Annotated in this window: 87 protein-coding genes and 2 tRNA genes (2 of these 89 running past the window's edge); 33 read left to right on the top strand and 56 right to left on the bottom strand. The window is 62.1% G+C overall.

All coding sequences use genetic code 11. From position 1 onward, the window contains the following. The 4 genes from H3V08_RS01080 to H3V08_RS01065 form a co-directional block, all read right to left on the bottom strand. Positions 1–234 carry the start of a PD-(D/E)XK nuclease family protein gene (locus H3V08_RS01080; RefSeq protein WP_198181321.1) on the bottom strand. 4242 nt of this gene lie to the left of the window's left edge, so 234 of the gene's 4476 nt are visible here — the first part of the coding sequence; it begins with the start codon at positions 232–234; its stop codon lies beyond the left edge, outside the window. A gap of 88 nt (positions 235–322) precedes the next feature. Continuing rightward, a complete protein-coding gene (locus H3V08_RS01075; RefSeq protein ID WP_198181320.1) occupies positions 323–1090 on the bottom strand; it encodes a tyrosine-protein phosphatase in 768 nt (255 codons plus the stop codon). Between the two features lie 301 nt (positions 1091–1391). Then, positions 1392–2201: an ABC transporter permease subunit gene (locus H3V08_RS01070; RefSeq protein WP_198181319.1), complete on the bottom strand. Its 810-nt coding sequence runs from the start codon at positions 2199–2201 to the stop codon at positions 1392–1394. Next, positions 2191–3123: an ABC transporter ATP-binding protein gene (locus H3V08_RS01065; protein ID WP_198181318.1), complete on the bottom strand. Its 933-nt coding sequence runs from the start codon at positions 3121–3123 to the stop codon at positions 2191–2193. Before H3V08_RS01065 ends, H3V08_RS01070 begins: the two co-directional genes overlap by 11 nt. 485 nt (positions 3124–3608) lie before the next feature. On the opposite strand from H3V08_RS01065, the gene H3V08_RS01060 reads away from it, so the two are divergent. The 5 genes from H3V08_RS01060 (at position 3609) to H3V08_RS01040 (ending at position 15893) form a co-directional block, all read left to right on the top strand. Beyond that, complete coding sequence (locus H3V08_RS01060; protein WP_198181317.1) at positions 3609–5102, top strand: serine/threonine protein kinase; 1494 nt, start codon at positions 3609–3611, stop codon at positions 5100–5102. Positions 5103–5311: 209 nt separating this feature from the next. Beyond that, positions 5312–10861, top strand: coding sequence for an Ig-like domain-containing protein (locus H3V08_RS01055; protein WP_198181316.1), 5550 nt, complete (start codon positions 5312–5314; stop codon positions 10859–10861). Further along, positions 10854–12134, top strand: coding sequence for an AAA family ATPase (locus tag H3V08_RS01050; protein ID WP_198181315.1), 1281 nt, complete (start codon positions 10854–10856; stop codon positions 12132–12134). The genes H3V08_RS01055 and H3V08_RS01050 overlap by 8 nt, the downstream gene beginning before the upstream one ends. A 4-nt stretch (positions 12135–12138) precedes the next feature. After that, entirely contained in the window at positions 12139–13479 is a 1341-nt protein-coding gene (locus tag H3V08_RS01045) for a DUF58 domain-containing protein (protein ID WP_198181314.1), read from the top strand. After that, positions 13476–15893, top strand: a complete 2418-nt coding sequence (locus H3V08_RS01040; RefSeq protein WP_198181313.1) for a DUF3488 and transglutaminase-like domain-containing protein — start codon at positions 13476–13478, stop codon at positions 15891–15893. The genes H3V08_RS01045 and H3V08_RS01040 overlap by 4 nt, the downstream gene beginning before the upstream one ends. 134 nt (positions 15894–16027) lie before the next feature. On the opposite strand, the gene H3V08_RS01035 is transcribed toward H3V08_RS01040, so the two are convergent. The 4 genes from H3V08_RS01035 to H3V08_RS01020 form a co-directional block, all read right to left on the bottom strand. After that, positions 16028–20155, bottom strand: a complete 4128-nt coding sequence (locus H3V08_RS01035; protein ID WP_033491584.1) for a DNA-directed RNA polymerase subunit beta' — start codon at positions 20153–20155, stop codon at positions 16028–16030. A 114-nt stretch (positions 20156–20269) separates the two neighbouring features. Further along, the gene (gene rpoB, locus H3V08_RS01030) at positions 20270–23836 is read right to left on the bottom strand and encodes a DNA-directed RNA polymerase subunit beta (protein ID WP_033491582.1); all 3567 of its coding nucleotides are present in this window, start codon (positions 23834–23836) and stop codon (positions 20270–20272) included. Between the two features lie 243 nt (positions 23837–24079). After that, positions 24080–24754: a hypothetical protein gene (locus tag H3V08_RS01025; RefSeq protein ID WP_198181312.1), complete on the bottom strand. Its 675-nt coding sequence runs from the start codon at positions 24752–24754 to the stop codon at positions 24080–24082. Between the two features lie 27 nt (positions 24755–24781). Then, a complete protein-coding gene (locus H3V08_RS01020) occupies positions 24782–25819 on the bottom strand; it encodes an A/G-specific adenine glycosylase (RefSeq protein ID WP_198181311.1) in 1038 nt (345 codons plus the stop codon). Between the two features lie 263 nt (positions 25820–26082). On the opposite strand from H3V08_RS01020, the gene H3V08_RS01015 reads away from it, so the two are divergent. Beyond that, positions 26083–26751 (top strand): tRNA (cytidine(34)-2'-O)-methyltransferase, encoded by a 669-nt coding sequence (locus H3V08_RS01015; protein ID WP_081870307.1) that lies wholly within the window; start codon positions 26083–26085, stop codon positions 26749–26751. An 85-nt stretch (positions 26752–26836) separates the two neighbouring features. Here the strand turns inward: H3V08_RS01015 and H3V08_RS01010 are convergent, their stop codons facing one another. The 19 genes from H3V08_RS01010 to H3V08_RS00920 all read right to left on the bottom strand — a co-directional run bounded on the left by H3V08_RS01010 (position 26837) and on the right by H3V08_RS00920 (position 49955). Further along, positions 26837–28201, bottom strand: a complete 1365-nt coding sequence (locus H3V08_RS01010) for a PFL family protein (protein WP_033491578.1) — start codon at positions 28199–28201, stop codon at positions 26837–26839. 12 nt (positions 28202–28213) lie between these two features. After that, positions 28214–28486: an ACT domain-containing protein gene (locus H3V08_RS01005; RefSeq protein ID WP_033491577.1), complete on the bottom strand. Its 273-nt coding sequence runs from the start codon at positions 28484–28486 to the stop codon at positions 28214–28216. Between the two features lie 163 nt (positions 28487–28649). Then, complete coding sequence (gene galK, locus H3V08_RS01000; RefSeq protein ID WP_198181310.1) at positions 28650–29909, bottom strand: galactokinase; 1260 nt, start codon at positions 29907–29909, stop codon at positions 28650–28652. Between the two features lie 111 nt (positions 29910–30020). After that, positions 30021–31295: a galactose-1-phosphate uridylyltransferase gene (gene galT / locus H3V08_RS00995; protein ID WP_198181309.1), complete on the bottom strand. Its 1275-nt coding sequence runs from the start codon at positions 31293–31295 to the stop codon at positions 30021–30023. An 85-nt stretch (positions 31296–31380) separates the two neighbouring features. After that, on the bottom strand, positions 31381–32235 hold the full coding sequence (locus H3V08_RS00990) for a DeoR/GlpR family DNA-binding transcription regulator (protein ID WP_273400417.1): 855 nt from the start codon (positions 32233–32235) through the stop codon (positions 31381–31383). A 273-nt stretch (positions 32236–32508) separates the two neighbouring features. Further along, positions 32509–33267: a polyprenol monophosphomannose synthase gene (locus H3V08_RS00985; protein ID WP_232340034.1), complete on the bottom strand. Its 759-nt coding sequence runs from the start codon at positions 33265–33267 to the stop codon at positions 32509–32511. Between the two features lie 30 nt (positions 33268–33297). Then, positions 33298–34464: an NADH:flavin oxidoreductase/NADH oxidase gene (locus tag H3V08_RS00980; RefSeq protein ID WP_198181308.1), complete on the bottom strand. Its 1167-nt coding sequence runs from the start codon at positions 34462–34464 to the stop codon at positions 33298–33300. A gap of 146 nt (positions 34465–34610) precedes the next feature. Further along, entirely contained in the window at positions 34611–36947 is a 2337-nt protein-coding gene (locus tag H3V08_RS00975; RefSeq protein WP_198181307.1) for a transglycosylase domain-containing protein, read from the bottom strand. 65 nt (positions 36948–37012) lie between these two features. Next, on the bottom strand, positions 37013–37732 hold the full coding sequence (locus tag H3V08_RS00970) for a Crp/Fnr family transcriptional regulator (RefSeq protein WP_033491569.1): 720 nt from the start codon (positions 37730–37732) through the stop codon (positions 37013–37015). A gap of 105 nt (positions 37733–37837) precedes the next feature. Next, positions 37838–39079 (bottom strand): lipoate--protein ligase family protein, encoded by a 1242-nt coding sequence (locus tag H3V08_RS00965; RefSeq protein ID WP_198181306.1) that lies wholly within the window; start codon positions 39077–39079, stop codon positions 37838–37840. Continuing rightward, a complete protein-coding gene (locus tag H3V08_RS00960; RefSeq protein ID WP_198181305.1) occupies positions 39079–40134 on the bottom strand; it encodes a TM2 domain-containing protein in 1056 nt (351 codons plus the stop codon). The genes H3V08_RS00965 and H3V08_RS00960 overlap by 1 nt, the downstream gene beginning before the upstream one ends. 52 nt (positions 40135–40186) lie before the next feature. Beyond that, entirely contained in the window at positions 40187–41230 is a 1044-nt protein-coding gene (locus H3V08_RS00955) for a 3-isopropylmalate dehydrogenase (RefSeq protein ID WP_033491568.1), read from the bottom strand. A gap of 33 nt (positions 41231–41263) precedes the next feature. Beyond that, complete coding sequence (locus tag H3V08_RS00950) at positions 41264–43771, bottom strand: S9 family peptidase (RefSeq protein ID WP_198181304.1); 2508 nt, start codon at positions 43769–43771, stop codon at positions 41264–41266. 96 nt (positions 43772–43867) lie between these two features. Continuing rightward, positions 43868–45073 (bottom strand): App1 family protein, encoded by a 1206-nt coding sequence (locus H3V08_RS00945; RefSeq protein ID WP_198181303.1) that lies wholly within the window; start codon positions 45071–45073, stop codon positions 43868–43870. Positions 45074–45100: 27 nt separating this feature from the next. Further along, entirely contained in the window at positions 45101–45514 is a 414-nt protein-coding gene (gcvH, locus tag H3V08_RS00940; RefSeq protein ID WP_033498647.1) for a glycine cleavage system protein GcvH, read from the bottom strand. Between the two features lie 103 nt (positions 45515–45617). Then, positions 45618–47267, bottom strand: coding sequence for a L,D-transpeptidase family protein (locus H3V08_RS00935; protein WP_198181302.1), 1650 nt, complete (start codon positions 47265–47267; stop codon positions 45618–45620). Between the two features lie 70 nt (positions 47268–47337). Then, entirely contained in the window at positions 47338–48381 is a 1044-nt protein-coding gene (nudC, locus tag H3V08_RS00930; protein WP_198181301.1) for an NAD(+) diphosphatase, read from the bottom strand. A gap of 1 nt (position 48382) precedes the next feature. Further along, positions 48383–49270 carry an alpha/beta fold hydrolase gene (locus tag H3V08_RS00925; protein WP_198181300.1) on the bottom strand — a complete coding sequence of 296 codons (888 nt, stop codon included), beginning with the start codon at positions 49268–49270 and terminating at the stop codon, positions 48383–48385. Positions 49271–49325: 55 nt separating this feature from the next. After that, positions 49326–49955 (bottom strand): NUDIX hydrolase family protein, encoded by a 630-nt coding sequence (locus H3V08_RS00920; RefSeq protein WP_198181299.1) that lies wholly within the window; start codon positions 49953–49955, stop codon positions 49326–49328. A gap of 170 nt (positions 49956–50125) precedes the next feature. Here H3V08_RS00920 and trxA point away from each other — a divergent pair, with 170 nt between their 5' ends. The 4 genes from trxA (at position 50126) to H3V08_RS00905 (ending at position 57606) form a co-directional block, all read left to right on the top strand. Further along, a complete protein-coding gene (gene trxA, locus H3V08_RS00915) occupies positions 50126–50470 on the top strand; it encodes a thioredoxin (protein WP_033498643.1) in 345 nt (114 codons plus the stop codon). A 159-nt stretch (positions 50471–50629) separates the two neighbouring features. Further along, entirely contained in the window at positions 50630–51658 is a 1029-nt protein-coding gene (locus H3V08_RS00910) for a G5 domain-containing protein (protein ID WP_198181298.1), read from the top strand. A 260-nt stretch (positions 51659–51918) separates the two neighbouring features. Further along, positions 51919–52041 (top strand): hypothetical protein, encoded by a 123-nt coding sequence (locus tag H3V08_RS07575; RefSeq protein ID WP_269748701.1) that lies wholly within the window; start codon positions 51919–51921, stop codon positions 52039–52041. Positions 52042–52389: 348 nt separating this feature from the next. Beyond that, the gene (locus H3V08_RS00905; protein WP_198181297.1) at positions 52390–57606 is read left to right on the top strand and encodes an RCC1 domain-containing protein; all 5217 of its coding nucleotides are present in this window, start codon (positions 52390–52392) and stop codon (positions 57604–57606) included. A 188-nt stretch (positions 57607–57794) separates the two neighbouring features. Here the strand turns inward: H3V08_RS00905 and H3V08_RS00900 are convergent, their stop codons facing one another. Then, positions 57795–59195, bottom strand: a complete 1401-nt coding sequence (locus tag H3V08_RS00900) for an NCS2 family permease (RefSeq protein ID WP_198181296.1) — start codon at positions 59193–59195, stop codon at positions 57795–57797. Positions 59196–59411: 216 nt separating this feature from the next. Here H3V08_RS00900 and H3V08_RS00895 point away from each other — a divergent pair, with 216 nt between their 5' ends. Then, the gene (locus H3V08_RS00895; protein ID WP_198181295.1) at positions 59412–59591 is read left to right on the top strand and encodes a hypothetical protein; all 180 of its coding nucleotides are present in this window, start codon (positions 59412–59414) and stop codon (positions 59589–59591) included. A 43-nt stretch (positions 59592–59634) separates the two neighbouring features. Here H3V08_RS00895 and H3V08_RS00890 read toward each other — a convergent pair whose 3' ends face one another. The 5 genes from H3V08_RS00890 to H3V08_RS00870 all read right to left on the bottom strand — a co-directional run bounded on the left by H3V08_RS00890 (position 59635) and on the right by H3V08_RS00870 (position 64873). After that, positions 59635–60642 (bottom strand): AEC family transporter, encoded by a 1008-nt coding sequence (locus H3V08_RS00890; RefSeq protein WP_198181294.1) that lies wholly within the window; start codon positions 60640–60642, stop codon positions 59635–59637. Positions 60643–60809: 167 nt separating this feature from the next. Continuing rightward, complete coding sequence (pstB, locus tag H3V08_RS00885; RefSeq protein ID WP_033491679.1) at positions 60810–61589, bottom strand: phosphate ABC transporter ATP-binding protein PstB; 780 nt, start codon at positions 61587–61589, stop codon at positions 60810–60812. A gap of 67 nt (positions 61590–61656) precedes the next feature. Beyond that, a complete protein-coding gene (gene pstA / locus H3V08_RS00880; RefSeq protein WP_198182058.1) occupies positions 61657–62673 on the bottom strand; it encodes a phosphate ABC transporter permease PstA in 1017 nt (338 codons plus the stop codon). A 53-nt stretch (positions 62674–62726) separates the two neighbouring features. Further along, positions 62727–63722: a phosphate ABC transporter permease subunit PstC gene (gene pstC, locus H3V08_RS00875; protein WP_052109103.1), complete on the bottom strand. Its 996-nt coding sequence runs from the start codon at positions 63720–63722 to the stop codon at positions 62727–62729. A gap of 20 nt (positions 63723–63742) precedes the next feature. Beyond that, complete coding sequence (locus H3V08_RS00870) at positions 63743–64873, bottom strand: phosphate ABC transporter substrate-binding protein PstS (RefSeq protein ID WP_198181293.1); 1131 nt, start codon at positions 64871–64873, stop codon at positions 63743–63745. Positions 64874–65259: 386 nt separating this feature from the next. On the opposite strand from H3V08_RS00870, the gene H3V08_RS00865 reads away from it, so the two are divergent. Beyond that, positions 65260–66879 carry an MDR family MFS transporter gene (locus H3V08_RS00865; RefSeq protein ID WP_232340030.1) on the top strand — a complete coding sequence of 540 codons (1620 nt, stop codon included), beginning with the start codon at positions 65260–65262 and terminating at the stop codon, positions 66877–66879. Positions 66880–66904: 25 nt separating this feature from the next. Here the strand turns inward: H3V08_RS00865 and H3V08_RS00860 are convergent, their stop codons facing one another. From H3V08_RS00860 to H3V08_RS00795, 14 genes are all read right to left on the bottom strand, one after another. Continuing rightward, a complete protein-coding gene (locus H3V08_RS00860) occupies positions 66905–67678 on the bottom strand; it encodes an HNH endonuclease family protein (protein WP_198181292.1) in 774 nt (257 codons plus the stop codon). Positions 67679–67720: 42 nt separating this feature from the next. Beyond that, positions 67721–68569, bottom strand: a complete 849-nt coding sequence (locus H3V08_RS00855; RefSeq protein WP_232340028.1) for an aldo/keto reductase — start codon at positions 68567–68569, stop codon at positions 67721–67723. A gap of 158 nt (positions 68570–68727) precedes the next feature. Continuing rightward, positions 68728–69027 carry a hypothetical protein gene (locus H3V08_RS00850; protein ID WP_198181290.1) on the bottom strand — a complete coding sequence of 100 codons (300 nt, stop codon included), beginning with the start codon at positions 69025–69027 and terminating at the stop codon, positions 68728–68730. Further along, entirely contained in the window at positions 69017–70153 is a 1137-nt protein-coding gene (locus H3V08_RS00845) for a class C sortase (RefSeq protein WP_198181289.1), read from the bottom strand. The genes H3V08_RS00850 and H3V08_RS00845 overlap by 11 nt, the downstream gene beginning before the upstream one ends. 470 nt (positions 70154–70623) lie before the next feature. Continuing rightward, positions 70624–71436 (bottom strand): hypothetical protein, encoded by an 813-nt coding sequence (locus H3V08_RS00840; RefSeq protein ID WP_198181288.1) that lies wholly within the window; start codon positions 71434–71436, stop codon positions 70624–70626. Positions 71437–71657: 221 nt separating this feature from the next. Next, entirely contained in the window at positions 71658–73565 is a 1908-nt protein-coding gene (locus H3V08_RS00835) for a SpaH/EbpB family LPXTG-anchored major pilin (RefSeq protein ID WP_198181287.1), read from the bottom strand. 299 nt (positions 73566–73864) lie between these two features. Further along, positions 73865–75379 carry an L-arabinose isomerase gene (gene araA / locus H3V08_RS00830; RefSeq protein ID WP_045921071.1) on the bottom strand — a complete coding sequence of 505 codons (1515 nt, stop codon included), beginning with the start codon at positions 75377–75379 and terminating at the stop codon, positions 73865–73867. A gap of 56 nt (positions 75380–75435) precedes the next feature. Then, the gene (locus tag H3V08_RS00825) at positions 75436–77049 is read right to left on the bottom strand and encodes a xylulokinase (protein WP_198181286.1); all 1614 of its coding nucleotides are present in this window, start codon (positions 77047–77049) and stop codon (positions 75436–75438) included. A gap of 139 nt (positions 77050–77188) precedes the next feature. Then, positions 77189–78265: a LacI family DNA-binding transcriptional regulator gene (locus H3V08_RS00820; protein ID WP_198182057.1), complete on the bottom strand. Its 1077-nt coding sequence runs from the start codon at positions 78263–78265 to the stop codon at positions 77189–77191. 123 nt (positions 78266–78388) lie between these two features. Next, positions 78389–79075 carry a ribonuclease HII gene (locus tag H3V08_RS00815; RefSeq protein ID WP_198181285.1) on the bottom strand — a complete coding sequence of 229 codons (687 nt, stop codon included), beginning with the start codon at positions 79073–79075 and terminating at the stop codon, positions 78389–78391. Between the two features lie 9 nt (positions 79076–79084). Next, a complete protein-coding gene (gene lepB / locus H3V08_RS00810) occupies positions 79085–79855 on the bottom strand; it encodes a signal peptidase I (protein ID WP_198181284.1) in 771 nt (256 codons plus the stop codon). Positions 79856–80042: 187 nt separating this feature from the next. Next, on the bottom strand, positions 80043–80411 hold the full coding sequence (gene rplS, locus H3V08_RS00805; RefSeq protein ID WP_033491666.1) for a 50S ribosomal protein L19: 369 nt from the start codon (positions 80409–80411) through the stop codon (positions 80043–80045). 230 nt (positions 80412–80641) lie between these two features. After that, positions 80642–82336, bottom strand: coding sequence for a glucose-6-phosphate isomerase (pgi, locus tag H3V08_RS00800; RefSeq protein WP_198181283.1), 1695 nt, complete (start codon positions 82334–82336; stop codon positions 80642–80644). Between the two features lie 191 nt (positions 82337–82527). Further along, complete coding sequence (locus H3V08_RS00795) at positions 82528–83652, bottom strand: mannose-1-phosphate guanylyltransferase (protein ID WP_198181282.1); 1125 nt, start codon at positions 83650–83652, stop codon at positions 82528–82530. A gap of 119 nt (positions 83653–83771) precedes the next feature. Here H3V08_RS00795 and H3V08_RS00790 point away from each other — a divergent pair. Then, positions 83772–83844 (top strand) — tRNA-Thr (locus H3V08_RS00790). A gap of 212 nt (positions 83845–84056) precedes the next feature. Here H3V08_RS00790 and H3V08_RS00785 read toward each other — a convergent pair. Continuing rightward, on the bottom strand, positions 84057–85922 hold the full coding sequence (locus H3V08_RS00785; RefSeq protein ID WP_198181281.1) for a SpaA isopeptide-forming pilin-related protein: 1866 nt from the start codon (positions 85920–85922) through the stop codon (positions 84057–84059). A gap of 53 nt (positions 85923–85975) precedes the next feature. Next, positions 85976–89077, bottom strand: coding sequence for a hypothetical protein (locus H3V08_RS00780; protein ID WP_198181280.1), 3102 nt, complete (start codon positions 89075–89077; stop codon positions 85976–85978). Between the two features lie 398 nt (positions 89078–89475). On the opposite strand from H3V08_RS00780, the gene H3V08_RS00775 reads away from it, so the two are divergent. Further along, positions 89476–89556, top strand: a tRNA-Leu gene (locus H3V08_RS00775). Positions 89557–89582: 26 nt separating this feature from the next. Here the strand turns inward: H3V08_RS00775 and H3V08_RS00770 are convergent. From H3V08_RS00770 to H3V08_RS00755, 4 genes are all read right to left on the bottom strand, one after another. After that, a complete protein-coding gene (locus H3V08_RS00770; protein ID WP_198181279.1) occupies positions 89583–90554 on the bottom strand; it encodes a class C sortase in 972 nt (323 codons plus the stop codon). Continuing rightward, positions 90541–91221 carry an RdgB/HAM1 family non-canonical purine NTP pyrophosphatase gene (gene rdgB / locus H3V08_RS00765; RefSeq protein WP_198181278.1) on the bottom strand — a complete coding sequence of 227 codons (681 nt, stop codon included), beginning with the start codon at positions 91219–91221 and terminating at the stop codon, positions 90541–90543. Before rdgB ends, H3V08_RS00770 begins: the two co-directional genes overlap by 14 nt. 134 nt (positions 91222–91355) lie before the next feature. After that, positions 91356–92120 (bottom strand): ribonuclease PH, encoded by a 765-nt coding sequence (gene rph / locus H3V08_RS00760; RefSeq protein ID WP_198181277.1) that lies wholly within the window; start codon positions 92118–92120, stop codon positions 91356–91358. A 58-nt stretch (positions 92121–92178) separates the two neighbouring features. Continuing rightward, the gene (locus H3V08_RS00755) at positions 92179–92814 is read right to left on the bottom strand and encodes a Pr6Pr family membrane protein (protein WP_045921693.1); all 636 of its coding nucleotides are present in this window, start codon (positions 92812–92814) and stop codon (positions 92179–92181) included. 129 nt (positions 92815–92943) lie between these two features. Here H3V08_RS00755 and H3V08_RS00750 point away from each other — a divergent pair, with 129 nt between their 5' ends. Together H3V08_RS00750 and H3V08_RS00745 are read left to right on the top strand one after the other, a co-directional pair. Beyond that, complete coding sequence (locus tag H3V08_RS00750; RefSeq protein WP_198181276.1) at positions 92944–94275, top strand: nicotinate phosphoribosyltransferase; 1332 nt, start codon at positions 92944–92946, stop codon at positions 94273–94275. Between the two features lie 21 nt (positions 94276–94296). Further along, on the top strand, positions 94297–95307 hold the full coding sequence (locus tag H3V08_RS00745) for an aldo/keto reductase (protein ID WP_198181275.1): 1011 nt from the start codon (positions 94297–94299) through the stop codon (positions 95305–95307). 57 nt (positions 95308–95364) lie between these two features. Here H3V08_RS00745 and H3V08_RS00740 read toward each other — a convergent pair whose 3' ends face one another. Continuing rightward, complete coding sequence (locus tag H3V08_RS00740; RefSeq protein ID WP_033491655.1) at positions 95365–95718, bottom strand: DUF3039 domain-containing protein; 354 nt, start codon at positions 95716–95718, stop codon at positions 95365–95367. 127 nt (positions 95719–95845) lie between these two features. On the opposite strand from H3V08_RS00740, the gene coaD reads away from it, so the two are divergent. The 8 genes from coaD to H3V08_RS00700 all read left to right on the top strand — a co-directional run bounded on the left by coaD (position 95846) and on the right by H3V08_RS00700 (position 103828). Beyond that, the gene (coaD, locus tag H3V08_RS00735) at positions 95846–96346 is read left to right on the top strand and encodes a pantetheine-phosphate adenylyltransferase (protein ID WP_198181274.1); all 501 of its coding nucleotides are present in this window, start codon (positions 95846–95848) and stop codon (positions 96344–96346) included. After that, on the top strand, positions 96339–97091 hold the full coding sequence (locus H3V08_RS00730; protein ID WP_442859339.1) for a cell division protein: 753 nt from the start codon (positions 96339–96341) through the stop codon (positions 97089–97091). Before coaD ends, H3V08_RS00730 begins: the two co-directional genes overlap by 8 nt. An 86-nt stretch (positions 97092–97177) precedes the next feature. Beyond that, positions 97178–97774: a YceD family protein gene (locus H3V08_RS00725; protein ID WP_198181273.1), complete on the top strand. Its 597-nt coding sequence runs from the start codon at positions 97178–97180 to the stop codon at positions 97772–97774. Positions 97775–97879: 105 nt separating this feature from the next. After that, on the top strand, positions 97880–98074 hold the full coding sequence (gene rpmF / locus H3V08_RS00720; RefSeq protein WP_033491651.1) for a 50S ribosomal protein L32: 195 nt from the start codon (positions 97880–97882) through the stop codon (positions 98072–98074). Between the two features lie 120 nt (positions 98075–98194). Beyond that, positions 98195–99019: a ribonuclease III gene (gene rnc, locus H3V08_RS00715; RefSeq protein WP_198181272.1), complete on the top strand. Its 825-nt coding sequence runs from the start codon at positions 98195–98197 to the stop codon at positions 99017–99019. Positions 99020–99227: 208 nt separating this feature from the next. Then, complete coding sequence (locus H3V08_RS00710; protein WP_198181271.1) at positions 99228–101168, top strand: acetolactate synthase large subunit; 1941 nt, start codon at positions 99228–99230, stop codon at positions 101166–101168. A gap of 16 nt (positions 101169–101184) precedes the next feature. Beyond that, positions 101185–101739, top strand: a complete 555-nt coding sequence (gene ilvN / locus H3V08_RS00705; protein WP_033491649.1) for an acetolactate synthase small subunit — start codon at positions 101185–101187, stop codon at positions 101737–101739. Positions 101740–101815: 76 nt separating this feature from the next. Beyond that, positions 101816–103828, top strand: a complete 2013-nt coding sequence (locus H3V08_RS00700) for an ABC-F family ATP-binding cassette domain-containing protein (RefSeq protein ID WP_198181270.1) — start codon at positions 101816–101818, stop codon at positions 103826–103828. A 91-nt stretch (positions 103829–103919) separates the two neighbouring features. On the opposite strand, the gene H3V08_RS00695 is transcribed toward H3V08_RS00700, so the two are convergent. Next, positions 103920–104645 (bottom strand): type 1 glutamine amidotransferase, encoded by a 726-nt coding sequence (locus H3V08_RS00695; RefSeq protein WP_198181269.1) that lies wholly within the window; start codon positions 104643–104645, stop codon positions 103920–103922. Positions 104646–104804: 159 nt separating this feature from the next. Here H3V08_RS00695 and cysS point away from each other — a divergent pair, with 159 nt between their 5' ends. Both cysS and H3V08_RS00685 read left to right on the top strand, forming a co-directional pair. After that, positions 104805–106427: a cysteine--tRNA ligase gene (gene cysS, locus H3V08_RS00690; protein ID WP_198181268.1), complete on the top strand. Its 1623-nt coding sequence runs from the start codon at positions 104805–104807 to the stop codon at positions 106425–106427. 22 nt (positions 106428–106449) lie between these two features. Next, positions 106450–107451 (top strand): LacI family DNA-binding transcriptional regulator, encoded by a 1002-nt coding sequence (locus H3V08_RS00685; RefSeq protein WP_198181267.1) that lies wholly within the window; start codon positions 106450–106452, stop codon positions 107449–107451. Positions 107452–107529: 78 nt separating this feature from the next. On the opposite strand, the gene H3V08_RS00680 is transcribed toward H3V08_RS00685, so the two are convergent. Further along, positions 107530–108666 carry a glycoside hydrolase family 172 protein gene (locus H3V08_RS00680; RefSeq protein WP_198181266.1) on the bottom strand — a complete coding sequence of 379 codons (1137 nt, stop codon included), beginning with the start codon at positions 108664–108666 and terminating at the stop codon, positions 107530–107532. A 218-nt stretch (positions 108667–108884) separates the two neighbouring features. Between H3V08_RS00680 and ffh the strand changes: the two genes are divergently transcribed. The 7 genes from ffh to H3V08_RS00645 form a co-directional block, all read left to right on the top strand. Then, entirely contained in the window at positions 108885–110501 is a 1617-nt protein-coding gene (gene ffh, locus H3V08_RS00675) for a signal recognition particle protein (RefSeq protein WP_198181265.1), read from the top strand. A 21-nt stretch (positions 110502–110522) separates the two neighbouring features. Next, positions 110523–111560: an endonuclease/exonuclease/phosphatase family protein gene (locus tag H3V08_RS00670; RefSeq protein WP_198181264.1), complete on the top strand. Its 1038-nt coding sequence runs from the start codon at positions 110523–110525 to the stop codon at positions 111558–111560. 198 nt (positions 111561–111758) lie between these two features. Further along, positions 111759–112250: a 30S ribosomal protein S16 gene (rpsP, locus tag H3V08_RS00665; protein ID WP_033491638.1), complete on the top strand. Its 492-nt coding sequence runs from the start codon at positions 111759–111761 to the stop codon at positions 112248–112250. Positions 112251–112278: 28 nt separating this feature from the next. Continuing rightward, the gene (locus H3V08_RS00660; RefSeq protein ID WP_033491689.1) at positions 112279–112512 is read left to right on the top strand and encodes an RNA-binding protein; all 234 of its coding nucleotides are present in this window, start codon (positions 112279–112281) and stop codon (positions 112510–112512) included. After that, positions 112509–113183, top strand: coding sequence for a ribosome maturation factor RimM (gene rimM / locus H3V08_RS00655; protein WP_198181263.1), 675 nt, complete (start codon positions 112509–112511; stop codon positions 113181–113183). Before H3V08_RS00660 ends, rimM begins: the two co-directional genes overlap by 4 nt. A gap of 168 nt (positions 113184–113351) precedes the next feature. Beyond that, positions 113352–114368, top strand: a complete 1017-nt coding sequence (locus tag H3V08_RS00650; RefSeq protein ID WP_198181262.1) for a YdcF family protein — start codon at positions 113352–113354, stop codon at positions 114366–114368. A gap of 546 nt (positions 114369–114914) precedes the next feature. After that, positions 114915–115343, top strand: the 5' portion of a protein-coding gene (locus H3V08_RS00645; protein WP_198181261.1) for a hypothetical protein. Its footprint extends 144 nt past the window's final position; only the first 429 of its 573 coding nucleotides appear in the window; its start codon is at positions 114915–114917; its stop codon lies beyond the right edge, outside the window.

The raw sequence follows: 115343 nt of genomic DNA, 5'->3' as shown, positions 1-115343 counted from the left end.
GATCAGGTCCGCAGCGGTGCGGCCCGAAACCACCATGAAGGCATCGCGGTCTCCGTACGCATCCATACCGGCCAGGAGGGCCTGGGTGGCGACGGTGGTCTTGCCACTCCGGGGCGGGCCAGAAATGAGAAGAGTGGAGGTGTCCTCCCCGTTCGCCCCCTTGAGCCCACCGTCAATCAACTCCTGAACCTCCGAAGGGACCCGAGTCGCGTCAACCGGTCTGCTTGAATTCATACCTTCAGGGTAAGCCCCGGACTGGTCCATCAGGCCAACAGGAACGACCCGGCATGGTGCGCACATCCTGGAGCGACGGCCGGATTCCTTACTCGGAGACCAGGGCCTTCTTGAGGTCGGCGATATCGTCCGGATCGGCACCATTCCCGAGCAGGTATTCACGGACCGACCCGTATTGAGAGTCAATCATGTCCAGAATTTCGCGAATCAGGGAAGCCGGGGTCATGGTGATCATCGGCTCAAGACGTTTGGGGAAGTCGACACCGGATTGGGCGATCATCGCCAACATGGCATCCTTCCAGGCCCCCGACAGATTGGCCTGGGATGAGGCGTAATCGGCGACTACCTGGTCACGGTCGGCCCCCACCAGGTCCAGCAGGAAGGCGATGGACGTACCCGTTCGGTCCTTGCCCGCCGAACAGTGAATCAAGGTTCCGCGTCCCTGCCTAGCCATGTTTGCGGTGCGGTGAAGCACCTGCACATAATCCGGGCCGTTATGTGCCACCAGGGAGAGATAGGACTGATGGAGTGCAGCCTCGGCATCCATCTCCCTGCCTGCCTCCAGCGACCGCTCCCTATCGGCATCGATGGGCATGGCACCATCAAGCATGGGAATATGCACATCCTCGACGCCGTCCAACACCGGATCGGGCATGGCCTTGGCCTCGTCACCGGTGCGCAGGTCAAGCACGAGACCTATCGGGGAATCCTCCATCTGACGCCTCCCCTCGGCCGTCAGCCCGTACAGGGCCTCGGACCGATACAGAAGACCGGACCTGACCTGTCCACCATCGGCCCTGATGCCGCCAAGATCGCGGAAATTGCACAGTCCGTCAATATGCTCCACTCGTTCCATCCGTCCTGCACCTTCCTTGCGTTCCCGACTTATGCCCCGGCACCGTTCGGCCGAGCAGGACCGGCAGGCCCCACCCAGGCATCATTCCCTCCTTTTATAGCACCACAGGTCCGGATACCTGTCGGTCCCACACAATGGATCAGAGATATCAAAACGCAGCGCATTAATAACAACCGAACCGCACAGAACCGTCTTGGTTTGCAATTGTGGAACAACCGATTTTGTGAGAAATCCCATTAAGCTGTAGCTTCGGGTTTACGGATAGCCACTGATTTGATCAGGTGCCTTACCTGAGTGTGCATTACTTACTGATAAGAAGTGTTTCACTCTTGAAGTGCTTTGATATAAAGCAAAAAAGCATAATATCAATAAGGAGAATTACCGCCCCCATAATTGCTGTCATTCCTATACCAAGAGAGATTGAACTACTTGCCTGAGAGATGATAATCCCAACGAATGGGACCAGGATTACAAGAGATACAGATTGTGCCGCTTTTGTTGTTTTCATATGCTGCGACATTGCAACAACAAGCAGTGTTGACAAGAATGACACCAATGGCATCACAATTACACTCAACAACACCCACGCAGAGTTTGGGAAAATAGCTCTACCAAAAATATGGTATCCCGAAGTGTCCAGAATAACGCCATACACTATTACCGATAACCATGTAATAATGGTGGCCGGAGCAAATGAGGCAACAATCTTCCCGAGCAGAAGCTCTTGCTGATTTAATGGAGTATAGAGCAAGCCTTCAATAGTTTTCTGTTCACGTTCTCCAACGAAACTCGCAGCAGCGGTCACATTCGAAATCAATGTAGGCAAAAGCATGAATACCGGAATGGAAAAGTACATAAGTACCATGTACAAGACCTCACTACCTGGATTCACGTCAGAAACAGCAGTTTTAGAGCAAGCGGCATTGAGGATAAATTGCATACCCCCCAAGCTTTGGACTAACGGATTATCTGTCCCCAAGCAGATAAGGAGTAGAGGAACCATGATTCCGAAAAGCAACGGTATGACTATCATGGTTGACAGGGTTGCTGAATCTTTAGATTGAACCAGTAACTCTTTGGCTATCAGCGCTTTGACTTTCTTAACGTTCATCAGATTTTCCTGCCAAGGTGTCAAAATAATAGTCGCGGATTGTTCGTTGGACTTTTTCAGCTGTACTGATCTTTATGCCTTCCGTCACAAGGATGTTTATTAAATCAGGCATATCAATAGTCTCTGGTTCGACAACTACCCTAGACTCATTTCGAGTAGAGTCGTACTTGCATACTCCATAATGACCGCAGATTTCATAGACCCTTTGGTTATTGTCGCTTGATATGCTGTACTGGTCTGTAGGCCAACGCTGTTCCAATAGGCTCGGAACTTCACCGCTTGCCAACATCTTACCCTTGTTGAGGATTCCTACATGAGTTGCTAGTTGTTCCAAGCCTTCCAATATGTGGGTCGAGAAGAGAACCGTCATTTTCTCTTCTTCAGTCAGCACCTTGAGGTAACTCATCAAAGTCTCTGAGCTTTGTGGATCCAGACCAGTGGTGGGTTCATCAAGAATAAGTAATCGTGGGTGATGAATAATCGCTCTGGCAACCATGACCTTTTGCCTCATACCTTTGCTGAGCTGGGAAACTTTTGATTTCCGTCTATCCACCAAGTCAAACAAGCCCAGTAGTTCATCGATTCGCTTCTCCATGACCGAAGACTTCAAACCGTAGAGCTTGCCCCATAGGTTCAAATTCTCCTCAATGGTGAGTTCTTCATATAAATTGCCATCATTCTGCACACCTATGCCTGATCGTTGCGTAGATGCATTATCACGGCTGAGCCTGCTACCGAACAAACTGATCTCTCCCTCATCGGGACTCAACAAACCAGTCAAAAGCCTGATAGTAGTAGTTTTCCCCGCACCGTTAGGGCCAAGAAGAGCGAATGTGCTTCCTTCCGGAATCTCGAAAGAAACCGAGTCAATCACTAATCTCTCATCAATTGTTTTGCTTACATTAGAGTATTTTGCTAACACTCTCATTATCTCTGTTCAGACCCCCGGTGAGTAATTGACTTCTGCTTTCAAAAAGTAGATGCTCAATGTAAATGCACGTATCAAAAAGAGCGCAATGGACGATAATATCGGCCTCAACGACGTTGCCCATTCAGACCCAATCTAAATAATATACCTTTTAAAGGATAGCGATATTTATTTTCTCTAGTTTTGGTATAGATTGTTTGTTTTTTACTCGGCTGCTCCAGAGTTCATGTCCGGCCCTGCCTTGACCTGGAAATCTGGAGCGCTTCTGACACAAGGGGTTTCAGGCTTACGGCTCTACTAAAAGTACACTGTCGGGCATGAAGAGGTCCGGTGGGATGCATGTCCGAAACCGGCAGGGTGCCAGCTGATTGCGGCCCGCCTATAGGCCGTGGATTCTGACTGGTGGATTCTTCCATATGGAGGTATACTCTGTTACTTAGTTTTGTTCCCCTTTCTAATCCCGGCAGACTGTGGTTTTTATGACGAGCCAACCTTGCGAAACCCCTCCCGCAGACCCCCCGGACCTGCCGGGATACCATTACGTCCGCCCCCTGGGTATGGGAGGCACCTCATCCGTCTATCTGTATGAACAGGAGTCCCCCTCACGACCGGTGGCCGTCAAGGCGAGCGCATACAGCCAGGCCACGCACGGGCTCTTCCTGAGAGAGGCCGATTATCTGGCCAGGCTCTCCACCCACCCCTACATCCTGACCATCCACCAGGCCGTCGTCAGCAGGGACGGGCGGGACTGCCTGATCCTGGAGTTCGCATCGGGGGGTAATTGCAAGACCATCATGCGCTCGACCAGACTGAATGAGGAACAGACACTCGACCTGGGGGTCCGGATGGCGAGCGCCCTTTACAGCGCACACACCAAGGGAATCATTCATCGCGACGTAAAGCCGGGGAATTTCCTGATAACCGAGCAGGGCCTTCCCGTCCTGTCCGATTTCGGCATCTCGGCCTCCACCTACGGAACGGCTGAGGCCAGGGGACTCTCGATACCCTGGGCGGCACCCGAGATCCTCGCCAACAGTGCAGGCGGTTCCGAGGCCAGTGACATCTACTCCCTGGGCGCCTCACTCTTCGGTATGTTGACCGGGCAATCCCCATTTGAATACGGGTATCAGGTAGCCAATGAGGATCAGCTGGCCCAGGCCATAATGCACCAGAGGCTTCCGTCTCTGCACGGGGGCGAGGCTTCGGTCATGTTCGAACAGGTTCTGGACCGGGCCATGGCCCACGATAGGGACGACCGATACTACACCGCTCTCGACTTCGGGCGGGCCATGCAGAAGATACAGCAGGAACTTTACGGCCATATGACCTCCTTCATAGGAGATGGGGTCGCCCCCTTCCCCGACAAGGGTGATGGCGGCCGCACGACAGGTTTGGGCATTGATGCCGGACGGGATGGTCTCAACGATGCCACCGACGCCGGCAGCCATGGACGGTTGCACGGTGATGCCAGCCAGGCAAGGAGCATCGGTCGCCTATCCGGCAAATGGGTGCGACCGGTCCTGGCGGCAGGGGTGACACTACTGGCGGTGACCCTTGTGGTCGGTCTGTTCATCCTGCCGGACATCGACAGCATCAGGCCCGGGGCGGCCACGACCGCACCCGGGAATGGGACCTCGACGACCATTCCCGAAACACCCAACACCGAGGATGTCATTCCGCGAAGCAGTCCCGAAGACCACGCCCCTGTGCCCTCGGTCGTCGGCGGAAGGGGGACCTACCAGGGCGCACAGGTCATCTTCACCTGGGACAATCCGGACCCCCAATCCGGCGACACCTATGTCTGGTACCCACTTGCCGATCAGGGGAACAGGCATGGGGCCACTGCCCAGACCAAGGAACCCACGGCTGTACTGCCTCAGGCGGAGGGACCACAGACCTGTATCGCAGTCAGTCTGGTCCGGGCGGATCAGCGGGTCTCCCAGGAACCGACCACGATCTGCGCCACCCAGTGAACAGGGTTGGTGCCCGTCATCCGTCTCTACTGGCTCGTTTATCCACATTGTTCTACAGGCCGATTCTCTCGACGACAGGAAGATACACTCAAATCATAGGTATCCCGAATGGGCGGGCGATGAAAAAGAAATCCCTTCCGGCATCGTGGAAGGACCTGGGATGACACTATGGAATTCTCGTAGGAATCATCATCACAAGGCAAGGAATAATGATGGGTAGTGGGAGCGGCCCCTCGCGGCGGCACCGAATCAGGCAGCGGATCCGTTCCCTCATGTCCTCGACGCGCAGCCCCTGGTCCATCCCTGTCGTGGTTTTTATTGCCCTGGTCCTGATTGCGGCAGGCGCCATCTTGCTGAATACAATCAACCGGCAACAGGTGCAGGTTGATGATGGAAGCGTCTGGATCACCTCCCAGGACGAGCGCAAGGTGGCCCGTTTCAAACCGGGAATCGGCGAGGCCGACGTGGCCCTGTCGACCAATACCAGCCGCTTCGACCTGGCGCAGAGCGGCTACACCACCATCCTGGGGCAGGATGGTGCCATGTCGCCCATCAACGCCTCGACCGCCAGCATCGGTGACCGAACCAGGCTGGGGACCCAGGTTGAGCAGATTGTCAACGGCCCGACCGTCGCCCTCCATCAGCGGACCACAGGCAAGGTGTGGGTGGGGCGGGGCGATGACCTGAAGGCCCTGGACCCGAATCAGCAACAACCAATCCTGACCCTTGGCCGTGGAGGGGCCGTATCCGTCACCCCCCAGGGTTCCGTCTACGCCTTCCGTCCCTCCGATGGAGCCGTACTGGTGGTGGACGGCCCCGGCGGGAAAACCCACCGTACCCTGGAATCCATAACCGACGGAAAGCCGATCAAGGCCGATGGGATGGCCGTGGTCGGAGACCAGGCAGTGGTCCTTTCAGGCAGGACACTGTACTGGTCCAAGGGATCCACCCGAATCCACAGTTCAGGCGACCTGACGATACAGGAGACCCCGGTCGACCGCATCCAACGTAACGACTGGGTGGGGGTCAGCGATCAGGGGGGTGTCCACCTGGTCAATCTGGATTCCCCGGGCACGGATCCCACCCTGATCACCACCGGCGGGAACGGACAACCCGCCCGTCCGGTCTCTTCAGGAGGCTGCCTCTGGGCGGCGTGGTCCTCGACCAGCCGCAACTTCATCCGCCTATGCGGCACAGGGGGCGCAATGCCATCAGCCCAGGCTGAGGGAAGGAAGTCCGATCTGGACCCCCGCCTGACCACGCTCCAGTCCATCTCCCCGACCGACAACCTGGTCTTCCGTGCCAATCACCGGCAGGTCATCCTCAATGACGTCCTGGCAGGCAACGTATGGAATCCCCGCGAGTCCACGAAGATGATCAAGGTCCAGTGGCGAACCATGGAGGTCAAGGAGACCCAGACCAGGGACCAGAAAGAGGACTCGGCAAACAACCAACAACGGTTCGCCCCCTCCTGCGACAGCCGGTCCGGGTCCATCAAGGCCGAAGACGACCAGTTCGGCATACGAGCGGGAACACGAGCCCTCCTGGACCCCCTACGCAACGACCACCAGACGGATTGCTCGGTCCTGCAGATCAGCGATGCGCAGACCTCCAGCGGCGAGGTGACACTAGCCCCGGTCTACGATGGTCGATTCCTCCAGGTCGATGCAGGACGAGCCAACCCAGGCACCATAAGAATCAACTACTCCATCACCGACGGCCACGGACAGGTGTCCTCGGCCGGCATCGTCCTGACAATCGCCCCGGAAAATATGATCGAGGAAAACAGGGCCCCCGAGCAGGTCGATACCCCACCCGAATACGAGGTGGAGCAAGGAGCCACCATCAGCATCAATGCCTTGGCCGGATTCATGGACCCCGACGGGGACACGATGACCCTGGTTGCGGCAGCCCCCACCAATTCCGACCAGGTATCGGTCACGACAAGGACCGATGGAAGGCTGACCCTATCCACCGGATCCGCCACATCCGGACGAGTCGGCATACGAGTGACCGTCTCCGATGGGAAACAGAGCGGAGACGGACTGGTCTATTTCTCCATCAGGCCCGCCAATACCCTGAGTCCCCTGGTCGACCCGGTCATCAGGCAGGTCCAACCCGGGAGGACCGTCAGGATAAATCTGAAGGAAACCACACACGGCAATTCCGCCCAGCCTCTGCGACTGGCAAAAATCAGCCAACCCGACGAGACCCGGGTGGAGTCCAACACCGAGGACCTCTCCTTCACCTTCAGCGCCCAGAATCCCGGCACATACTACGTGCCCTACACCGTCGCCCAAGGGGATCACACCACACAGGGGCTGGCACGGTTGGAGGTGGCCCAGATCAAGGGGGAGGCAGCCAAACCGGTCGCGGTCAATGACGTGGCCCTCCTGGGAGCCGACCAAACCGCAATCGTCGATCCTCTTGACAATGACCTCGATCCCATGGGCGGGGTCCTTGCCCTGACTTCCGCATCAGCCGATCCGTCTTCGGGCATCAAGGCCGGAATCGTCAATCATAAGAGGATCTATCTGACAGCACGTCAGATTCCCTCCCACCCGGTCAACATCACCTACACCGTCGCCAACTCGGCCGGTGACGCACAGGGAACCATCACCCTGCAGCCACCGCCCCTGGATCGGGGATCCTCCACCCCCAAGGCCGACAACATCAGCACCCAGGTCCGGCAGGGAGGCCTGGTCACGGTCAGTGTCATGGACCATGTGACCTACCCCGATGGAACCACAGTCAGCCTGGAACCCGATCTGGGCAGGGACCAGGGAACCTTCAAGGGACTTGTCTTCGTTTCCGGCGATGTGGTGCGTTATCAGGCAGGCCAGGAACCGGGAACCTATCCCGTGACCTACACGGTCAAGGACAACCTCGGCAACACCGCCTCGGGAGTCATCACCTTCGAGGTCCATACCGGCAACCAGAAGGACAAACCGGCTCCAACCCCCGACGATGTACAGGCCCAGGTGGCCGCAGGGTCCAAGGTCCGGATTCCCGTCGCCCTGACCGGCATCGACCCCGATGGGGACTGTGACACACTGTCCGGACTGGGAAACCAGGCACCCAAACTGGGGCGCATCACCCAGGTCGGGGCCGATTACCTGATATATGAGGCCTATGCCGACTCCAGTGGGACCGACGATTTCACCTATGCGGTCGAGGACTGGGTGGGACAACGCGCCCAGGGCCATATACGAGTCGGAGTCTTCCGGAATTCCACAGGCGGGGGCGTATTCAGCCGGGACGACCAGGTGACCATGAGACCGGGCATGGCAGTGGATGTGCCCGTCCTGTCCAATGACATTTCGGGAGACGACACCCCACTGACCCTTGACCCCCATCTGGAGGCCACCGGTGTGAGCGAAGCCAAGGTAGTGGACAACATGATCCGCCTGACCACACCACCCCAGGCCGGCACCGCATATGTGGTCTACCGTGCCAGGAACCAGGCGGGCATCAGCGACCAGGCGACCCTGACCATCACCACGGACCCCAAGGCTCCGATACAGCCGCCGACCCTGCAGGATTATGACGTGGCCCCTGCCGATACCATCGACAAGCGCACGGTCGAGGTCGATTTGGCCGACTCCATGTCCAATCCCTCGGGAACCGTGGAGGACCTGAAACTTGAGGTGCATCCCAGTGCCGGAGACAATGCGCGGGTCAAGGGCGGTCCGGGGTCCACAGTCCTCAGCATTGACCTCACCGATCAGGCCAGGGCGGTCCCCTACACGGTCACCAACACCAGGTACGGCATTACCTCCACGGCCTTCGTCAAGGTGCCCGCGTTCGGGGTATTTCCACCCACCATCCGCCCCAAGGCCCCTGATCTGCGTGTCCGGGCCGGGCAGAGCATCACCATCGATATCGCCGACCATGTACGGGTAGGAGCAGGCAAGACCGCCCGAATCGCGTCACCCGATTCCGTTTCGGCCACCAAGTCCGACGGGTCCGACCCCTATGTGGATCCAACCACCCTCAGGTTCACCGCAGACAGGGACTATTCCGGGCCTGCCTCCCTGACCTTCACCGCCCAGGATGGGGTACCCGACGGGAAGACCATTGTCAACTCGGCCGTCCTGACCCTTCCCATCACCGTTGAGGGAGGGCGTGAAGAACCGCCCACCCTCTCGGCTCCACCCATAGACCTGGTGGCCGGAGACCCGGCTCAAACCATCTCCCTGAAGGCCCTGACCCGGATTCCCCGGGGAAGCGCCTCCGACTCCTACACCTATTCGACAAGCGGGGCCAGCGGCCCTATCCAGGTATCGCTCACACCCCAGGGTCAGCTCTCCGTCAGCGCGGACAAAACGGCTGCGCCCGGTGCCCGGGCAACCCTCCCCGTCACCATTGCCTATAAGGACGGCACCGTCAAAGGGGGCCTGACCTTCAGGGTCGTAAAGACCACCCGGCCTCTGGCATCGATACCGTCGCGGACCGTCAGGGCCAAGGCCGGGCAGAGCCTCAATGTCGACGTGCTGGACGGGGCCATGAACCCCTTCCCCGACACTCCTCTGCGGGTGGTCGGCGTGGTGACGGACGATACATCCAAGCTGACCGCCTCACACTCCGGGGACGGACGGGTGACCATCAAGACCGATAGGGATATCGGCGCCTCGACCAACACCGTCCTGGTGACCGTGGAAGACGGCACCAGAGACAAGGACCGACGCGTAAGTGCATCCATAACAGTCAGTATCGTCGACAGGCCCCAGGCCCCCAAGATGCTGGCAGGGTCCCCCCGTGCAGGCGATGGAACAGTCTCGCTGGCCTGGCTGCCGGGGAGCGCCAACGGGAGTCCCATCGACGAGTACCGGGTCTCCTACCGGTCGAGCACCGGCTCCGGTCAGCAATCCTGCTCGCAAGCCACCACCTGCACCATCAGCGGTCTGTCCAACGGGCAAGACTACAGCTTTACGGTTCAGGCCCACAACGAGGTCGGATGGTCCCCGGCCTCCTCCCCGCTGGCGGCCAGACCTGACGTGATACCCGACGGTGTTCGGAACCTATCCATGGACGGCAACACCAAGGAGACCCTGACGGTGAGGTGGGACCAGCCCGAGAACCGCGGTTCCGCCATTGACCGATACCTGATACAGACCACCGGATCAGGCTGCGGATCGATGAGGGGGCGCTCCCCCACGTCCACCAGCGCAGTCTTCTCCGTGGACCATCAGGATGCCGGACAGGCCTGTTCCATCACCGTTACACCATCCAATCTCGCCGGTGCCGGTGAAGCCCGGTCAGTCTCCGGTTCCACCTGGTCGCACCCCGACCCGCCCGCCTTCGGCAAGATAGAGCAGCCCGACCCCACCAACAACCCCGGTCTGATCGACCTGGCACTCATCCCGGGCGCCGACCACGGCAGGCCCTGCGGGGACATCCTGGTCACCATCGAGGGAGCCGACCCCTCGGCTGACTCCTGGACCCTGGGCTGCACTTCCGGAATGGCCACGGGGCAAATCACTCTGCCAGCCTCGATGGCAAAGCCCGGGAATACCATCCGGTTCAAGGCCATCAGCCGCATCGGCGGCATGGGAGAGGAAGGGCAGTCGCCAGCCACGACCAGGGAGCTGACGCTTGCAGGAACACGTCCACCCAAGAAGAGAGCCATGGAGAGCCGTCGAGCACAGGCCACCCGGGAAGCGGAATACGCGCCATCAGAACCACGGAACCGGGGGAAACCGCAAGCAAACGCAACCAGCCGGTCTTACGAGAGAACAAGGATTGACAGACATGAATGACCGATTCCAGGACGACCACACCCAGAATGCCCACACCCCAATGGACGATGCCACCAGAGTGGGTTCCCCCCATGTTGGCGGCAGCCTTGCACACCCCGGCCAGGCAAACCCCAGGCAGCCCGCCGGTCGGGCAGGGACATCCAGCCGCAAGGAGATGCGCACCGACCTTGAAGACAGCACCAGGCTGGGTGCATACCAATCCAGGTCGCTGGCGGCGAGCAAACCACTGATTCAGGACAAGACCAACCTCAGTCCGCTGGTCACGGGCGGCAACGAGATTCGGCACAGTGCACCCCAGGGGCCAACAGAGGCCGGCCCGGTAAGGAGCTGCAGTGATTTCGCCAGGCTCTTCCGGTCCATCTCCGAGAACGTCAGCAAGGCAGTGGTGGGCAAGGAGGCGACCGTGGAGCTGTGCATCACGGCCCTGGTTGCCGGCGGCCACGTCCTCCTTGAGGACAATCCCGGTACCGGCAAGACCCAGCTGGCACGGGCACTGGCCAGGTCCATCGACGTGGAATTCAAACGGATTCAGTTCACCCCAGATCTCCTCCCCTCGGACGTCGTTGGCGTCACCTTCTATGACCAGACCGAGAGCAGGTTCTCCTTCAGGCCTGGGCCCGTCTTCGCCTCGATGATTCTGGCCGACGAAATCAACCGGGCCTCCCCCAAGACCCAGTCCGCCCTCCTGGAGGTCATGGAGGAAGAAAAGGTCACCGTCGACGGCAGCACCTACCAGGTGCCCCATCCCTTCATGGTCCTGGCCACCCAGAACCCGATTGAACAGTTGGGCACCTACAGCCTGCCTGAGGCTCAGATGGACCGCTTCCTGATTCGAACCTCCGTGGGAGCTCCCGGGCACGATGCAAGCATACGAATCCTTCAGGAGGCCGATATCAAGGACCGTGCCGGGATGATCACCGCCGTGGTCGGTGCCGACGACATCGCAGCCATGACCCAGTACGCTTCCAACGTTTACTGTCATCCCTCCATCGTGGAGTACGCCGTTCGCATCATCGAGGCCACGCGTCACAGCAGGGCCATCAAGGTGGGCTCATCCATCCGTGGAGGCCTGGCTTTGATACGGTGTGCCCGCATCAAGGCATGCTCCCAGGAACGGGATTATGTCATCCCCGATGATGTCAAGGAGCTGGTCGACCCTGTTCTGGCCCACCGTCTGGTCTTGGAGACCGAAACCAGGCTCTCGGGAGTCGATGAGCACCAGGCCCTGGCCGAAGCCCTTGAAGGGGTTCCCGTGCCCACAACAGAGCACTGAAGGCATGACTGCAATGAGCTCCGACAAGACCTCACGACCAACCTCAGGGACCGTCCGTGAACCGACCGCCCATGCCTTATGGTGCCGGGTCCTCTCCATGGTGACACCACTCGGGTGGGGACTGGCCCTGGTCGCGGTCATTGCCGGTCTCGGTCTGGCCCTGACCGGCTGGGCCGAACTCCTGGCCCTTGCCCTGTCCGGCCTGGCCCTGATTGCCGCAGGGATGGTCATGAGCATGGGGAATCTGGGATACAAGGCGGAAGTCGACCTGAACAGGACCCATCTGAGTGTGGGCCAGGAGTCGGAACTCTCCATCATCCTGACCAACCCCGGCAAGCAATCCACCCGCAGCGGCAGAGTCGGCATCCTGGTCGGGGCCGAACCCTCCCACCTGCCGGTACCGGCACTATCGCCCGGACAGTCCGCCCACCTGCACCTGAATCTCCAGGCCCTGCACCGCGGCGCCATATCCTTGGGCCCGGTCACCGTGGAGGCAGGCGACCCCTTCGGGGTGATTCGCCGACAGAGGGTTCTGGCCGCCGGAAACCAGGTTTATGTCCACCCGAGAACGATTGACCTTGATCCCATCACTGCCGGACTGCAACGGGACCTGGAAGGGCAGACGACTTCGGGAACCGTCGACGACGATATGGAGTTCCATGCTCTACGCCCCTATGAGCCCGGAGACGACATCAAACGTGTCCACTGGTTGTCCACGGCCAAGACCGGTTCCATGATGGTCCGCCAGTATGAGCCCACACTCCGCACGGATACCGTCCTCTGGATGGATACGGACCCGACCTCATATTCCACCGCCGAGGAATTCGAACTGGCCGTCAGCGTCTTCGCATCCCTGGGAGCTCGCTGCCTCCTTGACGGACGCACGCTGGCCGCCATGATCCCCGCCGGCCAGGCCGGCAACCATGCCGGATCGAACAGGGACGGGCAGATGAGCAACCGGAGAGTCGGCTTATCGCAAAACCGACCGACACTTGACGCAGACCTTCTTCGCACGGATACGCCCCGTGCCTTCCTTGATGCCTGCAGCCTCATCCTCCCTGTCCAGAAGCCCACCGAGGGAAGTGTCCGTCAAACCTCGGCCTCCTGGCTCAACATGATGGAATCCCATATCCCGGACGCTTCTTTGGTCCTGCTGGTGAGCGGCTCCCGTCCGGACCAGACGGATATCGAGACCATGGCAGCTGGTCTCCCCAAGTCCATCCGATCCATGGTCCTGACCGCAGCACAGGGAGAACGACCAACCATCCAGCAGCTGGGCACACTGACCCGGGCGCGGTTGGGCACCCTGGGAGACCTACCTCAGCTGTTGAGGACCCTCTCATGAAGACCACTTCGACCTGGCAACCCCAGACACCCCCCTCCCCCATCCGCGTACTGGGAGGCGAGCAGACCGCGCCTGTAGGCGCCGTGAATCGGGCGCGGGGTCTACTTGGTGCCCTGACCCTGGTACCACTCAACCTTCTGGCGGCCATCCAACTCCTCCCCGTGTACGCGGACCTCAAAGGATGGTTGCTGGTGGGACTCGTCTCCGGCATGACCGGAGCCCTGATCGCCCTGATCCGCTCCAGCCGTGCCTTCAGGCCATACCTCCAGGTTGGTCTGCTGCTTGTGGCCCAGTTCATCCTGGGCCCCATCATCACGCTTAATGGCACCACCCTCATCCATGTGCTTCCGACCAGCCAAACCCTGGCGGACGGATTCGCTTCCACGTTCGGCTCCTTCAAAGCCTTGATTTCGATTGACCCGCCACTGGGCTGGGAGGCGGGCGGATTCATGGCCTTGTGGACCCTGCTCCTGTGGACCTCCTTCCTGGCCGTCTTCCTGGAGGAACTACACCCCCTTGGACAGGAGGTACGCTCTGACGGCGGTACCGATCCCAGCCCTCTCCTGTGCATCCTGCCGATACTCGTCACCATGGGTGTATCGGCCCTCCTGGGAACCAGCCACGGTTGGCACCCTGGGCCTGCGGGATACTGCCAGTGGATCCTGGTTCTTCTCTGGGCATCCTGGCGCCTGGGTCTGCTCCAGCCCGGCAGGGTCCTCGCCAAGTCACTGGTCCTGGCCCTGACCTTGGCCATTACCCTGGCCGGTACCCTTTTGGCCCCCCTTGACCGGCTGGCGCTACGCGACCGGTACCGGCCTCCGATCGACCCCTACCAGTTCACCAGCCCACTGAGTGATTACAGGTCCTACATCAAGGACCACAAGGACGACACCCTGGTAACCGTTCACAACCTCCCGGGCGGCACCCCGGTCCGAATGGCCGTCATGGACAGGTACGACGGTAAGGTCTGGAACCTCTCCGACAGCACCATACCCGGGCAGTCCTCCGATTACCGACGCATCGGCAGTACCATCGCCCCCGACCCTGATGACGGAAACGATACCGGCGGAACGGAGGGGACAAGATTCGAGGCCACCTTCACCATCCATCGGGATTTCGGGCACGCCTGGGTGCCCATGGCCGGGCAGCCAAGCTCAATCAACCCCGAAGGCAGATTGAGCAGGAACGACCTCTATTACAACAAGGCCACCGAGTCCGCCATCACCACCGCCCCACTCGGCGCCGATACCACCTATACGGTTCAGGGCACCACGAAGGCCAGACCCAGCCGGGATGCCATCAAGAACAGCCAGGCAGGGATGGCCTCAGTTCCCCCCGTCTCGGACCCTCCGGATTCCCTATCGAAGGTGGCGGCGCTGGTGACCTCCGTCCAGAGCCAACCCGGTGCCAAGGCCCTGTCAATCGAAGCCAGACTCCGCCAGGAGGGCTGGTTCTCCCACGGGCTGGAAGGTGATTACCCCTCCCCCTCCGGCCACGGGGACTACCGGATTGACCAGCTCCTCCAGGCCCAGGCCATGGTCGGAGACAGCGAACAATACGCCTCCGCCATGGCCCTTCTCGCCAGGCAGGTGGGACTCCCCTCCCGGGTCGTACTGGGGTTCATACCCAAGGACAAGCAGGGAGACATCAGCAAGGACCGCACCCATCAGGACGCCAGCGGCGGCACCACGGTGGACTTCAAGGGAGGGGATGCCGAAGCCTGGGTGGAAATCAACCTGGCGGGGTTGGGATGGGTGCCCTTCTATCCCACACCTCAGGAGACCAGGACACCGGACAGGAACCTGAACCTCACCCCTCCCAACCCCAAGACCTTGGTCAGGCAGCCGCCGCCCCCACTGGTCGATCCTCCCAGGGATGACCAGGGCGCCAAGAGCAGGGCCCACATCGGCGGTCAGGATGCCGACAAGGAAGCCAGCCCCTCCTTCTGGGCCAGATACGGAGCACTGATCGGGAAGATTCTTGCCTATTCCTCACCCCTCTGGATACTGACCCTGCTGGTCCTGTCCATCCTGGCGCTCAAGGCATGGCTTCTAAATCGGGCCAGGACCGGAGGATCGCCCAAGGAGCGAATCGAGCGGGGATGGAAGCAAATCAACAGCCTGGCCCGGCAATCGGGCCTCAGACTCAAGGGAACCAGAAGGGAACAGGCCAGAGCCATCAACCAGGACCTCCTTGGGCTCCACGAGCCCTTAATCGGTGAACCCGCTGATGGAGACGACCTGTATCGGCTCTGCGCCATAGCCGACGGGGCAAGCTTCGACAATCACCTGGTATCGGACGAGGAGGCCATCGAATACTGGAACCTGGTGGACCAGGTCCGGCGGTCCATTCTGGAGGGCCTCCCCCGCTTCAGACATTGGAAAGCGCGATTATCCCTGCGCCACATTCTCTGAGCCTGGTTGACTCGCGGTCTGTGCGCGCATGAGGCCACCCGGATATACGAAGAAGGGCCCCCGTCCGGTGCGAAACCGGACGGGGGTCCTTCTTCGTATCGAGTCCTGTACGGAACTCGAATCAACTCATCGAATCACTGATCGGAATCCTGGTCCGAGGAGGAGAAGGTGGCTTCGGTTCCCTGGTCTCCTGCCGCATCCTGGCCATCGGTCTGACCGATGCCGGACTCGTCCAAGGACTGGCCGGTGATGTCACCATGCCCAGAGCCCAGGTGGCTCTGGCCACCATGGTCGTTCAGGAAGTCATCCGGGTTGAAGTCGTCACCCAGCTTCAGGTCCCCGAAGTCGATGTTGGAGAAGTCCACATCGTTCAGGTCGGCGTCGCTCAGATCCACATCGTCGCCACCCAACCCGAAGTTCGGGTAGATGGTGTCGCGGATGGCCTTGTCGGGCTCCACGGTAGCGTTGTGGTACCGGGCCAGGCCGGTGCCTGCCGGAATCAGCTTGCCGATGATCACGTTCTCCTTCAGCCCCTTCAGGTCGTCGACCTTCTGGCTCAGAGCGGCCTCGGTGAGGACGCGCGTCGTCTCCTGGAAGGAGGCGGCGGAGAGCCAGGAATCGGTGGCCAGGGAGGCCTTGGTGATGCCCATCAGCTCGGGACGGCCGGCAGCAGGCTTGCCACCTGCCTTGACGGCCTTCATGTTGGCGGACTTGAACCTGGACTGGTCGACCAGCTCGCCGGGCAGCAGGTCGGTATCACCGGAGTCGATGACCGTCACGCGGCGGAGCATCTGATGAACGATGACCTCGATGTGCTTGTCGTGGATATCCACGCCCTGGGAGCGGTAGACCGTGTGGACCTCGTTGACGATGTTCACCTGGGCCGCACGCGGTCCGAGGATGCGCAGAATCTTCTTGGGATCCACGGAGCCCTCGATCAGCTGGGTGCCCGCCTCGACGTGCTGTCCGTCCTTGACCAACATGGGTGCACGCCTGGTGACCGGGTAGGTCAGGGCCTCGACGGAGGAATCGTCGGGGGTCAGCGTCACCTGGCGGCCACGGTCGGTGTCCTCCACCTTGACGGTGCCGGGGAACTCCGCAATCGGGGCCTCACCCTTGGGGGTACGGGCCTCGAAGAGCTCGGTGACACGGGGCAGACCCTGGGTGATATCGGAGGCCGATGCCACACCACCGGAGTGGAAGGAACGCAGGGTCAGCTGGGTACCGGGCTCGCCGATGGACTGGGCGGCCACGATACCGACGGCCTCGCCGACGTCCACCAGCTTGTTGGTGGCCAGGGACCAGCCGTAGCACTTGGCGCACACTCCGCGCGTGGACTCGCAGGTCAGGACCGAACGGGCCTTGACCTCCTCAACACCGTGGGCGACCATGTCGCGCAGGGCATCCATGGAGAGGGCGTCGCCGCGCTTGTAGAGCACGGTCTTGCCATCCGCGGGGTCGATCACATCGTCGGCCAGGAGGCGGGAGTAAGGACCACCGTCGGCGGCCTTGACCAGCACCAGGTTGCCCTGGTCGTCGCGCTCGGCCACCTTCATGGCCAGACCACGCTTGGTGCCGCAGTCCTCCTCGCGCACAATCACGTCCTGGGAGACGTCGACCAGACGACGGGTCAGGTAGCCCGACTCAGCCGTACGAAGTGCCGTATCCGCCAGACCCTTGCGTGCACCGTGCTGGGAGATGAAGTACTCCAGCACCGAGAGGCCGTCGCGGTAGTTGGACTTGACCGGTCGGGGGATGATCTCGCCCTTGGGGTTGGCCACCAGGCCTCGCATACCGGCGATCTGACGAATCTGCATCCAGTTTCCACGTGCCCCGGACTGCACCATGATGTTCACGTTGTTGCCCGGTGTGAAGTGCTCCTGCATGGCATCCGCCACCTTGTCGGTGCACTCGGTCCAGAGGTTGATCAGCTCCTGGCGGCGCTCCTCGTCGGTCAGCAGACCCATGTCGTACTGGGAGTTGACCTTGGCGGTCTGACGCTGGTAGTCATCGACGATGTCGGTACGCTCCGGGGGCACCACGATGTCCGAGAAGGCCATGGTCACGCCGGACCACTGGGCCCTGGTGAAGCCCAGATCCTTCAGGGCATCCAGGGTTGCTGCCACCTGGGCGGTGGAGTACCTGGTTGCGATGTCATCGACAATGCCTGCCAGCTTGCCCTTGGCCACCTGCTCGTTGATGTAGGGGTAGTCCACGGGCAGGGTCTCATTGAACAGGACACGTCCATAGTTGGTGGCGAAGAGCTTGGAACCATCCTTGAAGACCTCTTCCTTGACCACATCGGGGCTGCCGGGCTCGGGGTCGACGACCTTGAGCTCGCCGGGCTCCCAATCCTTAGGCATGACGAAGTCCTCGGGCACGCGGAGCAGGATCTTGGCCTGCATGTCGATCTCACCCAGGTCGAGGGCCATACGGGCCTCGGCCAGGCTGGAGAAGATTCGACCCTGACCCTTGGCCCCCTCAATGGCGGACGTCAGGTAGTACAGACCCAGAATCATGTCCTGGGAGGGCATGGTGACCGTGTGTCCGTCAGCGGGCTTGAGGATGTTGTCTGAGGCCAGCATGAGCGAACGCGCCTCGGCCTGGGCCTCTGCCGACAGGGGCAGGTGGACCGCCATCTGGTCGCCGTCGAAGTCGGCGTTGAAGGCCGCGCAGGCCAGCGGGGGCAGGTGGATGGCCTTGCCCTCGACCAGGATGGGCTCGAATGCCTGGATGCCCAGACGGTGCAGCGTAGGTGCACGGTTGAGCAGAACGGGATGTTCGGCGATGACCTCTTCCAGGACGCCCCAGACCTCGGCATCGCCGCGGTCGACCAGACGCTTGGCGCTCTTCATGTTCTGCGCATAGTTCAGATCCACCAGGCGCTTGATCACGAAGGGCTTGAAGAGCTCCAGGGCCATGGGCTTGGGCAGACCGCACTGGTGCATACGCAGGGAGGGGCCGACCACAATCACGGAACGACCGGAGTAATCCACACGCTTACCCAGCAGGTTCTGACGGAAGCGTCCCTGCTTGCCCTTGAGCATATCTGCCAGGGACTTGAGAGGACGGTTGGATGCACCGGTGACCGGACGTCCTCGACGACCGTTGTCGAAGAGGGAGTCAACGGCCTCCTGGAGCATGCGCTTCTCGTTGTTGAGCATGATCTCCGGGGCGCCCAGTTCGATCAGCCTCTTCAACCTGTTGTTACGGTTGATCACACGACGATAGAGGTCGTTCAGATCGGAGGTGGCGAAACGGCCACCGTCCAACTGCACCATGGGGCGCAGGTCGGGAGGAATGACCGGGATGACATCCAGAACCATGGCTTCGGGCTTGTTGCCGGTGTTCAGGAAGGCGGAGACCACCTTGAGCCGCTTGAGGGCCCTGGCCTTGCGCTGGCCTGAACCGGTGTCGATCTCGTTGCGCAGCTCCTTGGCCGCGGCCTCCAGGTCGAAGTCCTGCAGGCGCTTCTTGATGGCCTCGGCTCCCATGCAACCGTCGAAGTAGTCACCGTAGCGGTCCTGCATCTCACGCCACAGGTCCACATCGCCTTCCATATCGCCAGGCTTGAGGGCCTTGAAGCGGTCGAAGACGGCGGAGATCCGCTGAATCTGGTCGTCATACCGCTTGCGGATGGAGGTCATGTCGCGCTCTGCACCATTACGCAGGCGGGACTTCAGGGAACCCTTGGCCTCGTCGGACTTCTCCAGTTCGGCCAGATCCTCTTCCAGCTTCTTGGCGCGTTTGTCGATCTCGAGGTCGCGCTTCTGCTCCAGACGGCTCACCTCGGTATCGAACTCGTCCTGAAGGTCGGGCATGTCGTTGTGACGCTGCTCCTCATCCACACTGGTGACCATGTAGGCCGCGAAGTAGATGACCTTCTCCAGGTCCTTGGGCGCGATGTCCAGGAGGTATCCCAGTCGGGAGGGCACACCCTTGAAGAACCAGATGTGGGTGACGGGGGCGGCCAATTCGATGTGGCCCATACGTTCACGGCGAACGCGCGAACGGGTCACCTCGACACCGCATCGCTCACAGACGATTCCCTTGAACCGCACGCGCTTGTACTTGCCGCAGGCGCACTCCCAGTCGCGTGTGGGTCCGAAGATCTGCTCGCCGAACAGGCCGTCCTTCTCGGGCTTCAAGGTACGGTAATTGATGGTCTCGGGCTTCTTGACCTCGCCATAGCTCCAACCGCGGATGTCGTCGGCGGTGGCCAGTCCGATTCTCAGTTTGTCAAATGCATTGACGTCCAGCACTCTATGTCCTGTCTCTGATCTTGTAACTGCTCTGAAGTTTCCGTCTTGGTCAGGTCCCCTGGTGGCCGGTGTCGTCCAGGCACCGGCCTGAGGGGATCATGTGGACACGCAGACTCAGCGATACTCCGGTTCGGGAGTGGACTGGTCGGCCTTGGCCGCTGCGTCGGGCCGGGCTCCGATGTTGAAGCCCAGGTCGTTGGATGCGGCGTTGGGGTCGTCGTCCTCGTCCTTCATCTCGATGACGTTGCCTTCGGCGTTGAGCACCTCCACGTTCAGGGAGAGCGACTGCATCTCCTTGAGGAGCACCTTGAAGGACTCCGGGATGCCTGCCGCCGGGAGGTTCTCGCCACGCACGATGGCACCATAGGCCCGCACACGACCATCCACGTCGTCGGACTTGGTGGTCATCATCTCGTGCAGGGTGTAGGCGGCACCGTAGGCCTCCAGGGCCCAGACCTCCATCTCACCGAAGCGCTGGCCGCCGAACTGGGCCTTACCGCCCAGGGGCTGCTGGGTGATCATGGAGTAGGGACCGGTGGACCGGGCGTGGATCTTGTCGTCCACCAGGTGGTGGAGCTTGAGCATGTACATGTAGCCCACGGAAATCGGCTTGGTGAAGGGCTCACCGGTGCGGCCGTCGTAGAGCACGGCCTTGCCGTCGTCGCCCACCAGGCGCTCACCGTCACGGTTGGGCAGGGTGGTCTTGAGCAGGCCGTTCAGAGCATCCTGCCGCACACCGTCGAAGACCGGGGTGGCCACGGCGGTACCGGCCTCGCCCTTTTCGGCTCCGGCCGGGATGTGCTTCTTCCACTCGGCCTCCAGGTCCGGATCCAGGCTGATGTCCCAGCCGGAATGGGCGATCCATCCCAGGTGGAGCTCCAGGACCTGTCCCAGGTTCATTCGGGAGGGCACGCCCAGGGGGTTGAGCATGATGTCAACGGGGGTGCCGTCGGCCATGAAGGGCATATCCTCTTCCGGCATGATCCGGGAGATGACGCCCTTGTTGCCGTGACGACCCGACAGCTTGTCGCCCTGGGTGATCTTACGGTGCTGGGCGATGTAGACCCTGATCATCCGGTTGACGCCGTTGGGCAGCTCGTCGCCGTCCTCCTCGGCATCCTCGCGGGTGATCTCCTTGACCTCGATGACCGTGCCGGTCTCGCCGTGGGGAACCCTGAGGCTGGTATCACGCACCTCGCGGCTCTTCTCGCCGAAGATGGCGCGCAGGAGTCGCTCCTCGGGGGTCAGCTCGGTCTCGCCCTTGGGGGTGACCTTGCCGACCAGGATATCGCCGGCCTCAACCTCGGCACCGATACGGATGATGCCTCGCTCGTCAAGGTTGGCCACTGCATCCTCGCCGACGTTGGGCAGGTCGCGGGTGATCTCCTCGGCACCAAGCTTGGTCTCGCGGGCGTCGGTCTCATACTCCTCGATATGGATGGAGCTCAGGGTGTCATCCTGGACCAGACGCTGGGAGATGATGACGGCGTCCTCGTAGTTGTAGCCGTTCCAAGGCATGAAGGCCACCAGGAGGTTCTTGCCCAGGGCCATCTCGCCCTTTTCGGTGGCGGGACCATCGGCCAGGACGGTACCGGCTTCAACCCTCTCCCCGTCCTTGATCAGCGGGACCTGGTTGTAGCAGGTGGTCTGGTTGGACCTCTGGAACTTGGCCAGCTTGTAGGAGGACTGGGTGCCGTCGTCATTCATGACGCGGATCATGTCGGCGGAGACGTAGGTGACCACGCCCGGTTTCTCGGCCAGGATGACGTCACCGGAATCAATGGCGGACCGCCACTCGGAACCGGTACCGACCAGAGGCCGCTCGGACTTGACCAGGGGGACGGCCTGACGCTGCATGTTGGTGCCCATCAGCGCTCGGTGGCCCTCGTCGTGCTCCAGGAAGGGAATCAGGGAGGCGCCCACGGAAACCATCTGCCTGGGCGAGACATCCATCAGGTCGACCTCGGAAATCGGCACATCCTTGGCCTCGGCCTCGGCGTCACGCACCAGGGCCTCGTCCTCGACGAAGTGACCGGTGTCGTCAATCTCCTGGTTGGCCTGGGCGATGGTGTGCTCGGCCTCCTGGTCTGCGGTCATGTAAACCACCTCGTCGGTCACCTGACCGTCCACAACCTTGCGGTAGGGGGTCTCGATGAAGCCGAAGGGGTTGACCCGGGCGAAGGTCGCCAGGGATCCGATCAGACCGATGTTCGGGCCTTCGGGAGACTCGATGGGGCACATACGTCCGTAGTGGGACGGGTGCACATCGCGCACCTCCATGGAGGCACGGTCACGGGAGAGGCCGCCGGGGCCCAGGGCCGAGAGACGACGCTTGTTGGTCACGCCTGCCAGGGGGTTGTTCTGATCCATGAACTGGCTCAGCTGGGAGGTCCCGAAGAACTCCTTGATGGTGGCGTTGACCGGACGGATGTTGATCAGGGACTGGGGGGTGATGGCCTCGGCGTCCTGGGTCGTCATCCTTTCCCTGACAACGCGCTCCATACGGCTCAGGCCGGTGCGGAGCTGATTCTGAATCAGCTCGCCCACCTGACGAATGCGGCGGTTGCCGAAGTGGTCGATGTCGTCCACATCGACTCGAAGCTCGATCTCCTTGCCGTCCCTGGTTCCGGGGAAGGTCTGATCGCCCGAGTGGAGGGTCACCAGGTACTTCAGGGTGGCGATGATGTCCTCGGGGTGGAGGCTGCGGTCGTTGAAGTCGGCTTCCAGACCCAGCTTCCGGTTGATCTTGTAGCGACCGACGCGGGCCAGGTCGTAGCGCTTGGTATTGAAGTAGAAGGAATCCAGCAGGTTCCGGCCGGCCTCGGCAGAGGCGGTGTCGGCGGGGCGGATCTTCCTGTACAGATCGGTCAGGGCCTCGTCCTGGGTCTCGATGGTCTCCTTCTCCAGGGCATCAAGGACCAGCGGGTAGCCCTTGAAGGCCTTCCGGATCTGCGGCTTGGTCATGCCGATGGCCATGAGGAAGACGATGGCGGACTGCTTACGCTTGCGGTCCACCCGCACGCCCAGCACATCACGCTTGTCGATTTCGAACTCCAGCCAGGCTCCGCGGCTGGGGATGATCTTGGCTCCGAAGATCTCCTTGTCGGAGGTGCGGTCCGGGGTCCGGTCGAAGTAGACGCCCGGGGAACGGACCAGCTGGGAGACGATGACGCGCTCGGACCCACCGATGATGAAGGTACCGTGGGGGGTCTGGAGGGGGAAGTCGCCCATGAATACGGTCTGGGACTTGATCTCGCCGGTGTCGCCATTCTCGAATTCGGCGTTCACATAGAGGGGTGCCGAATAGGTGTAGTCCTTTTCCTTGCACTCCTGGACGGTGTGGCGGGGCTCCTCGAAGTAGGGATCCGAGAAGGTCAGGCTCATGGTCTGAGCGAAGTTCTCGATGGGGGAGATCTCCTGGAAGACCTCATCCAGTCCGGAAACCGTGGGGACGGTATGGGTCCCGTTGGCCGCGTCCTCTTCGACCTGCTTCTTCCAGCGCTCATTGCCGACCAGCCAGTCGAAGCTGTCGGTCTGGACACCCAGCAGGTAGGGCACCTCGATGGGTTCGCGGATGGAACCGAAATTCACACGGTCCGAAGCCTTGTGCAGCCCGATCTGATCCTCATCAGCGCGTGCGTATGTTGTGGTGGTACTTCTTGCAGCTTTATTGGCAGCCAAAATGGACTTTCCTTATCGCTCGCTGTACTCGATAATTCCTCATATCCGGGGAGACACCGAACGGCCGCCATATGCCTATTCGCGGGCATCTCCTTGATGATGTATGCCCGCTATATGACACACCTCATGCAAAGAGTCAACTATACAGGGGATAAGGCCTTGACACAAGCGGCGTGTCGGCCATTTTGACCGTTCACCTGCGACCCGGGCCAGGGCACTCATGACCGGCTACCGGGAGGCGGCTCACTGGACCAAAACAGGAACCACCTGGGACTTTACTTTGTCGTTGGATTTGAGGACCAGCTGGGCCGAGTAGGAACCGGCATCGACCCTGGGCAGGTTATCGTCGGGTTGGCACTGTTCCTGGCTGGCATCGGCGTTCCAGGTGATGGTCTGCACATCCTTGTCGCCTGTGGCCATCAGGAGGGAGCGTGTCTTGGACGGGCAGAAATCCGACCTCCAGATGTTCTGCTCCCCGCTCGTGATGACGAGGACCCTCCCACTGTCGGACGCGTCAATCAGACAGGATCCGGTCCCCTTGTACTGAACGGCTGCGGTGAAGTCGATGGATCCGCCAACCCCGGTGGTCGGGTCGGGCGCGCTCAGGTCCAAGGTGATATCGTCCGGGCCGCACTTTTTGACACCCGAAGTCTGGTTTGCCGCACGCTGCTTTTCCGCAGCCTTCTTGCCGTCTGATTCCTTCCTTGAGGCCTTCCCGTCCTTGGCCTTACTCCCCTCCTGGGAGGTGGTGGTCTTGTCGCCCTGGGTCGACCCCTCCCGGAGTGCGTGGATACCTGCGCCGATGCCCCAGATGATTCCCGCACAGGCAAGCAGGAAGAGCAGGGCCAGGACGAGGGCGATAATCCTGCGTCGCCTGTATATGCGCTGCTGCTTCTTGCTGATTTTCCGTTTGGCCATGCTGATAATCCTAATGCAGGAGTCAACCTACTCGGGGAGTTCCAGCGAGCCATCCTCCCTGATGACCAGCAGGCCATCCTCATCCAGGGAGGCGATACAGAGGTCCAGCTGGATACCGTCCTCGCAGACCTGCTCGATCCGGGCGCGATCAACCCGCCCCTTCTCCGACTCTCGGAGAGCCTGGAGTATCTTCCCCCTGACCTGCCTGTTGGTTCCCGCAAAACGCTGGCGGGGACGGGTCCGCTTCATGCCCAATTCAGGCAGCCCGGCCTTGAGGAAGCGGCAATGCTCAGCAAGGGGGCAGATCTGGCAGTCCGGCTTTTTGGCCTTGCAGACCGTGGCTCCCAGCTCCATGATGCCCTGGTTCCACTTGGCCGAGTCGGGCTCGCACCAGGCGTTTGAGCGGACCTGATCATCCGCACCCCCCAGTCGGCCGACCAGCCCTGTGTCCTTGGTGTCGACCGGCGGTTCCTGTCCTGACAGGCCCTGCATGGACCCATCCACCGAATCACGCCGACCCTTCCCCGAGAGGCTGCCGACATCCTCCGGCAGGACGGTCTGGGCCAGCTCACGTTCGGTCCTTGTCGTGGAGCCGCCGACGGATTCGACCCCCAGAAAGACCCGGGAAAGGACCCTGCGAATATTGGTATCGATGACGACAATCCGCTCCCCGTAAGCGAAACTCATGACGGCACTGGCCGTGTAATCCCCGATACCCGGCAGTCCTGTCAGCTCTTGGTAGGAGCGCGGCAGGAGGTCGCCATACTCCGTACTTACCACCCTGGCGCACTCCTGGAGCCGGAGGGCACGCCGGGGGTACCCCAGTCTCCCCCAGGCCGTGATGACCTCGGCCTTCCCCGCCGCCGCCAGGGCCGCCGCATCCGGCCAGGCCTCCATCCAAGCCGTCCAGTAGGGCACGACCCTGCTCAACTGGGTCTGCTGGCTCATCACCTCGGAAACCAGAATCCCCCAGGGCGTAGTTCGCCCATACCTCCAAGGCAGGTCCCTGGAGTTCCGCTCCCACCAGGAAAAGAGCCGAAGCCGTATCGGCTCGACAGACTCCATCAGGATGCCCTCCACGAACCCCCGCCTTTCCTTTGCTTCGTTCAGTCTCCGCTTCCAACACCATACAACCGTCGACCCGAACCGGACCCGGCCCTGGTGCCGACTTCGCTGCGAGCGCCAGAACCTGATCGTCCCTTCTTCGGCACCCACTGCGGCAGACCTCGTTTTGATACCCGGTTCTTCTACGACATCCAACCTCCCCCGGAGGGGAAACCGGTCGGACCCTGACCGCCCTGTCTTTTCCCGGCGTTACCTTGAATGGCATGACCTTCCAGGAGCAGACGAACGCGATGGGCAGCCAGGGTGGGGACCCCGCCAAGGCGGTCGATGAAATGTATGAGTACGGGTACCGGAAGTCTAACTATGGGCCCGATGAGCTGGTCACCGATGCCCATGGAAACCCGATTTCGGTCACCGAGGCCATGATGGATGCCAAGGAGGCCGGTCGAGCCGAGACGGTGACCCCCCACCTCTGCTACTACTCCCCAAGAATCCCCGGCAACACCGGGTCGGCCATCCGGCTCTGCGCAGTGACCGGGACCATACTCCATCTGGTGGAACCCCTGGGGTTCAACCTCAAGGACACCAAGTTGCGCCGGGCGGGGCTGGATTACCACGACATGGCACACGTTGTCCTCCACCCGGATTTCGACGACCTGGTCGATTCCATGCCGGACTCGCGCATCATCGCCTTCACGGCCCATGCGACCAAGCTGTATACCGAGGTGGACTACAGACCGACCGACATCCTCCTCTTCGGCCCCGAACCGGGGAACATCCCCGATCCCATGGATGTCATGGCCGGCCCCCACGTCTCCGAGCAGGTCCGCCTGCCCATGCGTCCCAGCCTGCGGAGCCTGAACCTGACCAACTGCGCCTCCATCGCCATCTATGAAGCCTGGCGCCAGCTGAACTTCAAGGGCGGGCGCTGACCAGGGGTCCCGATACGTCAAGGCCCCGCCTTCCTCACCCTGGGATTGGAAGGCGGGGCCTTGACGTATGACAGCCTCGTACCGATCAGTTCTTGAAACTGTGTATGGGGGCCGGGATGCGTCCTCCACGATTGATGAAGTCGGCGCAGGAGCGGTCGTTGACAGGCAGGATGGGGCCGCCTCCCATGAGTCCGCCGAATTCCGCCGTGTCACCCACACCCTTGCCCGCAACCGGAATCAATCTGACTGCCGTGGTCTTCTGATTGATCATGCCGATGGCCGCCTCGTCGGCGATGATGCCGGAGATGGACTCGGCGCTGGTATCGCCGGGGATGGGAATCATATCCAGACCAACCGAACAGACGCAGGTCATGGCCTCCAGCTTTTCGAGAGTCAGACTCCCCTCGGCGGCCGCCTGGATCATCGTTGCGTCTTCGGAAACAGGAATGAAGGCTCCAGAGAGGCCACCCACATAGCTTGAAGCCATGATGCCGCCCTTCTTGACCTGGTCGTTGAGGATGGCCAGGGCTGCGGTGGTGCCGGGAGCGCCAACCTGCTCCAGACCCATCTCACGCAGGACCTCACCCACCGAGTCGCCCACGGCCGGTGTCGGAGCCAGGGAGAGATCGATGATGCCGAAGGGAAGGTCCAAACGCCGCGAGGCCTCCTGCGCCACCAGCTGCCCCATCCTGGTGATCTTGAAGGCGGTACGCTTGATGGTCTCGCAGAGCTGGTCGAAACTCGCACCACGAGCGGTTTCCAAGGCGGTCTTGACCACGCCCGGACCCGAAACGCCCACGTTGATGACGGCATCGCCTTCGGTCACGCCGTGGAAGCCACCGGCCATGAAGGGGTTGTCGTCCGGAGCATTGCAGAAGACAACCAGCTTGGTGCACCCCGAACTGTCGGTGTCCCCGGTTGCCTGCGCCACAGCCTTGATGACCCGCCCCATCAGGGCCACGGCATCCATGTCGATGCCGGTCTTGGTCGAGCCCACGTTGACACTGGCGCAGACCCTCTCGGTCTGGCTCAGGGCGCGGGGCAGGGACTTGATCAGGAGGCGCTCCGCCGGGGTCATGGACTTGGAGACCAGGGCCGAATAGCCTCCGATGAAATTGACACCGACCTCCTTGGCCGACATATCCAAGGCCTTGGCCACGGCCACATAGTCATCGACCGAGTGGCAGGCCCCAGCGGCCACCAGGGAGATGGGGGTGACGGTGATCCGCTTGTTGACGATGGGAATCCCGTATTGGTGGGCTATGGACTCCCCTGTCGAAACCAGGTCCTTGGCCAGGGAGACAACCTTGCGGTGGATGTTCCTGCAGAGCATGTCAACATCATGGCTGGCGCAGTCCAGGAGACTGATGCCCATGGTGATGGTACGGACATCCAACCGTTCCCGGTCGATCATGGCATTGGTCTCTTGGACCTCATCGGGTGTAATCATGGCGCAGCCCCCTCAGACCCTGTGCATCCGGGTGAATATCTCCTCACGCTGGCACCTGATGGAGACGCCGATATCCTCACCCAGGGCATCCAGGTCGCGGACCAGGTCATCGAACTCCCCTGCGTAGGAGGAGCAATCGACAATCATCATCATGTTGAAAAACCCGTCGATGATGGTCTGGGAGATGTCCAGGACATTGATTGAATTCCCGGAGAGGCTGGTGCAGACCCGTCCGATGATGCCGATGGCGTCCTGACCCACCACCGTGATGATCGCCTTTTTCATGTGGTCCTCCTCCACCCTGGGATATCCCTTCAAGCCCAATAGGACAGACTCCGTCCGCCTGAGGGGTCATGGCTTCCCAGCTTAGAGGAGGAGGCAGAGAAAAGCCCCCGAAAACGGGGGCTGGAAAGCCGGTAAGTCCGGCATATGGACGGCTGCTCGGAACTCAGCACTCCCTCCGGGCGGAGGAAGAAGGCAAGGCCGCCAGAGCCCTGGGCTCATGGAAGCCGGCGGCATGGAACCGGTCCGCTATCGTCTGGGCCATGCCACGCCCCTTGCCGGCATCGACCAGGGCGATGATGGAACCACCGAATCCACCCCCGGTCATCCTGGCACCATAGGCACCCTCGGCCCGGGCCACATCCACAGCCAGGTCAAGTTCCGGTGAGGTGACCTGGTAATCGTCACGCAGGGAGTCATGCGAGGCGTTGAAGAGGCGCCCCGCCTCCTGCACATCACCCCTGCCGAAGGCCTCTATGAACCGATCGACCCGTTCTATCTCGGTGATGACGTGCCGGACCCGGTGCCTGGTGACCTCATCCGGGAGCCTCTCCAGGACTTCGTGAAGGGCGGTGTCCGAATCCTCGGAGGCCTTGACCTCATCGGCCACCTGACGCAGGTTGTCTACACCCAGGATTCGGGCCGCCTCTTCACAAGTGGTGCGACGCTGTTCGTATTGCCCGTCGTTCAGCTGGTGCTGGGCCTGTGTATCGACCACCAGCAATTCCAGGCCCCTGGCCTCCAAATCGAAGGGGACCTGGGTCACGTTTTCCAGGGCGGACAGTTCCGGTCGGCAGTCCAGCCGCAGGGCCTTTCCTGCCTGGCAACGCATGGAGGCGCTCTGGTCCATACCGCCGGTCGAGGCACCGGCCATGTCGTTCTCGGCCCTGACGGCGGCCTCTATCAGCGCCACCCTGCCCTGGTCGCTCCCGCCCAGCCCCAGACCGAAGAGATCGTCCAGGGCCAGGGCGGTCGAGCAGGTCATGGCGGCCGATGAACTCAGCCCCGAACCGACCGGTACGCAGGAGGCCAGGGCCATGTCAAACCCGCCCACCTGGTCGTATCCGGCCTGGCGCAAGGCCCAGGCAACACCCACCGGATAGGATGCCCAACCGGTGACGCCCCGGGCCTGGAGACCGTCCAGATCGACCTGCACTTGGTCATCAGGGGCCATGGAGGAAACCAGGCGGACCCGATGGTCCTGTCGCGGTTTCAGGGCCACGAAGGTCCGATGGGGCAGGGCTATGGGCAGGCAGAGTCCGGCATTGTAATCGGTATGCTCACCAATCAGATTGACCCGGCCGGGAGCGCTCCAGACCCCGGCGGGCTCCTGGCCGTAGACCCGGCTGAAGAGCGATACCACCCCTTCCGTTCCTTGACCGGTCTCTCCCCCGCTCCATGCCTCCATAAACCGTACTTGACTCATGATGCTCCTTTGAACCTTCGTTGTACTGGGTCGCCCGGTGGTTTGGACACCGTTGGCGGACCGGCCCCGACCCAATCACGGTCGGCACCGTCCACCCTGACTCGCGTACGCCTACTCCCCTATGTCCACCGGGCCGAGCTGGCGGAAACGCTGGGCGATCAGCTCGGGGGTGGTATCGGAGACCCAGGCGGCCATACCGGACTCTGAACCGGCAAGATACTTGATTTTATCCACAGCTCTCCTGAAAGAGAAGAACTGCAGGTTCAGACGATAGGCCTCACGCCGCCTGTCATGCAGGGGCGCCTGGTGCCACGCCGCAATGTAAGGGAGGTCCATCCCCCGCCCGTCACCCTTGTCGAAGAAGGCATTGCCGCGCTTCAGGAGGGTGGAGTACATCTGCGCCAGCCCCCAGCGCTCCTCGTCATTGAGCTGGTCCAGGGTCAGGATTCCGTCGCGGACCGGGGCCATATGGACTTCCAGGGGCCAACGGGCCGCGGCAGGCACATAGGCCACCCAGGTGGCATTGCGGAAGACCACCCGCTCACCGGCCCGGATCTCTCCTTGCAGAATGTCACCCAGGAGATTCCCACCGGTCCGCTCGTGGTAGTCATGGCACTGCCGCAACTCCTGCTCCATCTTCGGTGCAATGAAGGGGTAGCAGTAGATCTGCCCATGGGGATGGGCCAAAGAAACGCCGATTTCCTGACCGTGGTTTTCGAAGGGGAATATCTGCTCAATGCCATCCATGGCCGAAATCTCGGCGGTGCGGAAGGCCCAGGCCTCCACGACCGTCCGCAGGCGGCTCACCGGCAGGCTGGCCGGGAGGGCGTGCTCATCCGGGTCGAAACAGACCACTTCACAGCGGCCGGAGGCCTCACGTACGGGCCAGAGCGGGTTCCCATCGACAAACCGATTCAGGCCGCCGGCAGGAGTATCGCCCGGCACCTGCATCATCGAGGGGAAGCGGTTCTCGAAAACCACCACATCGTAATCAACGTCGGGAATCTCCCCATCCTGATAGGGGTCTCCCGGCCTCCTGGCCGCCAGGGGATTACCCTGCGCCGTGGCCTTGGGGCCCGCAGTGATGGGCCGGTTCATCCGAGCCGTGGCCATGGGTATCCAATCGCCGGTCAGGGGGTCACGGCGCATCTGCGGAGGTTGGAAGAGAACCTCATCACCGTGGGCATCCAGGTGCGGCGCGAACCTGTCGGGCAGGTCACGGGGATCATCCAGCCGCCTGGTCCTCTTTCCGGAGACATACTCCGGATCATCATCCATATAGAAGAACCGCCGGCCGTCGGCCAGTGTTGTCGGGGTGATGCGGATGTGCTCGGATGCGTAGGCTCCGGGCACATAGCGCCGGGGAACAAACTGCTCAGACTTCATTGTCTCGAATCCACCTTCCTTGGTTATCGATAGAACGGAAATTCCTGAATTGACCGCGCGTGGAGGTCACACCCCTCCATCCGCGTCACTCCAGATCAGGGGCATCCGGCAGCCCCTCGGGTTGAGGGCCACGATCGCCCTGGCTCGTAGGAACCAGTACGAGTTCCTTGACCAATCCCCTGGTGGCCTCGGCGGAGTGCCGGTCCAGCTCGTCGTCCGTGATGACCGTGTCGACCTGATCGAACCCGGCGAAAAGGGAGAGGGATGTGCAACTCCACTTGGTATGGTCGGTCAAAATGATGGTCCTGTCGGCGATGTCCATCAGGGCCATGTCCGTGGCCGCTTCCAGGGAATTGGGCATCAGGAAGCCACGGGGTATGGATACCGAGTGGGTACCCAGAAAGACCGTATTGACCCTCAGGGAGGAGACGACCTTATCGGCGATGGGACCGACCAGGGAATTGGAACGGGTGATGACCCCGCCCGTGACGATGACCTCGACGTCCTTGCTCTCCATGGCCTGGACCAGTTCAGCCACCGGGATGGAGTTCGTCAGAATGGTGACCCCGGCACAACGCCTGCTCTCCAGGAGGTGCTGGGCGAAGACGTAGGCGGTGGTCCCTCCCCCGATGGCAATCACATCGCCCGGCGAGACATAGTCGATGGCCTTGCGGGCTATGGTGTCCTTAAGCCCCATGTCCATCTGGGACTTGACCGAAAAGAGGGGCTCCGCCAAAAGTGAGCTGGTTGTCACCGCACCACCGTGGACCCTCTTGAGCAGGCCCTTATCGGCCAGATCCGCAATGTCCCGCCGTATGGTCATGGCCGAGACACCCAGCTCCTTGGACAGGGCCGTGATGCGAACGGCACCACGGGTACGTAGCCGGTTCAGAATCAAATGTTGGCGCTGTGACGATATCATTCGCACATTATCGCACACATTCGCCCAAAAATTCAAATCGGTTTTTTATCTATTGTCGCCACTTACCCGCCGAATACAACAACAGCCAAACTATATAAGCTTGGTCCCGCAACCGTTCAATCCCGCCACTGTGAACCCGGTCTGCATTTCAGTAGTTCCTCGCCCTGTCGCCACAAAGAGGTTGAAATGCGACCAATACGGTCGCGGGTAGAAGTGAACACCGCTTACGAAAAACATCCCAAAATGTAACTTTCTTCCGCGGAGTCCGCGACCATGATGCATCCCCGGCAGCTATCGGACGGGCCGACCCAGAAACCTGCCCCAGCCCCATCTGGTCACCTGGACCACGGCCTCAAGGACAATCCCGGTGTCCATCTTGGACCGCCCCCGTATCCGTTCCACGAAGACGATGGGAACCTCGTGGACCCGGCCACCGCCGGCCACGATCCGGCGCAGCATATCGATCTGGAAGACGTACCCGCTGGAGTGCAGCCGGTCCAGGTCGATTTTCCCAAGGGCCTCGGCCCGATAAGCCCTCAGACCGGCGGTCATGTCACGGACCGGTAGCCCCAGGGCCATCCTGGCATACCAGGAACCCAAGCGGGAAATCAGATCGCGGTACCAAGGCCAATTGCGGGTACTTCCACCAGGGACCCTACGCGAACCGATGACCAGATCGACTTCGGGATGACCCTCTGCATACTGCAGAACCCTGGCCATGTCCTGGGGCCGATGCGATCCGTCCATATCCATCTCGCAGATACGCCTGTACCCTCGTTCCAGGGCCCATCGGAACCCGGCCACATAGGCCGGCCCCAGCCCTTGCCGCACATCTCGATGCAGCACCGACACGCGTGCATCCTCCAGGGCCATGGCATCGGCAATCCTACCGGTCCCATCCGGCGATCCATCATCCACCACCAGCACATGGACCTCCGGGCAGACTCTCAGAAGGGCCTCAAGGGTGGTCCTGATATTCTGCGCCTCCTGATAGGTCGGCATGACCACCAGAGTCCCCAGGCCCTGGTCATTCAGCACTGCTCTGCTCATCTGCCTTCAGCCCCTGCCAAGGCGGTACTCTCAGCGATTGGTCCCGTAGGCCCCGCGCCGATACGGGTCAGGGTAAGGAATGTCCGCCTTGTCCATGCCCAGTTTGTGGGCGGCCCTGAGCGGCCAGTAAGGGTCGCGCAGACCGGCCCGCCCAATCTCCACCGCGTCGGCCTGACCCTTGCGGATAATCTTGTCGGCCTGCTTGGCCTTGGTGATCAACCCCACGGCCGTGGTCGGAATCAGGGCCTTGCTGCGCACCTGGAAAGAGAATGGCACCTGGTAATTTGGGCCGGCGGGAATGGTGACCCCCGGAACGATGCCACCTGTCGACACGTCAATCAGGTCCACCCCATGTTCCTTCAGCACCTTGGCCGTTTTGACCGTCTCCTCCAGACCCCAGCCGCCGTCGGCCCAGTCAGTGGCCGAAATTCGTACCAGAAGGGGCATTCCGGCCGGAATCACCTCACGTACGGCATCGGTGACCTCAATCAGGGCCCGCATCCTGCCGGACAGCCTGCCACCGTATTCGTCCTTCCGGTGGTTGGTCAGCGGGTCCAGGAACTCGGAGAGCAGGTACCCATGGGCGGCGTGAATCTCGATCCCCTCGAACCCCGCCTTGACGGCCCGCATGGCGGCCGAGCGGAAATCGGCCACGATTGTGGATACCTCCATCCTCGACAGTTCGGCAGGGGTGTCCATGTCCCCATAAGCGATGGGGCTTGGCGCCAGGGGCTGCCAGCCCCCTTCGGAGGCCGGGACGGTGGCGTTGATGTGACCGGTGGGCGTACACCCTGACGACCCCTTGCGCCCGGAGTGGTTGAGCTGAATGAAGGGCTGGGCACCGGCGGCCTTGATGTCGGTGACGATTCCCTGCCAGGCACTGGCCTGCCTATCGTTCCAGATGCCCAAATCACAGGGCGAGATACGTCCCTGGGGGTTGACCGCGGTGGCCTCGGCTATGACCACACCAAAACCACCCAGGGCCCTGGAGACGTAATGCTGGTAGTGGAAGTTGGTGGGAATGCCATCCTGGTTCACGCAGGAGTAGGTGTCCATCGGGGGCAGCCAGGCCCGGTTGCGAATCTGCAGGTCACGCAACTGCATGGGCTCGAAAAGGTCGGGCAACTGACTATTCACCTTCACCCTCCCCTTCTCGCCTTTCAGTGGGTTTCCCCCATTCGCGTTGCCATGACCCATACGGCCCCTGCCTCTCTGTGACCTTGCGGGGACCAGCCGCGAGAAACCGCAATTTCACTTGCTCAACCCGTTGCCGCCCCGCCACGATGACCACTCGTGTGAGCTTCCCTATATCGCCATTTTAGGCACGAGGTCCAGATGGAAGCCTACTGGTCCTGCGACTGGGCAGGAGCAACAGGTTGTTGCTCCGCTTGTTGTTGCTGTTGAGCCTGCTGCTCGGCCTGCTGGCGGGCACGCTGCTGTTCTTCCTCCTGTGCCCGTCGCTGCGCCTCTTCCTGCGCCCGCCGCCGGGCCTCCTCCTGCTCCTGTTGCTGCTGGCTCTCGGTCTTGCCCTGCATGGCCACTGCGCGGGTGAACTTGGGATCGGGATTGCCATAATCGTTGTCAGGCGCGATGTTGGCGGCGGCCAGATAGGTGTTCATGAACTCCTTCCAGGCCGGGGTGGCGATATACATGCCGAACCAGGTCCCCATGGACCTGCCGTTGATGGTCTTGCCACTGAAGGAAACCTGCCCCTCGGCGTTGCCCACGGTCACGAAGGCGGCCACCTGGGGCACGAATCCGCCGGTGGTCATGTACTTGTCCTCATGCGTGCCCGTCTTGGCGAAGGTCTTGCGCCCGCCGTCCAGCTGGGTTGTGGCCGCCTCGCCGCCCGGCTGGACCACACCCTGGTTCATGGCGTAGGCCACGGTCTCGGCGATGCCCGGCTCGATGGCCTGATGGCAGTTGGCCTTGGGCACCTTCAGGTTCTTGTTGTTCTTATCGACCACCTTTGTCATGGCTATCGGAGTGCAGGCAGTGCCCTTGGCCGCCAGGGTGGCATAGACATTGGCCATGGTCAGGGGTGATGCCTGAACGGAACCGATGGTCATGGGCAGCTGGAACGAGTTGGGCGAGTGGATGTCCATCTGGTCCCTGGGAGAATTGTGGTATCCCAGGTCCTTGGCCGTGTCGGCGATGGAGCAGAGCCCGATCTGCTGAGCCATGGACGCCTGGGTGGTGTTGTGGGACCGGACCAGACCCTGGAGCGGGGTCTCCGGCGAGGTGGTGCCGCCGCCAGAGTTCTCTACGTGCCAGTTGCCGCTGCCGAACCCATAGGAGGTCCCGTCGGGCTCCTGGCAGCTGAAGGTGGACTGGTTGTAGTTGGTCATGGTCCGCAGGGGCTCGTTGATCGACCTGCCCTCTTTCATCCAGGCAGCCATGTTGATGGGCTTCCATGTGGATCCGACGGGGAAGCCCCAACCGCCGCCATCCACCTGGTCTACGGCGTAGTTGATGGCCGTACGGGTACCACCACCTGAATTCTGAGTGGCGTCGTAGATCCTGTTGATTCCGAAGCCCAGAACCTCACCGGTGCCTGGCCTGATGGCCGCCATGGTGACCTCGAAGCCACTGGGATCGTCAACGGGAATCGTGTCACGCGCCGCCTGCATGGCCGCCGCATTGGCGTCCACATCCATGGTGGTGTAGATATCGAGACCGCCCTCCTTCAGGAGTTTATTGCGGTCCTCCTGGGTCTTTCCGAACTCCTTGGAGTTGAGTATCTGCTTGGTTACGTAATCGCAGAAGAAGGCGGCATCCCCGGCAGCCTGGCAACCCGCGTCGACGCTCTGCACATGGAGCATCTCCTCAAGGGGTTTGGACCTGGCCTGGTCATGCTGCTCCCGATCGATGTAGTGTTCCTGGAGCATCAGGTCAAGGACGATGTTGCGTTGCTCCTGGGAGGCATTGATGTCCACCGTGGGGTCGAATCTGGCCGGGTTCTTGGTCACGGCCGCGATGGTGGCCGCCTCACCTGGGTCCAGGTTCTTGGCGGACTTATTGAAGTAGCGTCGAGCGGCAGTTTCCACCCCGTACACGTTGGTGCCGAACTGGGCGATGTTCAGGTACCCCTGGAGAATCTCGGGCTTGGAGTACTTCTTCTCCATCTGCACGGCGATCAGCATCTCCCGCATCTTGCGGGCGATTGTCTCCTCCTGGGCGTGGTACTCGGCGATGGGGTCGTTGTTCTCCTCAGCCTGGTTCATGAGCATGTTCTTGACATACTGCTGGGTCAGCGTGGACCCTCCCTGGGTATCGCCCTGCTTGATATACGTCTGGATGAAGGCCCTGAGAACGCCCTGGGTATCCACGCCTGAGTGCTCGAAGAAGCGGCGGTCCTCCCGGGCCACGACGGCCTTCTGCATATAGCCCGAAACGTTCTTGATCGGCACCACTATCCTGTTCTGGGCATAGAAGGTGGCGATGACCGTGTGCCCGTCAGAGGCGTAGAGCCTGGACTGCTGGGGCAGGTCATTCACGTTGAAGTCGATGTTCTCGGTCTTCAGAGCCGGCATCATGTTCGTGGCGGCCGCATTCACGCCGAGAACGGCCGGAAAAAGAAACCCTGAGACCACCACACCACCTGCCACGCAGAACAGGAGGTAGGCCAAAAGCAGGGTGAAGAAGCGGCGTACAGTCATGGACTTCTTTTTTTCGGGCATGAAATCCATAGTAGAGCCTCGGCTCTACCGACATGAAAAATCATGTCGACTTGTTCATGGGGTCCCTACATGCGCGAGCGCCGAATCAGGGCGCCGGGCTGGAAGATGATGATGGTACGGCCGCGTCGAGAGATCCAACCCCTGTTCGAGAAGTCCATCAAGGCCTTGTTGACGGTCTCCCTGGAGGCCCCCACCAACTGGGCCAGCTCTTCCTGGGTGAGGTCGTGAGGCACCATCAGCCCCTGCTCGAAGGGCTCACCGAAGCGGGTGGCCAGGTTGAGGAGTGTCTTGGCCAGGCGGGCCGGGACGTCCATGAAGACCAGGTCAGATATCCGCTCGTTGTTGGTCCGTAGGCGGTTGGCCAAAACCTGGAGCATGTCCACGGCCACCTTGGGATGCTGATTGAGCCAATCGAAGAGCGCATCGTGGTCCAGGGCGGCCACCTTGGTCCGGTTGACCATGACCACCGCCGAGGCCGTCCGGGGGCCACCTGTCGGGTCGAAGACCGGAATCTCACCAAGAATCTCGCCACGTCCGTGGATGCTGAGGAGCTGGATACGCCTGTCGACCGACTGCCTCACCAGCTTGACCCTGCCCTCCTCGACCAGGTACATGCGATGGTCCGTATCACCCTGGCGGAAGATGGTGGAACCCTTGGAGAAGGTGTACTCACTCAGGCTGTCGAGAAGCTGGTCGACCTCGTCCTGCGGCACCTGCTTGAACAGAGCGGTCTGCCTCAGGGCATTCCCTTCCTCGGGAATCTCATTGGGCTTGTGGACCGCCATACTTCACTCCTTCTTGCACCACCGGGCAAGTCGTCATCGACCTCGCACCTGGACGGACGCTGGCAATGGGTACACCTGACTGGCTGTCAATGATTATAGACACACTCATTCGATGACTCCTGTCCAACCAGGTCGGAGGTATCGTTCCTCGGCAAGTCGGTCGGCTCTCTCCTCCGGGCCACGGCCAGGCTCCCCCGTCCTCACGCTTCCCGCCAGGGTTGGGAGGGTCCGCAGGATTCCATTGACCAGGGCCGTGCGGCCCAGACCGGTCTGCCTCCCAATCGGATCCACCCGGCTTTTGGCCGATTGCACGGCCTTGTCGCTGATTTTTTCCTGGGAGGTGTTCAGAATCCGAACCATCAGTTCGGCATCAATCGAGTATGAGAGGGTCACATGGTGGAGGAGCCCGCCCGGACCACCTCCCCTACCCGGGAAACGACGCTGGGAGGCGCCACCCATCTTGCCCCTGGGTGAGGCGATGTCGTTGAGTCCCTCCCAGCCGGCCTCGATTCCCTGGGCGCGTAATGCGCGAATCAGCCAGAGGTCGCATAGGCGGTAGGACCGAATCGGATCCAGACCGCGTACGAACGAGGCGGGCACATACAGGGAGTATGTGATGACCCTGTCAGGCTCGACGAACATGGCACCTCCGCCCGTGCAGCGCCTGACCACGGTGAATCCAGACTTCCTGGCCCGGTCCGGATGGACCTCGTTGGCAAGGGATTGGAAACGTCCCAGCACCACGGCAGGGGCCGACCACTGCCAGATGCGGAGGGTGGGAGGTTGCGTGCCATCTGCCACGGACTCGGCCAGGGCCTGGTCCATCGCCATCTGCATGGCCGGGTCTCGCGGACGATCCTTGACGACGGTCAGGTCCAGTTCCGCCCATCGTCTCAGTGCTTCATCCAAACCGGTATCCGCTTCACCGGCTTCACAGCCTCGACTGCCGGAATCGGTATCGGTCAAGCTCCCCTCAGTCGCGGCGGCCATGTCGGCATTCCCGCTTCGGACCTGCTCGGGTGGAAGGGCCCTGGTCATGGCCGTGACCAGGGAAGGCGAGGATATGCCCAGGATCCGTTCGGCATCGTACCTATCCATGACCGCATTGAGGGTGGTCCTTGCACAGTCGGGATCCAGGGGCAGCCGCATCTTCATCATGGCGGACTCCAGGGCGGTCAGAAGCCCATCAGAGCTCCGACCATCCGAACGGTAATCGATGAAGAAGTCACCGTCGATCCTGCAGGAATCCAGACAAGGACGCCCGTCGGACGTCCGTCCAAGCTGCAGGGCGACCGCCACCAGTTTCCCGCCGGGCTCCTTGCACTCCCCCCGAAGGACAGACGGCATTAATCAGTCAGCTCCTGTCCGTAGCCGTCACGATGCCATTTTGATCCGGGCGAGGAAACCAGAATCAGTATTCCCTCAATCAGGCTCCAGACGCTGGAGATGAACGGACCGAGGAAGAAGAAGAAAAACCCGATCAGGGTAATCATGAGCTGCGCCATACCCTTGCCTGTATGACCGAGGTAGAAGTTCCCTACACCGAAGACGCCGAGGAAGATGCTGAGCAGGCCGGCGGCCAAGCGTGAGTGGCGAGCGGGATTGGCCAGGGGTGGAACCGGCCGCACATGGGTCGGAGGGGCGTACCCGGGATTGGCAGGTGCCTGGTAGGCCGGAGCATATCCGGTTCCGTACTGTTGATTCTGCTGATAATACTGCTGCGCGCCGTACTGCTGTTGGGCCGGATATTGCTGACCGGCATAAGGCTGTGCTGCGTATTGCTGGGCAGGATATTGCTGAGCCGGGTACTGCTGAGTTGCATACGGTTGAGCCGGATCCGACCAGGGCTGGTTGGACTGTCCGTATGGTTGCGAGCCATACGAACGGCCATCATAAGCCTGTGCGCCGCTGGATTGCGTCGGATACGCCCCGGTTCCATACGGCTGCCCTTCACCAGGCTGCGCACCATAGGCCGTAGAGCCATAAGGCTGGCCGGTATAAGACTGCGCCGGGGCCGACTGCGGCCCGGAGGCCGGCACACCGTAGGACTGGGCCGTGGTCGCACCTGCCTGATTGCCCTGTGAGGGGAAAGCAGGGGTTGCACCCTGCCCCATACTCACATCAGGCCGGCTGGAGGGTTGATCGCCATACGGTTGCCCATATGAAGGAGTGACGGTCGTTTCACTCAAGGACGGCTGCGGCTCCACCGGCATCTGCATGAATTGCTGGCTCGTTTGGCCATCCTGCGGGTACTGGGAGGAGGGCGACGAGTTTGAATCGGGCGAAGACTGGGGGATCTGCGCCCCAGCAGGATTCGGTCCCTCCTGTCCGTCGGTGCCTGACCAACCGGTCCTGGCCTGGGGGTCATCGTCTGCGAATTGCCGATAATCGTCCATAGTCATGTTCTCAAGAGTAGACCAGAGTCCCTAAAAGCCCTGCAAGGGGCGAAATGACTCACAATCTGCCCAGGATGTCCTTTCCGATCCGGCTGGTGGAGCGGCTTGTTGCCCCCAGCTCTGCGATGTCGTCCTCAACGGCCTTGTTGATTCTGTCCGCTTCCTGGTCGAAGCCCAGATGGTCAAGCAGCATCGCGGCCGACAGGATAGCGGCCGTGGGGTTGGCGATCCCCTTGCCGGCAATGTCGGGAGCGGACCCGTGGATGGGTTCGAACATGGACGGGTAGGTGTTGCTGGCGTTGATGCAGCCCGAGGCGGAGTAGCCCACGCCGCCCACCACGGCTCCGGCCTCGTCCGTAAGGATGTCGCCGAAGAGGTTGTCGGTCACAATCACGTCGAAACGGCTCGGCTCGGTCACCAGGAAGATGGTCGAGGCATCGACGTGCAGGTACTCACGCTCCACCTCGGGGTACTCCTCCCCCACCTGGTCAACCAGGCGTTGCCACATGTCACCGGCATTGGTCAGAACGTTCTTCTTGTGGACCAGGGTCAACTTCCTGCGCCGCTTCATGGCCAGCTTGTAGGCATAACGGACGACCCTCTCCGCCCCGAAAGCGGTGTTGATCGAAACCTCGGTGGCCACCTCCTGGGGGGTGCCGCGGCGGACGGAACCGCCGGCGCCGGCATAAAGGCCCTCCGTCCCCTCGCGAACCACGACGAAGTCGATGTCGCCAGGATCGGCCAGGGGCGAGACCACACCCTTGTACAACTTGGAAGGACGCAGATTCACATACTGATCGAGTTCAAACCGCATCTTGAGCAGAAGACCCCGCTCCAGGATGCCCGCCTTGATCCGGGGATCACCGATGGCCCCCAGGAGTATGGCATCCTGCTGCTTGAGCCTCTCCAGCTCCTCGTCCGGCAGGATGGCCCCGTCACGCAGGTAGCGCTCGGCACCAAGGTCGAAATCAACATATTCGAAGTTCGCCCGCCCCTCGGTCACCTTCTCCAGAACCGCCTGGGCCTCGGGGACGATCTCCTTGCCGATGCCGTCTCCTGGAATGACGGCAATGTGATAGGTCTGTTTCTTCGTATCGCTCATATTCCGAGCATAGATAAGGGCGCCGGGGCCGTCTCAGGAAGATACCGAATCCCGGACAGGGGTTTGATCGGGAACCATGATGGACAGGCACCAGGCATTCTCGAACGCCAGTTCCTCCCATTGCCTGTAGCGCCCGCTGATTCCCCCGTGCCCGGCCTCCACCTCGACCTTGATCAGGGCATCCGCACCGACACGAGGCTCCTGGAGCCTGGCCACCCACTTGAGCGGTTCCACGTAGAGCACGCGGGTGTCGTTCATGGAGGTGGTGACCAGGATGGCCGGGAAGTGCCCGGTGCCATGGTCGCGGATGCGCTCGTCGGCGTTCTGGACGTTCTCATAGGGAGAATAGGACTTCATGTACCGGTAGACCTCCGGGTCGTGCAGGGGGTCCCCCCACTCGTCCCACTCGGTCACGGTCAGGGGAAGGTCCGGGTCCAGGATGCTGGTCAGGGCATCCACAAATGGCACATCGGCCTCGATCCCGGCATAGAGCTGGGGAGCCATGTTGGCCACGGCACCCATGAGAAGACCGCCAGCCGAACCGCCGTTCGCCACCGTATGGAGCGGGTCAGCCCACCCCTTGGCCTGCAGGGCGGCCGTTACGTCGATGAAGTCCTCGAAGGTATGCCTCTTCTGGAGTCTGCGACCCTGCTCGTACCAGGCCCGCCCCATCTCTCCCCCGCCCCGCACGTGTGGGACGGCATAAAGCACACCCCTGTCCAGGAGACTCAGGCGGCCGGTCGAGAAACCAGGATCAGAGCTTATCTCGTAGGCCCCGTACCCGGTGATGAACATGGGCGACCCACCCTGCCGACTCCGGGAGGAGGCCTCGTCGCCGGGCCAGGGCAGACGGCCGGGATCGGACGGCGCCTGGATGACCTCATCATCCAGACCGGTCCTTCCCTCGGCATCCAAGGCAGGGACCATCCCCCGCCGCCAGACCAGGGAGACGGGCACCCTGGCACCGTCTCGCACATCCACCCAAAGGCGACGTTCGGCATACCTGTCCGGGTCGAAATCACCCAGGACCTCGGCCCGCTTAAGGAGCCGGTCGGCGCCCGTTGCCGGATCCATCTCATGCAGCTCCGATGGAACCGTATAGCTGCTGAAGATGTACCGCATGGTGGGGGCTTCGTAGGAGGGGTTGTCGGATGAGGCGATGCTGTAGACCCTGCCCTGACCGCTTCCCCGATCGGCATGGTCCACCAGGCCCTGCCCGGGAACCACCTGGCGGAAGCGCCAGGGACGACCGGCACGAAGGTCCTCGATGGCCTCCTCCTTGGGAATCACCGCAAGGCGGGGCAGGCTGTCGGCCCGGTAGGCCATGACCACAAAACTGCGGTGGATGCCCATGCCCTCGATGCCCAGTCCGCGAGCGCCCTGGAGAATGGCCGGGTTGGCGGGGTTCCGATAGGGAGTATCCGGGGATTGGTCCGCATCAGCCCCTCCCCGCTCACACCCATAAGGGCTGCCCTGGGCGATGCAGACCCCCTGACCAAGGTGGTAGGGCGGCTTGGTCCGGCTCATATCGATCAGGTCGACCTGGAAATTCGGGTTCAGCACATTGTGGTAGACCACCGCAACCGGAAGGTCCTCCCCATCGGGCCCGGCCCCCTCCAGGCGGCTCAGGCTCACGTCGTACTCGACCCCGTCCTGGCGGGGAATGAAGGGAACGAAATCACCGGTCGGGTCCTCCAGGGAGAGCATGAGGACCTCGCTGGTGGTCTTGGATGAGGATCCGATCATCAGACTGGCCTCGTCAAAGCTCAGGCCCAGGCCCACCCAGAAGTGCTGGTCGGGTTCTTCGAAGACCCGAACGTCCTCATCCCGGGGTTGTCCGACCCGGTGACGCCAGACGGCACAGGGCCTCCAGGCCTGGTCCACGGTGGTGTAGAAGACCCACTTCCCATCGGGTGTCAGTACGGCCCCGGACGACACCTGGTCGATCCGGTCGGGCAGGTCCTCGTCGGTGGAGAGGTCTCGGATGCGCAGGTCATAACGCTCGTTCCCGCTGGTATCCAGCCCGTAGAGCATCAATCTTCCGTCCCTGCTCAGGTCCAGGCAACCCAGGGCGAAGAAGTCATGGCCCTGGGATTCCTTGTTGGCATCGAAGATGATCTCCTCCCCCGGCAGTGAACCCGGGGTGCTTCCCTTGTCGATCAGAGGTGGATTCCAGTCATCATCGCCCCTGACGGGCAGGCGGCACTGAAGGCCATACTGACTCCCCTCCAGCGTTCTGCCGAAGTACCAGTAGCCCTGGATTCGGGTGGGGACCGACATGTCGGTCTCCTGTACGCGGGCCTTGAACTCGTCCAGGAGGGTCCGGCGCAACCCGGCAAGATGCCCCAACCTCTCCTGGCAGTATTGGTTCTCCTGCTCCACATACCGACGGGTGCGCGGATCCTCCTTCTGCCTCATCCACTCGTATGGATCCTCGAAGAGGTCGCCGTGAAAGCTCCGCCGGGTCGCCTCGGCGAATGCCCTGGGAACAGTCGGGATGGTATCGGGAGAATCGTTGCAATCACTTGCCGAAAAGCTCATGGGGCGATTATAACCAGAACCTGAACACCCACGGCCTGAATTGACGGCCGGAGATGTGTCCGTATCGGGCATAGGGCCCGAACAAGGACAGGGCGCTCAGTGGTTGGCGGCCAGGTAGGGCAACATGGTCCGCATCAGGTTGACCCCGGTCGTACCGTAGAAGACCGGCACACCGGTCTCCGGTGCAGGCTGTGAAGAGGTTCGGTTGATGATACCCAGACCCGATTCCCCCGGGCTGAGCTGGCGGATGCCTATGGCCAGGACCCTGCCCGGATAGCGGTGGACCACCTCGGCGAAGGTGGTGGGGTCGCTCTGTCCGTCGTCACCTATAAGGACGAACCGCATGTGGGGGAAGTCGGCCATCAGCTGATGGATGAACTCCATCTTGTGCTGGACGATGGAGGGCACGAAGGTCTTTGGCCTGGGATCCAGATCGCGCAGGAGAAGCGGACCGGAGGGGAAGCCGTGGTCACGGATGAACCCCCGGATGGCGCCCTCGACATTCCAGGGCGAGGCCGAAAGATAGAAGAAGGGCGCCGAAGGGTCCAGATCATGGATCCGGTTGTAGAAGACCGACATCCCCGCCACCGAGGAGCGATTGTGAGGGTCGGAAAGAAGGAAGTTCCAGGCGGCCTTCCAGTGGGTGGGCACCTGGCTGACCATGATGGTGTCGTCCACATCCGAGATGACTCCGAATCGCGCCTCGGGAGGGACGATGTAGAGGGGCGCAGTGACGGTCGGACGCCCCTGCACCTTATAGGAGACCTGGTGGGTACCGGGCGTCAGGTGGTGTTCGGCAACCAGGTCCAGGTAGCCGGAACGATCCGACAATACGAATTCGCCGTTCTGGTTCCGGCTGGAATCCACCGCGTCATAGACGGCGGAGTCCCCCACCTGAACCGTGCCCAGACGAACCTGGTCGATGGCCAGGGCGACCCTGGTCCGGGGCGCGGGGACGGTCAGCAGCTCCCGTATCCCCCTCATCGTTCTGTCCGACCTGCCCTGACTATCGGATAGCACGGTCCGGCAGATCAAGCGCGAATAAGCCTGGGTCCCGTACCCCACATAGGGCTGTATCCGGGGGAACCAACCCATCCGTCCGGTCAAACCGGTTGAGAGGCCCACCCAGAACTCGAAGAGGCCTGTGACGATACGCCGGGCCAGACGAACCGGCGCCGGTCTGGATTCGATGCGCTCGCCAGGACCGGCAGCGTCAAAGGCCGTGCTGACACTGGTGACCTGCCAGGGGCCACCCCGGCCTCCCTGTTCAGAGGGCCTGCGACTATCCCGCTCGGACACCATTGCCTCCTGGGTGAGAAACGCCCCGACTCAGCCCAACTTCCTGAGCATCTTGCTGTATTCGTCGGCAGTCAGCAGGTCGGGCTCATCATCGTCAAGGGTCATCTTCATGATCCACCCCTCCCCATAGGGATCGGAGTTGATGACACCGGGATCGTCCGAGGCGGAGCGATTCACGTAGGCTATGGTTCCTGAAACCGGGCAGACCACAGGCTCCACGGCCTTGGATGATTCCAACTCCACCACCTCGTCACCGGCCTCGACCTGGGTGCCCGTCTCTGGGAGGTCGAGGAAGACGAGGTCGCCCAGCTGGTCCGCCGCATATTCGGTTACACCGATTACGGCCGGGTCCTGGGAGGCATCGATCCATACATGGTCGGGGGAATACTGCAGGTGATCGGGCACGTCCAATCGGACGGTGCCTTCGCTGTTCTCTTCACTCATGGGTCCAAGCCTACTATGCTCCGGGATGTGCCGAGGCATGAACCGCCCGCCCGGTCCCTGACCATGGTCCTTCGACCACCGGGGACCGGATAGGAGGAGACTCCTAACGGACTGGCCCCGGGGGAACCTCTCCCCAGACCTTGACCATGGTCCCGACCGGTGCGTTGTCGAAGATCCACTTGGCATCCTGTTCATACATGTTGATGCAGCCGTGCGAGCCATGATGAGTAGGGTCGCCGGTGGCAATGCCGCCATGATTCCAAGCGGCCGTGTGGAAGCCTTCGCTGCCGTTGTAATAGGAGACCCAACGAACATCGGGCGAGACGTAGCCCGGACCCCGCATGGTCTGAATCGCATACCGGACGTTGATGAAGAAGGTACCCGTATCCGAGCCATCCCCATCGAAGGGCTTGCCCGAGCAGATGAAGAAGGTCTGGACCGGGGTGGTGCCGTGGTAGGCGGTGGCCGTCTGGTTGGAGAGATTCACATCGATCCAGGTATCGCCGTCGGGAACGTCATACCGGGCAACCCTGGTCTGCTCCTTGTGGGGAGTCACATCGGCCTGGACCTTGATGGTATCCATGTTCCCGCTCTTCAGCGCCTTGATGACCTGGTCGGCGGTGGCTTCGAAGTCCTTGACCTTGACCCCGTCGACCCCCTTGGTGGTCTCGGCCACCACTTCACCCTTGGTGTTCTTGACGTTGACGGCCGTCACCATTTCCCGGTCGAGCGCCTTGGGGAGCTCCTGGCTCAGATAACCCGAGATGGCGGCCTGGTCGAAGTCCAGACTCATGGTCCCCCGCCTCAGGTCGGTGTCCGGCTTGACCCAGGAGGCCACGGTCGGAGCCGGTATCCTCATGCTGTCATTATCGGTCGCCTGGATAACCAGGTCCTGGGCGATACGCTGGTTGGCTTCGCCCGCCACCTTGGAAGCCACTTCCACGGTGATGGGCATGGGGATGTCCTGGTATGAGACCGCAACCTTGGCCTCGTGCCCAGGCTCCTGCACCAGGGAAGAGACCGCCTTCTCGACGGGCTCCAGCTTGGGGGCCTTGCCTCCGCGCCCCTCCTGGACCGTGAAGGCATGCAGGCCCTCGTCAAAAACGATGAATGAGGGAACGGAGCGACTGCCCTCGTCGATGAATCTCCCGGTGAGGAACCGGTCCATCGCCAGTTCGTTGTCCTTGGCAACCAGGGGTACTGACACACGACGGAAGGGGTTGAGCCGCTCGAAGTCGCTTTCGCGCTTGCTTCCCATGAGCTCCTTGACGGTGCGCTCCTGATTGACGGAAACACCGAGATCCTCCAGACCGGCAGTGACCGAGGGCTTGCCCTGGCTGGTCAGTTCGACCTTGGAGTCCTGCACCTTCTGGGCCACGATCTTCCTGACCTGATCGGCATCCTTGCCCATCATGCTCTGGCCAGCGAAACTGACCCCCGGAGCCACTCTGTCCTGGAAATACTGACGGGCGCCAAAGAACCCACCGACAAGAACCACAGCGAGGAGGAGGAACAGGAGCAGGGTAATCCATATGGCCTTGTGGGCGGCGAACCAAGAGGTGCGGGCAGTGGCCTCACCGAAGACCCGGCTGACGGACTCATCCTCGAACAGATCAACCGGCTCTTCGTCCTGGTACTCAACCGGATCATCGGCCAGGGGAACCTGGATGGGCTGCATGATTACCGTTTCAGCCTCTTCCACGCCTCCACTGCCCTCAGGAAGCAGAGATTCCGATTGCCCCGCCGCAGCCATTGATCACCTTTCCGCACTGTTTCGATCCTGGATTATTTTACCCTGTGCCTTACCCAGAATCCCTTTTCCATCAGTACTCCGGCAGGTCGCTGCCGTACCACTCCTCGATCATGCCCCGAGCTATGGTTGCCCGCTTGGGCAGACGGATGGTGCCGCCGGCCATTCGTGCACCCAGCTCGTCCCGGGTGAACCAGCCGGCCTCCTTGGTCTCCTGACCATCCACGCGGATTTCGGTCCCCAAGGCCCGGGCCTTGAAGGCCACCATCAGCGAAGAGGGGAAGGGCCACGGTTGGGAGCCCATATAGCGCACCTCCCCCACCCGGACGCCCACCTCTTCCATGGTCTCGCGGCGGACGGCGTGCTCAAGGTTCTCACCGGCCTCAACGAACCCGGCGGCAATCGAATGGAAATCAGGTCCCCAGGAACTGTTGTGCTGCAGAAGGAGCCGGTCACGGGAATCCACAACGGACATGATTACGGCAGGCTCGATCCGGGGGAAGAGGATGTGCCCAGGCTCCGCACCCCGGCAATGTTGGGCCCAACCCCCCTGACAGGGTTCCACAGTGGCGGCGCATTGAGGGCAGAAGAGTTGCTGGCTCTGCCACATCGACAGGGAAACCGCGCTGGTGGCCAGGCCCACCTGTCGGGGCGTGCCATGAGGGGCGAACTCCCTCAATCCGATCCAGTCGAACCTCTCCCTGGCCGCATGTATCAGCCTCGAATCACCTGCCTGTGCACCTTCGGCATACCGCTCCAGGAGGGCAAGATCCAGGGCCAGGTAGTCTCGGCCCTCCAAGGACCCCAGATAGTACAGCGGTCGGGTGTCGCATCCGTTCCCGCCGAGATCCTCCGTCAGATAGGTTGCCGGCAGCATGACCAGGCGGATACTCGCATGCCGACGTCCGGCCGTGGCTCCCTGACCCTTGGGTACGGCCAGGCGGTCACGGTCAACCAGAATCACATCCGAGGCGGGCGACCCCGCCAGTTCCCGCAAGAGACCGGGTTGCCCGCGACGGGCAACGCAGTAATCCACGTCCCCCTGCGCCAAGGGAAGGAAAGGGAGGGTACGGGTCAGGGCCAGGGGCGAAAAGGCGGAATGAGGGGAATCGGTCATCTCAGCACCCCTCGGATTCCTCGACCCTGCCCGACCCCTGAACATCGGCCACCAGATCGACCAGGGCGGAGGCCACCATGTCCGGCCGCTCAACGGCGCTGAAATGTCCGCACTCGGGAATCGAGACGAATCGCACTCCTCCGGGTACCGAGGTGGCGGCAGCGGCGAGTGGCCGCATGACCCTGGGCGGGCTGGAGGGATCCAGCTCCCCGGAAACCATGGTCAGCGGCACTTCGATACCGGGCAAGATTCCGGTCTGGTCAGGACGACCTGCAGCCATCCGTTCCCTCCAGGCGATGCCCTGGGGTGACTGGGATTCAATCCACCCGGTCATGGTGTCGATGAACTCCGGCGAGGTCTTGAACCTGGAATCACCTTCCTGAGGCCGGGCGAAGTGCATGACCCCATCCACCCCGCCCGTGTCCAGACAACGTTGGGCTATGGCGAGCCGGTTGGCCCGGGACTGTGGGGCATCATCCTTGGTCGTCGTGTCGCAAAGGGCCATACCGGCCACCACCTCCGGATGAAGCCGCCAGATGGCTTCCACCAGATACCCTCCCATGGAGAGACCCACCCAGATGGCCTTTGTATGCCCGAGCCCGGTAACCAGGTCAACGTAGGCTTCAGCCATCCAGTCCAAGGCATGAGGATATGAACCGTCCGGGGCCAGCCCACCGTTCTGTTCCTCCAGGGGCAGTGGGCCATCACCGGCCCCGGGCATATCCGGCGCATAGATCGGGAAGGGGATCAACCCCCGCCGGTCGGCCTGATTGATCAGGCTGTCCGCACACACCTCCCACATGCGATGGTCGACCGGGAAGGCATGGCAGAGAATCACAGGAAGACCCTCTCCCTCGCGATATACGGTATTGGTGATGGTCATGGTCATCGGCTCCGACCTGCCTTCCCTACTGCTGGTATTCCACTGGTTTACGACGCCTGAATCAGAGGACCCCCGCCCAGGACAGGGCCGTGCGAAGTACACGCCCGTGCCCGTTGGGCATCTGGCCTATGAAGGTGTCGAGCATATCCCCCCTGGGATCGACCCACTCCACTTCAAGGGTTTCATCCTGGGGCTTGCAGTCGCCGGCCACGGGAACCAGATAGCACAGGGCGATGGCATGTTGGCGGGGATCGTAGTACTCGGAGAGTCCGGGCGTGGGGAAGAACTCGGCCACGGTGAAGGGCTGGAGCCCGGCAGGCAGGACAGGAAGGGCAAGCTCACCCAGGTCCTTGGCGATGTTCCTTGCCAGGGCCTCCCTGATGGTCTCGTGGTAGAGCACCCTCCCGGTGATCAGGGTCCGCTCTATATTGCCGTCGTCCCCGACGCAAAGGAGTGACCCCACCTGCGACACCAATCCGAGATCGTCAACCCGTACGGGAACAATCTCGACATATGCCATGGGCAGCTTCCTGCGTGCCAGGTCTATCTGCTCCTTGTCGAGCCATCCGGGAGGATTGCCCCGCGAAGTGCCACGCACGAAATCCTCCGGAGTGATGTTGGAGAACTCACCGCGCCTGCGGTTGGAATCGAAGTCATCGTCGTCGGGTATTTCGTCATTCAACACTGGCATACACCCTATTATTGGTTCCCGGCTTGACCGGGCGAAACCACCCGTCCATATATATACCCTGAGCTTATTTCCACGATTTCTCCAGCCGTGATGGAATGCTGATGGGAAGAGAGCTGTTGTGCTGCATGGGAATTTCCCTTGCAGCAGCGGGATTCGTTAGGAGCGCGATTATGTCCACCACGACTATCACCTCGGATAACTTCGAGCAGACCATCAGCGGGAACGACCTGGTGCTGATCGACTTCTGGGCCACCTGGTGCGGACCCTGCAAGGCGTTCGGCCCCATCTTCGACAAGGCCTCCGAGCAGAACACCGATATCGTTTTCGGCAAGGTCGACATCGACAAGAACCAGGACCTGGCCGCAGCCGCCGGCATACAGGCCGTCCCCACCCTGATGATCGCCAAACAGGGCCAGATCATATTCAAGCAGGCAGGAGCCCTGAGAGCCTCCGACCTGGACGACCTGATCGAGCAGGCCCGACAGGCCGATATGGATACGGCCACCCAGGAATAAGGCGGTCTCCCGCCCGCCAGGGTTGGTTCAGTACGGGCGGTGGACTAGAATCGAAGCATATGTTCCAGCGCTCCCTTCGGCATGCCCGGATGGGAGGCAGGGTCGGATTGCGTCCGGACTGCAACCGCTGAGGATCTGTTGACCGAACAGAGGAGTGTAATGGCGAAGCATGGCACAGGCCGGATGGCTGCGGTCAAGGCCCTGACCAAGCGTCAGTGGGTACGGCTTGCCGCAGGAGCCACTGTCGTTGGCCTGATCATAGGCGCGGGGTTCATCTCACGCGACTTCTATGCGACCCAGAACGGCGGCCCCGCACAGGGAATCACAGCCTACTCCGCCACCCAGCAGAACCACGAGGTCTCCAGGAGTTCCACCCGGCAGGCCCTGCGCAACGGCGAAGGCGGATCGAGCGCCAACACCTCCTATGTCACCGTGCAGATCAACGGCAAGAACCGGGTCGTCCTGGGCAACGGCTTCACCGATGTGAAGTCCGTGCTCGAAGCGGGCAACATCACCTTGGAGCCTGGCGATCAGATCAGCCCGGCCCTGACCAAGCCCGTGAGTGAGAAGACGGTCATCAAGATCGACCGGGCGGACGCCCAGGTTATGACCGACGAGTCCGACATACCCTTCAACACCATTGAGGAAAAGACCGATTCCCTCCCCGCCGGTACCACCAAGGTGAAGACCGAAGGAAAGAACGGCGTCATGGAAACGACCAGCCTGGTCACCGCCGCTGGCAACAAGAACCTCTCCAAGAACGTCTTCGCATCCTTTGTGAAGACGGCACCCGTCAACAAGGTCGTCCTGGTCGGCACCGGCCGCCCGTCATCGGGAACCAGCGGGTCGGCACCGTCATCATCAGGGTCATCCGCAACCACGGCACCTGTGGGCGAATCCCAGAGCATTGCCCACGAACTGGTCACTGCCAGGGGTTGGGGTGAGGATCAGTTCACCTGCCTGGTCCAGCTCTGGAACAAGGAGTCCGGTTGGAGAACCAACGCCGCCAACCCCTCCGGCGCCTATGGCATTCCTCAGGCCCTGCCCGGAAGCAAGATGTCCTCGGCTGGCGCCGACTGGCAGACCAACCCCCGCACCCAGATCGTCTGGGGTCTCGGATACATCCAGGGTCGGTACGGCACTCCCTGCGGTGCCTGGTCTCACTCCCAGTCGTCGAACTGGTACTGATTCGATAAAAGCCTGACGAATCCCCCCCCCCCCCGATATGGAGAGCCTGTCGGGGGGTCTTTTTATGCACGCTGCCGTCGTTTCTTTTATTTGTGCGACTCGCTATGGGCAAGTACTCCATCGTGGGCTTAAAACGTGGTAGGGTCGGCCTCAGTTTGCAGATCACCTTGTGTCCGGATGACGCCGCGGGGATGGCGGGATTCCGGGTGGGGCCTCGGCCGTGGGACCAGGCCCGTGGGTGGCAGTCGGGGGGAGAGTCCATGCTTTTGCACAATCCGGGCAGGTCCGGCCGTCGTCCGGTCCGTCAGGTGGTCGCGGTCCTGGCGGCCCTGTCCGTCATGGGCGGTGGCCTCGCCGCGGGCGCACAGGCCACCGACGAGTAAGAGGCCACACCAAAAGGGGAACACCCCCCCCCCCGGCCAACCGGAGGCGGCCCACCAAACCCCAACAACGGACCGCCTCCACCCCCCTATACCAGCCCCAAACCAGTCCGCGCCATGCAACCAGGCGCACACACCGCAGCAGGGACACTGCACGCCGTACACACCCGTTCCCGTTCTGCACATTGCGCCAAACGGGAGCGGGATGGTAAAGTCTGAGAAGGTTTTATTAGAGAGAAGAACATCCGTGATTCGGGTCCGCCATTTGGGGATGGCAGATATTCCGATTCGGTTTGAGACTATTGGCCTAACCGTAGGATGATAGTTGGGGAAAATTGGGGAGAACGAACCATGCGCAGACTGAACCGTTTCGGTCGTCGTACCGTCCGTCCTGTCGTCGCGGCCCTGACGGTGCTGTCCGTCATGGGTGCTGGCCTGGCAGTTGGTGCACAGGCCGCCGACATCAACTCATACACCCAAGTAAATGGGGGAATGGGGACGAAACCGGCCTCCGATGACGGCCTGACAACACTCACAGGAACCACTACACCGGCCGCAGCCCCGTCACCCTCAGCCCCGCCGCAGTCCCCGGCGGCGACACAGCCCACGACAGCCACGGCGACGCCCACCCCGCTGGCGACGCCCACCCCGCTGTCCACCCGGCAGACCACCACAGCCGCACCCGCACCCGCCGGCATGAAGGCCTCCTCACCGCAGGCCAGGACCGGCAGCCATACGGTCACCTTCACCTCCCAGCCCGACACCCAGGGCATGCCGGCAAGCCAGACCATCCCCGACGGCAAGACCGCCACATGGCCACACGACGACCCCACCAGACCCGGATGGACCTTCAACGGCTGGTTCACAGGCGACGCGGCCTACGACTTCACCAGGCCCGTCACCCAGGACCTGACCCTCACCGCCAAATGGGGCAAATGGAACACCAGCCCAGACAAAGGACCCTGGCACGGCGGCACCAACATCAAAATCGACACCCCAGGCAGCCAAGTACGCTTCACCCAAATAGCCGCAAGCACTGCCTTCTCTCTGGCGTTGGGCAGCGACGGCAACGCATACTCATGGGGGAACAACAATAGCGGACGTCTGGGGACAGGCACCGATGACTGGACCCGAAAACCTCAAGGCCCACGGATGGTCGCCATGCCGGAAGGAGTGAAGTTCACCCAGTTGTCCGCCGGGATATCCCACAGTATAGCCTTGGACCGGGATGGCAGAATCTGGACCTGGGGGGCTGACTTCGGTGATAGCCTCGGCCGCCCGCGCACGGACAGATACACTCCCGGTCTGGCCGTAGTGCCGGAGGGGGTGACGTTCACCGCCGTGTCCGCAGGCGATGACAGTTCCATGGCCCTCGACAGCAGTGGACAGGTTTGGACCTGGGGATACTTCGATACAGATACGCCCCACAAGCTGGATATGGGCGGGGGGACCGTCTTCACCGCCATCTGCCCCGCACACAATCCCCAAACAAACGGATATACGGCCCTCGACACGGACGGCAGAATCTGGACCTGGCGGTGGCCTCGTTTCGAACCTGTCCCCGTTGATACCGGTGTCAGGTTCAAGGCCTACAGCATGGACAGGTACGGTCTCCATTTCATCGCCATCGCGCGGGACGGGACCGTCTGGACCTGGGGCGACAACGGAAAAGGACAGCTGGGCCGCGTCCCCGACAGCGCCAACCCCGCCGACAAGCCCGGCCGGGTCCCCGGCCTGACCGGAGCCACCCAAGTCGACAGCGCCAACGGCGGAAGTTCAGAATCGGGTGTCTCCTTCGCCATCACCGACACCGGCACATGGGCGTGGGGATGGAACAGGTACGGCCAACTCGGAACCGGAACAGGCGAGATCACGGCCACCCCCACCAGGGTCGCAGCCCCCACTGGGGCCCCCACGGACTTCCGCTACACCAGCATCGCAGCCGGCGAGGGTCACACCTTGCTCCTCGGTTCGGACGGTGAAGCATATACGTACGGACGGAACCAATACGGCCAGCACGGCAACAACACCTTAACCGACAGCGACCCTACCAGCCCTGTCTTGGCCTGGCGTCCCGTCGACCGGGAGGTCACGAAGGTCCTGTTCGGTGAGGCCCGCAACATCGGCGGCCCCTACCGCAGGTTCGAAGGGTGGCATGCCACCTCGCCCAGGCACGGACTGGGCACCGTCACCCTCACCATCCAGTCCACCGTCACCAACCGCGCACCCCAGCCCGACGAGACCAGTCAGCGGTTCACCTACACGGGCGGCACCGCCACCGTGTCCTTCAAAACGGAGCACGGCTCCCCCACTCCACCCCAGCAGGTCATCGTCGGTGACACAGTGCACCGCCCGGACGACCCCGCCACCGACGACGGGTGGACCTTCAACGGATGGTTCCAGGGCGACAGGCCCTACGACTTCTCCAAGCCCGTAAGCGGGGACACGGTCCTGACCGCACGCTGGGGACGGTGGAAGGCCGACCCGGCCCAGGGGCCCTGGCGGGGCGGCACCGACGTGCGCATCGACACCCCCACCTCCCGGGTACGGTTCGCCCAGGTGTCCGCCGGGCAGTCCCACTCGCTCGCCGTCGGTTCCGACGGCAACCTGTACGCGTGGGGAGACAACCAGAACGGCCAGCTCGGCGACGGCACCACCACAAACCAGACCGCACCAATCATGGTCGCTGCACCCGCGGGCGTGAAGTTCATCCAGACGGCAGCCGGAAACGGCCACTCCATGGCCCTGGACCGGGACGGCAGGGTATGGACCTGGGGAGACAACGGAAAAGGACAACTCGGCCGCACCCCAGACAGCGGCAACCCCGCCGACAGGCCAGGCCCGGCCGCCACGCCGACGGGCATGACCTTCATCGCCATCAGCGCCGGGGTCGACCACAGCACGGCCCTGGACCGCGACGGCAACATCTGGGCCTGGGGAGACAACCAATACCAGCAGCTGGGGCGCAACACCACAGACCAGGGAACACCGCCCGCCGGCACGCCCACTGGTGTGGGCGTGCCCGAGGCGGCCTTCGCCTCCGTCAGCGCGGGCGCCAGGCACTCCATCGGCCTGGACGCGAACGGGACCGCCTGGACCTGGGGCAGCTGCGACACCACCAACGCCACAAACGACGACGACCTGACCGGCCACGTCGGATCCGCGCCGTCGCCTGTCGATACCGGCCTGCGGTTCACGGCCGTCAGCGCCGGAGCAGACCACAGCATGGGCATCGCCCGGGACGGCACCGTGTACACGTGGGGGCACAACGGGAGCGGCCAGCTGGGCCGCACCCCCACCGTCGCCGAACCCGCGGGCAGGCCGGGCGCCGTCCCCGGTCCGTCCCACGCCACCGGCGTCAGCGTCGGACGCACCCACTCCACCGCCCTCACCGACTCAGGGGCCTGGGCCTGGGGCGGCAACCAGTACGGGCAGCTGGGTACCACCACCGGCAACGGCACCAACGACGGCGTGGCCCCCGCCCGCCTGCCCAACCCCAAGGGGACACCGGCAGGATTCGCGTACGCCGATCTCTGCGCGGGCGGTGACCGTACGCTGGCCGTCGGTTCCGACGGTGACGTGTACGCGTCCGGGGCCAACGACTCCGGCCAGCTCGGCGACGGCACCAGCGACACGGACCCGGCCACGGCCCACCCGGGCCCGACCATGGTGTCGCGGCCGGACGGCTCCCCTGTCACCGGGGTGCTGTTCGGCGCCAAGCCGAGCGCGGGAGAGGTGCACCGCCGGGCGGACGGATGGCACGCCACCTCCCCCAGGCACCGGCCCGAGACCGTCACCCTGACCATCCGCTCGGCATCAGGCACCAGCTCGGCGGGGCCAGAGGACGCGGGACAATCCGAGGACACGAGCCTGCGGTTCATGTACACCGGCGACACCGTCACCCTCACCTTCACCAGCCAGCACGGGCGCACGCCCGACACGCAGCAGGTCCCCGCCGGCGAACCCACCAGGAGGCCCGAAGACCCGGCCGAGGCCGGGTGGACCTTCGACGGATGGTTCGACGGGGACGTCGCCTACGACTTCACCACTCCCCTGGAGCACGACCTGACCGTGACCGCACGCTGGCACCGGACCGGACGGTGGGTCCTGAGCCCGGACCACGGCAGCGAATACGGCGACGACACCCTCACCCTCACCGCACCCGCCGCACCCGACATCCGCCTCGCCTCCATAGACACCGGCGGCACCACCAGCCTCGGCATCGGATCCGACGGCGGCCTCTACGCCTGGGGCGACAACACCAACGGACAGCTCGGCGACGGCACCACCAGCCAGCACACCACCCCAACCCGGGTCGCCAAACCGGACGGTTCCGGTGACGGGTTCGTCTGGGTGCAGGCCGCGGCCGGGCGCACCCACAGCGCCGCCGTCGGCTCCGACGGCAACCTGTACACCTGGGGCGACAACACCCAGGGCCAGCTCGGCGACGGCACCACCACCCGACGCACCAGGCCCGTCAGGGCCTCCCGCCCCGCCGGTACCGACAGCACGTTCACCTGGACGCGGGCCGCCGCGGGCGACGGCTACACCATGGCCCTCGGCTCCGACGACAACCTGTACGCGTGGGGCAGCCTGCCCGGCGGGCTCGGCGACACCGGCCGCACCGCGAGCAGCGCCAGGCCCGTCAGGGTTGCCCTGCCGCAGGACGCGCCCCCCGCGTTCCGGTACGAGCAGGTCATCGCGGGCGACACGCACGCCGCGGCGATCGGGTCCGACGGGCAGCTCTACACGTGGGGCGCCAACACGCACGGCCAGCTCGGCCACGACAACACCGGCACCCCCGCAGCCGCCGCAGCAGTGGCCTCCGACCCGCAGCAGCCCGCGGGCTACGTCCAGGCCAGCGCCGGCGGCAGCGCCACGCTCGCCATCGACCGGCAGGGGCGCCTCTGGGCCTGGGGCAGGCTCGCCGACGGCACCGACACCGCAACCCCCACGCGCATACGGACGGCGGGCACGGCCGACACGTACCGGTTCACCCACGTCTCCACCGGACGCAACCACAGCGTCGCAATCGGACAGGACCACCGCACCTGGGCATGGGGAGACAACACCAGCGGGCAGCTCGGCCACACCACCGGCACCCCCACCGTCATAGCCGGCCTGAACACCACCCTCACCGCCAGCGGCGGCGACACCACCATCGCCATCGACACCAACGGCGACACCCAGGCCTGGGGAGACAACACCAACGGACAGGCAGGACACGGCGACACCAACCCCACACCCGCACCCCGCAAGGCCGCCGTCCCCCCGCAACCCACACCGGCCGGCCTCACCATCGACAACGACACCCTCACCCTGCGGCAGACCGGACCGAACACCTGGCAGGCCACCACCACCGCCCACGCCCCCGGAACCGTGCCCGCACAAGTCCGGTGGACCCTCGCCGGACAGGACCAGCCCGACGACACCACCAACACCTACACATACCGGCACACGGGCAGCCTGCCCAACGCAGGAGGCGCAGGCATCATCCTCCTCATCACCGCCGGCACCCTCATCCTCACCGCGGCCAGCGCCAACAGGCGCCACCGCGACTTCATCTGAGGAAGGACCACCCAGGGGAACGCCTAACTCCCCTGGGTACTCGTAGGCGGCCCACATCGTTACCCCCCCCCCGCGCCCAAGACAATGACGGGCAGGTTCTACGCAAGCTGGACATGACAAAAGAGGGCCCTGCCGTCCGCACCAGGTCTTTGAACCTGGTCAGGCGGCTGGGCCCTCCATCCTTATGCTCAGAGAACAGCCTGGAGAACGAAGTCCAGGATGAAGAGAGCTGCCACACCCCAGATGATGGGGTGAACCTCTTTGGCCTTACGCTTGCAGGTCATGGTCAGGCAGTATGTGATGAATCCAGCTGCTACACCGTAGGAGATGGAATAGGAGAATCCCATGAAGATGGCCGTGAAGAAGGCCGGAATGGCCTCGGCCAGGTCACCCCATTCGATCTCACCGAAGGAACTCATCATCATGCATCCCACAATGACCAGGACCGGTGCGGTCGCAGCCGAGGGAATGGCGGAGACCAGAGGGGCGAGGAGGGCGCTCAAAGCGAAGCATCCGGCGATGACCACCGAGGTCAGGCCTGTGCGTCCACCTGCGGCGATGCCAGCGGCGGATTCAACATAGGTGGTCGTGTTGGAGGTGCCAAACAAGGCGCCGATGGAGGTAGCGGTGGCATCGGCGAAGAGGGCCTTGTCCATCTTGGAACTGAATCCCTTGCCGTTCTCCAGGGACTCCTCATCCGCCGCCGAGAAGATACCGGAACGACGTCCGGTGCCCACGAAGGTTCCGATCGTATCGAAGGTATCGGAAAGGGAGAAGGCAAAGATGGTCACCAGAACGATGGGGAGCTTGGCCGGATCCGAGAAGAGGGCCGGGAAGCCTTGTGGACTGAATATGGCCAGGAAGGTCTCCGGCAGCTGGGAGAAGGCCTGGCCCAGATTAATCGAATTCGACATGGTGGTGACCCCAAGGGGGATGCCGATCAGAGTGACGACGATGATGGAGATGACGAAGGATGCCTTGTTGATGAAGGCCAGTCCGCCCTTGAATTTGAAGACCATCAGGAAGATGGTCAGGAGGAGCCCGATGACGAAGAGGATGAGCGTGGGCGTATTGAACACGGTCAGTCCGGGATTGGCTCCGGCAGCAGAGGTCTTGTCAGGACTGAATTTGATGACGCCGACGTTGAGCAGCCCAACATAGGCGATGAAGATGCCGATACCGCCGCCTATGGCGTGCTGGAGCATGGGCGGTATGGCCCGGATGATCATTTTCCGCAACTTGGTGGCCGTGACCAGGATGTTAAGGAGTCCGCAGATGAAGACCATGCTCAGGGTCTCCTGCCAGGAGAATCCCAGACCCTTGACCACGGTAAAGGTAAAGAAGGCGTTCAGTCCCACACCGGGGGCCACACCGTAAGGCACATTGGCCACCAGCCCCATGATGAGCGTGCCGATCACCGCTGCTATCAGGGTCGCGATGAAGACCGCACCCCATGGCATGCCCGCCGAGGAAAGCACCGAGGGATTGACCACGATGATATAGGCCATGGCGAAGAATGTGGTAATGCCAGCTACCACTTCCGTTGAGACTGTGGTATTGTTATCCGAAAGCCGAAATAGCTTTTGCATATTCTGTCCTTATTGTCTTATTTGGCGTTAGACAGTTTGAAGAATATCATGAGTTCTCGGCTTTTTTTATTTCCTCATGCACCCCTTTCCCCTCTTGGATACGCCCTGTTCGGCAAGAACCCGACCTGGCAGCGATCCGCACCTATAATCGGCACTACCCGAGCCATCCGGACAAGGAGTCCGCAGGCAAAACCGGGGACTTTCAAGGAGGAAGTCATGGTCAGAGACAATCACTGGGACGAGGACGACCAAAAGCAGTACAAGCACATCCACGACACGGAGATCGAACGCGGGCAGGATGAGAAGACCTCCGAACGAATCGCCGCCGCCACAGTCAACAAGCAGCGCACCCGCGAAGGACGCACCCTCAAGCAGGAGCGTTCGGGCAAGGACTGAACCGCCGATACAAGACCAGGGGAACCGAAGGTCACCGTCTGACTCAGACCGCCCCCATCAGCAGGTGGGCCAGAATCATCAGGACGGTTGAGCAGAAGGCGGTCAGGGCCAGGGTGAAACCCGCCAATTTCGCATTGCCCAGCACCTTGTCGGTGAACATGGTGGCGAAAACCGCTGTGGGCGCCAGGCAACAGAGTGCCACGGCCTGCCGGACCAGAGGGCCGAAAGGAAGCAGGAACCAGGCCGCCAGGGCGAAGATGACACCGAACGGTATGCGCCAGGCCAGAATTTGCGCCACCTCCTTGACATCCTGCACACTTGCGGGAAGGTCCATCAACATACCAACCATGAGCATGGAGCAGAATGCGTTGGCCGCCGAAAAGGGCCTGCTCGCCTGAGCCACCCAGCCGGGCAGGGTCACCCCGGCCAACATCAGGGCCAGCATGACCAGGTAGGTATCGAAGGAGACGGAGCCGAGGAACCCCTTGACGATATTGGTCAGCATGGCCTTGAAACGGAGATTCCGCGCATCGGAATCGTCCAGTTTCACCTCTGGCGCGGTTCCGACCCTGACCAGTTTCTCCTCGCTGCTCAAAGGCTCCCCCGGCCTGATATGCAGAAGCCCCTGGGTCATGACATTCGTTCCGGCGGCAACCATGACATTGTTGCCGATATCGAACATGGCGGCGGGAACCAGGGCCGCCGGACCCAGCAGGGACTGGAGCATGGGGAAGCTGAAACAGCCGATGTTGAACCCGGAACCGTTCAGCATAAGGAAGGCCCTGTGCCCCACCGAAGCGTGCCGGCTGGTCAGGTAGATTGCCAATGGCGGCACCAGGGAGGCCACAAAGGCGAACACGGAGACCAGGAGAAGACTGGAATCATGGGGATTGGTGGCAAAGGAGAAGACGATGGCGCCCGGCAGAATCAGGTTGAACTCGGCCGTTTGCAGGACCCTGTAGTCCATAGGTTTGAAAAGCCCGACCCGCTTGAAGAGGTACCCCAGCAGGATGATGGCCAGGAGTATGACCGGCTCGAGCACCACAGACATACACCGCTCCTCTCGCCACCGGCTTCCTCAACCTTGCGGTTCGCTCCCATGGTACCGAGTTATGCAGGATGTGGCACTGATGGTGTCACATCCTGCGCAAGTGGAGCTGGACTGAACGGACGGAATCAATGCACGGAGACGGCAACCGAACCGCGCAGGGCGACGAATCAGCCGAACCGTCCGGAAATGTAGCGTTCGGTGTCCTCTTCCTGTGGATTGGAGAAGATGGTGGTCGTATCGTTCATCTCGACCAGGTGTCCAGGCTGGCCCACGGCCTTGAGGTTGAAGAAGGCCGTGTAGTCCGAGACCCTTGCAGCCTGCTGCATGTTGTGGGTCACGATGACGATTGTGTAGTCCTTCTTCAACTCGTTGATCAGATCCTCAACGGCCAGGGTGGAGATGGGGTCAAGGGCGGAGCAGGGCTCGTCCATAAGGAGGACCTGGGGGTGGACGGCAACCGCCCGGGCGATGCACAGGCGCTGTTGCTGGCCTCCCGAAAGTCCGATACCCGGCTTGTCAAGGCGGTCCTTGACCTCCTTCCAGAGGTTGGCACCACGCAGGGCCCACTCGACAAGGTCATCGGCGTCCGATTTGGAGATGTGCTTCTTGTTCAGCCTTACGCCGGCCAGGACGTTTTCCCTGATGGACATGGTCGGGAAGGGGTTGGCTCGCTGGAAGACCATGCCCACGTCGCGCCGCACCTCGACCGGGTCCACATCCGGCCCGTAAAGGTCACGCCCCTCAAGGAGCACCTGCCCCTCCACATGGGCGCCCGGGGTGATTTCGTGCATCCGGTCCAGGGTGCGAAGAACCGTCGATTTGCCGCAGCCCGAGGGGCCGATGAAGGCCGTGACCTTGTTGGCCAGGATCTTCATGTTCACGTCCTGGACGGCCAGGACATCGCCGTAGTAGACGTTGAGGTGATTGATGTCTATACGCTGGCCCATGCCGTCTCCTCCATCATCATCACGATTGTCGTTGCGGGACCGGGGTCCGTGGCCCCTACTCTTCGCCTCATTTGGCCTCCTGGACCGAGAAGATACGTGAAATCAGTCGTCCCAGCAGGTTGAGCAGGAGGACGATGATAATCAGAACCAGGGCCGCCGCCCAGGCGCGTTGCATGCGTATATCGGTCAGGCACCCCGGGGAGGCCCCCGGCCCACAGACCGCCAGTCCCTCTGAATACTCGTTGTAGACGTAGACCGGAAGTGTGGTCATTCTCCCCGAGAAGAGGTTGGGGTTCGTCGTGGCGATGAAACCGGAAGCTATCAGCAGGGGGGCCGTCTCGCCGATGACCCTGGCTATGGCCAGGATGGTACCGGAGACGATGCCCGGCAGGGCCGTACGCAGAACGATTTTGGTGATGGTCCTTTGCTGGGTGACGCCCAGGGCATAGGCGGCCTCCCTCAAGTCGTTGGGAACCACCGCCAGCATGTCTTCGGAGGTCTTGACCACGGTCGGAATCATCAGGAGGGAGAGCGCAACGGACCCGGAGAATCCGTTGACCGTTCCCGGGCCGACCAGGGTCGCGAACATGGAGAAGGCGAAGAGACCCGCAACAATCGAGGGGATGCCGCTCATCACGTCCACCAGGAGGGAGATGGCCTTGGCCAGCCGACTCCCGTGGGCGTATTCGACCAGGTAGACCGCACACATGACCCCTATGGGGATGGAGATGACCATGGCTCCCAGAGTGACCTCCAGGGTGCCGATGATGGCATGGAGAATGCCGCCGTACCCGCCGGTGGCCGTGGGGTTGCCACCCACCACCCCGCTCATGTTGTGGGTCAGGAAGTCAAGGTTGAGCCGTTCCATCCCGTTGATCAGGCTGACCCAGAGAACCGAAACCAGAGGAACCAGTGCCACCAGGAAGGAGAGCACAATCAGGGCGGTCATGACCAGGTTCTTGCGTTTGCGGGCCCTGAGTGATGAGCGGGTCGGCTTGAACTTGTCGAAGTCGATGACCGGGAGGGCGCCGTCGTCAGGAGTCCTGACCTCCGGGAATGCACTGGAAAGCCGCTGGTCACCCATGGTCGGCCCACCTTCCTTCCGTAGCCCTGCCGTTGTCTTGTCCGCCTTGTCCATCATTCACCCGCCTTGGACGTGATCCTGCGTGCGAGGTAGTTCACGAGGAAGGTGATGACGAAGAGGACCAGACCGGTAGCCACCAGGAGGCTCACCCCGATTGAGTCCGCCTCCGGGAACTGGGAGGCGATGTTGGCGGCGATGGTCTGACTGGTCGAGGGGCGGAGCAGGCGCAGAGCGTAGCTGAAGCCCGGGGATAGGATCATCAGAACGGCCATGGTCTCCCCCAGGGCCCGGCCCAGGCCGAGCATGGAGGCGGAGATGATACCCGACCGCCCGAAGGGAAGTACCGCCAGTCGGATCATTTCCCACTTGGTGGCTCCCAGTGCCAGCGCGGCCTCCTGCTGGAGACGCGGCGCCTGGAGGAATATGTCACGGGTGACGGAAGTGATGATGGGCAGAATCATGACCGCCAGCACCAGGGCCACTGTCGCGACCGATCGCGCCGGGGCGGCCACAGGGCCTGCAAAGAGTGGGATCCAGCCAAGGTGATTAGCCACCCAGCCCCAGAATCCGGTGATGCCGGGAACCAGCACCAGTGCGCCCCAGAGTCCATATACCACCGAGGGAATGGCTGCCAGAAGGTCCACCACGTAACTCAATGCCGTGGAGAGTTTAGCCGGGGCGTAGTGGGATATGAAGAGGGCGATGCCCACAGCCACCGGGAAAGCCATAAGGAGGGCCAGCCCTGCAATCAGGACCGTACCGAAGACCAGTGGCCCCACATACTGCCAGAATCCGGAGGCCCTCCCCCCGCTCAGGGAGTCGATGGCCCTGGTCCGCTGCTCCCCGTCCCCGATGAAGGCAGGGAAGGCCTTGATGATCAGGAAGAGGGTCACGGCCGCCAGGACCAGGAGGATCAGAATCCCGGCCCCCCGGGCACACAGACGGAAGATTCGATCGGCCCTTGCCCCTGAGTGGGGCCCGCCTTGCGTCTGACCGGCCGGAGGCTGTTCCCCTGTGGTCCGCTCGCCGGCCTCTGCATCGTCTTTCATCGGTTTTTCAGTGTCCCCCATCAGTCCACCTCGATCTTCTTGACCGATGCCATGACCCTGGCCCTGACGGCCTCGCTCAGCTCGGCACTGCCGGCGTTGGCCGCAGCCTGGCGCTGACCCTCCTCGCTGACGATGTAGGTGAGCCAAGCCTTGGCGAACCTGGCCTTGGACCGGTCCTGATCGTGCCGGTACACCGAGCAGGCAACGTCATAGGAAATCAGCATGATTGGGTATGCGCCTGCCTGATCCGTGGTGTGGTCGATGTCCAGAACCACCCGGTTGGGCTCCACGGCATCAGGGGAGGGCCTGGCGGAGTCCAGAACCAGTGCGGCCGCCTTGGCCGATGGGGGCGTCCAGCCATTGCCTACTTTCACTGCCACCGATCCCAGACTGGTGGTCTGTGCGGCATCGGCATACCCTATGGTCCCCTGGGCCTGGGTCATGGTCATGACCACGCCCGCAGTCCCCTTGGCGCTCTGCCCCAGGTCGTTGGGCCAGTTCTCCCCCACCGCATACGGCCAGGCCGATCCGGCGGCATCATGCAGGTATGAGACGAAGCTCTTGGTGGTACCTGACTTGTCGGAGCGGTGGACCACGGTGATGGGCAGATCGGGCAGGGTCGCGCCCGGGTTGAGCCTGGCCAGTTCCGGGTCCTTCCAGTTGGTTATCTTCCCACTGAAGATTCGGGCGATGGTCTCAGGCGTCATGTTCAGATGACGATCAGGTCCGTTCAGTCCGGCGTCGCCAAGGTTGTAGGCAACAGCTATGGGGGTGGCGTACACGGGGAGGTCGAAGGCCGTTCCATCCTGGCAGATGGCCTCGGATTGCCTGATCTGGCTCTTGCTCAAAGGGGCGTCGGAGCCGGCCCAGATGGTCGAACCGTTCAGAAAGGCGTTGACCCCGGCACCGGAGCCGGAAGGGTCATATGAGATGCGCGCCTGGGGGTGGTTCTGCCGGAAGCCTGCGATCCAGGCCTCATTGGCGCTCTGTTGGGAGGAGGCACCGGAGCCGGCGAATTCACCGCTCAGGTTCTGGTCCGTGCCGCCTTGCCCACTGGATGGCAGGGCGTTGTCGCCACAGGCCGAGAGGCCGACCACCAGACCCATGCTCAAGAAGAGGGCCAGAGACCGACCGAACACATGTGAACGCATGCTGCCTTCCTCAACCACCGAATCGTTCTTCACTTGGTAACATCCGAATCAAGATTACCGATGCTCACACCAATCAGCATACTGGAAACGCTGGTCCTGGGAAATCGGCCTCACGCAGCGTTGCGAAACCCTGCTCACCCTTTGGGAAAACAACCGCCACCATCCACAGGTCGGTATATTATTGACTTCCTGTTGGACACTCCACCCCAAACCCCCGACCGGTTCCCCGGCCCTGGTTTGTCTTGATTCTGTCGGCCTTCTGCGTATCCACTCACCGATGCCACCCGACGCCATGCAGACCCCTGAGGGGCGGTACCTGTTCCAAACCCTGAGCCATTCAAGGGGATTACCAAAGATGACCAAGCCGGAAAAGGAAGTGGTTGTGCATGAGGAAGAAGGAGCTCGCCAAGCAAGGGCGGACCCTCAGCAAGGATGGAGCCTTCATCAACGGCAAACTCACCCACGAAGCCTTTATCTCGCTATCCATCCTCACCGCCATCACCTTCCTGGGCAACTTCACCCAACTCCAGCTCGCTTCGGCCCTACCCACCATCGTTCATGAGTTCGGTATTTCACTGACCACCGGCCAGTGGCTCACCTCGGTCTTCCAACTGGTCATGGGGGTCATGGTGCCCCTTACAGGCTTCCTGACCAAGCGCTTCTCGACACGCGAGATCGTCATCACCTCCATGACCATCTTCACCCTGGGGTCCCTCCTGAGCTGGCAATCCCAGACCTTTGCCCTGGTCCTCCTTGGACGCATCCTGGAGGCCGTGGGCACAGGCACCATGTGGCCTGTCCTCCAAATCACGGTCTTCTCCATCTACCCCCTGTCCAAGCGCGGCATGGCCATGGGCACGGTGGGTCTGGCCATGAGTGTGGCGCCCGCCATAGGGCCCACCCTGGGAGGCTGGCAGACCGATGCCAACGGCTGGCGCTCCATCTTCCTGACCCTGAGCATCTGCGGGGCTGTGGCCCTGATCCTCTCCATCTGCGGTCTACGCAACTTCGGCGAGCGCGATACCAGCGTCAAGGCGGACTTCTTCTCGGTAGCCCTGTCGATATTCGGCTTCGGTGGCCTCATGTTCGGATTCACCAACATCGAGAACTATCCGATCACCTCCCCGATGACCTGGCCATTCCTGATCGTGGGCCTGGCGGGCATCGTCTGGTTCGTTCTCCGCCAACTCCACCACACCAGTCCCCTCCTGAACCTGAGGGTGCTGAAGATCAGGAACTTCACGGTGGGCACCATCATCGCCTCCATGTCCTTCTTCGCCTTCAGCTCGGTTACGGTCATCCTGCCCATGTACATCCAGACCGACCGCGGTTATTCGGCCACCATGAGCGGCCTGGTCATGCTGCCCGGTGCCATCGGCACGGCCATCGCCCAGTTCCTCGGAGGGCGGCTCCTGGACCGTTGGGGGGCGCGGCCAGTGGCCCTGACCGGCTGTTCCGTTCTCTGCCTGGGAACCGTGGCCCTGAGCATGGTCGGCAGCGGAACCTGGATTGGACTGGTCTCCATCTGCCAGTTCGTACGCCAGATCGGTATGGGATTCACCCTGATGCCCCTGACCACCTGGTCCTTGAACAACCTTGCCCCGAAAGACGTCTCCGCCGGTTCGGCGGTAACCAACACGGCCCGTCAAATAGCCGGTGCCGTTGGGGCCCCCATCCTGGTCATCGTCATGGACTCCATCACCACCCTGCGCCATTCGGCCCTGGGAGGCGGTCCGTCCACCCAGATTGCGTCCAACATCTTCGGCATCCAGTGGGCTCTGAGAATCTCCGCCTTGATCTGTCTGGGCATGGTCCTGCTGGTTTACTTCGGTGTCCGGGGCAACGGGGCCGGATCGGGCCGCCAGATGACCCGGATGGTCTTGCGCCACATCCACGTCATCCACGCCCCCGCACCCAAGGCAGCAGCCCAGGAAACGGTCACCACCTCAGACCGGCAGAACACCCCGAAACTCGAATCCGGCAACGGGCACGCCGAAGAGCGGTAACCTTCTGAAGGCCCGTATCAGCCCCTCACTCATCCGACGGCAGGGGCTGGCCGGGGCAACCATGCAGAACGCCCATCATGGCCTGCTTTTCGGCTGAGGTGACGCTCAGGCCGTACTTGTCCTTGACGCCGATCTGCCGAGCCACATAGGCGCACCGATAGTCTGTACGGGGCGGAAGCCAATAGTCCGCGGAGGCACTTCCCTTTTCCTGGTTGGCTGGTCCGTCTACGGCCAGAAGATTGTAGGGGTCGTTCCCGAAACGGTACCGTCTGGCCGTATCCCAGGTATCAGCCCCCGACTTCCAGGCATTTTCCAAGGCCACCACATGGTCGATTTGAACATCGGCACTGGTCCTCTCACCCCTGATGAAGGTGATGGTCTTGCCGGTATAGGGGTCATCCAGGATGCCGGAAGACACCTTGCACCCTCCGGGAGTGGTATGGCGCACCTGGCGCAGATCCCTGGTCAGCACATCCTCGCGGATATTGCACCCATTGCCATCAATATCGGTCTGTTTGAAACCGAATGAGTCCCGGCGGTATTGACGGCCCGGCCTGGGACGGTCCTGGACCCGGAGTCCTTCCAGGGTCTGGGCGGCATCGCCGGTTGCCTGGTACCTCCCGGTCATCACCCCGATCGTCCCATCCACCCTGGGAAGGACCAGACCGATGGTCACTCCGATCATCGCGACTATGACCAGGAGGACAAGAACCCGCTCCAAGGCCGACGTGGACCTGAACCTGGCACTGCCGGCAGCCCTTCTCCGACCCCTGTATCTTCCGGCGAACCGACGGGCCATCTGTATGCCTACCTCCCCTTGGTTACGAGCGCTTCCCGACCATCAGGCGTATGAGTAGGTCCTCGGGTCGTGACCGGCCCGAACCGGCCCGTCCAGGGCATCGATTGCAGCACGCTCCTGCTCGGTCAGGGAGAATCCGTACAGGTCCAGATTCTCCTTCTGCCGCTCGGCATGGACGGACTTGGGTATGATGATGGTCCCGTTCTCGATGTGCCACCGCAACACAACCTGGGCCGGTGAGCACCCTTTTTCCTCTGCTATGCGGTCTATCACTCCCTGACCAGCGCTCAGATCCGCTCCCCGCGCGAGGGGGGAATATGCCTCCACGGCAATCTTCCTGGAGCGGCAGAAGGCCACCAGATCCCGCTGCTGCCAGGTGGGGTGCAGCTCGATCTGGTTGACGGCGGGGTACTCCCCTGTCTCCCTGTGGAGCCTTTCCAGATCCTCCTCCAGGAAGTTGCAGACGCCCAGGGTCCGGACCCTCTGCTGTTGCCGCAATTCCTGGAAGGCCTTCCAGGTCTCGGCCGCACGCCAGTCAAAGGGTGTGGGCCAATGAATCATGTACATGTCGACATAATCGGTTCCAAGGAGACCCAACTGCCGATCGAAAGCCCGCAGGGCCGAATCATAGCCCTGCTCGGAATCCCGGAGCTTGGTGGTCAGCCAGATGGATTCCCGGCGACTTCCGGTGTCATATCCCGCCGCCTTGAGGCCCCTGCCCACGCCTGCCTCGTTCTGATACCCGGCAGCGGTGTCGATGTGCCGATACCCCAGGGAAAGGGCTGACTCCACAACCTGACCGGTCTGGTCATCCGCAATCCTGAGCACGCCCAACCCAATCTGGGGAATCCTGCGCCCGTCGGCAAGTTCGATATCCGGTACTGCGGCCATGATCTGCTCCTCTGTCCCTGCAAGGGTCCCAACTCCTGCTTCGCAGGAGGTCAACCTCATTCTAGGACCAGCAGGGGCCGTAACCTGCCATGAGGCATTCTGTGGTCAAATGTCCCTCCACCTGCTCTGCGGGGCATCTCCTTACGCCGCCGACCCGGTCAGCGGGCGGCGACGCCGAAGAAGTAAAGGATATGGGAATCGAACCAGGAGTACCCCAGGTCGAATACCGGCAGGAAGCCGATTCGCATCATCATGCCGAAGGTGGCCCAGGCGAAAAAGAGGGCAAGCAGCGCCAGCACCCACATCAGAAAGGTATAGGTGCGCCTCTTGCGGACCAGTGCACGTCGTCGCTCCGCTGGCGGCAGTCGCCCCCTACCCCGGGAATTACGGTTGTGTCCAAGTTCCTGGTCATGGTCATCGAGCCGGTCCATGCCGGTCACCGATTGCTCATCCGTCATGATGTACCTCCTGACTCCTTGCATAGCCCTGTTCCACCCCTGGAAGGTCTGGTCGCCAGCCTCCACTGTCGCCATCAGGAGGATCACTGTCCATCAATGAGCCATCATCCCCTAAGGAGCCGTCAGGCTCGCCAGCGCTGCCATCGTCGTCGGCACCATACACTCCCGTAACGGGGGAATCCTGCCCGCCGCCCGCTTCGACCTTGTCCAGGTTCGCAATATGTTGTTTGCACTCTTTGCGGCGCCTGGACAGGTAGTACCAGGCCAGCAGACACAGGATCATGAGCAACAGGAGTATCCAGAGCATGTAGTTGGGAGCCCCCTGAGGCTTGGTGGCGGGGACATTCTCTCCGATGAACCGGCCACGGATGAGCAGGCGGTGGGAGTTGATTCCGTAAGGGGTGCAGGTCAGCATGGTGACGTAGTTCGAGCCCGCCACAGGCTGGAGGTCATCGACCTCGGTGGGCAGAATCACCTTGATCTGGTCCACCTGATAGCTCATGCGCTTGTCCAGAACGCGAATCTGGAAAACGTCCCCCTTCTTCATCTGGGTCAGGTTGTCGAAGAGGATATGCCCCACTTCGCCCGTGTGCCCGGTAATCACGGAGTGGATCGTGCTGTTGTCCGTGGGAACGTGGGTGGTGGCGATATGACCTATGCTGTCCCTGAGCACTTCGTCGGTTGTTCCGTGGCGAATGGGGAGCTTCACATTGATCTTGGGGATGTCGACGTAGGCCATCATCCCCTTCCCATCAACGTTGAGAATCTTGGAATACCTCCCGAGGGGCTCCTGAATCTCCTTGTACCGGAAAGGATCTCGCAGGGTCGGCTTGCCGAGGTCATCATCATACTGCTTGGCATCCTGCCACATTTTCTGCCGCTGCTGCGGGGTGAGCTGATTGACGATGTTCTCGTACTCATCGACGGCCTGGGTGGTTTCCGCATAGTTGAAGTAGGCCGCCGCCAAGGGGTACAGGAACAATGCCAGTCCAATCAGGAAGACCACCACTTCGATGAAGCCGAACCTGCGGTCGGATTTGACCCGGTGCTTGGCCTTACCGGCCCCCGTCGAAGAGCGCCGATCCGGTGCAACCTTCTGGTCGGTCTCCCTCACCGGCTTGGTCATCGCCGCCCCCTTGTATCCATCATCCTTTTCAACCTCCGTATACGCCTCTCGACCGCAGCCGGACCAACCATGGGACCAGGAACAGCGGAACCGTAACGACAAGCAACCGCTGTATCCCCAGTGCCCGAATGCCCGGTACACAACACCGACCCCGTTAAGGTCCCCGATCACCTTCAGTCCATGACTGTTAATCCCCGGGGGTCCATGTCAAGAGAGTCACTACGTTCTTACCTTACCCGTCTTCCGGCACAACCTTCTTGCCTGGTGTCACACCATCGACGCGACCGACCTCTTGTATAGAGGCATGGCTCTCATGGTCTCCTCGGAACACAACCAGACCGTGGGAGTGGAAGAGACCCGTGACGGGGCGGGCGACAGTCACACTTAGTACGGAGAAAGCCGACAACACACTCGGTGTCATCGGCTTCCAAGGTTGCATGGCCGCTCAGAGACAGCCATACGAACAGAACTCAAACAATCGTATCGTGACGCTTCTTCACCGCCATGACCAGGACGACAACTCCCAGGACAAGGAAGACGGCCAGCAGAATGAGGGGAAGAATCAAGGAGGATCCGGTTTTTGACAGGTGCTGTATCGAGACGGCGCTCCCCGGAACGACATCCGACTTGCTGATATCCAGCTTGGGATAGACGTCTACTTGGAAAGTCGGGGAACCTCCCGGAACCAGGGTGGGCAACTGCACAACGCAGGGGTCCGTCCGAACGGTAACCCCATGGGGGGCAGCAACCAGGCTGACCATCCAATAGGTCGGTTCCTCTTCCGTCCCTCCCAGCTGCGCCGCCGTTCCACCGGAAAGGGTCGCAGAGTTGACATCAAGATGTGCGCCTTCCAGCCAGATGCCTACAGACTGAGTCGTCGAAGATGTGGTTATGACACCATTGGCATCGGATACACCGTAGAACTCTGTATTCGAAGAATCCTTGAACGAGGCAGGGTCTGCAATGACGGCAGAGGTCAGGTTCTTCTGAAGAGTCTCCGGCGACGAGGCAAGGTCTGCGGCCGCCAGGTTGATCTTGCCCCTGTCCAGCTTCACTGCCTTGTAGATGTACCCGGGGCCTGCAGGAGGATTGTTGCTTCCCGGCAGGATGGAATCCGCATTATTCTGTGTTTCGAGAAGGGTGAGCGTAAGAGTGGGATCCGCAGTGCTTGCGGCTGCTTGAGTCAATCCACCGGCAAGCATGAGTCCGCAAGAAACAACGGAGACAACCAACCAGAGCAGGACCCGTTTTGTCTTCCCCGCCCGTAAGGAACTAGCCTTCATACAACATCCCTTCAAGAGAACCATCCTTCAAGGTGGTCATCCACGTCGGAGGTCAGCACCTACCGGTGTGACATCCCCTTCTCCGACATATCACTAACACAAGATACATGTCTTCTATAGGATATCATAACACCCCATAACAAGAACGGCGGGTGGTCCACATAGGAACCACCCGCCGTTGTGATTGGTTCAGACTAACTCAACCAATCAGTCACAGCAGCTCAGGCAGTACGGGCTGCGTTGCGACGGCTGCGCAGGTAGAGGGCGCCACCCATGATGGCGACACCAACAACCAGCAGCAGGATGATGCCGCGACCACCGGTCAGCGGGAGGCCAATCGGGGCATCCGTATCATCCTTGGTGTAGTTCATCATCTTCTTCGCCACAGACTTACCATTGAACTTGATCTCGTTGGCAATGCTTGCATTGCTATCCGCAGCGTAGGTAGCGAAGCTCAGCTGATCGTAGTCAGGCTCGATCGGGTTCGAACCATAGTAATCTACGATCTGCTGCTCGGTCTTACCTGCGACGTTCGGGCCGAAGGTCACCTGAGAGAAGGGATTCGGAGCCGTGTTGAAGCCGTTGGGGGCCGTAACCTCGACAACGGTCCAGTTGGCGGCGATACCCTTGTTGCTCGAGTCCAGAATCGGAAGACCGGTGAAAGCCACCAGACCTGCCGGAGAGGAGGTCGCGGAGAAGAAGGTCACACCAGTATCAGTGGTGGGGTGGAAAGCCCCATCAGTGGCGAGGTAGGAGGTGGGGTTGGCGGGATCAGCCAGGCGGAAGACGGCGCCTTCCAGAGCCTTGAGCTGAGTCGGGCTTCCGTCCTTCTGCACCTTACCGAAAGCAACGGAGCCGGAGGGGGTGATGGTGCCATCGCTAGGAGGAGTATCAGGACCCTTGCCATTATTGTCATCGATGAAATCGGACTCGACCTTGTTGGCGACACCACCATCACCGGTGGAATCACCATCAGCGGTCACCGTGGCATCGTAGGTGATTTCAACAGTCAGCTCAGTGGGGACATTACCTTGGGCGTCCTGCATGCTTGCAACAGCCTGCTGCAGTCTGGTCTTGTTTCCGAAGAAGCTGAAGGTGGTATAGGTAGCCTTACCATCCTGCTCGTTCGCAAAGAACGTACCGTTATTCCCAAGACGGGCGGGCTTGGCCGTACTAGAGACAACCTTGTAATCGGTATCCTTGTCCAGGCCGACAGCTGACCGCGAAGGAGCGGTGATGGAAGCATGAATGTTGGTGGCATCCATCTTCAGAGAAGTACTCATTCGATCCGCTATACGCAGATCCTCGAACTGCCCTTTCACCTCAGCGATATCCAGCTTCTGGTCCTTATAGGCAGGAGTGCTCTCGTTGTAGATCTTATGCTCGACCTTGTAGGAGATGACATCGCCGGCCTGGGCAATGGAGACTGGGTTCTGTCCCCTCTTGATCCCAGTGACAGTCTTGGTCAGACCGCCCTTGCTGACGTTCTTCGGGAAGACATGCAGGTGATAGATGTAACCACTCTTAGCCGGAGTGCTGTTATCGGTGGTCCTGTAAGGCAGTCCGAAGAACGAAGGAGCGGACTCAGTGTACTTGGCTGCATTGAAGCCCGGAGAAACAGCCGTATTCTCGGTCATCACATAGTAGTGCTGACCGGAGGCGAAGGTCACGGGAGTGCTGGTGGGCGCACCGCTGGCGTCCGCCGTGAACCAGGAGTCGATGACACCCTGTCCGTTGGTTATACCAGCTGCGTAGAAACCGCTGCTGGCATTAGTGAACGTTGAGGCATCGGTGGGGTTGATGTCAGCGACGGTCTTACCGGTCGCAGGGACGACCTCACGAACGTTGAAGACGATGTCCTTTGCAGGAGTACCAACGCCGGCGGCGGGCCTGTCCATAATCGAGCCGGTGGCCCCGGATCCCTTGGAGCCCGACAGGTACTTCGTGACTGTCAGCTGGGGGGTCTTGTTTGCGTCAAGAGTACCCTCGACGAAGTCGTCCGCAGGCTCAAAAGCCGAAGCCTGAGTCACGGGAAGGGCAACCAGCCCGGCCAGCAGAGTGGCACCAGCCACCGCCAGACCGAGAACCTTGGACAGCCCTCGCCTTTCATTTGATTTTACTGTATGCATGCATGCATCCCTTCTATTTTGCGATGGTACGGAGCGGTGCGCAACAACACTGCGGCCTATCCGGCATATTCCATTCCCCAGCCGGAAAACCCTTCCGAGTGAGCCGTCGCGAAACATGACCCAATACCACTATCGAAGCTTAGTGCACGGCCTCAACCTTTGCAAACGGATAGATGCAATGTATGTCACATGTCTCTGCACTTGCAGAACGCCCTCATTCTCCTTGTACTGCCACTATCGGACCGCAGATCCAAGCGGCAAGCACACGGTGAATAAGGGCGAAATCCGAAAGAAACAATTTATTGCCGGTTATCGAGACGATGCACCATCTCGGAGAGTTCCAGGTCCTTGCCAAACCGCTCGGCCGTGGTGTCCTCATCGATGGAAGCCAGTTCCACGCCGGCCATGCGGGCGAAGTCCTCCCAAGCCTCACGACCAACTGTGGTGGTCATGCAGGTGTGATGGGCGGCACCGGCTCGCAGCCAGCATTCGGCCGATACCTTCAGGGAGGGCCGGGGCTTCCAGATGGCGCGGGCCACGGGAAGCTTGGACAGGGAGCCACCGGGCTCGACCACATCCACCACGTTCATGACCAGACGGAAGCGCTCCCGCACGTCGGATAGGGAGACCACAACCGCATCCTTGCAGGGGGTGGCGGTGAAGACCAGACGGACGGGATCCTCCCGGTCTCCGATGGAGAGCGGATGAATCTCCAGACGGGGCCTGCCCTCGGTCAGGAGGGTGGGCGATACCTCCAGCATGTGGGCACCCATGATCTCCTCTTGGCCAGGCACGAAGTTATAGGAGTAGTCCTCCATCAGGGAGCAGCCACCCTTGAGGCCATACCCCATGACGTTGCCGATGCGGACCAGAACCGAGGTCTTCCAATCCCCCTCTGCCGAGAATCCGTACCCGTCGGCCATCAGCCGCTGGGCGCCGACCCCGGGGAGTTGGTGCAGGGCACCCAGGTCCTGGAAGTTGTCGACGGCCGCCGTAGCCCCGACCTCCTGGAGCATGTTGCGCATACCCGCCTCCTCCCGGGCGGCCACCACCAGGGAGTCGTACCGGGAATCGAGGAGTTCGGGGGCCACATCATAGCTGCGCTTGTAATCTTCGATCAGATCCTTAACCTGGTCATCCTTGACGGCCTCCACATGGGCCACCAGCTCATTGACCGGCCAGGTGTTGACGGAGACCCCGAAAACGCGTTCGGCCTCGGTCTTGTCGCCTTCGGTCACGGCCACATCGCGCATGTTGTCGCCCCACCGGCAGACCTTCATGGAATTGGCGGCATCCCAGCCGGCGCAGGCCCGGGCCCAGGTCCCGATTCGCTCCGCCACCTCGGGATCGGTGTAGTGCCCCACGACAATCTTGCGGGGAATGCCCAGACGGGTAAGGATGTACCCGAACTCGCGGTCACCGTGGGCCGACTGATTCAGGTTCATGAAGTCCATGTCGATGGTCTCCCAGGGGATTTCGACATGGTGCTGCGTATTCAGCTGGAGAAGGGGCTTCCTCAACTGCTCCAGACCACGGATCCACATCTTGGCAGGGCTGAAGGTGTGCATCCAGGCCACAATGCCGATGCAGGCCGGGTCGGAGGAGGCGTCAACCATGAAATTCCTGATGGAGTCCGAGTCCTTCAGGGTCGGCTTGAGAACCAACCTGACCGGAATTCTGCCGGAATCGTTCAGGGTCTGCGCTATGTCGGCGGCCTGCACGGCCACCTGCCGCAGCGTATCCTCACCATAGAGGTCCTGGGAACCAACTGCGAACCAGAGTTCCTTACCCTGGAATGGATCTGTCATTGCCATGGTTGCTCCTTATTGCTATTGCTGATTATGGTCACGTATATATATGGAGTCATGGGTCATCCCTCCAGAGGGATGCTCCTGACTGCCGCCTGCTCGATGGGCAGGGACCTGGAGAAACGTTCGAAGAAGGTGCGGAACCCTTTGACATCCGCCGGGTCGGGATTCTCCACCCGCGATTCGACGTCGGCGAAGACCTGTGAATCCAGGTAGTCGGCCAGGGTCTGGTCGGAGTGGGTCAGGTAGTCGGCCAGAACAGCCATCCCCCAGGCCCCTCCTTCCGCTGCAGTCGACATGACCCGGATGGGGGTATCGAAAGCCGCAGCCAAAATCTTCTGCGCCACCTTGGGAGTGGCGAAGATACCGCCATGCCCAACCAGGGAGTCCACCTGCACCCCCTCCTGCCGGGTCATCACATCCATACCGATCGTTACCGGGGAGAAGGCCGAGAAGAGCTGCGCCCGCATGAAATTGGCAAGGTTCATATGACTTTCGGGACCCCTGGCGAAAACCGGACGCCCCTCTTCCAGACCGGCCAGGAACTCGCCGGAATAGAAGCAGTAGTTGATGAGGCCACCGGCGTCCTTGTCGCCCTGAAGGGCCAGGTTGAAGAGGGTTCCGTACAGCTCGTCATCGCTCATCCGCATTCCTCCGGCCTGGGCGAAGTCGCGGAAGAGCCCCACCCAGGCGTTCAGGTCGGAGGTGAAGTTGTTGGCGTGGCTCATGCCTGCAGGATCGCCGGCCGGGGTGGCTACCGGATCGACTTCAGGGTGCAGGTGTTCCAACCGGCGCTCCAGAACCACCATGGCGAAAATCGAGGTGCCGGCCGAGACGTTGCCCGTCCTGGGCCGCACGGAGTTGGTGGCCACCATGCCGGTGCCGGCGTCTCCTTCGGGAGGGGCCATGACCGAGCCGGGTGCCAGGGTACCCGTCGGGTCCAGCAGCCGGGCACCCGCTTCGGTCAGAGACCCCGCTTCCTCCCCCGCCACCAGGGGGCTGGGCAGGAGGTCGCGTATGGACCAGGGCTGGGAGGCAACCTCAGGCAGGCTGTCGAAGGTGTCGAGCATGGCCTGGTCAAAGCGGTGATTGTTCGAGTCGATGGGGAACATACCCGAGGCGTCACCTATGCCAAGGACCTTGCGCCCCGAAAGCTGCCAGTGCACATAGCCGGCCAGGGTGGTGATGAAGGCCACCTCGGGCACGTGCTCCTCCTGGTCGAGAACGGCCTGGTACAGGTGGGCTATGGACCAGCGCTCGGGGATGTTGACCTGGAATGTCCAGGAAAGGCTCTCATGGGCCTGACCGGTGTTGGTGTTCCTCCAGGTGCGGAAGGGCACCAGGAGCCGATCGTCCTTATCGAAGGCCAGGTACCCGTGCATCATGGCCGAAAATCCCATGGCTCCGATACGGGTCAGCGGCACACCGTAGCGTTCCCTGACTTGGGAGGCCAGGGCGGCATAGGCACCTTGAAGTCCTTCCCAGACCTGCTCCAGGGAGTAGGTCCACAGGCCGTCCTTGAGCTGATTCTCCCAGGCAAAATCGCCATCGGCCAGGGTGTGGTAATCCTGGTCGATCAGTATGGCCTTGATTCTGGTCGAGCCCAGCTCGATACCCAGGGAGGTCCTCCCGGCCTCGATTTCCTCAGCGAAGTGCCGGTCGGTGTTCGCTTCCATGGTCCGCTCCTTTGCTGGCCGCCCCTGGTCCTTCAGACTCATCGCAGTCTGAAAACAAGGACTGTTAACGCTCACATTTCCTAGTGAACAGCATAGTAGCGATCGCCTTTTCCGGCAAGCGTGGTGATGTCAGGCGTCGTCAGGAACGCCGGACGGCCCGGCCCAGGGATCTGCGGGGTACCACATCAGCCTGGATGAGGCCCACACCGTGCCTGGTGACCGGAAAATCGACCGGCCTGCCCTGGTGCAGCATGGCCAGGAGCTGGCGCATGGTCGCCGTTCCCAGCTCTTCGAATCGGGGACGTACGGTCGAGAGGGGCGGATTCAGGTTATCGACAGTGGGGATGTCATCGAATCCGGCCAGACTCACGTCCTGCGGAATACGGATGCCGTGCTCCTGAAGGGACCTGGCCACACCCACGGCCTGATTGTCATTGGCGGTGACCACTGCGGTCGGCATGGACCGCCCGGACATACCCCGTTCGTCGATCAGGTGGTTCATCAGGGTGTACGACTCCGCGGATTCCCAGCTGCGCGCGTGAACCACGGCTGTCTTGACGTGATATCGTGCACAGGCCTTCCACCAAGAGGCCAGACGGGTCGAGGCGTCACGCCATTCAGGAGGTCCGGCCATGTAGAGCACCCGACGGTGCCCCAGTTGCACCAGCTGCCTGACCACCTGCTGGATGGCCCCCCACTGGTCGATTCCCGTCAAGGCCACCCGGTCGGAGCCGAGATTATGACTCAGGGCCTCCTCGATGCCCATACCTCCGTGGGTGGAGGTGACGATGACCCTGGGCTGGGTCACATTCACCTGGCAGGCCGCCTGGAACATGGTGTCGGTGGGCGTGATGAAGATGAAGGCATCGACGTTCTGCTCCAGAAAGGTCCCGCACAGTTCCTGGAATCCCTGCTGGGTGCAGGTGGCTTCGTCGACCATCATGACCGACATGAAGAGCCCATGCGAGCGCGCGACCGTCTCGATGGCGGTGATGGTGGAAACAGGACCATAGAGACTGACCCCACCCGCCACCAGGCCTATGGTCCTGCTGTGGCTGGAGGCCAGGGCCCTGGCCGAGTTGCTGGGCCGGTACCCCAGCTGCCGTATGGCCGCTTCCACCTTGAGGCGGGTCGGCTCGGAAACGTCCTTGGACTTGTTGATGACCCGCGAAACGGTCTGATGGGAGACTCCGGCCAACCGGGCCACTTCAACCATGGACGGGCGGCCGGAACGACGCCGCTCCCTGCTGCCTGGAGGCATATACCCTTCTTCCCGAAACCCGTACCGACTGCTCCGATCATAGCCCGGAGAGGGGAGGATCACCGACTGAGACCTGAGTCACCCCGTCAGGTGCCAACTGACACGGTGGAGGTCGGAGGGGCCATGCTGCCTGATGGCTTCAATGTGCTCGGCGGAACCGTACCCCTTGTTCTTCTCCCAGTGGTAGGGGGCCAGGTCGGCCCGCTCCTGGGCCAGGCGAACCATGAGCCGGTCCCTGGTCACCTTGGCGATGACGGCCGCACTTGCCACCGTGGCGCAGGATACATCACCCTTGACCTTCATGGTGACGGTCGGCAGGAGGGGTAGGGGCGGGGCGTCAAAGCTGTCGGCGGCCTTGGTTATAAAGTCGCTGGTACCGTCCAGAATGGCCGCCGGGGAGGAGTCCGGCCCCAGGTCAAGCCGCGCTTCGACATCGGCCAGGGCGCGTAGGGCGGCGATGCCCAGGGCATGCGTGATGCCCCACTCGTCGACTTCATGATTCGAACAGGACCCGACGGCCCAGGCCTCGGCCCAGTTCTCAAGATCAAGATGGATGGCCTCCCGACGGGCGGCGGTCAGCATCTTCGAATCAGCCACCCCGGCAGGCACCTTCAATCTGGGAAGATCCGCGGATTTCAAGGCCACGACACCGACCATGACCGGGCCGGCCAAGGCGCCACGCCCCACCTCATCCAGCCCAAAAACGAAGTCTGCTCCCCCTGCCGCAAGTTCCGACTCAAGGGCCAGGGTGGGTATGGGATGCATCCGCCGTCCCTACCTGGGTTGCCTGTCGGGAACCGCGTCGAAGACGGAATGCCGATTGTTCAGGAATTTCCAGCTGCCGAAGGGGAAGTAGGTCACCATGGCAGTCCCCTTGATGTTCTCCATGGGCACTTGACCACCGTTGGAATCATCGAGATGATAGCGGGAATCGGCCGAGTTGGAGCGGTTATCGCCCATGACGAAGACATGGTCCGCCTTGACCGTGACCTCGAAGGGGAAACCACTCGGCTGGACACCCGGGCGAAGATAGGAATGCTCATCCAGGGCCACCCCGTTGACCGTTACCGGGTACCCGCTCCCCTTGCAGGCCACCGTATCGCCTGGCATGCCGATCAGTCGCTTGACCAGGTAATCGCTCTTCTGCCCGACCTGCGAAGAGTTGTCCAGCCAGTTGCCGGGGTCGGTGAAGACGATGACATCCCCCCTGCGGGGCTTGGCCATACCCCTGGTGATGCCGTTGGTGGTCAGGATTCGGTCATTGATGCCCAGCGTGTTCTCCATGGAACCGGAGGGAATGACGAAGGGGGCCATGACGAAGAGTCTGCAAAAGGCCACAACAGCCAGCACCGATACGATGTCGACCACAACCTGAATCAGGGCTTTGACCTCATTGGAGGACCCTGGCTCCTCTCCCGATGCTGGGCGCTCATATGGTGCGGGATCATCTTCCGGTAAGGGGTCGCGATCACCGAAGCTGGTGGCGATATCGCGGACCGAGGTTCCGAAGGGCACCTTGGACCCGTGCCTGGGTTCCGCGTTCATCCTGATACCACCTGACTGGGGAGAACCAACATGCTCGCTCCTTCTGCTTGAGGCATCTGAAATCCGGCCCGATACCGCCTGCCCCCACCTGCCGCACCACCCACAAGGAAGGGTCTCCACTGCACACTCTAGTCGGGAAAAGAAAGACCCGGGGACCTGAATGGCCTCCGGGTCGGCAAGGATGAAACTACTTGGTCTCGGCCTTGTTGTCGCGACGCTCAACGATACGTGCGGCCTTGCCGTGCAGGTTACGCAGGTAGTAGAGCTTGGCGCGACGGACACGACCACGACGCAGGACCTTGATGGAATCGATCTGCGGGGAGTGCAGGGGGAAGCGACGCTCCACACCCACACCGAAGCTGACCTTGCGGACCATGATGGTCTCGCGCACACCTGCACCCTGACGGGCGATCACCACGCCGGTGAAGGCCTGGATACGGGTGTTGTTGCCTTCCTTGATGTTCACATTGACCTCGACGGTATCGCCGGGGCGGAAGTCCGGGATCTCCTCCGCGGGCTTCATGTGGCTGGCATCAAATTCCTGAATGGCGTTCATGCTGTTCCTCCATGGCCGCCGCACACCGACCCATGTTCCGGGCTCTCCCCCACGTTCCGCGGCAGGGAGCCGTTTCTCAACCCAACGGTCTGCCGTCGGGGGATGCCGATCCGCCGGTCTTGACCGGCTGGACCCAGAAGGAGGGGGAGCCTATGCGGCAACTCCCCCTCCGGCATTGCAACTGTTCAATGATACACCAGGTCGGGACCCTTTGGCCCCTACCGGGTGAATCAGTGGCGGTGGGCCCTGTAGAACTCGATCAGGGAGCGGGTGGACTGGTCCTGGGCGGCCAGGGCCTGGTCGTCCTGGGAGATGGCCGGGGTGATTTCCTTGGCCAGCTTCTTGCCGAGCTCAACGCCCCACTGGTCGAAGGAGTCAACGCCCCAGACGGTCCCCTCGGTCAGGGTGATGTGCTCGTAGAGGGCGATCAGCTCACCCAGGGAGCGCGGGGTCAGGTCATCACCGAGAATGGAGGTGGTGGGCCTGTTCCCGGTGAAGACACGTGCCGGCACGATGGACTCATCAGTACCCTCCGCGCGGACCTCATCGGCGGTCTTGCCGAAGGCCAGGGCCTTGGTCTGGGCGAAGTAGTTGGCCAGGAAGAGCTCGTGGACATCCTGGTCCTCATCCTTGGCCGGGTTGGGGGTATTGGCAAAGGCGATGAAGTCGGCCGGAATCAGCCTGGTGCCCTGATGAATCAGCTGGTAGAAGGCGTGCTGGCCATTGGTGCCCGGCTCGCCCCAGAAGATCTCGCCGGTCATTGAGGTGACGGGGGTGCCGTCCCAGCGGACGGACTTTCCGTTGGACTCCATGGTCAGCTGCTGCAGATAGGCCGGGAAGCGGTGCAGGTACTGGTCGTAAGGCAGCACCGCGTGGGAGTGGGCCCCGAAGAAGTTCACATACCAGACATTGAGCAGACCCATCAGGGCCACGACGTTCTCCTCCAGGGGGGTGTCGCGGAAGTAGCGATCGATGGTGTTGAACCCGGCCAGGAACTCCTCGAACCGCTCAGGTCCGATGGTGATGGCCAGGGAGGTGCCCACGGCGGAGTCGACCGAATAACGGCCACCGACCCAGTTCCAGAAGCCGAAGGCGTTGGTCGGATCGATGCCGAAGTCCTCTACCTTGTCAAGAGCCGTGGAGACGGCGATGAAGTGCTTGCGGATGGCTTCGGCCGACTGGGCGTCGGAACCATCGACGGCACCCTGGGCCTTGAGGTGGTCCAGGAGCCAGGAACGGGCCTGGCGGGCATTGGTCAGGGTCTCAAGGGTGGTGAAGGTCTTGGAGACGATGATGAAGAGGGTGGTCTCCGGATCCAGGTCGCGGGTCTTCTCGGCCAGGTCATTGGGGTCGATGTTGGAGACGTAGCGGGCGGAGATGCCAGCGTCGGCGTAGGGCTTCAGGGCCTCATAGGCCATGACCGGCCCCAGGTCGGAACCACCGATGCCGATGTTGACCACGGTGGTGATCCTCTTGCCGGACACACCGGTCCACTCACCAGAGCGAACCTGGTCCGCGAGGGCATAGATCCGCTTCAGGGTGTCGCGCACGTCGCCGACCACATCCTGGCCGTCGACGACCAGGCTGCCCCGGTCCTCCTCGGGCATGCGCAGGGCGGTGTGGAGAACGGCTCGGTCCTCGGTGTTGTTGATGTGCTCGCCCTTGAACATGCTCTCGATGCGTTCGTCGAGCTTGACCTCCCTGCCCAGCTGGGCCAGGAGGGAGAGGGTCTCGGGCTGGATCAGGTTCTTGGAAAGATCGAAGTGGAGGTCCCCGGCCTCGAAACTCAGCTTCTCTGTGCGCTGGGGGTCGTTCGCGAACCAGGCGCGCAGGTCGATGCCTTCGTCCTGCAAGGACTGGAAGTGATCCTGCAAGGCCGCCCAGGCCTTGGTCTGCGTCGCATCTACTGGAGGATTGATGGCCATGTTCTATAGGTCCTTTCGTGACGTCATGCCCGACATGGGAACCGATTTCCGCCGGCACCACACCCAGGCTTGGGTCTCCTACCAAGCTACTCACAAAAGCGGACAGAAGACAACAAAAACCGCCAATCACCCAGGTGGTCCGGTGGTGAATCGGCGGTTGTGGATACGGGGCACCCAGCTCTGGGCGGCCCTCAGAGAACGTCGTCCCGCCCGTACTGGGAGAGCTTCCCCACCATGTCCTTGACCTCCTGACTTCTGGCCCTGGGTGCCACCAGGAGGGCATCCGGGGTATCGACGACAATCATGTCGTCCACTCCCAGGAGGGCGATGGTGCGCCCCCCGTCGGGCACGACCATGTCGCCGCCTGAGTCCAGGGAGACCACCTGGTCGGAGTCGCCGAGAATCTTGATGTTGCGCCTACCCGATGAGGGCAGGAGCCCGGCCACGGAGTTGAAGTCGCCGATGTCGTCCCAGTCGAAGCCGCCGGGGACCATGGCAACCCCTCCGGCAGTCGAGAGGGGCTCGGCCACGGCATAGTCGAAGGCGATCTTCTGAATGCCCGGCCAGTACTGCTCCATGGCCTCCTGACGCTCATCGGCGCCCTGGTCCCAGGCCTCGGCAATGGCCATGACGCTGGAATGGAGTTCGGGCAGGTACCGTTTCAGACAACCCAGAACAACATCGGCCCTCATGACGAACATACCCGCATTCCAGCGGTACTCACCTGTGGATAGGTAGGCCTGGGCCGTGGATGCATCGGGCTTCTCGACGAACTCGCTGACCAGGTGGGCATCAGGGGCATCGGGAATCTCGTCGGCCAGGGAAGGCCCCTGGTGGATGTATCCGAACGCCGTGGAGGGCCTTGAGGCCGCTATGCCAATGGTGGTCACATACCCTGCTCGCGCAGCGGCCACGGCCTGCCTGACGGAACGACCGAAGGCCCGGTCATCGCGAATCACATGATCGGCCGCAAAGGATCCGACCACTATCCGGTCCCCGTACCGTCGGGACAGAACGGCAGAGGCCAGGGCGATGGCCGCTGTTGAGTCCCTGGGCACAGGCTCGGCGAAAACAGCCTCATCGCCGAGCCGGGGAAGCTGCTGTCGGACCTGGTCCACATGCCTCTGCCCGGTCGAGACCACCACATGGTCCTCCCCGCAGATGCCTGCCAGGCGGTCGAAGGTACCCTGGACCATGGTCCTTCCCGACCCCAGGAGGTCATACAGGAACTTGGGGCGGGCCTGGCGGCTGAGCGGCCAGAGCCTGGTACCTACTCCCCCGGCGGGAATGATGGCATAGAAATCGTCGAGATCCATACCCCCATTGTGTCAATAAGCTTGTACACCGCACCCGTCATGACGAACCGTCAGAGGGCGTTTTTATCCCGGTCATCATGTATCATTGATTGCGCTGTCCTCACAGAGGATGGCGAAAGGCCACTTTAGCTCAGTTGGCAGAGCGTCTCACTCGTAATGAGAAGGTCGACAGTTCGATTCTGTCAAGTGGCTCTCTTCCCTTCCTATCCGGCAATAACACCCTTCCGCCTATTCCTGGCGGCACATGTCCTCTTGTGCCCGCACCGGGTCGCCCCCCCCCCCCCCTACCAAGCCCGGGCCATCTTTCCATGAAAAGCCTGTATACATAAAGGTCCGGTGCCGAGGAGGCATTCACCTCTTCGACACCGGACCTGCAAAGCTGCGGCTTACCTTACCGGCTCACCTCAGACTCGCATCTTGTTGGTGCGGTTCCTTACAACAATCAGCACACCTGCCGCACCTGCCAGCACCAGGGCGATCAGGACCGCCAGGATGATTCCGGCGCCACCGGTAAGAGGCAGCTGGGAAACGGACTTGACGTTGTTGATGGTGATTGCGTTGGGGAAGGCCTGCGACCAGGGAGACGTCAGGACGTGGTTGCTGTCATAGACAGGCTGGCTGACCTGGGCCTGGTTGGTGGTCGTCGCAGCAACGAGCCCCCAGGTATCCGCCTCGTTGGTGATGACGGGCTTGCTCGCATCGGGCTTGCTGTCGGTCTTCTCCAGGACAATATCAACATTGAACGTGGGCTTGAAGGCCGAAGAGTAACCAGTAGGCTGCCTGGTCTCTGCAACACTGTACTTGCCTGCGCTGAGACCATCGACGGAGAGGGTACCCGTACTGTCGGTCTTAAGCACGGTCGTCTGGGTCTGCCCCGATGTCGGCGCGGATTGGTTCATGGCGAGCATGTACTTGCCTGCACTCTGCTCGTTGAACCAGAGCGGAGCGATGCCGTCCGACCTGGTCACGGAGAACTCCGCATCAGTCAGAGCCGCACCATTACTCTTGGCGACCTTACGGATCTTGAAGTTGTAGAAGTAGGCCGCATTGGTCGGAGTGTCGGGCGTGACGATGGTTCCGGTCGACCCGCCACCGGGCTGGTTCGAGAAGGTCAGCTTTGCCGAATTGGAGAGCTTACCGGCCTGGGCGGAATCATTGACTCGCATGTAGTAATCAATGGTGATGGGGTCCTTCCAGGTCAGCCTGGTGGCCGGATCGTTGTTCACGACCAGTTTGGTCAGATCGAACTCCACTCCGGTGGCGCCATCGGTCGGAGTGCCGGGGGTGACTATGTAACTTGCGGCATCCTGGGCCTTTGCCGCGGCATCGCTCCCGGACCTGGCCTTCACCACAACAGGATGGGCTTCGTCGCTAACGAAGTCCAATCCCTTGCCAGGGGTATCAGTCACCTTGTACACGAAGGTATCCGGGTTGAATCCTGTGGTCAGAGGAACCTTCAGGGTCAGGCGATAGTGGAGGTAGTCACCAATCGAGACCGAGGCACCGCGGTCGGCATCAGTCTGGATGAGCTCCTTGGAGATGCTGTTTTCATCATCCTTGATGTTGATGGTTCCCACAGGCATGCCGTCAACGAAGTCGGTGATGTGTTCGGGGCCGACGGTGGTACCCACCAGCATGGGGATCGAGTTGATGCGCGTGCTGGCGCTTCCCCGAACATCAGTGACATCGGAAATGATATACAGGCCTTCGGGAAGGTTCGACAGGCTGGCATCCCCATCGGCCGCGGGAGTAACCGTGGCAGTCGATCCCGTCACCTTGGCGGTGAAGGTCGACGTCTTGGCCAGGGCGGTGACAAACTGACGAAGCTTGCCGTCACGGCCCCAGGCATCTGCAGCCGAACCCGAATTCGATACCGTGTCCTCGCTGCCCGGGGAGGCATAGCCCAACCACTTGCTGGCCACCTCGCCTACAGGGTTGTTGGCATAGGCCGGATCAGAAGTCGCTCCATGGTTGACCGCGGAGAGGGCGGCTTCGGCATCCGCCACGAGATCCGGGACGGTGGCGATCGAAATGTTGCTCACCTTGTTGTCACCGTTGACCGTGGCGTCCTGGTAGGTGGCGATCTCGACCGCCGCGTACTTGTGCCCGGCGACGGCATTCTTCAACGTTATCTGACCGTCGTTGGCGCTTACATCGACCGTGGTATCGGCGCTGGCCGACCCGACCCCCACCAGGGACACCCCCAGGAGGGCAGCCACGGCTGTCGCCAGGGAAAGCCCCCGACGAAGTTGACTATGTACACCCATCATCTTCTCCTTACTTATTGACTCTTCACATTTTTCTTGGCTGGAAGTCCGACCGGTCATGAAGACAGCCGACCGAAACCTCGTCTTTGCCGGGCCCAGATAGCCAGGCAGGCTGTCAGAACCAGGATTATGGCCGCCACAATCAGGAGGATCAGGCGGGGTCCGCCACCCGTAAAGGGCAGCCGTTGCACAGGGGGCACAATCCCGATGTGCCTTTCGAAACGGCCAGACTCGTTACCGGCGGTATCGGTCAGGGTCACCAGCACATCCCCCGAGGAAAGACCGGCTGAAGTCCGTACGCTCCAGGAGCCGCTTGCGTCGGTGGTTGTAGTAGCGGTGCTTCCATCCGGCCAGGTGACCTTCAGGGAGGCATCTCGTTCGGGTATGTTCCTATGACCGGCTATGTAGGCCTTGCCGGATACCAGGTGCGAGTTGGCCTGGGCGATCGTGGTCTCGGTCGGTGTCATATCGACCAGGAAGGTCTGGGCTCCGCGCGGTGAGGCGGTTCCCGCCTGATTGGTCAGGAAGGCCTGGAACTGGAAGGTCTGGCTTGACTCGGATCCATCCATGTTTGCCAGGAAGACGCTCGGTTCCACGGTCAGGGACCACTTCCATGGCTGGGAGGCACTCGGACGGGTCACCGTCAGGGTTGAGCCGGACATGACCGCCGGGGAGCTGCTCTTGGCACCTCCTGTGGTGAAAGTGCCTTGGGCGGACACGGCCAGGGTGGACTCTCGGTTGATTCCGGCTCCTCCGGACGGTGCCATGGTCACTGTCAGTGTGGAGTCCCTTGAGAGGCTGTCAGAGGGATTCTTCAGATAGGCGGGCAAAACCGTGCCGGATACCTTGACCTTCGAGCCTTGCGGAAGGGCCGTGGTTCCTATGCTCTCGTCGCGCTTGGTGTGGGGCACCGACACCGCATCAACCGTCGGTGCCTGTTCGGGCTTGGTCTGGAAGACAGCCTTGGCGATGTTGGTGAACCCGGATGTCATGTCATAGCTGGTCGACAACTCGGTCTGCCAGGCATGGTAACGACGGGTGCCACCGTCCGCGTTGGGCGGCACGGCCGGACTCTGACCGCCATATGCCGTGTTGGCATCGGTGATGCTCCATGTACCGTCCGAACCGCAGATGGTCTCCCCCAGATTCACACCGGCCGTATCACGGTTGTCCGGGTCGGGATTCGTACCAGTATCCTTGATGGGATGTGCGGGGTCCTCACCGAAGAGGGTGACCCTGTTGCCGGGGGTACAGGTACCGGATACGACAGGAGACAGGGTGGAGGAGTAGGCAACCGGGCTGTCCTTGCCGATCGCCTTTCCACCAATCGAGTTGATTGTCGGATCCTGAGGGCGTGGAACATCATAGCGGTAGAAGGCCGTGTCGATGGTCCAACCCTTGGATATCACATCGTTGATCTGGTCCTGGCTCATGGAATCCGTGATTCCCTTGGCTCCATCCGGCTGGTCGTAGAGCGGATTCTGGGCCGCCTTGGCCTGCTGGATGCGCTGAGCGGCATTGGATCCCTTGTAGGTGGTGTTCAGGGAGGCCATGCACCCCTGCAGGAGGGAGTCATCCGAATTGGCGGGATCGGTCGCCGGCTTGGTGGCATCAGGTTGGTTGGTGGTGATGGGCCAGGTGACCAGCTTGAAGTACCCGTCGAGTCCCTGGTCCTCCTTGGCCTTGGCGAAGTTGATGGAGCCATCATTGACCGTCACCTTGCCACCGGCGGTATCCAGGGTGTATCCCTGTGCCGGGGACGTGGAACGATCCAGGAAGAGCCTGTTGGGCCGGTTCGCAAGGCCACCATTACCGCTCAGCGCGGTTATGGAGTTGAAGGCCGAGCTGGCCATGGAGAAATTCCCCTCATTGCCCGAGTCGTTGGTCACCGGGTTCTGGTCCACCCTGACCGCATGGGGCGTCAGGGAATCAACCGGAACCCACTTGTTGTTTTTCAAACCCAGCCATTGGTAGTAGAAGCTGGCATTCCTGGAGCAGTTCGACATGGACATCCACGATGCCCAGGTTCCGTCGGGTTGTTGCGTTGTATAAGCGGTATCGTTCGCGGAGTTGTACCAGTAAACGAAGAACGAATTGGCCGGAGCCACACCCGGCGGAATGGCATATTCCGTCTTGCCATCGTTGTAGAACCCGATACTGTTGGCGGCGTTCCAGTTCCATCCGAAGGAGGCCCGATCAAATCCGAAATCGGTCACCAGGCCCCAATTGGCCTGGTTCTGACTCCATAGCAAGGGGTAACCATCCCAACCGATGAAGGCGACCGGACCATTGCAGTAGTGCGTCGTTTGGTCTCCCGGATTGGCGCACCTCTGCTGGTAGAGCTGATAGGTGTAGTAGCTGCCATCGGGTTTACGCAGGAGGTCAACCCCATACATGATGTTGTTGATTGCGGCCCCATACTTGGCGGCACCGTTTTCGTCGAACTGATCGGTGGGCATATTGCCGCACTCGCCGACACCGTTCCAACTACCCCAGCCGCAGGCCAGACTGGCAGGTCCCGCCGTCTTGGTCAGAATGGCGTAGACCCGCTCAACCTGGGTGATGCCACCGGGCGCGTATCCGGAGTCGCTCGTGTACGAATTCCCGACGGAGTTCAGCTGATCGAGGTTATCGGCAAAGTTGACATCAGCCTCGACGGAAATGGCCAGGTAGTCGTAATCGCCCGAGTTGATCACCTTGTGGACCGTAAAGTACTGATCCTTATTCGCGGCCCATTGAACCGCACCCGTCGTACCCGAGACGTTGCCGGTCGTCATGGTGTTCAGATAACGAACAGACACGTAGTCGCTCGGACTGGTCGTGCCCCAGTACTGATATGCGAAAAAGAGCCGGCATTTGCTGCCGTCGTCGTAGCTCCCGTTCGGCACACAGAAGGGATCGAAATCGCCATGGGCCAGCCGCAGTACGAAGTCGTAGCGCAGTTCGTCGTTATTCGTATCGATACGGTCGTTGTAGGCCATCATCTGGAAGAGCTTGGGCTTGTGGTCCACGGTTTCGGCATTGGCGGGTTGGGAGGTGAACTGGAGGGAGAGCGGCAGAACCATGAAAACCGCCAGAATCACTGCGAACAGGGAGGACAGCCTCTTGAAGCCGTGCTTGCGTACTGGCGAATTCCCATTCCAATGGCTGATTCCCATCGCAACCCCCTTCACTCTGATTCCCGTCGACCATTCCAATCGCTTGATCGGTCGGCCCGATACCGCCGAGGCGGACCCGGTACTCGATTACCAGAGATCAACGCGTGAACCCGTTGCTTCGGTCCACATAATTGGACGCTACATGACCGGTGATTGACTCTCGGTTTTTACAAATGGCGGCGTGTCGATAATAAAAATGCGCTATGAAGCGCCCGGTCTTTCCAGTTCCCGACATGCCGAGATTCATGGATAACTAACTTTTTCTTGTTTTCCCGGAAATTAGTCGGACTTTTTTTGGAGGATAGTGTCCGTATCTTCCTCAAAACAACCATCCCACCGTTGTGGTATTTATGAATAGGCGTGGGTATTCGAGCATCCGCACATACCCGCGGCCTTGGGCGCGAGTGGCGTAATGGTAGCCGCGCAGGATTTAGGTTCCTGTGTCTTCGGACGTGTGGGTTCGAGTCCCATCTCGCGCACCGGATTTGCTTCAGGCCGCTACGACTCAGGCCTTCCCGGCGGATTCCCCCAGACGGTGCCGTGGCGGCAGCCTGAATCTGAAGGCAACCACGGACGAGACGGTCCCCACCACCAGCAGGCCTAACCCCGTCATCAGGCCCAGCAGACGCCCATCCTTGGGCGCATCACTCGGGTCCGGTATGGGCTCCGGTATGGACTGGCGCTCGGCGGTCAGAACCAGACGTTGTGTATTGACCCCATAGGGGGTGCAGGTCATCAGGGTCACGAGGTCCTTGCCCGGCACCACCTTATACAGGTGCACATCCTCCGGATCGATCACATGCACGGACTTGATCCGGTAACCCATGGTCCTGCCCAGGCTGTCGATGTAAAAGATGTCACCGGGCTTGAGTTCATCCAGCCTGGTGAAGAGGAGGGCGTTGGTCAACCCCCTGTGCCCCGAAAGGACCACATTGGTGGAGGCTCCGCCAACCGGCAGGCTGGTGCCGTACAGATGCCCCACCCCATCCTGGAGCACCTCCTCGGAGGTCCCGTGATAGATGGGCAGGTGGATGGAGACCTGGGGTATACGAATGGTCCCCATGATTCCCCCCGGCCCCTCAAGGAGGGATTGGTAGGCCTTGTCTTCCTGCGACAGGGTGCCACCCTTGCTCGGAGCGAAGGGGTCGGTCGCCTCGCCCAGGGTGGTCTGCCCCGAGGCCGCGATTCTCTGGTTATAGGCCTTGGCCTTGGCATACTCGGCCTTGATTCTGCCCTGGGGCCATGCAGCCATACGGGAAGCGGCGTTTTCCGCCTCCGCAGCTGAACGACGTTGGGACATGTATTGGACGGCGGGAATCCAAACCACGCATATAAGGGCAGCAAGCAGGAGGAGGACGATCAGTATCTGCAGAACCAGGTTCAGCCTGTTCCAACGCCTGTAGGAGGGGGTCCTTCCGTCACCGGCAAGAACACCGGCAAAGGCCGGCGTTCCCGCATCGGATTCAGGCCTGGACACCGGTATCCCCCAGAACCCACTCGACCAGGACCGGCAGGATGGCGGACAGGGCCTTCCCCCTATGGGAGATGCGGTTCTTCTGCTCGGGGGTCATCTCGGCGGACGTGAGGGGACGGTCGGCCGAGGCCGGCTGATCATCGGGGACGAAAATCGGGTCGTAACCGAACCCGTCTTCACCCCTGGGTGCGCGAATGATCCTGCCCGACATCTCGCCCAGCCTCACGGTGTGGCGATTCCCTCCCGGGTACTCCGGTCCATCAGGAACAACCAGGGCCGCGGCGCAGACGAACCGTGCTGTCCGGTCCTGATCGGGTATGTCGGACAACTGGTTGAGCAGAAGGTCGATGTTGGCCTGGTCGTCACCATGGCGACCACACCAACGAGCCGAGAGGATGCCTGGGGCTGCACCCATGACATCGACAATCAGTCCGGAATCGTCAGCGAGGGCGGGCAGACCGGAGAGTTCCGCCGTCTGGTTGGCCTTGAGCAGGGCGTTGGATTCGAACGTGGTCCCAGTCTCAACCGGGTCGGGCAGGTTCAGGTCCGCAGCCGATACGAGCTCGATCCCGGTCTGCCCACGTCCCAGGAGGGACTGCAGAATGCGACGCATCTCGACCAGTTTGCCCTGGTTGTGGGTGGCCACGACAACCCGTCTGGTCTGCTCCATGATCGATCCTCCTTATGCGTTCGCAGTCCGCAGCCGCCAGGGCCGCCACCCCGGCTTGGCACAGGGGAATCAGCGGCGACCGGAGGACGGTTCAGGCAATGCCCGTCTACGCTCGAACTCAATCACTATAGGCATCAGTTTGCGGCAAGTGCGGCATCCTGGGCTGCCTGGAGTTCCTTGTTCCCCTTGGCGGCCAGTTCCAGCAGCGTGTCGAGTTCGGCCCTGCTGAAGGGACGATGCTCCGCCGTTCCCTGTATCTCGATGAAGTCGCCGGAACCGGTCATGGCCACGTTCATATCGGTCATGGCCTGGCTGTCTTCGATGTAGGGGAGGTCAAGCATGGGGTGGCCGTCGATGATTCCCACCGACACTGCCGAAACCCTGTCCTTGATGACCTTCTCGGCACTACGGATGTGATGGTGGTCCTGGGCCCAGCGCAGGGCGTCAACCAGGGCCACATAGGCGCCGGTGACCGATGCGGTACGGGTGCCTCCGTCAGCCTGCAATACGTCGCAGTCCAACTGCACCTGATTCTCCCCCAGGGCCTTCATGTCGACGACCCCACGCAGGCAACGCCCAATCAGGCGGGATATCTCCTGGGTGCGTCCGCCCACCTTGCCACGGACGGATTCACGGGCCGTGCGCTCCGAGGTGGCCCTGGGCAGCATGGCATACTCGGCCGTGACCCAGCCCAGCCCTGAGTCCTTACGCCACCGGGGCAGGGTGGGGGTGAAGGATGCCGTGCACATGACCCTGGTGTTCCCGCACTCAATCAGAACAGACCCCTCGGGGGCATCGGTCCAGTGACGGGTGATCCTGACCTGGCGCAGTTCATCGGCCGCCCTGCCATCCGGCCTCACCACGGCGCCATCACCCAACATGTCCTTGATTGCCACCATCTACGTACATCCTTTCCTGAAACTTGCAACCGGTTATCCGGGGAATCCTATACCTGGATCACGAGGCGGTCAGAGGGGTCTTGGGGGGAAGAATCCTGTCAATCAGGAAGAGCACCAGCCCAAGGATGAAGAAGCTCACCAGACATGCGGCGATGTTGACGGTCAGCTGCCCCCAGCCCAGCTTCCCCAGGTCGATGAAGGCGTAGGGATAGGGGTTTCCGCCGTCTTCCGGGCCGGAGTGGGGCCAGATGGCCGCGCGTACCAGCACAAAGGCCAGGTAGATGGGGAAGTAGATCAGCCAGGTCAGCACATAGTGCCATTTGAAGCGACGGTGGGGGTCGAAGAGGATGAAGTCGACCACGGCCATGATCGGGGTGATGACATGGACCATGTAGGAGGTCCTGATTCCCATCACCAACAGGTAGGACGAGGAGTTCAGGCCCAGAATCAATGCGGCCACCAGGCCGGTTATCACGATGTAGAGGGTCAGGCATCCCTTGAGCCAGGCCGGAGGCTGTTTCCCGTTGAGGAGGCTGGCTGCCCCGGCCCAGATCATGAGCAGGCCCAGGGCCATATTGGTCTGAAAAGTAAAGTAGACCCAGTGGTTTCCGATGCCCAGAAGCCAGGCCTCATGGGTGCCCGCCAGGCAGAAGAAGGCAATAAGGAATCGATAAACAGCTACAAGGTATCTCATGGAAACCAGCATATCCCGGCGGTCGTACCGGAGGACGAAACGTCCGCCTCCCCTACCCCGACATGAGCAATGAGGGGACTAGACTATGGGGCAACACAGCAAGCACCGGAACCGCAAAACGAGGATGATATGAACGAATCCGACCGGACATCCACGGCCCTGATGACCGACATGTACGAGTACACAATGCTGGACGCCGCCCTCCAGGACGGTACGGCCAACCGTCGGTCGGTCTTCGAGGTCTATACCCGCCACCTCCCCGAGGGGCGGCGCTATGGGGTGGTTGCGGGCACGGGAAGAATCCTGGATGCCATCGAGCACTTCCGCCCCACCGAGGAAGAACTCCGGTTCCTCTCCGACAGGAGGATCGTAAGCCCCGCAACCATCAAGTGGTTGGAGAACTTCCGGTTCACCGGCACCATCCAGGGGTACAGGGAGGGCGAGATTTTCTTCCCCGACTCCCCCGTTCTCCAAGTCGAGGGGGGATTCGGCGAGTGCACCCTCCTGGAGACCATCATCCTTTCCATCCTGAACTATGACTCGGCCGTGGCTTCGGCCGCCTCCCGCATGGTTTCGGCAGCCAAGGGAAGGCCCTGCATGGACATGGGCGCCCGGAGGGCCAACGAGTGCGCGGCCGTGGCCGCCGCCAGGGCCTCCATTGTCGGAGGCTTCCAGGGCACGTCCAACCTCCTGGCCGCCCAACGCTACGGATTCAAGGCCATCGGTACGGCCGCCCACTCGTTCACACTGCTGCACGACAAGGAACGCGACGCCTTCGTGGCGCAGATCAATGCCCTGGGCAGGAACACCACCCTCCTGACGGACACCTACTCCATCGACGAGGCGGTAAGGACGGCCGTGGAGGTGGCCGGCCCCGACCTGGGCGGGGTCAGGATAGACTCCGGCGACCTAGGCTCCCTGGCCCAGAGGGTCCGGCACCAGCTAGACGCCCTGGGGGCCACCAAGGCCACCATCACCGTCACCAACGACCTGGACGAATACGCCATAGCCTCCCTCCAGACGGCACCGGTCGACTCATACGGTGTGGGCACCATGCTGGTCACCGGATCCGGATCCCCCACCTGCGCCATGGTCTATAAGCTCACCGAGCGGGAGAACTCGTCCGGAGCCATGCAGGCCGTAGCCAAGAAGTCCGTCGGAAAGGCCTCGGTTCCGGGACGGAAGCTGGCTTACCGGTCATACGAATACAACCTGGCCAACGCCGAGCACGTCATATCCGGAACCGAGGAGGCACTCGCCGGATTCAACCCCGAGCCGGACTGGCGCGACCTTCTGGTCACCTACGTGGACCACGGCTCCATCAACGAGGAGTACCAGGGCGGCCAGGCTGTGCTCAAGGCCAGGGACCACCGGGCCAGAGCCCTGGACGAGTTGCCCATCGGGGCCCTCAGCCTGATGCGGGGGGAACCCATCCTGCCGACCACTATCGAAACGATATAAACGATATAGGAGGGATCTGCAATGCCATACCAAGACGGTTCATACATCCCATCACCCGACCGGTACCAGGCCATGGACTACCCTCATTGCGGGTCCAGCGGCCTCAGGTTGCCTCCCATATCACTCGGGTTCTGGCACAACTTCGGCGACAGCACCCCCTTCGAACGGATGCGGGACCTCTGCTTCACGGCCTTTGACCATGGCATCACCCACTTCGACCTGGCCAACAACTATGGGCCCGAACCCGGCGCAGCCGAGCGCAATACCGGCAGGATCCTCAAGAGGTATTTCGCCCACCACCGCCAGGAGCTGGTCATCTCGACCAAGGCCGGATACTCCATGTGGCCCGGTCCGTACGGGGATTTCGGGTCGCGCAAGTATCTCCTGTCAAGCCTGGACCAAAGCCTGGAACGTCTCGGTCTGGACTACGTCGACATCTTCTATCATCACCGCCCCGACCCCGACACCCCTTTGGAGGAGACCATGGGGGCCCTGGCCCAGGCCGTATCAAGCGGGAAGGCGCTCTATGTGGGCCTCTCCAACTACGACGGCCCCACCCTGCGACAGGCGAGCGCGATACTGGACGAACTCCATGTCCCCTTCATCATCAACCAGAACCGGTACTCCATATTCGACCGGACCATCGAGCACAACGGGCTCAGGGAGACCTCGCAAGAGCTGGGCAAGGGCATCATCGCTTTCAGTCCCCTGGCCCAGGGCCTCCTGACCGACCGGTATCTGCATGGCATTCCCGAAGACAGCCGAATCAGGGCCGACGGACGATTCCTCCACGAGTCCGCGTTGACCCCCCGGCGCCTGGATCAGATCGGCAGGTTGAACGACCTGGCCCGTCAACGCGGGCAGACCCTGGCCGAGATGGCCCTGGCCTGGCTTCTGCGCGACCCGGCCGTGACCACGGTGCTGATTGGGGCCTCCAAGCCCGAACAGCTTCTGGACAACCTCAAGGCGACCGCCAATACGACCTTCACCCAGGAGGAACTGGACCAGATCGACCTGATATCCAAAGACTGACCACCGAACAGACGACCCGAGCCTCTTGCCTGACGGCTGACGGACTTCGGAATCGACCTACTTCCTGCCGCCGGTCATCTCTTCGTAGATGCGCCGGCAATCCGGGCAGACGGGATACTGGGAGGGGTCATGCTTGGGAACCCAGACCTTGCCGCAGAGCGCGACAACCGGCCGGCCCGTCAGTTTGGATTCGGCGATGCGCTCCTTGGATACGTAGTGGGCGAACCTGTCGGCATCACCCTGATCGCTGCGCTGGGTCTCCTCCCGGGTTTCGGTCTCGGGCCTGTCCAGAACGGCTGTGCCTGCACCCTGGTCCGGATCGGAGAGGGGTGAGACCGGGTCCTGATCCAGGATGGGATCCGGACCATTCAGTGATGAAGAGGGATGCAATAAGGTCTCAAAAGCAGTCATATCACCATGATAACCGCTCGGAAGAACCCCAACAATAGGTGCCATCCCAGGGCTGAGAAGAGGCAGGCCGGGCCTGCGGCAAGCCACTGGATCCCGGCGGTTCCAGCCGGGGCGCTAATCTGGAGGCATGACTATAGCCGTATGCCCCGGATCGTACGATCCAGTCACCTCAGGGCACCTGGATGTAATAGAGCGTTGTGCATCCTTCTTCGATATCGTCCACGTCGTAGTGGCCGTCAATTCCGCCAAGACCCCCCTCTTCGGCGAGCAGGAACGGGTGGAGATGATCCGCCAGGCCCTGGACGCGGACGGGTACCCGCAGATTACGGTGGCTTCGACTACGGGCCTGATTACAGACTACTGTCTGCAGGTCGGTGCCTCGGTCATCGTCAAGGGGCTTCGGCAGAACGGGGACTACGAGGCCGAACTGGGTATGGCCCTGGTCAATCGCGATCTGGCGGGTGTGGAAACCCTCTTCCTTCCTGCTGATCCGCTCCGGGAGCATATATCCAGCACCATCGTCAAGGATGTCGCCCGGCATGGCGGCAGCATCGACGGCATGGTGCCCGACAGCGTAGTGCAAAAACTGACCACCATACTGAAAATGGAGAGAGCCGAAAATGGTTGAGGATACAGACATGCTTGGAAGCGAGGGCACCGGCCCCGACCCGGCGGAAGGCACTTTCGCCTTCCGCGGCGGCGACCAGACCGACCCGAGCGACCAGACCGGTCAAAGCGCCCAGCCCATCGACGATTCCACCTGGATGAACCAGTCGCAGCAGAGCATGAACGTGGATGACCTGCCCGACCTGCGCGAGGACCAGACGAGCGAGCCCCGCGCCGAATTCACAACCGTCTACGACATCATCGACCGGGTCCAGATCATGCTGGACGAGGCCAAGGCCCCCCTGCTTACTCCGGGCATGGTCAAGGTGGACAGGGAGGAGCTCATCAATGACCTGAACGAGCTGAAAAAGATGCTCCCGGTCCAGTTGGAACGGGCCTCCGCCCTGATGAGGGAGGCGGAGCGCCGTCTGAATTCGGCGCAGACCCAGGCCAACGCCACCATCTCGGCGGCTCAGAGCCGTTCGTCCGAGATCATCAAGGAGGCCGGGGAACAGGCCCAGTTCCTTGCCGGCCAGGAGAACGTGGTGGCCATAGCCCAGCAGAAGGCCCAGGTCATCATCGACCAGGCCCAGGCTCAGGCGGACAAGCTGGTCCAGGGGGCCAACGGGTATGCCTCCCAGGTCATGCAGGAGCTCGGCACCCAACTCGACCGGGTCAGCCAGGACGTGCAGGCCGGGCTGGAGGTTCTCCACGAGCGTGAGCAGGATGCTGCGCGTACCATGGGCGGGAAACCCGACCAGCAGTAGGGACCGTGGGCCAAGGGCCGCATACCGGCCAGGCCATGGAAGAGACCCGGCGAGCCACGTCGGCGCATAGGAAAAGGAAGCAAGGGATGAGCAGACCCGAGGATTCGCCCTGGGCCGTTTCGGTGGCCCAGGTGGCCGCCAGGGCCGGGCGCAGCAAGCAGATCGACCAGGATTTTCCCGCCCCTACCGGTATCGGCGACAAGGTGGTGGGCATCAAGGAGGGTGACCCGGTGCACGTCACCGGATCCTTCGAATCCATGGTGGACGGGTTGATCTTCACCGCCCATGTCAGCGCCCCCCTCCAAGCGGAGTGCACCCGGTGCCTGAAGCCCATCGACAGGGACCTTGAGGTGGACCCCGTGGTCTTTTTCCCCTACAAGACACCCGAACCCGACCAGACCAACGGCAAGGTCGAGATCATCGCCGGCGAGGAGGAAGGCGGGGACACCTATCCACTGCCTGAAGGCGGAGCCTTCGCCGACCTGGAGGCCCTCCTGCGTGACAATCTGGTCGAGGCACTCCCCCTGCAACCCGTATGCAAGCCCGATTGCCGAGGACTCTGCCCCCAGTGCGGAGTCGATCTGAACGAGCACCCGGACCACCACCACGAGGTGCTGGATGACCGGTGGGACGCCCTCAGGGGCCTCAGGGACCAACTGGAGGAGCAGGGAAACGGGGAATAACCCTTACCTGACGCTTCTCCGCACCGCCCCGGTGTGACAAAGACCCGGGGTTGCGGTAAACTGCTCTACGCTTAAGCTCTAGATTCGATCGAAACAGAGGAAAACATGGCACTGCCAAAGTACAAGACCTCGCGCGCCAACACACATTCGCGTCGCGCCAACTGGAAGACCAAGGCCGCCGCCACGGTGACCTGCACCAACTGCGGAGCCCCCGCCCTGCCTCACATGGCATGCCCGAGCTGCGGCATGTACCGCGGACGCATGTACCGCGATGCCATCCGCCCGCAGTTCAGCAAGTGAGCACACGTTCACAGCACTGATTGGAAGAACCCCTGCCATCGACGGGTGGCGGGGGTTCTCTGCATAATGGGAGCCATCACCAACATCGGGACCATATGACCGAAAGGCACTGTCGTGAGCATGGATAGGGATACAGACAAGGTTGCAGGCGAGGACGGGAATCCGGGTTCCACCCAGGCCCCGACGGTACGGGTATCCGCGGAAACCGCCCAGGAAGCGGACCTGCCGGCCAGGGAACTCTTCACGGCCCTGCACGCCGAACTGACCCCCGAACTTCTGATCCATGCGCTGACGCACCGGTCCTTCGCGCATGAGCACCCCGGCATGCCCAACAACGAACGGCTGGAGTTCCTGGGCGACGCCGTTCTGGAGCTGGTGGCCACCGAAACCCTCTACAAGGCACACCCCGACCAGAGCGAGGGCCAGCTGGCCAAGATGAGGGCCAAGGCCGTTTCGGAGGAATCCCTCTCGGCCATCGCCCGGACCAAACTCCACCTGGGACCGTACATCCTTCTGGGCCGGGGTGAAGCCGAAAACGGCGGGGCCGACAAGGACTCCATCCTGTGCGACACGGTCGAGTCCCTGATTGGGTCCGTCTTCGTGGAGCATGGAATCGACGGGGCCCGCGTTACGGTCCACGCCCTCCTTGATGACACCCTGGAGGAGGTGGCCACGGAGGGCCCTGCCCTGGACTGGAAGACCTCCGTCACCGTCAAGGCCCACCGACTGGGGCTCGGCGACCCCCACTACGCCATGGCCGTCTCCGGACCGGAATTCGCACAGGTCTTCACGGCGCGACTGACCCTGGGAGACGGCGACACGGTGATTGGCACCGCCGATGCCAGCAGCAAGCGCAAGGCCCAGCTGGCCGCCGCCGCCCAGGGGTGGAAAGCCCTGGATGATCCGGAGGTCCTGGCCTCCCTCCAGGCCGAGGAAGCAAAATAGAGTCGTTCCGTCATTCGATACCGGATTGGGACCCTGCCGAACCTGTGCATAGACTGTGAGAAACAACCGGGGCCTGAGCCACGAGCCGCAGGGACTCCCGGCTTATCGGGGCCGGCTTTGGCCGTACATGAGCTGCTGACCCGATAGGTGCCACGTTCGGGACGCACGACCGCATGTCGTCGCGCAGTCGAGAGGTTGAGAGGAAAATATGAGTCTGCCGACACCTCTGCAAGCGTTCAGCTCGGTCCCCAAGGATGAGGGCCGGGGCCAGGCGGGAATCACCCCCCAGGGAGAACCGATGACCGGGGCGCAGGCCCTGATCCGCTCTCTGGAGGACCTGGGGGTTACAGACGTATTCGGGGTTCCGGGAGGCGCCATCCTCCCCACCTACGACGCCATCGATGATTCGGTCGGATTCAGGTTCACCCTGGTCCGTCATGAGCAGGCGGCCGGGCACGCGGCCGAAGGGTACGCCGTCTCCACCGGTCGGGTCGGGGTCTGCCTGGTCACCTCCGGGCCCGGGGCCACCAACATGGTCACCCCCATAGCCGATGCCATGATGGACTCCGTTCCCATGGTGGTGGTCACCGGCCAGGTGGGTGTGGCATCCATCGGCACGGACGCCTTCCAGGAGGCCGATATCGTGGGCATCACCTACCCCGTGGCCAAGCACTCCTACCTGGTCACCAAGGCACAGGACATCCCCCGGGTCATGACCGAGGCCTTCCACATCGCCCAGTCCGGCAGACCGGGCCCGGTCCTGGTCGACCTGACCAAGACCGCCCAGAACGAGCAGATGGTCTACTCCTGGCCCCAGGAGATGATTCTCCCCGGGTACAACCCCATCACCAAGGCCCATGGGCACGTGCTCACCGATGCCGCCAAGCTCTTTGCCCAGTCCCACCGCCCGGTCCTCTATCTCGGAGGCGGGGCCATGCGGTCCAAGGCCCGTCGGCAGGTGGAGAAACTGGTCCAGGTCACGGGTGCCCCCGTGGTCACCACCCTGCCCGCGCGGGGAATCATCCCCGACTCCGACAAGGCCGTTCTGGGCATGCCCGGCATGCATGGAACGGTGGCCGCCAACGGGGCCATCCAGCACTCCGATCTCCTGGTCGCCATCGGTGCGCGGTTCGACGACCGTGTAACCGGAAGCCTGGAGGACTTCGCCCCCGTGGCCCGGGTGATCCACATCGACATCGACCCGGCTGAAATCGGCAAGAACCGCCATGCCGATGTCCCCATCGTCGGCGATGTGGGCCAGGTCCTCGACGACCTGATCCCCGCCATAGAGGAGGCACAGAAGACCTGGGGACGCCCTGACCTGAAACCCTGGTGGCACCTGGTCGACTCCTGGCGCCACGACTACCCGACCACCTGGGAGGAGACCCCGGACGGGTCTCTGGCCCCGCAGTGGGTGGTGAAGACCCTGAGCGACAAGGCCGATCCGGCCACGATCTGGGTATCGGGCGTGGGTCAGCACCAGATGTGGGCCAGCCAATTCGTCGACTTCGAACAGATCAGGTCCTGGGTGTCGTCGTCCGGCCTGGGCACCATGGGCTACGGTCTGCCTGCAGCCATCGGAGCCGCCATCGGCACCCAGGACGATGAGGCCCCACGCCCCGTCTGGCTGATCGACGGCGACGGGTCGTTCCAGATGACCTCGGAGGAGCTGGCCACGGCAGGTCAGATGGGGTTGCCCATCAAGATCGCCATACTCAACAACTCCGTGTACGGCATGGTCCGCCAGTGGCAGACCCTCTTCTACGGCAGCCACTACTCCCAGACCAACCTCCACGACGGGGATGACGAGGAGTCCGGTATCACCGGAATCCCGGACTTCGTCAAGCTTGCCGAGGCTTACGGGTGCCTGGGGCTGCGAGCCTTCACCGAGGAGGAGGCGCGAGAGGCCATCGACCAGGCCAACCAGGTCAATGACCGCCCGGTCCTGATTGACTTCCGGGTCTGGAAGGATGCCATGGTCTGGCCCATGGTGCCGGCCGGGGCCTCCAACGACACGATTATCTACAAGCCGGGCATCCAACCACTGGCCGGTATCAGACCGGAGCAGGAGGAACAGGAGCCCCGGGAGCAGACAGGGGCCGACCGGGCCGCCATGGCCAGCGATGCCGCCGGGCACATGAAGAAGTAAGGAAGGGCTGCAAACCATGGCCAATTATCCAGCATCCAAGCCCGGCTCCGAGCGTCACACCCTTTCCGTCCTGGTCGAAAACCGCCCTGGTGTCCTCGCTAGGGTCGCGGGCCTTTTCGCCCGGCGCGCCTTCAACATCAACTCCCTGTCGGTCTCCTCGACCGAGCGTGACGACATATCGCGCATCACGGTCACGGCGGATGTGGAAGCCGTGCCCCTGGAGCAGATCATCAAACAGCTCAACAAGCTCCTGCACGTACTCAAAATCGTCGAGCTCAAGGGTGATGAGGCCGTGGAGCGCGAGCTCATCCTGATCAAGGTAAAAGCCAACGAGCACAACAGGTCCGATGTACTCGAAATCGTCAACCTCTTCCGCGTGCGCGTGGTCGACGTCCACCCGGAATCCCTGACCATCGAGGCCACCGGAGCAGACGGGAAGCTCGAAGCGCTCCTCAAGCTCCTCAAGCCCTTCGGCATCGTCGAGCTGGTCCGCTCCGGGGCCGTCGCCGTGACCCGGGGCCCCAAAGCCCTGAGCGAAAAGGTCCTGGGATCCCAGATCACCGACCGCTGATGCCCCGGCCCACAGCGGCTTCACATGATTCCGCTGCCGCCCCACCCATCCAAGGCTGGCGGTAGATTGGGGAATCATGCCCATCTATGATCTCGGTCTGGAACACGTAGCCCTGTCCTTTGCAACCAAAACCATCTTTACGGATGTAACCCAGGGCATCTTCGAGGGTGACCGAATCGGCATCGTGGGGCGGAACGGGGACGGAAAGTCCACGCTCCTTCACCTCCTGAACGGTACCCAGGAACCCGACCAGGGGCGGGTGACCATGCGCAATGGCCTGACCTTTGGCATGTTGGATCAGCGGGACCCCCTGAAGGACGAGGACACGGTCCGCAAGGCCGCCTTGGAGGACCGCCAGGACTACGAATGGGCCGCCGACCCCAGGTCGCGTGAAATCGTCGAGTCCCTTCTGGGCGGCATGGAGCTGGAGGCCAAGGTGGGCACCCTCTCGGGCGGCCAGCGCCGCAGGGCGGACCTGGCCAGGCTCCTGCTCAAGGACTGGGACATCCTGGCCCTGGACGAGCCGACCAATCACCTCGACATGGTCACCATCCACTGGCTGGCCGAGCACCTGAAGAACCGGTGGGCCAAGAACTCCGGCGCCCTGCTCCTGGTCACCCACGACCGGTGGTTCCTGGACGAGGTCTGCTCCTCGATGTGGGAGGTGCATGACGGTGTCATCGACCCCTTCGAGGGCGGGTACAGCGCATACATGCTGCAACGGGTGGAGCGCGAGCGCCAGGCCGATCTGGCGGAAACCAAACGTCGCAACCTGGCCCGCAAGGAGCTGGCATGGCTGACCCGTGGAGCCCGGGCCCGAGCCACCAAGCAGAAGTTCCACGTCAAGGCTGCCCGCGAGCTGATAGCCGACGTGCCCCCCATGCGCAACACCCTGGAGTTGAAAAGGATGGCCACATCCCGCCTGGGCAAGCAGGTGGTCGACCTTATCGATGTGACCAAGATATACCCGGACGGTGCGGCGACTCATGAGAGCGGCGACAGGACGGACCAGGGCGTGGCAGCGGAGGGCCGAATCAACGCCGTCCCCTCCCCCTTCGCCGAGAAGCCGCTGATGGGCTCGGTCACGGTTGCCGAGGACCCCGACGATTCCGCGGCGAACGGAACTGCTGCGACCCAGTCCAGGACCATAAGCGGCCACATGGTGCTGAACGACGTGACCTGGCTGATCGGCCCCGGGGACAGGTTCGGCATAGTCGGCGCCAATGGGGCGGGCAAGTCCACCCTCCTGGGGTTGATAGACGGACGGACCGACCCCACGGCCGGTCACGTCAACATCGGGAAGACCGTCAAGTTCGCGGTCCTGACCCAGCGTCTGGATGAGTTGGAGAAGCTCGGCAAGTACCGAATCAAGGAGGTCCTGAGCCGTTACAAGCCCTCCTACATGGTCGAAGGCAAGGAGGTGACCCCCGGGCAGCTCATGGAGCGGCTGGGCTTCGAGAGCGCCCAGCTGATGACCCGGATACAGGACCTTTCGGGCGGCCAGAAGCGACGCATGCAGCTCCTCCTGATACTCCTGGACGAGCCCAACGTTCTTATCATGGATGAGCCCGGCAACGACCTGGATACCGACATGCTTGCCGTGATGGAGGACCTGCTGGACTCCTGGCCCGGAACCCTGATTGTGGTCTCGCACGACCGTTATCTGCTTGAACGGGTGACCGACCAGCAGTTCGCCCTGGTGGGAGGCAAGGTGGTGCACCTGCCCGGCGGGGTCCAGGACTACCTGGACATGGTCGAATCCGGCCGCCTGCAGGCCGGCGCAAACCCGAGTCAGGACCGCCAACCCCGCCCGGAAACCGGGGCGGGTGACCCTGCCGACAACCCCGATCCGGCCCAGGCCAAGGCGGAGCGCATCGCCAAACGTAACCTGGCCAAGCAGGCCGCAGCGATAGAGCGCAAGTTGGCCAAGCTGGCAGACCAGCGCAAGAAGGTCGAAGCGGACATGGCTGAGCATGATCCCAGCGACTACGAGGGGCTGAACGACCTGAACGCCAAGCTCAAGGACCTGTCCAGCCAATCCGACGAGCTGGAAGAGGAATGGCTGGCAATCGGGGAAGAACTGGAGTAACCGCAGCAACTCCCCGCCACCCGGCAGTTCGGGGAACCACTCACCGGCAGGCGCAGACCGAGCAGTGGCTCATCTCCCCGCGTGGATGGACTCAGGCGGACTCCAGGGCAGCCGCATTGGTCTGGCAACGGGCAGCGAAGGCCGAGAAAATCGAATCCGCCAGGGGCTGCATCTGCGACAGACTTCGCTGGAAGTCCTCCCGCATCTGGGCAATCTGCGACTTTTTGAACCCGTCGGTCATCTGGGGCACGTCCATCCACTCGTCGAAGAGCGGGGCTGTCACCTCAAGGTGGAACTGGAGTCCGAGCCCGGAACCGAACCGGAAGGCCTGGACCTCGGTGTATCTGGAGCGTGCCAGGAGCTTTGCCTGGGGCGGCAGAGAGACCTGGTCACCATGCCAATGAAGGACATCGGTGCGCTTGCTCCACATGGAAACGTCATCGTCATTCCCCACCCAGCGGATGGGGGCCATGCCATGCTCCGGTTGCTTGTTTTTGATCAGGTCGCCCCCCAGGGCCCTGGCCAGAATCTGATGGCCCAGGCAGATCCCCAGGAAGGGTTTGTTGGCACCGACCGCGGCCCTGGCGAGTTTGGTCTCCGCCTTGAGCCCGGGGTGGTGTTCGTAATCATCGGCCGACATGGGTCCCCCCATGATGACCACACCCGCAAGGTCTTTGAAGTGGGGCAGTTCGGGCTTCTTCTCATCAACGATGTTGAGAATCCTCGTCTCCAGCCCGCAGTCCTGCAGATTTTCAAGAATGCGACCCGGCCGTTCCCAATCCACATGCTGCAGTACAAGCACACTTGGTTTAGCCATGACTCCATTCTTGCACACCTGCCTACCGGAAGCCTGCAGCCCTTCCGACCCACCGGTCAGGAGGTGTTGCCGGCCGGGCTGAACCAGGTATTCGAAAGGATTCGGCAAGGTGTTCGCGAAACGCTGCACCGGTCAACAAGCCTTGATAGGCTCTGGCTTATGGACAAGAGCTCACATCCGCAAAATGACAAGCATTCCGTCAGCCTTGCGGCCGCCGATCTGCGTCTCTATGACACGGCCACCCATCAGGTGACCCCCTTCCATCCGATAGAAGAAGGCAGGGTCGGCATCTACGTCTGTGGGGCCACGGTCCAATCCTCACCCCATATCGGCCATATCCGCACCACCCTGGCCTTCGACCTGATTCGCCGCTGGCTGATGCGCCTGGGCTACCAGGTAACCCTGGTGCGCAATGTGACCGATATCGACGACAAGATTCTCGATAAGGCCTCGGCTGCCGGTCAGCGCTGGTGGGAGCGGGCCTACATCTACGAGCGGGAGTTCAGCAGGGCATATGAGGCCCTGGGCGCCCTCCCCCCCACTTACGAGCCACGGGCCACCGGGCACATCACCGACATGATCGACCTGGTCCAGCGCATCATCGACCGGGGCCATGCCTATGTGGTACCCGACGCCGGGGGGAACCCTTCGGGCAACGTCTACTTCGACGTGCCCTCCTGGCCTGACTACGGGGAGCTGACCCACCAGCAGACCGGCACCCAGGCCGCAGATGAGCAGGCCGCCATCGCCGACCGGATGGGGCCCAGCGTGGATGCCGACGGGCAGGACGACCCCTACAACCCCGCCGACCAGGGCGAGGCAGGCAAGCGCAACCCCCGCGATTTCGCCCTCTGGAAGGCTCCGAAACCCACCGATCCGTCCACAGCCCGATGGAAGACCCCCTTCGGCACGGGCAGACCGGGCTGGCACCTGGAGTGCTCGGCCATGAGCCATCGCTATCTGGGAGCCGACTTCGATATACATGGAGGTGGGCTCGATCTGCGCTTCCCCCACCACGAGAACGAAATGGCCCAGTCCCATGCTGCCGGCTGGGGCTTCGCACATCGCTGGATGCACACCGCCTGGGTGACCCAGAAGGGCGAGAAGATGAGCAAGTCCCTGGGCAACGGGCTCTCCGTGGACCAGGTCCTGTCCGCATATCCGGCCTGGGTGGTCCGCTACGCCCTGATATCGGTCCAGTACCGTTCCATGCTGGAGTGGTCGGACCAGACCCTCCACGAGGCCCAGGGTGCCTACGGGCGAATCGCCAACTTCATAGAGCGCGCCGGTGCAATCCTGGGCGGGCAACCCTCGCGCGACCAGGTCGAGACCCTGGGTGCGGACGGGTTGCCCGCCGACTTCACCCGGGCCATGAATGAAGACATCAACGCCTCTGCCGCCCTGGCCGCCATCTTCTCGACCATTCGCTCGGCCAACTCGTCCATGGATGACCTGGACAGGAACCACTCCACGGCAGGGCCGGAGCGCGACCAGGCCCTGGAAGACCTCAGGGGCACCCTCCTTCAGGTGCGGGCCATGCTGGACGTTTTCGGCCTGGACCCCCTGGCGGACCAGTGGAGCGACCAGGCAGGCCCGAATCGGGACGACGAACCCATGCAGCAGGCTCTGGACGCCCTGATCCGCACTCGACTCGACCAGAGGGCCGAGGCCCGCAAGGCCAAGGATTTCAAGCAGGCCGACCAGATCAGAAACGAACTTGAAGAGGCCGGTATCGCCATCGTAGACACCCCCGACGGACCCACCTGGCACCTGAACCAATAGCAACCCGTGGAAGGGGTATTCCTTGTCGGACATACGCGATGTGGCAAGGCTGGCCAAGGTGTCGGTCAGCACGGTCTCCTATGCCTTTTCGGGGAAGCGCCCCATCCGCCCCCAGACCTATGAGCGCGTCATGAACGCCGCCAAGGAACTGGACTACGCCCCCAACGCCGGTGCCCGGATGATGCGCTCCGAACACAAGAACATCGTGGCCCTGAGCGCCCCGCTCCGATTGAAGCAGAACAAGGAATCCTATGCGGATTACTTCATCGAAATGGCCCGCCAGGAGCACGAACGGGGGTATGACTCCCTCCTGCTGACCGCCGAAAACGGCGTGGAGGACATTCGCAGGGTGACCCGGAGCAACCTGGCCGATGGGGTGATCCTGATGGACATCGTCGACGATGACATCCGTGCCGCTCAGGCCGCGACCTACGGCCGACCCTGCATCGCCATCGGTCTGCCCCGCCACCACAGTGACCTGGCCTGCGTGGATCTCGACTTCGAACTGATGGGCCGTATGGCCATCGAGGCCCTCCACGACAAGGGCCGGACCAGTCCGATCTTTCTCAAAGGGCCACGCAAGGAGTACGAGAGGCGGTCGTCATACCGGCTGATCATGCGCAACAGCATGCACACCTGGGCCAAGCGCTACGGCATGCATCTGACCGAGGCGGAGCAGAGCACCATCCGCGAGGACTGCATAGAGCAGACCTACGAATCCGTACGGGACCGCCGGGTGGATTCCATCATCAGCGAGGTGAGGCCCATACAACTGCTGGGGGTCGTCAGGGCCTTGCAGTCACGGGGCATCGTCATCCCCGACGATGTATCGGTCATCTCCTGCGCGGCCGGCACACCCAGCAGTTCATTGGAACACCTGGGCATATCCGAAATGCCGCTGACCCCCCAGCCGCTCTGTGCGGCGGCATGCGACATCCTGACCGGGGCCATTGAGCAGGGGCAGCAAATCGCCGGCCTGGTCAGTCTGCGCAAACCCACCTTCTACAAGCGCACGTCAGTCTGAGAACCGACGTGGCCGCGCCGCCGTGCGTGGATATCAGAGCGGGCCGGACCCGCGACCGGGTCCGGCCCGCCACAGGACTCACCTTGGCCTGCGGTGGCGCTCCGAGGTATCCAGCACCTGCTCCGGGAAGGGCTTGTGAGGCTCACCCTGGTACCAATAGGCCACGCTGGCAAGGTCGTCCTGTCGTTCGAAGAGACCCTGCTCGTCCACGCCGATCTGCTGCACGGTCACCCGGATGTCCTTCTGGAAGGGGATGGGATCGGGTATGTGCCAGCGGTAGAACCCTCTGGTGACAGGGGTCTCCGTATCCCAGTAGTCGCTGGACCTTCCCACCAGGTTCTTCGCCCTGTGGGGGAAGCCCATGTAGGTGCCGTTGTAGGTCCGCTCATACATCCGGCCGGCCTCGTCACGGTCCGCGAAACTCCAGGCCCCGCCGAAGTAGTCTTCCGAACCCGTCGAGCACCAGGTGGGGTAGTCCCGGTCGCCGTCGAGGTACATCTTGACCTCACCTTCGCCCCACCAGCGGCTCTCCAGGGCGGTGAGGGCCAGGTAGGTGCCCACATAGGAGCCCCTCCCCTCCACCCCGTCGAGAATGGTGTAGTCGTCGGCCAGGTCGGTCAGCCGCTGGCGTCGCCACTGGGCATGGAAGGTCATGGCATCCGCGGGGAGGCTGTCGGTCTCGACATAATCGATCTGGTAGAAGAAGGCGGGAATCGGCTCGTTGTGCTCGCTGCGCAGCACCAGGCGGGCGTGGGTGTGGAAGGGCATGGGGAAGAAGCAGTTGAACCCCCGGTTGGGGTAGACCGCCATGGCGGCCGATTCAACCCGGCAACCCTGGGCATGGCCGCAGCAGAAGAAATCACCCAGCGGGACCGAGACCGAGGGGGTTCCCTCGCCATCCCAGTACCACTCCAGTATGAGGTTTCGAAGCACATTGGGCCCGGTGGGCGAGGTCGCATCGGTGACGGTCATCCAGATATGGCGGATGATGCCAGGCCCATCCACATCGGCCAGGACAGTGCGGCTCCCCGCCGGTATATCGTTCAGGCAGGGGGTGCCCTTCCGGGAGGGTCCCAGCTTGCTGGCGGTCTGGGCGGCCTGCCCTTTTCCGCCATGCGGGTTCTCTGCATTGATGCAACGAGGCCGGTAGTCGGAGGGCATCATGAGCGCTTCCAGACCAGATGGTCCTGTAATGGGCGTATTTCCGGGGTTCATCGGTTTTCTCCTTTTATCCGCAGGGCGGGCATCCTGCCAAGCCTTTCGAATCACGCTGGTCACCTACATCGGCGGAACCATCGGGCACTCTTGCCCGTCACGAATCATCGAAAGGATTCGCTAACCATTAGCATAGACGAGGCCCGCCACCACGGATTGACGGACCGTGCCGCAACCCAAGGGCGAATCTCCCGGTCAGCGGTTAGACTTGGGTGCTTATGGCAGCTTTTTCATCTTTGACCGACCGGCTCTCACAGGCCTTCACCCACCTGCGTTCCAAGGGCAAACTGACCGAGGCGGATATCGACGGGACCATCCGTGAGATTCGCCGCGCCCTCCTGGATGCCGATGTCTCTTTGGATGTGGTGCGTTCCTTCACTGCCCGCATCCGCGAACGGGCACTGGGCGAAGAGGTCTCCAAGGCGCTGAACCCCGCTCAGCAGGTCGTCTCCATCGTGTACGAGGAGCTGACGGGAATCCTGGGATCCGGGGTGGATCGACCCCTCAACTTCGCCAAGAACCCGCCCACGGTCATCATGCTCGCCGGCCTTCAGGGTGCAGGCAAGACCACCCTGGCGGGGAAGCTGGGATACTGGCTCAAGGATGCCGGACACACCCCGCTCCTGGTGGCCGCCGACCTTCAGCGCCCCAACGCCGTGACCCAGCTCCAGGTGGTCGGCGAACGGGCCGGGGTGCCCGTCTACGCCCCCGAACCCGGCGTGCAGAGCGAGAGCTCCGATGTGGTCTCCCCCGGCCAGGCTCAGGGCGACCCGGTGCAGGTGGCCCGTGACTCGGTCCGACTGGCCCAGGAGAAGCTCTACGACGTGGTCATCATCGATACGGCCGGTCGTCTGGGCGTGGACCAGGAGCTGATGGAACAGGCACGCAACATCCGCGATGCCGTGAATCCCGACGAGATACTCTTCGTCATCGACGCCATGATTGGCCAGGATGCAGTCGCCACGGCCGAGGCCTTCAACAAGGGGGTCGACTTCACCGGAGTCGTCCTGTCGAAGTTGGATGGCGATGCCCGTGGCGGTGCCGCCCTGTCCGTGGCCTCGGTCACCGGCAAGCCCATCCTCTTCGCCTCCAACGGCGAGGGACTGAAGGACTTCGAGGTCTTCCACCCCGACAGGATGGCATCCCGCATCCTCGACATGGGCGACATCCTGACCCTGATCGAGCAGGCCCAGCGCGAGTTCGACGAGGAGGAGGCCCGCAAGGCGGCCGGGAAGATGTCGGAGGGCAGCTTCGGCCTGGACGACTTCCTTGAACAGCTCCAGCAGGTCCGCAAGCTTGGATCCTTCAAGAGCATCCTGGGCATGATCCCGGGTATGGCCCAGCACCGCAAGGAACTGGAGCAGTTCGACGAGAAGGAGGTCGACCGCACCCAGGCCATCATCCAGTCCATGACTCCGGAGGAGCGACGCAACCCCAAGATCATCGACGGTTCCAGAAGGGCCCGTATAGCCTACGGTGCAGGCACCACGGTCTCGGCCGTGAACGGACTCCTGCAACGATTCGAGCAGGCCGCCAAGATGATGAAGAGGATGACCAACGGCGCCCGTTCCATACCCGGCATGGGTGGAGCAGGCATCGGAGGCAAGGGCAAGGCCGGCAAGAAGGGCAAGAAAAAGAAGGGGTCCCGGTCCGGCAATCCCATGAAGCGTGAGGCCGAGGAGAAGGCCTTGCGCGACCGCCTGTCAGGCAAGGGCGGCACATCCGGCGGTTCCGCCTTCGCCAAGCAGCCCCAGACCCCTCAAATGCCCGAGGGGATGCCCGACCTGCCCCCCAACCTGGGTGGCGGACTGGGTGGTCTCTTCGGTGCCAACTGACCCCTCCTCAGGAGATTCCTCGTGAATACCCTCCTTTGGATTTTCCTGACGTTCATCGCCCTGTGGATGGCCCTGCGATATCTTCCGGCCGGAGCCGACAGGCACCGTCCATTGGTGGAGCTGATCGCCCTGATCGACCTGCTTTCGGCCCCACTCCTGGTTCTCTTGGTCTGGGCCATCCTGATTCAGGCATGGCCACAGACCGCCCTGGCACTGGTGGAGCTGACCCTGGTTTCCGTATGGCACCTGGGGTACCGGACAGGGTCCGGCCCACGTAGCGTCATAGGGAGGAGTGAAAACCGCAATCGGGTCTCCGACCCGGCATCGGTTGCAACCCTGTCGGTCATGACCCTGAATTGCCGGTACGGAAAGGCCGACCCACAATCCATCGTGGACCAGGTCCGGCGGCACCATATAGACATCCTGGCCTTGCAAGAGGTTGACTCCTCCCTCTTGAATCGTCTGGAAAAGGCAGGCTTGCGGGCCACCCTCCCCCATCTGGTGGAGGGTTCCCCCACCGAGGTGGACAATGGGGGGCGCAATGTCCTCTTCTCACGCACGACCCCCGAGGATTCCCGTCGTGCCGCCATTGATCTGGAGGCCTCATCCGTCCCCACCATGAGGGTGAACACCGCAGCCGGCCCGGTGCGTCTGGCCTCGGTCCATCCCCGCTCACCACAGCGCGGAGCCCGGCAGTGGGGCCAAGGCATAGAGCGGCTGGCCCTGATCAACGGGGCGGAGGTGCCTACCGAGGGGACCTCATCCGAAGACAGGCCCGGCACCAAACCAGCCTTCACCATCATCATGGGTGACTGCAACGCCAACATCCACCATCCGACCTTCCGGTCCATGCTGGCCGCAGGCAACCTCAGGGACGCCTCGCTTTCGCTGGGCAGGGGCCTCCACCCCACCTTCCCATACCAGGTGATGGGGTTACCGCCCCTGATTGAAATCGACCACATCCTCATCAGTCAGGGCATCAGGGTCGGTGGCCTGCGCGCCATCGGCGTCCCCGGCACCGACCACCGCGGACTGGTGGCCGACCTGATTCTGCCCTGACCGCCAGGGTCGCCCCGGGAAACAAGCGGCCCTGCGACGGCAGGGGAACCCATATCCGCCTCTTGAGGTATACTTTTGCTGTTATTCATGTCCGACGGTGCCCTCTCAAGCCGCTGGCGCATGAGGAACATGCCGAACAGCGCCACCATGCCCCACATGGAGACGTTGCCAGGCGCACCAAATACAAGGAGAGCCATTTTGGCAACCAAGATTCGTCTGAAGAGAATGGGCAAGAAGTTCTACGCCTTCTACCGCGTGGTTGTGGTCGATTCCCGCAAGAAGCGCGACGGCAAGGTCATCGAGGAGATCGGCACCTACGATCCCAACACCCAGCCCTCTTCCATCAAGATCGACTCGGAGCGCGCCCAGTACTGGCTGGGTGTGGGCGCACAGCCCAGCGACCCCGTCTTCAACCTCCTGAAGATCACCGGCGACTGGCAGAAGTTCAAGGATCTGCCCGGCAAGGAAGGCACCCTGAAGATGCCCGAGGCCGAGATGGACGCCCAGGCTCGCATCGAGCAGGCCCAGAACGAGGCCCAGAAGCTCAAGGCCGCCAAGTCCGAGGCTGAGGCCAAGGCCAAGGCCGCCGCCGAGAAGGAAGCCCCCAAGGCCGATGAGGCAGCCGACGCCGCCCAGGTCGAGGAAGCCGCCGAGTCCGGCGCCGAGGAGAACCCCGCAGCTGCGGAGTAACAGTACGTGAGTGGAAGGGCTGGCTATCATGCTTGCACAGGCCGTTGAGCACCTGATCAGGAACATCGTGGATTTCCCTGACGATGTATCGGTCAAGTCCCACGAGAACCCCAGGGGCGAACTGCTCCGTGTGCGGGTCAATCCCGAGGACATCGGCCGCGTTATCGGCAGGGGCGGCAGGACCGCCAACGCCATACGCGCCGTGATTCAGGCACTGGCCGATCACAAGGTGCGCGTCGACATCATGGATGTGCGCCGGTGAGCTCCAGCCAGTCCACCAACCACAGCAGTGACGGCAGAGACCCTCGGCAACGCGAGTTGCTGAGGGTCTGCCGTATCGGCCGCGCCCAGGGACTCAAGGGCGAGGTCAACGTCTATTCATATACGGACGAGCCGGAGAGGCGGTTCTCGCCCGGAGCCCAATTGGAGACCAGGGATGGTCAGGTCTTCACGGTTGTTCGCTCGCGGCGGTTCAAGCAACGCTGGATCGTTCTCTTCGAGGGTGTCGATGACAGGAACGCTTCCGAGGCCCTGAACGGCACGGAGCTCTATGTGGAGGTCGATCCGGCCGAGGACCTGGCCGACGATGATGCCTGGTACCTCACCGATCTGATTGGCCTGGAGGTTCGTATGGCCCAGGGCAACGGGCTCGGACTACCGGGGGGCGAGGTTGTCGGCAGGGTCAGGGATGTGCTGGACGGTTCGGCCCAGCAACAACTTGATATCGAGATGGGATCCCCCTCCCCTGCCGCAGGGAACGATGACTCCCTTCCGGGCCGTTCCGGTGATTCGCCCTCGGGCCGACAGACTGCTGACGACAGCCCCGCAACCGGCCTGATTCCCTTCGTCGAGCAGTTGGTGCCCGAAGTCAACCCTGACGAGGGGTATGTCACCATCGATCCGCCGGGCGGTCTTCTGCCGGGACTGGGCTGAGACAGGGTAAAGGCACCATCCGCTTTCGCCCGCCAGGATGGCCGCATGTTGCGTAAGCACCCGTAAACCCTGTAAGCACGCCGCACCAACCTCAGCACACACATTTGCACCCGACCTGGGTAGGCTATGGAGTAGAACCCTCTCCGGACACGAAACCAGGTGTATGGCATGATCAATATCCCTCAGCTGCTCCTGCTCTATTCCCCCACCATCATCTCGGGCCTCTTCCTCCTGTTTGGCCTGCACCGTGAACCCAGGCAATTCCGCAACGCCATCTGGCTCCTTCTCTTCCTGGTGTTCCTGAGCGGAACCCTGGTCCTGCAATTCGGTTTGCGATGGTTGATTCTGCCCATTGTCGGCCTGGTGATTCTCACACCCATCCTCGTCGTGGCCTTTCTCCTGGCCAACACGGTCATCGTCACCCGGCGCGAAGGTGTCTCCCTGACCACTCTTCTACCAGCCCTCCTGGCCCTGGCCCTGGCCGTCTACCTGCTGCTCTCCCCCCTCCTGCTCATCCTCGACGCCCCCCGCTGGTGTCTGGTTCCTGCGGGGCTCGTCAGCCTTGAGGGCACCTGGTTCTTCTTCTCCTTCGTGGCCCTTCTGCTTTACTCCTGGCTCTACCGGGCACTCCCCCGCAAGCGGCGGTACGACTACATCATCGTGCACGGTGCCGGACTGAACGGGGACCAGCCCACCCCACTCCTCCGTGGTCGGCTCGACAAGGCCCTACAGCTCTGGCGGAAACAGGGCAAGCAAGGCAGATTCGTGGTCTCGGGCGGACAGGGTCCCGACGAGGAGGTAAGCGAGGCCCAGGCCATGTCGAACTACCTGATGAACTCCTGCGGAGTACCGGCTGAGGCCATCATCATGGAAAACAGATCAACCACAACCATGGAGAACCTCCGCTATTCCAAGGGGATTCTGGACGACCTGTACAGGGCCGGCAGGGGGCCGCAGGAATATCGGGTGGCCCTGGTGACCAGCGACTACCACGTTTTCCGCGCCAGCGAATATGCCAGCAAGGTGGGTCTCAAGGCCGATGGGGTCGGCTCCCACACCAAGGGCTACTACTGGCCCACGGCGTTCATCCGGGAATTCGCGGCCGTGACCAAGTCACACTGGTGGCCATATCTGGGTCTGGCCGCCCTCTGGGCCGTCTGGACCGGAATCAGTCTGCTGCGTTGAAGGCCAGGCCGGCTTCCGTGCTTCCTCCTCGCAAGGAACATGATCCCGACATACGAACCGGCTCTCCTCGCCCCCTCCCGGATAGCCCCCTCACCTCTCACCGGTTGGACTCCATCTGAGAACCAGCCAGACCTTACTCCTACCGGGGAACAGCCGGGGCAGCTGCTTTCGCCGTACCCCTGCTGCGTTGCGTGGGGGGACCACGGGGTGGTAGGGTCAAGTAAGTTTACTTTTGAAGGGGTGATTCCAGGTCCGGGCCACTCCGGCTTCGTTTTGGGGACGAGTCGGTAGTTGTTACTTGGGCCAGGAAATGAGTTGGTGAGGTGCTTAGTCGCATGCTTATTTGGAACGCGTTCCATAGTCGTTGTTTCGCACGTCCAGTTGTCGGGACCCTGGCGGCCCTTTCCGTCATGGGCGGTGGCCTGGCGACAGGAGCTCAGGCCACCGACTCCCGTCAGGAGAACGGCACCACCTCCTACTCCCAAATCAACGGGGGGGGGGGGTCAATCCCCGGTCGCCAATGAGGATCTGACAGCACCGAACGCTATGCCATCACCTACCGCAACACCGCAGTCCCCGGCAGCGGCGACCCAGCCCACGACAGCCACGGCGACGCCCACGCCGCTGTCCACGCCAAACCCGCTCGCCACCGGGCGGGCCACCACACCCGCCGGAACGCAAACAACCGGCTCGAAGGAGAACCCGCTGCAGGCCAGGACCGGCAGCCACACGGTCACCTTCACCTCACAGCCCGACACTCAGGGTATGCCGGCCAGCCAGACCATCCCCGACGGCAAGACCGCCGTTCCCCCACAGCCCACACCCACCGACAACGTCGCACTTCCTCTCAGGCAGACCGGCACGGGCACCTGGCAGGCCACCACCACCGTCCACGACCCGGGCCCCGTGCCCGCGCAAGTCCGGTGGACACTGGCCGGGCAACCCCAGCCCGACGACACCACCAACACCTACACC

Origin of the sequence: Bifidobacterium sp. M0307 (genome assembly GCF_016100445.1) — a bacterium.
In the GTDB taxonomy this organism is placed as follows: Bacteria; Actinomycetota; Actinomycetes; order Actinomycetales; family Bifidobacteriaceae; genus Bombiscardovia; species Bombiscardovia coryneformis.
This window is presented reverse-complemented; position numbering and strand designations above follow the sequence as displayed.

Bases quoted from the DNA above. Each gene is read 5' to 3' on its own strand.
- H3V08_RS01075 (WP_198181320.1), bottom strand. From the start codon at position 1,090: ATGGAACGAGTGGAGCATATTGACGGACTGTGCAATTTCCGCGATCTT.
- H3V08_RS01070 (WP_198181319.1), bottom strand. From the start codon at position 2,201: ATGAACGTTAAGAAAGTCAAAGCGCTGATAGCCAAAGAGTTACTGGTT.
- H3V08_RS01060 (WP_198181317.1), top strand. From the start codon at position 3,609: ATGACGAGCCAACCTTGCGAAACCCCTCCCGCAGACCCCCCGGACCTG.
- H3V08_RS01055 (WP_198181316.1), top strand. From the start codon at position 5,312: ATGATGGGTAGTGGGAGCGGCCCCTCGCGGCGGCACCGAATCAGGCAG.
- H3V08_RS01050 (WP_198181315.1), top strand. From the start codon at position 10,854: ATGAATGACCGATTCCAGGACGACCACACCCAGAATGCCCACACCCCA.
- H3V08_RS01045 (WP_198181314.1), top strand. From the start codon at position 12,139: ATGACTGCAATGAGCTCCGACAAGACCTCACGACCAACCTCAGGGACC.
- H3V08_RS01040 (WP_198181313.1), top strand. From the start codon at position 13,476: ATGAAGACCACTTCGACCTGGCAACCCCAGACACCCCCCTCCCCCATC.
- H3V08_RS01025 (WP_198181312.1), bottom strand. From the start codon at position 24,754: ATGGCCAAACGGAAAATCAGCAAGAAGCAGCAGCGCATATACAGGCGA.
- H3V08_RS01020 (WP_198181311.1), bottom strand. From the start codon at position 25,819: ATGGAGTCTGTCGAGCCGATACGGCTTCGGCTCTTTTCCTGGTGGGAG.
- H3V08_RS01015 (WP_081870307.1), top strand. From the start codon at position 26,083: ATGACCTTCCAGGAGCAGACGAACGCGATGGGCAGCCAGGGTGGGGAC.
- H3V08_RS01010 (WP_033491578.1), bottom strand. From the start codon at position 28,201: ATGATTACACCCGATGAGGTCCAAGAGACCAATGCCATGATCGACCGG.
- H3V08_RS01005 (WP_033491577.1), bottom strand. From the start codon at position 28,486: ATGAAAAAGGCGATCATCACGGTGGTGGGTCAGGACGCCATCGGCATC.
- galK (WP_198181310.1), bottom strand. From the start codon at position 29,909: ATGAGTCAAGTACGGTTTATGGAGGCATGGAGCGGGGGAGAGACCGGT.
- galT (WP_198181309.1), bottom strand. From the start codon at position 31,295: ATGAAGTCTGAGCAGTTTGTTCCCCGGCGCTATGTGCCCGGAGCCTAC.
- H3V08_RS00985 (WP_232340034.1), bottom strand. From the start codon at position 33,267: ATGAGCAGAGCAGTGCTGAATGACCAGGGCCTGGGGACTCTGGTGGTC.
- H3V08_RS00980 (WP_198181308.1), bottom strand. From the start codon at position 34,464: ATGGGTCATGGCAACGCGAATGGGGGAAACCCACTGAAAGGCGAGAAG.
- H3V08_RS00975 (WP_198181307.1), bottom strand. From the start codon at position 36,947: ATGCCCGAAAAAAAGAAGTCCATGACTGTACGCCGCTTCTTCACCCTG.
- H3V08_RS00970 (WP_033491569.1), bottom strand. From the start codon at position 37,732: ATGGCGGTCCACAAGCCCAATGAGATTCCCGAGGAAGGGAATGCCCTG.
- H3V08_RS00965 (WP_198181306.1), bottom strand. From the start codon at position 39,079: ATGCCGTCTGTCCTTCGGGGGGAGTGCAAGGAGCCCGGCGGGAAACTG.
- H3V08_RS00960 (WP_198181305.1), bottom strand. From the start codon at position 40,134: ATGACTATGGACGATTATCGGCAATTCGCAGACGATGACCCCCAGGCC.
- H3V08_RS00955 (WP_033491568.1), bottom strand. From the start codon at position 41,230: ATGAGCGATACGAAGAAACAGACCTATCACATTGCCGTCATTCCAGGA.
- H3V08_RS00950 (WP_198181304.1), bottom strand. From the start codon at position 43,771: ATGAGCTTTTCGGCAAGTGATTGCAACGATTCTCCCGATACCATCCCG.
- H3V08_RS00945 (WP_198181303.1), bottom strand. From the start codon at position 45,073: ATGGTGTCCGAGCGGGATAGTCGCAGGCCCTCTGAACAGGGAGGCCGG.
- gcvH (WP_033498647.1), bottom strand. From the start codon at position 45,514: ATGAGTGAAGAGAACAGCGAAGGCACCGTCCGATTGGACGTGCCCGAT.
- H3V08_RS00935 (WP_198181302.1), bottom strand. From the start codon at position 47,267: ATGGCTGCGGCGGGGCAATCGGAATCTCTGCTTCCTGAGGGCAGTGGA.
- nudC (WP_198181301.1), bottom strand. From the start codon at position 48,381: ATGACCGATTCCCCTCATTCCGCCTTTTCGCCCCTGGCCCTGACCCGT.
- H3V08_RS00925 (WP_198181300.1), bottom strand. From the start codon at position 49,270: ATGACCATGACCATCACCAATACCGTATATCGCGAGGGAGAGGGTCTT.
- H3V08_RS00920 (WP_198181299.1), bottom strand. From the start codon at position 49,955: ATGCCAGTGTTGAATGACGAAATACCCGACGACGATGACTTCGATTCC.
- trxA (WP_033498643.1), top strand. From the start codon at position 50,126: ATGTCCACCACGACTATCACCTCGGATAACTTCGAGCAGACCATCAGC.
- H3V08_RS00910 (WP_198181298.1), top strand. From the start codon at position 50,630: ATGGCGAAGCATGGCACAGGCCGGATGGCTGCGGTCAAGGCCCTGACC.
- H3V08_RS07575 (WP_269748701.1), top strand. From the start codon at position 51,919: ATGCTTTTGCACAATCCGGGCAGGTCCGGCCGTCGTCCGGTCCGTCAG.
- H3V08_RS00905 (WP_198181297.1), top strand. From the start codon at position 52,390: ATGCGCAGACTGAACCGTTTCGGTCGTCGTACCGTCCGTCCTGTCGTC.
- H3V08_RS00900 (WP_198181296.1), bottom strand. From the start codon at position 59,195: ATGCAAAAGCTATTTCGGCTTTCGGATAACAATACCACAGTCTCAACG.
- H3V08_RS00895 (WP_198181295.1), top strand. From the start codon at position 59,412: ATGGTCAGAGACAATCACTGGGACGAGGACGACCAAAAGCAGTACAAG.
- H3V08_RS00890 (WP_198181294.1), bottom strand. From the start codon at position 60,642: ATGTCTGTGGTGCTCGAGCCGGTCATACTCCTGGCCATCATCCTGCTG.
- pstB (WP_033491679.1), bottom strand. From the start codon at position 61,589: ATGGGCCAGCGTATAGACATCAATCACCTCAACGTCTACTACGGCGAT.
- pstA (WP_198182058.1), bottom strand. From the start codon at position 62,673: ATGGGTGACCAGCGGCTTTCCAGTGCATTCCCGGAGGTCAGGACTCCT.
- pstC (WP_052109103.1), bottom strand. From the start codon at position 63,722: ATGAAAGACGATGCAGAGGCCGGCGAGCGGACCACAGGGGAACAGCCT.
- H3V08_RS00870 (WP_198181293.1), bottom strand. From the start codon at position 64,873: ATGCGTTCACATGTGTTCGGTCGGTCTCTGGCCCTCTTCTTGAGCATG.
- H3V08_RS00865 (WP_232340030.1), top strand. From the start codon at position 65,260: ATGAGGAAGAAGGAGCTCGCCAAGCAAGGGCGGACCCTCAGCAAGGAT.
- H3V08_RS00860 (WP_198181292.1), bottom strand. From the start codon at position 67,678: ATGGCCCGTCGGTTCGCCGGAAGATACAGGGGTCGGAGAAGGGCTGCC.
- H3V08_RS00855 (WP_232340028.1), bottom strand. From the start codon at position 68,569: ATGGCCGCAGTACCGGATATCGAACTTGCCGACGGGCGCAGGATTCCC.
- H3V08_RS00850 (WP_198181290.1), bottom strand. From the start codon at position 69,027: ATGACGGATGAGCAATCGGTGACCGGCATGGACCGGCTCGATGACCAT.
- H3V08_RS00845 (WP_198181289.1), bottom strand. From the start codon at position 70,153: ATGACCAAGCCGGTGAGGGAGACCGACCAGAAGGTTGCACCGGATCGG.
- H3V08_RS00840 (WP_198181288.1), bottom strand. From the start codon at position 71,436: ATGAAGGCTAGTTCCTTACGGGCGGGGAAGACAAAACGGGTCCTGCTC.
- H3V08_RS00835 (WP_198181287.1), bottom strand. From the start codon at position 73,565: ATGCATACAGTAAAATCAAATGAAAGGCGAGGGCTGTCCAAGGTTCTC.
- araA (WP_045921071.1), bottom strand. From the start codon at position 75,379: ATGGCAATGACAGATCCATTCCAGGGTAAGGAACTCTGGTTCGCAGTT.
- H3V08_RS00825 (WP_198181286.1), bottom strand. From the start codon at position 77,049: ATGGAAGCGAACACCGACCGGCACTTCGCTGAGGAAATCGAGGCCGGG.
- H3V08_RS00820 (WP_198182057.1), bottom strand. From the start codon at position 78,265: ATGGTTGAAGTGGCCCGGTTGGCCGGAGTCTCCCATCAGACCGTTTCG.
- H3V08_RS00815 (WP_198181285.1), bottom strand. From the start codon at position 79,075: ATGCATCCCATACCCACCCTGGCCCTTGAGTCGGAACTTGCGGCAGGG.
- lepB (WP_198181284.1), bottom strand. From the start codon at position 79,855: ATGAACGCGGAACCCAGGCACGGGTCCAAGGTGCCCTTCGGAACCTCG.
- rplS (WP_033491666.1), bottom strand. From the start codon at position 80,411: ATGAACGCCATTCAGGAATTTGATGCCAGCCACATGAAGCCCGCGGAG.
- pgi (WP_198181283.1), bottom strand. From the start codon at position 82,336: ATGGCCATCAATCCTCCAGTAGATGCGACGCAGACCAAGGCCTGGGCG.
- H3V08_RS00795 (WP_198181282.1), bottom strand. From the start codon at position 83,652: ATGGATCTCGACGATTTCTATGCCATCATTCCCGCCGGGGGAGTAGGT.
- H3V08_RS00785 (WP_198181281.1), bottom strand. From the start codon at position 85,922: ATGATGGGTGTACATAGTCAACTTCGTCGGGGGCTTTCCCTGGCGACA.
- H3V08_RS00780 (WP_198181280.1), bottom strand. From the start codon at position 89,077: ATGGGAATCAGCCATTGGAATGGGAATTCGCCAGTACGCAAGCACGGC.
- rdgB (WP_198181278.1), bottom strand. From the start codon at position 91,221: ATGGAGCAGACCAGACGGGTTGTCGTGGCCACCCACAACCAGGGCAAA.
- rph (WP_198181277.1), bottom strand. From the start codon at position 92,120: ATGGTGGCAATCAAGGACATGTTGGGTGATGGCGCCGTGGTGAGGCCG.
- H3V08_RS00755 (WP_045921693.1), bottom strand. From the start codon at position 92,814: ATGAGATACCTTGTAGCTGTTTATCGATTCCTTATTGCCTTCTTCTGC.
- H3V08_RS00750 (WP_198181276.1), top strand. From the start codon at position 92,944: ATGAACGAATCCGACCGGACATCCACGGCCCTGATGACCGACATGTAC.
- H3V08_RS00745 (WP_198181275.1), top strand. From the start codon at position 94,297: ATGCCATACCAAGACGGTTCATACATCCCATCACCCGACCGGTACCAG.
- H3V08_RS00740 (WP_033491655.1), bottom strand. From the start codon at position 95,718: ATGACTGCTTTTGAGACCTTATTGCATCCCTCTTCATCACTGAATGGT.
- coaD (WP_198181274.1), top strand. From the start codon at position 95,846: ATGACTATAGCCGTATGCCCCGGATCGTACGATCCAGTCACCTCAGGG.
- H3V08_RS00730 (WP_442859339.1), top strand. From the start codon at position 96,339: ATGGTTGAGGATACAGACATGCTTGGAAGCGAGGGCACCGGCCCCGAC.
- H3V08_RS00725 (WP_198181273.1), top strand. From the start codon at position 97,178: ATGAGCAGACCCGAGGATTCGCCCTGGGCCGTTTCGGTGGCCCAGGTG.
- rpmF (WP_033491651.1), top strand. From the start codon at position 97,880: ATGGCACTGCCAAAGTACAAGACCTCGCGCGCCAACACACATTCGCGT.
- rnc (WP_198181272.1), top strand. From the start codon at position 98,195: ATGGATAGGGATACAGACAAGGTTGCAGGCGAGGACGGGAATCCGGGT.
- H3V08_RS00710 (WP_198181271.1), top strand. From the start codon at position 99,228: ATGAGTCTGCCGACACCTCTGCAAGCGTTCAGCTCGGTCCCCAAGGAT.
- ilvN (WP_033491649.1), top strand. From the start codon at position 101,185: ATGGCCAATTATCCAGCATCCAAGCCCGGCTCCGAGCGTCACACCCTT.
- H3V08_RS00700 (WP_198181270.1), top strand. From the start codon at position 101,816: ATGCCCATCTATGATCTCGGTCTGGAACACGTAGCCCTGTCCTTTGCA.
- H3V08_RS00695 (WP_198181269.1), bottom strand. From the start codon at position 104,645: ATGGCTAAACCAAGTGTGCTTGTACTGCAGCATGTGGATTGGGAACGG.
- cysS (WP_198181268.1), top strand. From the start codon at position 104,805: ATGGACAAGAGCTCACATCCGCAAAATGACAAGCATTCCGTCAGCCTT.
- H3V08_RS00680 (WP_198181266.1), bottom strand. From the start codon at position 108,666: ATGAACCCCGGAAATACGCCCATTACAGGACCATCTGGTCTGGAAGCG.
- ffh (WP_198181265.1), top strand. From the start codon at position 108,885: ATGGCAGCTTTTTCATCTTTGACCGACCGGCTCTCACAGGCCTTCACC.
- H3V08_RS00660 (WP_033491689.1), top strand. From the start codon at position 112,279: ATGCTTGCACAGGCCGTTGAGCACCTGATCAGGAACATCGTGGATTTC.
- H3V08_RS00650 (WP_198181262.1), top strand. From the start codon at position 113,352: ATGATCAATATCCCTCAGCTGCTCCTGCTCTATTCCCCCACCATCATC.